The organism is Pseudomonas sp. 1 R 17, from assembly GCF_900067035.1.
GTDB lineage: Bacteria > Pseudomonadota > Gammaproteobacteria > Pseudomonadales > Pseudomonadaceae > Aquipseudomonas > Aquipseudomonas marginalis.
This window is the reverse complement of record NZ_FKLB01000038.1, coordinates 1-114,079: the sequence shown is the minus strand read 5'-3', so window position 1 is coordinate 114,079 and position 114,079 is coordinate 1. Positions and strand designations below refer to the sequence as shown.

The 114,079-nt window shown below is 61.2% G+C and carries 102 protein-coding genes and 1 tRNA gene; 52 read left to right on the top strand and 51 right to left on the bottom strand.

The window, feature by feature from the left end; all coding sequences use genetic code 11:
- Nucleotides 1-140 precede the first annotated feature (140 nt).
- The 5 genes from BFP99_RS14045 to gbcA form a co-directional block, all read right to left on the bottom strand.
- A complete protein-coding gene (locus BFP99_RS14045; RefSeq protein ID WP_065947482.1) occupies nucleotides 141-1,652 on the bottom strand; it encodes a lytic polysaccharide monooxygenase in 1,512 nt (503 codons plus the stop codon).
- 62 nt (nucleotides 1,653-1,714) lie between these two features.
- Nucleotides 1,715-2,230, bottom strand: a complete 516-nt coding sequence (locus BFP99_RS14040; RefSeq protein ID WP_256097731.1) for a type II secretion system protein — start codon at nucleotides 2,228-2,230, stop codon at nucleotides 1,715-1,717.
- Nucleotides 2,217-2,597: a type II secretion system protein gene (locus BFP99_RS14035; protein WP_065925445.1), complete on the bottom strand. Its 381-nt coding sequence runs from the start codon at nucleotides 2,595-2,597 to the stop codon at nucleotides 2,217-2,219. Before BFP99_RS14035 ends, BFP99_RS14040 begins: the two co-directional genes overlap by 14 nt.
- Nucleotides 2,572-3,066 carry a type II secretion system protein gene (locus BFP99_RS14030; protein WP_065925444.1) on the bottom strand — a complete coding sequence of 165 codons (495 nt, stop codon included), beginning with the start codon at nucleotides 3,064-3,066 and terminating at the stop codon, nucleotides 2,572-2,574. The genes BFP99_RS14035 and BFP99_RS14030 overlap by 26 nt, the downstream gene beginning before the upstream one ends.
- Nucleotides 3,067-3,995: 929 nt before the next feature.
- Nucleotides 3,996-5,291 carry a glycine-betaine demethylase subunit GbcA gene (gbcA, locus tag BFP99_RS14025; protein ID WP_065925443.1) on the bottom strand — a complete coding sequence of 432 codons (1,296 nt, stop codon included), beginning with the start codon at nucleotides 5,289-5,291 and terminating at the stop codon, nucleotides 3,996-3,998.
- 281 nt (nucleotides 5,292-5,572) lie between these two features.
- Here gbcA and gbcB point away from each other — a divergent pair, with 281 nt between their 5' ends.
- Nucleotides 5,573-6,673, top strand: coding sequence for a glycine-betaine demethylase subunit GbcB (gene gbcB / locus BFP99_RS14020; RefSeq protein ID WP_065925442.1), 1,101 nt, complete (start codon nucleotides 5,573-5,575; stop codon nucleotides 6,671-6,673).
- Nucleotides 6,674-6,759: 86 nt separating this feature from the next.
- Here gbcB and BFP99_RS14015 read toward each other — a convergent pair whose 3' ends face one another.
- Entirely contained in the window at nucleotides 6,760-7,800 is a 1,041-nt protein-coding gene (locus BFP99_RS14015) for a threonine aldolase family protein (protein ID WP_027605982.1), read from the bottom strand.
- 90 nt (nucleotides 7,801-7,890) lie between these two features.
- Between BFP99_RS14015 and BFP99_RS14010 the strand changes: the two genes are divergently transcribed.
- From BFP99_RS14010 to fdhA, 8 genes are all read left to right on the top strand, one after another.
- Entirely contained in the window at nucleotides 7,891-8,619 is a 729-nt protein-coding gene (locus BFP99_RS14010) for a TraX family protein (RefSeq protein ID WP_065925441.1), read from the top strand.
- A gap of 170 nt (nucleotides 8,620-8,789) precedes the next feature.
- Nucleotides 8,790-10,043, top strand: a complete 1,254-nt coding sequence (gene glyA, locus BFP99_RS14005) for a serine hydroxymethyltransferase (protein WP_065947481.1) — start codon at nucleotides 8,790-8,792, stop codon at nucleotides 10,041-10,043.
- 22 nt (nucleotides 10,044-10,065) lie between these two features.
- Nucleotides 10,066-11,316: a sarcosine oxidase subunit beta gene (locus tag BFP99_RS14000; protein WP_010207084.1), complete on the top strand. Its 1,251-nt coding sequence runs from the start codon at nucleotides 10,066-10,068 to the stop codon at nucleotides 11,314-11,316.
- Between the two features lie 15 nt (nucleotides 11,317-11,331).
- Nucleotides 11,332-11,634: a sarcosine oxidase subunit delta gene (locus tag BFP99_RS13995; protein ID WP_003194855.1), complete on the top strand. Its 303-nt coding sequence runs from the start codon at nucleotides 11,332-11,334 to the stop codon at nucleotides 11,632-11,634.
- Nucleotides 11,631-14,648 (top strand): sarcosine oxidase subunit alpha, encoded by a 3,018-nt coding sequence (locus BFP99_RS13990; RefSeq protein WP_027605978.1) that lies wholly within the window; start codon nucleotides 11,631-11,633, stop codon nucleotides 14,646-14,648. Before BFP99_RS13995 ends, BFP99_RS13990 begins: the two co-directional genes overlap by 4 nt.
- 145 nt (nucleotides 14,649-14,793) lie before the next feature.
- The gene (locus BFP99_RS13985; RefSeq protein ID WP_027605977.1) at nucleotides 14,794-15,426 is read left to right on the top strand and encodes a sarcosine oxidase subunit gamma; all 633 of its coding nucleotides are present in this window, start codon (nucleotides 14,794-14,796) and stop codon (nucleotides 15,424-15,426) included.
- Between the two features lie 142 nt (nucleotides 15,427-15,568).
- Entirely contained in the window at nucleotides 15,569-16,426 is an 858-nt protein-coding gene (purU, locus tag BFP99_RS13980) for a formyltetrahydrofolate deformylase (protein ID WP_057702207.1), read from the top strand.
- A gap of 119 nt (nucleotides 16,427-16,545) precedes the next feature.
- Nucleotides 16,546-17,745 carry a formaldehyde dehydrogenase, glutathione-independent gene (gene fdhA, locus BFP99_RS13975; RefSeq protein ID WP_053130983.1) on the top strand — a complete coding sequence of 400 codons (1,200 nt, stop codon included), beginning with the start codon at nucleotides 16,546-16,548 and terminating at the stop codon, nucleotides 17,743-17,745.
- 135 nt (nucleotides 17,746-17,880) lie between these two features.
- Here fdhA and BFP99_RS13970 read toward each other — a convergent pair whose 3' ends face one another.
- Nucleotides 17,881-18,339, bottom strand: coding sequence for an anti-sigma factor (locus BFP99_RS13970; protein WP_065925437.1), 459 nt, complete (start codon nucleotides 18,337-18,339; stop codon nucleotides 17,881-17,883).
- Nucleotides 18,340-18,477: 138 nt separating this feature from the next.
- Between BFP99_RS13970 and BFP99_RS13965 the strand changes: the two genes are divergently transcribed.
- Nucleotides 18,478-19,050, top strand: coding sequence for a DUF2780 domain-containing protein (locus BFP99_RS13965; RefSeq protein WP_065947480.1), 573 nt, complete (start codon nucleotides 18,478-18,480; stop codon nucleotides 19,048-19,050).
- Here the strand turns inward: BFP99_RS13965 and BFP99_RS13960 are convergent.
- Nucleotides 19,047-19,934, bottom strand: coding sequence for an acyltransferase (locus tag BFP99_RS13960; RefSeq protein WP_065947479.1), 888 nt, complete (start codon nucleotides 19,932-19,934; stop codon nucleotides 19,047-19,049). The genes BFP99_RS13965 and BFP99_RS13960 overlap by 4 nt on opposite strands.
- A 173-nt stretch (nucleotides 19,935-20,107) precedes the next feature.
- On the opposite strand from BFP99_RS13960, the gene BFP99_RS13955 reads away from it, so the two are divergent.
- Genes BFP99_RS13955 through BFP99_RS33280 form a run of 5 tightly spaced genes read left to right on the top strand, consistent with a single transcriptional unit; the run spans nucleotide 20,108 to nucleotide 24,290 of the window.
- Nucleotides 20,108-20,608, top strand: coding sequence for a retropepsin-like aspartic peptidase RloA2 (locus BFP99_RS13955; RefSeq protein ID WP_065925434.1), 501 nt, complete (start codon nucleotides 20,108-20,110; stop codon nucleotides 20,606-20,608).
- Nucleotides 20,609-20,617: 9 nt separating this feature from the next.
- Entirely contained in the window at nucleotides 20,618-21,286 is a 669-nt protein-coding gene (gene creB, locus BFP99_RS13950) for a two-component system response regulator CreB (RefSeq protein WP_027605971.1), read from the top strand.
- Nucleotides 21,286-22,725 (top strand): two-component system sensor histidine kinase CreC, encoded by a 1,440-nt coding sequence (gene creC / locus BFP99_RS13945; RefSeq protein ID WP_065947478.1) that lies wholly within the window; start codon nucleotides 21,286-21,288, stop codon nucleotides 22,723-22,725. The genes creB and creC overlap by 1 nt, the downstream gene beginning before the upstream one ends.
- Nucleotides 22,726-22,776: 51 nt before the next feature.
- Nucleotides 22,777-24,150: a cell envelope integrity protein CreD gene (gene creD, locus BFP99_RS13940; RefSeq protein ID WP_065925432.1), complete on the top strand. Its 1,374-nt coding sequence runs from the start codon at nucleotides 22,777-22,779 to the stop codon at nucleotides 24,148-24,150.
- Nucleotides 24,147-24,290 carry a hypothetical protein gene (locus tag BFP99_RS33280; protein ID WP_159440258.1) on the top strand — a complete coding sequence of 48 codons (144 nt, stop codon included), beginning with the start codon at nucleotides 24,147-24,149 and terminating at the stop codon, nucleotides 24,288-24,290. The genes creD and BFP99_RS33280 overlap by 4 nt, the downstream gene beginning before the upstream one ends.
- An 85-nt stretch (nucleotides 24,291-24,375) precedes the next feature.
- Here the strand turns inward: BFP99_RS33280 and BFP99_RS13935 are convergent, their stop codons facing one another.
- From BFP99_RS13935 to BFP99_RS13905, 8 genes are all read right to left on the bottom strand, one after another.
- On the bottom strand, nucleotides 24,376-25,005 hold the full coding sequence (locus tag BFP99_RS13935; protein ID WP_065947477.1) for a glutathione S-transferase: 630 nt from the start codon (nucleotides 25,003-25,005) through the stop codon (nucleotides 24,376-24,378).
- Nucleotides 25,006-25,111: 106 nt separating this feature from the next.
- Complete coding sequence (locus BFP99_RS32785) at nucleotides 25,112-25,282, bottom strand: DUF4175 domain-containing protein (protein ID WP_137212390.1); 171 nt, start codon at nucleotides 25,280-25,282, stop codon at nucleotides 25,112-25,114.
- On the bottom strand, nucleotides 25,279-26,382 hold the full coding sequence (locus BFP99_RS13930; RefSeq protein ID WP_065947476.1) for a PepSY-associated TM helix domain-containing protein: 1,104 nt from the start codon (nucleotides 26,380-26,382) through the stop codon (nucleotides 25,279-25,281). The genes BFP99_RS32785 and BFP99_RS13930 overlap by 4 nt, the downstream gene beginning before the upstream one ends.
- A gap of 171 nt (nucleotides 26,383-26,553) precedes the next feature.
- Nucleotides 26,554-28,986, bottom strand: a complete 2,433-nt coding sequence (locus BFP99_RS13925; RefSeq protein WP_065947475.1) for a TonB-dependent siderophore receptor — start codon at nucleotides 28,984-28,986, stop codon at nucleotides 26,554-26,556.
- An 86-nt stretch (nucleotides 28,987-29,072) separates the two neighbouring features.
- Nucleotides 29,073-30,053 carry a FecR domain-containing protein gene (locus tag BFP99_RS13920; protein ID WP_065947474.1) on the bottom strand — a complete coding sequence of 327 codons (981 nt, stop codon included), beginning with the start codon at nucleotides 30,051-30,053 and terminating at the stop codon, nucleotides 29,073-29,075.
- The gene (locus tag BFP99_RS13915) at nucleotides 30,050-30,568 is read right to left on the bottom strand and encodes an RNA polymerase sigma factor (protein WP_027605963.1); all 519 of its coding nucleotides are present in this window, start codon (nucleotides 30,566-30,568) and stop codon (nucleotides 30,050-30,052) included. Before BFP99_RS13915 ends, BFP99_RS13920 begins: the two co-directional genes overlap by 4 nt.
- A gap of 100 nt (nucleotides 30,569-30,668) precedes the next feature.
- A complete protein-coding gene (locus BFP99_RS13910; RefSeq protein ID WP_065925427.1) occupies nucleotides 30,669-31,376 on the bottom strand; it encodes a 3'-5' exonuclease in 708 nt (235 codons plus the stop codon).
- Nucleotides 31,373-33,295 carry a putative nucleotidyltransferase substrate binding domain-containing protein gene (locus BFP99_RS13905; RefSeq protein ID WP_176719693.1) on the bottom strand — a complete coding sequence of 641 codons (1,923 nt, stop codon included), beginning with the start codon at nucleotides 33,293-33,295 and terminating at the stop codon, nucleotides 31,373-31,375. The genes BFP99_RS13910 and BFP99_RS13905 overlap by 4 nt, the downstream gene beginning before the upstream one ends.
- A gap of 246 nt (nucleotides 33,296-33,541) precedes the next feature.
- On the opposite strand from BFP99_RS13905, the gene BFP99_RS13900 reads away from it, so the two are divergent.
- On the top strand, nucleotides 33,542-33,988 hold the full coding sequence (locus BFP99_RS13900) for a response regulator (RefSeq protein WP_065925425.1): 447 nt from the start codon (nucleotides 33,542-33,544) through the stop codon (nucleotides 33,986-33,988).
- Between the two features lie 118 nt (nucleotides 33,989-34,106).
- Here BFP99_RS13900 and BFP99_RS13895 read toward each other — a convergent pair whose 3' ends face one another.
- Entirely contained in the window at nucleotides 34,107-36,284 is a 2,178-nt protein-coding gene (locus BFP99_RS13895; protein ID WP_065947472.1) for a malate synthase G, read from the bottom strand.
- A 266-nt stretch (nucleotides 36,285-36,550) separates the two neighbouring features.
- On the opposite strand from BFP99_RS13895, the gene BFP99_RS13890 reads away from it, so the two are divergent.
- The gene (locus tag BFP99_RS13890; RefSeq protein WP_027605957.1) at nucleotides 36,551-37,063 is read left to right on the top strand and encodes a glycine cleavage system protein R; all 513 of its coding nucleotides are present in this window, start codon (nucleotides 36,551-36,553) and stop codon (nucleotides 37,061-37,063) included.
- Between the two features lie 222 nt (nucleotides 37,064-37,285).
- Here BFP99_RS13890 and rarD read toward each other — a convergent pair whose 3' ends face one another.
- The 5 genes from rarD to BFP99_RS13865 form a co-directional block, all read right to left on the bottom strand.
- A complete protein-coding gene (gene rarD, locus BFP99_RS13885) occupies nucleotides 37,286-38,170 on the bottom strand; it encodes an EamA family transporter RarD (RefSeq protein ID WP_065947471.1) in 885 nt (294 codons plus the stop codon).
- Between the two features lie 188 nt (nucleotides 38,171-38,358).
- Nucleotides 38,359-39,333 (bottom strand): serine/threonine protein kinase, encoded by a 975-nt coding sequence (locus tag BFP99_RS13880; RefSeq protein WP_065925421.1) that lies wholly within the window; start codon nucleotides 39,331-39,333, stop codon nucleotides 38,359-38,361.
- Nucleotides 39,334-39,498: 165 nt separating this feature from the next.
- Nucleotides 39,499-41,397 carry a PhoX family protein gene (locus BFP99_RS13875; RefSeq protein WP_065947470.1) on the bottom strand — a complete coding sequence of 633 codons (1,899 nt, stop codon included), beginning with the start codon at nucleotides 41,395-41,397 and terminating at the stop codon, nucleotides 39,499-39,501.
- 79 nt (nucleotides 41,398-41,476) lie between these two features.
- A complete protein-coding gene (locus tag BFP99_RS13870) occupies nucleotides 41,477-42,241 on the bottom strand; it encodes a TOBE domain-containing protein (RefSeq protein ID WP_065925419.1) in 765 nt (254 codons plus the stop codon).
- A gap of 52 nt (nucleotides 42,242-42,293) precedes the next feature.
- Entirely contained in the window at nucleotides 42,294-43,031 is a 738-nt protein-coding gene (locus BFP99_RS13865) for a ComF family protein (protein ID WP_065925418.1), read from the bottom strand.
- A 93-nt stretch (nucleotides 43,032-43,124) separates the two neighbouring features.
- Here BFP99_RS13865 and bioB point away from each other — a divergent pair, with 93 nt between their 5' ends.
- The 10 genes from bioB (at nucleotide 43,125) to BFP99_RS13810 (ending at nucleotide 55,315) form a co-directional block, all read left to right on the top strand.
- The gene (bioB, locus tag BFP99_RS13860; RefSeq protein ID WP_065925417.1) at nucleotides 43,125-44,180 is read left to right on the top strand and encodes a biotin synthase BioB; all 1,056 of its coding nucleotides are present in this window, start codon (nucleotides 43,125-43,127) and stop codon (nucleotides 44,178-44,180) included.
- Between the two features lie 46 nt (nucleotides 44,181-44,226).
- Entirely contained in the window at nucleotides 44,227-45,408 is a 1,182-nt protein-coding gene (bioF, locus tag BFP99_RS13855; RefSeq protein ID WP_065925416.1) for an 8-amino-7-oxononanoate synthase, read from the top strand.
- The gene (locus BFP99_RS13850) at nucleotides 45,401-46,132 is read left to right on the top strand and encodes an alpha/beta fold hydrolase (protein ID WP_065925415.1); all 732 of its coding nucleotides are present in this window, start codon (nucleotides 45,401-45,403) and stop codon (nucleotides 46,130-46,132) included. The genes bioF and BFP99_RS13850 overlap by 8 nt, the downstream gene beginning before the upstream one ends.
- Nucleotides 46,125-46,937 carry a malonyl-ACP O-methyltransferase BioC gene (gene bioC, locus BFP99_RS13845; protein WP_065925414.1) on the top strand — a complete coding sequence of 271 codons (813 nt, stop codon included), beginning with the start codon at nucleotides 46,125-46,127 and terminating at the stop codon, nucleotides 46,935-46,937. Before BFP99_RS13850 ends, bioC begins: the two co-directional genes overlap by 8 nt.
- Nucleotides 46,934-47,614, top strand: a complete 681-nt coding sequence (gene bioD / locus BFP99_RS13840; RefSeq protein WP_065925413.1) for a dethiobiotin synthase — start codon at nucleotides 46,934-46,936, stop codon at nucleotides 47,612-47,614. Before bioC ends, bioD begins: the two co-directional genes overlap by 4 nt.
- A gap of 106 nt (nucleotides 47,615-47,720) precedes the next feature.
- Complete coding sequence (locus BFP99_RS13835; RefSeq protein ID WP_065925412.1) at nucleotides 47,721-48,002, top strand: pyrroloquinoline quinone biosynthesis protein PqqE; 282 nt, start codon at nucleotides 47,721-47,723, stop codon at nucleotides 48,000-48,002.
- 252 nt (nucleotides 48,003-48,254) lie between these two features.
- On the top strand, nucleotides 48,255-50,060 hold the full coding sequence (locus BFP99_RS13825; RefSeq protein WP_065947468.1) for a phenylacyl-CoA dehydrogenase: 1,806 nt from the start codon (nucleotides 48,255-48,257) through the stop codon (nucleotides 50,058-50,060).
- A gap of 204 nt (nucleotides 50,061-50,264) precedes the next feature.
- Nucleotides 50,265-51,554: a GGDEF domain-containing protein gene (locus tag BFP99_RS13820; protein ID WP_065925411.1), complete on the top strand. Its 1,290-nt coding sequence runs from the start codon at nucleotides 50,265-50,267 to the stop codon at nucleotides 51,552-51,554.
- Between the two features lie 90 nt (nucleotides 51,555-51,644).
- Nucleotides 51,645-53,414 (top strand): acyl-CoA dehydrogenase C-terminal domain-containing protein, encoded by a 1,770-nt coding sequence (locus BFP99_RS13815; protein WP_065947467.1) that lies wholly within the window; start codon nucleotides 51,645-51,647, stop codon nucleotides 53,412-53,414.
- Between the two features lie 122 nt (nucleotides 53,415-53,536).
- The gene (locus BFP99_RS13810; protein ID WP_065925409.1) at nucleotides 53,537-55,315 is read left to right on the top strand and encodes an acyl-CoA dehydrogenase C-terminal domain-containing protein; all 1,779 of its coding nucleotides are present in this window, start codon (nucleotides 53,537-53,539) and stop codon (nucleotides 55,313-55,315) included.
- A 240-nt stretch (nucleotides 55,316-55,555) separates the two neighbouring features.
- Here the strand turns inward: BFP99_RS13810 and BFP99_RS13805 are convergent, their stop codons facing one another.
- Nucleotides 55,556-56,455 (bottom strand): LysR family transcriptional regulator, encoded by a 900-nt coding sequence (locus tag BFP99_RS13805; RefSeq protein WP_065947466.1) that lies wholly within the window; start codon nucleotides 56,453-56,455, stop codon nucleotides 55,556-55,558.
- A gap of 209 nt (nucleotides 56,456-56,664) precedes the next feature.
- Between BFP99_RS13805 and BFP99_RS13800 the strand changes: the two genes are divergently transcribed.
- From BFP99_RS13800 to BFP99_RS13785, 4 genes are all read left to right on the top strand, one after another.
- Nucleotides 56,665-57,933: an aspartate aminotransferase family protein gene (locus BFP99_RS13800; RefSeq protein ID WP_065947465.1), complete on the top strand. Its 1,269-nt coding sequence runs from the start codon at nucleotides 56,665-56,667 to the stop codon at nucleotides 57,931-57,933.
- A 224-nt stretch (nucleotides 57,934-58,157) separates the two neighbouring features.
- Nucleotides 58,158-58,523 carry a type II toxin-antitoxin system RelE/ParE family toxin gene (locus BFP99_RS13795; RefSeq protein ID WP_065947464.1) on the top strand — a complete coding sequence of 122 codons (366 nt, stop codon included), beginning with the start codon at nucleotides 58,158-58,160 and terminating at the stop codon, nucleotides 58,521-58,523.
- Nucleotides 58,507-58,827, top strand: coding sequence for a helix-turn-helix domain-containing protein (locus tag BFP99_RS13790; protein ID WP_065947463.1), 321 nt, complete (start codon nucleotides 58,507-58,509; stop codon nucleotides 58,825-58,827). The genes BFP99_RS13795 and BFP99_RS13790 overlap by 17 nt, the downstream gene beginning before the upstream one ends.
- Nucleotides 58,828-58,922: 95 nt before the next feature.
- Nucleotides 58,923-59,081, top strand: a complete 159-nt coding sequence (locus BFP99_RS13785; protein ID WP_010207008.1) for a YqaE/Pmp3 family membrane protein — start codon at nucleotides 58,923-58,925, stop codon at nucleotides 59,079-59,081.
- Nucleotides 59,082-59,086: 5 nt separating this feature from the next.
- Here the strand turns inward: BFP99_RS13785 and pqqE are convergent, their stop codons facing one another.
- The 10 genes from pqqE to BFP99_RS13740 all read right to left on the bottom strand — a co-directional run bounded on the left by pqqE (nucleotide 59,087) and on the right by BFP99_RS13740 (nucleotide 68,984).
- Nucleotides 59,087-60,217 (bottom strand): pyrroloquinoline quinone biosynthesis protein PqqE, encoded by a 1,131-nt coding sequence (gene pqqE / locus BFP99_RS13780; protein WP_065938222.1) that lies wholly within the window; start codon nucleotides 60,215-60,217, stop codon nucleotides 59,087-59,089.
- Nucleotides 60,210-60,485, bottom strand: a complete 276-nt coding sequence (gene pqqD, locus BFP99_RS13775; protein WP_065925404.1) for a pyrroloquinoline quinone biosynthesis peptide chaperone PqqD — start codon at nucleotides 60,483-60,485, stop codon at nucleotides 60,210-60,212. Before pqqD ends, pqqE begins: the two co-directional genes overlap by 8 nt.
- Nucleotides 60,482-61,234: a pyrroloquinoline-quinone synthase PqqC gene (gene pqqC / locus BFP99_RS13770; RefSeq protein ID WP_065925403.1), complete on the bottom strand. Its 753-nt coding sequence runs from the start codon at nucleotides 61,232-61,234 to the stop codon at nucleotides 60,482-60,484. The genes pqqD and pqqC overlap by 4 nt, the downstream gene beginning before the upstream one ends.
- A gap of 106 nt (nucleotides 61,235-61,340) precedes the next feature.
- Entirely contained in the window at nucleotides 61,341-62,252 is a 912-nt protein-coding gene (gene pqqB / locus BFP99_RS13765; protein WP_010207003.1) for a pyrroloquinoline quinone biosynthesis protein PqqB, read from the bottom strand.
- A 71-nt stretch (nucleotides 62,253-62,323) separates the two neighbouring features.
- Entirely contained in the window at nucleotides 62,324-62,398 is a 75-nt protein-coding gene (gene pqqA, locus BFP99_RS31965; protein WP_003194766.1) for a pyrroloquinoline quinone precursor peptide PqqA, read from the bottom strand.
- Nucleotides 62,399-62,557: 159 nt separating this feature from the next.
- Nucleotides 62,558-64,927, bottom strand: coding sequence for a pyrroloquinoline quinone biosynthesis protein PqqF (gene pqqF, locus BFP99_RS13760; protein ID WP_065947462.1), 2,370 nt, complete (start codon nucleotides 64,925-64,927; stop codon nucleotides 62,558-62,560).
- 48 nt (nucleotides 64,928-64,975) lie between these two features.
- Nucleotides 64,976-65,770 carry a carbon-nitrogen hydrolase family protein gene (locus tag BFP99_RS13755; RefSeq protein ID WP_065947461.1) on the bottom strand — a complete coding sequence of 265 codons (795 nt, stop codon included), beginning with the start codon at nucleotides 65,768-65,770 and terminating at the stop codon, nucleotides 64,976-64,978.
- Between the two features lie 10 nt (nucleotides 65,771-65,780).
- Nucleotides 65,781-67,463 (bottom strand): flavin monoamine oxidase family protein, encoded by a 1,683-nt coding sequence (locus BFP99_RS13750; protein ID WP_065947518.1) that lies wholly within the window; start codon nucleotides 67,461-67,463, stop codon nucleotides 65,781-65,783.
- 168 nt (nucleotides 67,464-67,631) lie between these two features.
- Complete coding sequence (locus BFP99_RS13745) at nucleotides 67,632-68,078, bottom strand: Lrp/AsnC family transcriptional regulator (RefSeq protein WP_032883895.1); 447 nt, start codon at nucleotides 68,076-68,078, stop codon at nucleotides 67,632-67,634.
- 36 nt (nucleotides 68,079-68,114) lie between these two features.
- Complete coding sequence (locus tag BFP99_RS13740; protein ID WP_065925400.1) at nucleotides 68,115-68,984, bottom strand: LysR family transcriptional regulator; 870 nt, start codon at nucleotides 68,982-68,984, stop codon at nucleotides 68,115-68,117.
- A gap of 111 nt (nucleotides 68,985-69,095) precedes the next feature.
- Between BFP99_RS13740 and BFP99_RS13735 the strand changes: the two genes are divergently transcribed.
- Nucleotides 69,096-69,521 carry a VOC family protein gene (locus tag BFP99_RS13735; protein ID WP_027605927.1) on the top strand — a complete coding sequence of 142 codons (426 nt, stop codon included), beginning with the start codon at nucleotides 69,096-69,098 and terminating at the stop codon, nucleotides 69,519-69,521.
- Nucleotides 69,522-69,595: 74 nt separating this feature from the next.
- Here the strand turns inward: BFP99_RS13735 and BFP99_RS13730 are convergent.
- The 5 genes from BFP99_RS13730 to rpsU all read right to left on the bottom strand — a co-directional run bounded on the left by BFP99_RS13730 (nucleotide 69,596) and on the right by rpsU (nucleotide 78,102).
- A tRNA-Ile gene (locus BFP99_RS13730) sits at nucleotides 69,596-69,672 on the bottom strand.
- Nucleotides 69,673-69,687: 15 nt separating this feature from the next.
- Nucleotides 69,688-73,431 (bottom strand): bifunctional diguanylate cyclase/phosphodiesterase, encoded by a 3,744-nt coding sequence (locus BFP99_RS13725; protein ID WP_065947460.1) that lies wholly within the window; start codon nucleotides 73,429-73,431, stop codon nucleotides 69,688-69,690.
- Between the two features lie 121 nt (nucleotides 73,432-73,552).
- On the bottom strand, nucleotides 73,553-75,403 hold the full coding sequence (gene rpoD, locus BFP99_RS13720) for an RNA polymerase sigma factor RpoD (protein ID WP_065925398.1): 1,851 nt from the start codon (nucleotides 75,401-75,403) through the stop codon (nucleotides 73,553-73,555).
- A 67-nt stretch (nucleotides 75,404-75,470) separates the two neighbouring features.
- Nucleotides 75,471-77,441, bottom strand: a complete 1,971-nt coding sequence (dnaG, locus tag BFP99_RS13715; RefSeq protein ID WP_027605924.1) for a DNA primase — start codon at nucleotides 77,439-77,441, stop codon at nucleotides 75,471-75,473.
- 445 nt (nucleotides 77,442-77,886) lie between these two features.
- Nucleotides 77,887-78,102, bottom strand: a complete 216-nt coding sequence (gene rpsU / locus BFP99_RS31960) for a 30S ribosomal protein S21 (protein WP_002551877.1) — start codon at nucleotides 78,100-78,102, stop codon at nucleotides 77,887-77,889.
- 203 nt (nucleotides 78,103-78,305) lie between these two features.
- On the opposite strand from rpsU, the gene tsaD reads away from it, so the two are divergent.
- On the top strand, nucleotides 78,306-79,331 hold the full coding sequence (tsaD, locus tag BFP99_RS13705) for a tRNA (adenosine(37)-N6)-threonylcarbamoyltransferase complex transferase subunit TsaD (protein ID WP_027605922.1): 1,026 nt from the start codon (nucleotides 78,306-78,308) through the stop codon (nucleotides 79,329-79,331).
- Between the two features lie 33 nt (nucleotides 79,332-79,364).
- Here the strand turns inward: tsaD and plsY are convergent, their stop codons facing one another.
- Nucleotides 79,365-79,934, bottom strand: coding sequence for a glycerol-3-phosphate 1-O-acyltransferase PlsY (gene plsY, locus BFP99_RS13700; RefSeq protein WP_065925396.1), 570 nt, complete (start codon nucleotides 79,932-79,934; stop codon nucleotides 79,365-79,367).
- A 72-nt stretch (nucleotides 79,935-80,006) separates the two neighbouring features.
- Between plsY and folB the strand changes: the two genes are divergently transcribed.
- The gene (gene folB, locus BFP99_RS13695) at nucleotides 80,007-80,360 is read left to right on the top strand and encodes a dihydroneopterin aldolase (RefSeq protein ID WP_046069798.1); all 354 of its coding nucleotides are present in this window, start codon (nucleotides 80,007-80,009) and stop codon (nucleotides 80,358-80,360) included.
- Complete coding sequence (gene folK / locus BFP99_RS13690) at nucleotides 80,351-80,881, top strand: 2-amino-4-hydroxy-6-hydroxymethyldihydropteridine diphosphokinase (RefSeq protein ID WP_027605919.1); 531 nt, start codon at nucleotides 80,351-80,353, stop codon at nucleotides 80,879-80,881. The genes folB and folK overlap by 10 nt, the downstream gene beginning before the upstream one ends.
- On the opposite strand, the gene BFP99_RS13685 is transcribed toward folK, so the two are convergent.
- From BFP99_RS13685 to BFP99_RS13635, 11 genes are all read right to left on the bottom strand, one after another.
- A complete protein-coding gene (locus tag BFP99_RS13685; RefSeq protein ID WP_065947459.1) occupies nucleotides 80,864-82,096 on the bottom strand; it encodes a multifunctional CCA addition/repair protein in 1,233 nt (410 codons plus the stop codon). The genes folK and BFP99_RS13685 overlap by 18 nt on opposite strands.
- A 63-nt stretch (nucleotides 82,097-82,159) precedes the next feature.
- Nucleotides 82,160-83,725 (bottom strand): SpoVR family protein, encoded by a 1,566-nt coding sequence (locus tag BFP99_RS13680; protein ID WP_065925393.1) that lies wholly within the window; start codon nucleotides 83,723-83,725, stop codon nucleotides 82,160-82,162.
- Entirely contained in the window at nucleotides 83,722-84,993 is a 1,272-nt protein-coding gene (locus BFP99_RS13675) for a YeaH/YhbH family protein (protein WP_065925392.1), read from the bottom strand. The genes BFP99_RS13680 and BFP99_RS13675 overlap by 4 nt, the downstream gene beginning before the upstream one ends.
- A gap of 113 nt (nucleotides 84,994-85,106) precedes the next feature.
- The gene (locus BFP99_RS13670; RefSeq protein ID WP_003194732.1) at nucleotides 85,107-87,029 is read right to left on the bottom strand and encodes a PrkA family serine protein kinase; all 1,923 of its coding nucleotides are present in this window, start codon (nucleotides 87,027-87,029) and stop codon (nucleotides 85,107-85,109) included.
- Between the two features lie 284 nt (nucleotides 87,030-87,313).
- Entirely contained in the window at nucleotides 87,314-87,643 is a 330-nt protein-coding gene (gene glpE, locus BFP99_RS13665; RefSeq protein ID WP_065925391.1) for a thiosulfate sulfurtransferase GlpE, read from the bottom strand.
- Nucleotides 87,644-87,652: 9 nt separating this feature from the next.
- On the bottom strand, nucleotides 87,653-88,504 hold the full coding sequence (locus tag BFP99_RS13660; protein ID WP_065947458.1) for a symmetrical bis(5'-nucleosyl)-tetraphosphatase: 852 nt from the start codon (nucleotides 88,502-88,504) through the stop codon (nucleotides 87,653-87,655).
- Nucleotides 88,504-88,884 (bottom strand): Co2+/Mg2+ efflux protein ApaG, encoded by a 381-nt coding sequence (gene apaG / locus BFP99_RS13655; RefSeq protein WP_027605913.1) that lies wholly within the window; start codon nucleotides 88,882-88,884, stop codon nucleotides 88,504-88,506. Before apaG ends, BFP99_RS13660 begins: the two co-directional genes overlap by 1 nt.
- 103 nt (nucleotides 88,885-88,987) lie before the next feature.
- Nucleotides 88,988-89,800 carry a 16S rRNA (adenine(1518)-N(6)/adenine(1519)-N(6))-dimethyltransferase RsmA gene (gene rsmA / locus BFP99_RS13650; protein WP_065925389.1) on the bottom strand — a complete coding sequence of 271 codons (813 nt, stop codon included), beginning with the start codon at nucleotides 89,798-89,800 and terminating at the stop codon, nucleotides 88,988-88,990.
- Complete coding sequence (pdxA, locus tag BFP99_RS13645) at nucleotides 89,797-90,786, bottom strand: 4-hydroxythreonine-4-phosphate dehydrogenase PdxA (RefSeq protein ID WP_065947457.1); 990 nt, start codon at nucleotides 90,784-90,786, stop codon at nucleotides 89,797-89,799. Before pdxA ends, rsmA begins: the two co-directional genes overlap by 4 nt.
- Nucleotides 90,783-92,123, bottom strand: a complete 1,341-nt coding sequence (locus tag BFP99_RS13640) for a peptidylprolyl isomerase (protein WP_027605910.1) — start codon at nucleotides 92,121-92,123, stop codon at nucleotides 90,783-90,785. Before BFP99_RS13640 ends, pdxA begins: the two co-directional genes overlap by 4 nt.
- Nucleotides 92,098-94,908: an LPS-assembly protein LptD gene (locus tag BFP99_RS13635; RefSeq protein WP_065947456.1), complete on the bottom strand. Its 2,811-nt coding sequence runs from the start codon at nucleotides 94,906-94,908 to the stop codon at nucleotides 92,098-92,100. Before BFP99_RS13635 ends, BFP99_RS13640 begins: the two co-directional genes overlap by 26 nt.
- Before the next feature lie 130 nt (nucleotides 94,909-95,038).
- Between BFP99_RS13635 and BFP99_RS13630 the strand changes: the two genes are divergently transcribed.
- Genes BFP99_RS13630 through BFP99_RS13620 form a run of 3 tightly spaced genes read left to right on the top strand, consistent with a single transcriptional unit; the run spans nucleotide 95,039 to nucleotide 97,504 of the window.
- A complete protein-coding gene (locus tag BFP99_RS13630; RefSeq protein ID WP_065947455.1) occupies nucleotides 95,039-96,064 on the top strand; it encodes an aminoglycoside phosphotransferase family protein in 1,026 nt (341 codons plus the stop codon).
- Complete coding sequence (gene murU, locus BFP99_RS13625) at nucleotides 96,061-96,735, top strand: N-acetylmuramate alpha-1-phosphate uridylyltransferase MurU (RefSeq protein WP_065947454.1); 675 nt, start codon at nucleotides 96,061-96,063, stop codon at nucleotides 96,733-96,735. Before BFP99_RS13630 ends, murU begins: the two co-directional genes overlap by 4 nt.
- Nucleotide 96,736: 1 nt before the next feature.
- Nucleotides 96,737-97,504, top strand: a complete 768-nt coding sequence (locus BFP99_RS13620; protein ID WP_065925384.1) for a TerB family tellurite resistance protein — start codon at nucleotides 96,737-96,739, stop codon at nucleotides 97,502-97,504.
- A 44-nt stretch (nucleotides 97,505-97,548) separates the two neighbouring features.
- Here the strand turns inward: BFP99_RS13620 and BFP99_RS13615 are convergent, their stop codons facing one another.
- The gene (locus BFP99_RS13615; protein ID WP_065947453.1) at nucleotides 97,549-98,523 is read right to left on the bottom strand and encodes an alpha/beta hydrolase family protein; all 975 of its coding nucleotides are present in this window, start codon (nucleotides 98,521-98,523) and stop codon (nucleotides 97,549-97,551) included.
- Nucleotides 98,524-98,600: 77 nt separating this feature from the next.
- On the opposite strand from BFP99_RS13615, the gene BFP99_RS13610 reads away from it, so the two are divergent.
- The 14 genes from BFP99_RS13610 (at nucleotide 98,601) to BFP99_RS13545 (ending at nucleotide 114,031) form a co-directional block, all read left to right on the top strand.
- On the top strand, nucleotides 98,601-100,595 hold the full coding sequence (locus BFP99_RS13610) for a PAS domain-containing sensor histidine kinase (protein WP_065947452.1): 1,995 nt from the start codon (nucleotides 98,601-98,603) through the stop codon (nucleotides 100,593-100,595).
- A gap of 18 nt (nucleotides 100,596-100,613) precedes the next feature.
- Complete coding sequence (locus BFP99_RS13605) at nucleotides 100,614-101,243, top strand: response regulator (protein ID WP_027605903.1); 630 nt, start codon at nucleotides 100,614-100,616, stop codon at nucleotides 101,241-101,243.
- Nucleotides 101,244-101,468: 225 nt separating this feature from the next.
- On the top strand, nucleotides 101,469-102,581 hold the full coding sequence (locus BFP99_RS13600; protein ID WP_065947451.1) for an ABC transporter ATP-binding protein: 1,113 nt from the start codon (nucleotides 101,469-101,471) through the stop codon (nucleotides 102,579-102,581).
- A 43-nt stretch (nucleotides 102,582-102,624) separates the two neighbouring features.
- Entirely contained in the window at nucleotides 102,625-103,665 is a 1,041-nt protein-coding gene (locus tag BFP99_RS13595) for an ABC transporter substrate-binding protein (protein ID WP_065925381.1), read from the top strand.
- 139 nt (nucleotides 103,666-103,804) lie between these two features.
- Nucleotides 103,805-105,037: an ABC transporter permease gene (locus BFP99_RS13590; protein WP_065925380.1), complete on the top strand. Its 1,233-nt coding sequence runs from the start codon at nucleotides 103,805-103,807 to the stop codon at nucleotides 105,035-105,037.
- Nucleotides 105,038-105,049: 12 nt separating this feature from the next.
- Nucleotides 105,050-105,874 carry an ABC transporter permease gene (locus BFP99_RS13585; protein WP_017739612.1) on the top strand — a complete coding sequence of 275 codons (825 nt, stop codon included), beginning with the start codon at nucleotides 105,050-105,052 and terminating at the stop codon, nucleotides 105,872-105,874.
- A 116-nt stretch (nucleotides 105,875-105,990) separates the two neighbouring features.
- Complete coding sequence (locus BFP99_RS13580; RefSeq protein WP_065925379.1) at nucleotides 105,991-107,139, top strand: iron-containing alcohol dehydrogenase; 1,149 nt, start codon at nucleotides 105,991-105,993, stop codon at nucleotides 107,137-107,139.
- An 84-nt stretch (nucleotides 107,140-107,223) separates the two neighbouring features.
- Complete coding sequence (gene rpe, locus BFP99_RS13575; RefSeq protein ID WP_024077703.1) at nucleotides 107,224-107,898, top strand: ribulose-phosphate 3-epimerase; 675 nt, start codon at nucleotides 107,224-107,226, stop codon at nucleotides 107,896-107,898.
- Entirely contained in the window at nucleotides 107,895-108,713 is an 819-nt protein-coding gene (locus BFP99_RS13570; RefSeq protein WP_065925377.1) for a phosphoglycolate phosphatase, read from the top strand. The genes rpe and BFP99_RS13570 overlap by 4 nt, the downstream gene beginning before the upstream one ends.
- Before the next feature lie 70 nt (nucleotides 108,714-108,783).
- Nucleotides 108,784-110,265: an anthranilate synthase component I gene (trpE, locus tag BFP99_RS13565; protein WP_065947450.1), complete on the top strand. Its 1,482-nt coding sequence runs from the start codon at nucleotides 108,784-108,786 to the stop codon at nucleotides 110,263-110,265.
- Between the two features lie 10 nt (nucleotides 110,266-110,275).
- Nucleotides 110,276-110,869, top strand: coding sequence for an aminodeoxychorismate/anthranilate synthase component II (locus tag BFP99_RS13560; RefSeq protein ID WP_065925376.1), 594 nt, complete (start codon nucleotides 110,276-110,278; stop codon nucleotides 110,867-110,869).
- A 9-nt stretch (nucleotides 110,870-110,878) separates the two neighbouring features.
- Complete coding sequence (gene trpD / locus BFP99_RS13555) at nucleotides 110,879-111,928, top strand: anthranilate phosphoribosyltransferase (RefSeq protein ID WP_065925375.1); 1,050 nt, start codon at nucleotides 110,879-110,881, stop codon at nucleotides 111,926-111,928.
- Nucleotides 111,925-112,761, top strand: coding sequence for an indole-3-glycerol phosphate synthase TrpC (gene trpC / locus BFP99_RS13550; protein ID WP_065925374.1), 837 nt, complete (start codon nucleotides 111,925-111,927; stop codon nucleotides 112,759-112,761). The genes trpD and trpC overlap by 4 nt, the downstream gene beginning before the upstream one ends.
- A 121-nt stretch (nucleotides 112,762-112,882) precedes the next feature.
- Complete coding sequence (locus tag BFP99_RS13545) at nucleotides 112,883-114,031, top strand: integrase core domain-containing protein (RefSeq protein ID WP_065924691.1); 1,149 nt, start codon at nucleotides 112,883-112,885, stop codon at nucleotides 114,029-114,031.
- Nucleotides 114,032-114,079: the final 48 nt, after the last annotated feature.

The window sequence follows — 114,079 nt, the reverse complement described above, 5'->3', positions numbered from 1 at the left end:
CCGCCGGTAGGACTGCGTTAGAACCTTTTCAATTCAAGTACATCTTCAACTGTAGCGTTGCTCGATATAAGGCGCCGTGAGGCGCCCTATAACGTTTGGCTCTTATGCTTATCCAGTAACTGAATATGCGTTCGAGCGGGTCATCGAACTTCGTCCCAGGCCTGGTCCCACGCTGTGCCCGTGCCGGGGGCATACGCCCAGGCGGCGCCTGCGCACCACGCGGTGTAGGGGTGAGGTTTGCACTTATAGTTTTTGCCGTTATTGCTCACGATGTCGCCGGCGTTGTACGCAGTGCCTTCTTTGTAGGCCGGATAGTCCCCGCCGCCACTGGAAGGGGTCACGGTAAAGGTCTGCCGCGCCAGGCCGGTCTTGCCATTCTGCTCGTCCCGTACCAGCAATCGCACCTCGTGCTGCGTCGGCTGAGGAACGTTAACCGCCACACCGCTTACAGTCATCTGGTTGTAGGGCCGGTTCATTCCGATAACAGTCCAGCTGTAGAGCAATGGACCGTTGTGCCCCACGGACTGACTGGCGCTGAAGGTAAACGGCCGGCCGGATTGCATGGTGGTGGGCCCGGTTATTTTCGCGACAGGCGCCGTAGGGTTTGTCGGGGTTTCGCTGCCAGGGATGATCGCCATTGCACGGCTGTAACCCTTCGCCAATGTGTAAACCGAGTTGGCGCTGGCATCGCTGGTATTGAATACAATATTGCCGGTTTTTTTTTCTCCTACCTTGGCAATGCTTGGGTTGATCTGATTCGCCAATTGCTGGCCCCATATGTTCGGGTCGAGGTTGCTCGCGGTAATGGGCAGGGTAATGTCCACCACTTCCCTGGCCGCCGGTGTGTTGTCGAGGATGCGGAAGTGGACTGAGTCACCCGGTTTGAGGGTCTCCATGACCTGATCGATGAATTGGCCGATATCGACCCACTGCTCCGGGATTCCGGCACCGACGATGTTGATGTCACTGCAGTTATAGAACCCTTCACCCGCTGGATCGATACGCTGCCACTGCACGAACAGCGTGGCGTTGCCCGTTTGCCCCGATGGGATAGGTACAGCGAACTTGAAGTACCCCGAGGCTCCCGACATGATGGGTGGATTATTGCCCCAGTCGGTTTGCGCGCGCTCGAACTGCTGGGTGTGGATGAGCGTCAGGTCATTCCAGGTCAGCGGCGACCTGGTCGGGTCAAAGCCCGGTTTTGTGAGAAAGACCTTCGCGAAACTGGGCACGTGTGGCGCAGTGCCGATGATGCGCACATCCATCATGCCATTGGTGGGCGTAACGTCGGTGCGATGCCACTGGTCCGACACAATGTTCAGGCCATCTTTCTTGCTGTCAGCCGCCGAACAAAGTTTGCCATCGGGCACTTCTCGTTTGACGATTTCAGGGTCGTTGTAACCCGGTTGCCTGATCAAATGGGCCACTTCATTCCATTGCTGGCCTGGATACTGTCCACTTTTTGCGGCCAAGGCCGCACATCCATTATCGCTCGGGCTTCCTGACCAGAAATCCGGGAGCGTCTTGCAATAGACCTGCCGTGCAATGGGCTTGTCCACCGCACCGTGGGCCATGACCAGCGCCGGTGCCAACAAGACCGCCGCCAACAACCATTTCGCTAAGTGTGTGATGCACCGCTGTAAGTTATTCATGCTTAATCCACCTCAATCCAGATAAACAAGTTCCGAACTGCTGGAACGATCAGTGTGCTTATTCAATTGGCATCATTGGTTGGCTGAACTCCCATGGGAGCGATGCGGGTTGCAGGATTGTTCTGCCCAGGACCAAACAGAAACACCCACCCTTGATAACTGCCTTGTCCTGTAAAACTCTGATTGATGGCTGAAAAATTGCCTTGTTTGAACGGCGTGCCCTGGGCGGTGCTGAACACGCCCATGAACGTTTCGCCTGGGCCCGCGACTACGCCCCATTCGGCGCTGCCAGTCAGCGGATCGGTGTAGGCACGGCGCAGATAGCGCTGGGTGGTGGGTTGGCGACGGTCGAGCACCAGGTCGTCGAGGGACTTGGGGTAGGTGTTGCCGGCGGCGTAGTACAGCCCGATCGCCCGGCGGATTTCATTGCCCCGCGCCAGCAGTTCCAGCTCGCGTTCGCGCTGCAGCACGCTGGACCATAGGGTGCCGACTTCCATCAGCATCACGGCCACCACGGCCACTGTCACCAACATGCCCATGAACACCGAGCCCTGCTGGTTGTGCCTACCAATCTGCATAGGCGCTCCCGTTCGTGTCGGCACCTGTGGCACCGCTGCGTACATCGCCCAGGCCTTGTTCGTCCGAAGGTTGCAGTTGCCAGGTGTCACGCCTGCCGGTCAGCGGGTCCATGGGGATCTCGCGCAGGTAGCGACGGTCCACCAGGGCTTGCAGGGACTCGGGATTGGCGCTGTGGTCCTCGCGGTATTGGTCCAGGGCCTGGCGAATGGAAGACAGGTTGTGGCGCAGCACGGTTTCCTGGGCCTTGGTGTGCTGGCGGAAGTACTGCGGGGTGACCAGGGTCATGAGGGTGGCGATGATCGCCATGACCACCAGCAACTCAATCAGGGTAAAACCCCGATCACCATTGGCTGTATGACGTTCCATTCAAGCTCTCCCGGGTGCTTCGGGATGAAACGTCGAATACATCTTCTCCCTCTTGTGGGTTGTCGGCGCTGCTCTTGTAACTGCGCAATTGCCAGGTTTTGTCAGCCGCCAGCTCGGGACACTCGCAGAATGGGTCCCGGGGAATACGTCGCAGGAAATAGAGTTTGTTGCCTTGCAGATGGGTGTTGTCCGTTACGCCGTCGACCAATACCTGCAGGGAAGGTGGATAACCGCTGTCGGTGATGCTCTTTTCAATGCGGCCATCGTCACTGGCGTCTTTGTAGGCATCGATCGCACGCCGGATTTCCCGCAACGAACGTTGCAGGTCCAGTTCTCGATCACGTTTACCCATCAATGCTGTCAGCGGATAAGCCACTGTCGCAAGCGTGGCCAGCAGGGCCAGCGTCAGTAGTAATTCAATCAGCGTAAAACCTTTGGCGCAGTGATGGCTGGGCTTGCCCTGCCACATCACCGTTCTTCCTCCCGATCAGGCTGCCAAGGACTTCCGCGTTAACCCAGGCCATGGAATTGACTGCAAGGGTGAGTGTAGATGCTGGGTGTTTTTTGTACAGGTTGTGCGGTTACCCACAAACGCTGTGAGCCTGGCTGTGGATAAGGTGTTGGTGGTTATCCACACGCCCCGTAAATCAAGGCCTGCAAGCTCCTGTACGAAAAACGACCAAGCTAAGTTACGGTTTTCTGGTGCTTTTTTGTGTGGATAAGGAGGAAGCAGCGGTTTGAGTTGCCCCCAAAGTCTGTTGGCGCTTCTGTGGATAAGATGTTTGCTATCCGCTACAGGCCTTATGAATAGAGGCTTTCCGTCGTCTGGTTGTTTATTGATCAAATTGCCGCTAAACCCCAGGAATATAGCTGAAACCCTTGGTATATGAAGGTTTGACGCGGTTTTCCACAGCGCTGCCGAAGTTGCCCCCAAAGTCTGTTGGCGGTTCTGTGGATAAGGTGTTTGCGTACCGCTACAGGTCACGTTCTACGTAGCTTGTAGGGTTTTGATCAATAAATGATCAATGTGCCATTGGAACCGTCAACTTGAATAAGTCACGGATTTTCTTCAATTAATTTTGGTTGGATAGCGCAGTTGCCCACAATTGCTGTGGGTGGCTTTGTGGATAAGTTGTTGGGTAAAGGCTGGAGGGCAGGCTGCCAGTGGTCTGCGAGAGAGTTGATCAAATATTAAGCAGTGTGAGGTTCAAATGTGGAAGGGGGCCCTAATGCCGGTCGCGTACATCGCTTCTTGTAGGAGCGAGCTTGCTCGCGAAAAACGTCAACGATAACGCGTGCTTCCTGAATGAACGCGGCGCTTGTGAGTTTTTCGCGAGCAAGCTCGCTCCTACAAAAAGCCTTAAGCCCCCTCCCACAGTTTTGAGTTGTGGGTATCGGTTATTCGTGTGCAGCCACACCCTTGAGGTAAGGCGCCGGGGCTGCGCCGAGGTTGTTCAACATGCGCTCGCTGTACCAGTCCACGAAGTTCACCACGCCGAACTCATAGGTCTTGGAGTACGGGCCAGGCTGGTAGGCGGTGGAGTTGATCCCGCGCTGGTTCTCTTCGGCCAGGCGACGGTCCTGGTCGTTGGTGGCGTCCCACACCTGGCGCATGCGCTCCACGTCGTAGTCCACGCCTTCAACGGCGTCCTTGTGCACGATCCACTTGGTGGTGACCATGGTTTCCTGGGCACTGATCGGCCACACGGTGAACACGATGATGTGGTCGCCCATGCAGTGGTTCCACGAGTGCGGCAGGTGCAGGATGCGCATCGAGCCCAGGTCGGGGTTCTTGATGCGGCCCATCAGCTTGGCGCAGCCCTGCTTGCCGTCCAGAGTCATCGACACGGTGCCCTTGAGCAGCGGCATGCGCACGATGCGGTTACGCAGGCCGAAGCTGGCGTGGGCGTAAGGGATCTTCTCGGCGTCCCAGGCGGCTGCAGAGGCGGCTACGTGGTCCTTGAACGCCTGGTCGGCGCGTGGGTCGGTGACGTCGTCCCATTCCAGCAGGGTTTTCAACAGTTCGGGGTGCGACGCGTTGCAGTGGTAGCACTCGCGGTTGTTTTCCAGCACCAGTTTCCAGTTGGCCTTCTCGAACAAGGTGGTCTGGATCGCCACCTTGGTGTTTTCCATGTCGTACGGTTCCATGTAATGGTTCAGCGTCGACAGGAAGTCATCGATGGCCGGCGGGTTTTCGGCCAGGCTGATGAAGATGTAGCCACCGGCGGTCTTCACGTTCACAGGCTTGAGGCCGTACTGCTTCATGTCGAAGTCGGCACCCATCTCGGTGCCCGCGAACAGCAGGCGCCCGTCCAGCTCGTAGGTCCACTGGTGGTAGTGGCACACGAGCTTGGCGACTTTGCCTTTGTCGCTGGTGCACAGGCGCGAACCCCGGTGGCGGCAGACGTTGTGGAACGCATGCACCACGCCTTCGGCACCACGGATCACGATGATCGGGTTCTTGCCGATTTGCAGGGTCAGGTAGTTGCCCTTGGCGGGAATTTCGCAGGTCATGCCGGCGATCAACCACTCTTTCTGGAAGATCTCCTGCATATCGATATCAAACAGCCGCTCATCAGAGTAGAACGGCTGCGGCAGCGAAAACGTGCGCTCGCGCTCTTGCAGCATTTGCGCGGTGGCCTTGCGTGCGGGTTCCAGCGGATCGCCCAAGCTTAAGGTTGCGGTGACGTCCATCGTGTGTGTCCTCAAGGCCATTCTGTGTGGCCGACGAATAGTGGCTGATCAGGTTTGCAGCAAGGCGTAAAGAAAACGTCGTTGTTGGGAGCGAGTGTGGGGCTGCTGATGCGCCGAACCTTATCCATGAGCGACATGGCCCACTCTGTTCCCGACGCGCAACCCCCGTGGCATGGGGGCTGGTCGCGATAAGTATGTGAATGTCGCAGATAGGTAAATGGGCGGTTCCCGCGTTACGCAGAATCGCCACCATAAGGCCGACGTCGGCGGTGGAGAACAACATGTCCAATAATTTCCTGAATCCGGTAACCACCCAGACCTGGGCCAATGGTCGGCACATCGTCCGTTGCGTCAAAGTCATCCAGGAAACCTGGGATGTGCGCACCTTCTGCTTTATGGCCGACCAGCCGATCCTGTTCTTTTTCAAGCCGGGGCAGTTCGTCACCCTGGAGCTGGAGATCGAGGGTCAGCCGATCATGCGCTCGTACACCATTTCCAGTTCGCCGTCGGTGCCCTACAGCTTCTCGGTGACCATCAAGCGTGTGCCGGGCGGCAAGGTGTCCAACTGGCTGCACGACACCCTGCATGAAGGCCAGGAATTGGCGGTGCACGGGCCGGTCGGGTTGTTCAATGCCATCGACTTCCCCAGCCCGAAAGTGCTGTACCTCAGTGGCGGCGTGGGGATCACGCCGGTGATGTCCATGGCGCGCTGGTTCTACGACACCAACGCCAACGTCGACATGACGTTTATCCACAGTGCCCGCTCGCCCAAGGACATCATCTACCACCGCGAGCTGGAGCATATGGCGTCGCGGATCGACAACTTCAGCCTGCACCTGATCTGCGAAAAGCATGGCCTGGGCGAGCCCTGGGCCGGTTATCGCGGCTACTTGAATCACAAGATGCTCGAACTGATGGTGCCCGACTTCCTTGAGCGCGAAGTGTTCTGCTGCGGCCCGACGCCCTACATGAATGCGGTGAAACGCCTGTTGGAAGTCGCCGGTTTCGACATGGCGCGCTACCACGAGGAATCCTTCGGCGCTACGCCGCCGGAAGCCCGCGCCGACGCGGTGGAGCAGGCCGAGCAAGCGGCGGATGCCCCGGAAATCGACCTGGCGGATCTGCATCAGGTGGAGTTCATCGCCTCGGGCAAGAGCATTCGCGTCGCCCCTGGCGAGACCGTCCACGCAGCGGCGGCCAAGCTTGGTCTGTTGATTCCAAAGGCCTGCGGCATGGGGATTTGCGGGACGTGCAAGGTGATGAAGCTGGGCGGTGAGGTGGAGATGGACCACAACGGCGGGATTACCGAGGAAGACGAAGCCGAAGGCTACATCCTGTCGTGCTGCAGCGTACCGAAGGGCGATGTGCGCATCGAGTTCTGATTGCTCGAGCAGGCACAACACAATCCAAATGTGGGAGGGGGCTTGCTCCCTCCCACATTTGTTTTATGCACATCAGTGAGTCATTGTCAGGCGCCCATGACTTCGCGGATGTCTGCGGCCAATTCTCTTACTCGCTCTTCGTCGGTATCCCACGCGCACATGAACCGCGCACCGCCTTTGCCGATGAAGGTATAGAAGCGCCAGCCCTTGGCCGTCAGCGCGGCAATCGCCGGTTCCGACAGTTGCAGGAACACACCGTTGGCCTGCACCGGGAACATCAACTCCACACCGGGAATATCCGCCACCAGGCTACTGAGCAATTGCGCGCAGTGGTTGGCGTGACGCGCATGTTTGAGCCAGGCGTCGTTTTCCAGCAGTCCCACCCAAGGGGCGGACAGGAAGCGCATTTTCGAGGCCAGCTGGCCGGCCTGTTTGCAGCGGTAGTCGAAGTCTTCCGCCAGTTTGTGGTTGAAGAACAGGATGGCTTCACCCACGGCCATGCCGTTCTTGGTGCCGCCAAAGCACAACACGTCCACTCCGGCTTTCCAGGTCAGGTCGGCGGGTGAGCAGCCGAGGAAAGCACAGGCGTTGGAAAAGCGTGCGCCGTCCATGTGCAGGTTCAGCCCCAGTTCCTTGCAGGTAGCACTGATGGCGCGGATTTCTTCCGGGGTGTAGACGCTGCCGACTTCGGTGGCCTGGGTCAGGGTCACTACGCGGGGTTTGGGGTAGTGGATGTCCTGGCGCTTGAGGGCGATCTCGCGGATCGATTCCGGGGTCAGCTTGCCGTTTTCGGTGCGGGCTGTGAGCAGCTTGGAGCCGTTTGAGAAAAACTCCGGCGCGCCGCATTCGTCGGTTTCGACGTGGGCGGTTTCCGAGCAAATCACGCTATGGTAGCTCTGGCACAAGGAGGACAGCGCCAGGGAGTTGGCGGCCGTACCGTTGAAGGCGAAGAACACTTCGCAGTCGGTTTCGAACAGGTTGCGGAAACCGTCGGCGGCGCGATGGGTCCATTCATCATCACCGTAGGCACGTTGATGACCCTGGTTGGCTTGTTCCATGGCGGCCCAGGCTTCGGGGCAAATGCCCGAATAGTTGTCACTGGCGAATTGTTGGCTCTTGTCGGTCATGGCCCATTCCTGTGGTCGATGTTGGTGCGCACTGTAACCAAGATGGTTGGCGCTGCGCACGCACTGTAAATGCAAAGTCACTGGGGAATTATGCACGGTTCTGAAACGATGCCTGTCGGACGCGTCCGTGATGGCGCTTTGGATTTGCTCAAGTGGCTGGCGCTGCTGAGCATGGTGCTGGACCACCTGCGTTATGTCGGTCTGAGCCTCGATGGCCTGTATGTGCCGGGGCGCCTGGCGTTTCCGTGGTTTTGCCTGGCGATTGCGGCGAACCTGCACCGGGCCCGAAATGCGCCGGTGACCGGCCAGTGGCGCTACCTGGGCTGGCTGCTGCTGTTCAGCGTGATCAGCGAAGTGCCGTATCGGCTGTTTATCGAGGACGCCGATACGTTGAACGTGCTGCCCACCTTGGCGTTGGGGCTGCTGGTTGCCCGAGGATGGCAGCAGAAGGCGTTTTTTGATCGAGGATTGGCGTTGATCGCCGTCACGATAGCGGCGGTATTTTCGTCGCACTTAATGTTCGGTTTCTTTGGTGTGTTGCTGCCACTGGCGATGTTGCTGGTGTTTCGTCGGCCTTGGTACTTCAGTGTGTTGCCAGGATGGGTCTGCGTGGCCGCCAACCAATGGCAGATCCTGCTCAATAGCGCCACGCCAGTGGCGCTCCTGGGATTGGTCGCGTGTCTGATCGCGCCGTTGGCGGGCTTGGTCTTATTGCGACATGCCAAAAATGTCTCGCCACCGCCTATGCGCCGCTGGGCGTATGCCTTATATCCAGTGCATTTCCTCCTGCTGCTACTGGTCCGTCAGATCATCGCCTGACCCCCTCCCACACAAGCCCTATTCCACATTTATTTCGTGGCGCTCCTCTAATGTCGTAAACGCACCTTTGCGTGGCGTGCGCAGGCATTTGGCCTGTCTGCGCCAGCCCTACCATCGCATCAAAGGGCCCTGCACGGGCCTCAACAATACGAAAGGCTGGGAGAGACGCGATGTTCAGCAAACAAGACCAGATCCAGGGATATGACGACGCACTGCTGGCGGCCATGAACGCCGAGGAGCAGCGTCAGGAAGATCATATCGAGCTGATCGCGTCGGAGAACTACACCAGCAAGCGTGTGATGCAGGCCCAGGGCAGCGGCCTCACCAACAAATACGCCGAAGGCTACCCGGGCAAGCGCTACTACGGTGGCTGCGAGCACGTGGACAAGGTCGAGGCCCTGGCCATCGAACGCGCCAAGCAACTGTTCGGCGCCGATTACGCCAACGTACAGCCACACTCCGGTTCGTCCGCCAACAGCGCCGTGTACCTGGCGCTGATCAATGCGGGCGACACCATCCTGGGCATGAGCCTGGCCCACGGCGGTCACTTGACCCACGGTGCCAAGGTGTCGTCCTCGGGCAAGCTGTACAACGCGGTGCAGTACGGCATCAACACCGACACCGGCCTGATCGACTACGACGAAGTCGAGCGCCTGGCGGTGGAGCACAAGCCGAAAATGGTCGTGGCCGGTTTCTCCGCCTACTCCAAGACCCTGGATTTCCCACGCTTCCGCGCTATCGCTGACAAAGTAGGCGCGCTGCTGTTTGTCGACATGGCCCACGTCGCCGGCCTGGTCGCCGCCGGCCTGTACCCGAACCCGCTGCCGTACGCCGATGTGGTCACCACCACCACCCACAAGACCCTGCGCGGTCCCCGTGGCGGTCTGATCCTGGCCAAGGCCAACGAAGAGATTGAAAAGAAACTCAACGCCGCCGTCTTCCCTGGCGCCCAGGGCGGCCCGCTGATGCACGTCATCGCCGGCAAAGCGGTGTGCTTCAAGGAAGCGCTGGAGCCCGGTTTCAAGGCCTACCAGCAGCAAGTGATCGATAACGCCCAGGCCATGGCCAGCGTGTTTATCAAACGCGGCTACGATGTAGTGTCCGGCGGCACCGATAACCACCTGTTCCTGGTCAGCCTGATCCGTCAGGGCCTCACCGGCAAAGAGGCGGATGCCGCCCTCGGTCGCGCCCACATCACCGTCAACAAGAACGCCGTGCCGAATGACCCGCAGTCGCCGTTCGTGACCTCGGGCCTGCGCATCGGCACCCCGGCGGTGACCACGCGCGGTTTCAAGGTGCCGCAGTGCATCGAGCTGGCTGGCTGGATCTGCGACATCCTCGACAACCTCGGCGACGCCGACGTCGAGGCCAACGTGGCCAAGCACGTGTCTGCCCTGTGCGCTGATTTCCCGGTTTATCGCTGAGCGCGGTTTTGGAGTAATGACTATGCAACGCTACTCGGGCTTCGGCCTCTTCAAGCACTCCCTCAGCCACCACGAAAACTGGCAGAAGATGTGGCGCACGCCGACCCCGAAAAAGGTCTACGACGTGGTCATCGTCGGCGGCGGCGGGCATGGTCTGGCGACGGCTTACTACCTGGCGAAAGAGCACGGCATTACCAACGTGGCCGTGGTCGAGAAAGGCTGGTTGGGCGGCGGTAACACAGCGCGCAACACCACCATCGTGCGTTCCAACTACCTGTGGGACGAGTCGGCGCACCTGTACGAACACGCGATGAAATTGTGGGAAGGCCTGTCCCAGGACCTGAACTACAACGTGATGTTCTCCCAGCGTGGCGTCTACAACCTGTGCCACACCCTGCAGGACATCCGTGATTCCGAGCGTCGCGTCAGCGCCAACCGCCTGAATGGCGTGGATGGCGAGCTGCTGAATGCCAAGCAAGTGGCCGACGAGATTCCGTATCTGGATTGCTCGAAAAACACCCGTTACCCGGTACTCGGTGCCACCGTGCAACGTCGCGGCGGCGTGGCTCGTCACGATGCCGTGGCCTGGGGCTTTGCCCGCGCCGCCGACGCACTCGGCGTGGACCTGATCCAGCAGACCGAAGTGATCGGCTTCCGCAAGGAAAACGGCGTGTGCATCGGTGTGGAAACCAACAAGGGCTTTATCGGCGCCAAGCGCGTCGGCGTGGTGACCGCCGGTAACTCCGGGCACATGGCCTCGCTGGCGGGCTTCCGCCTGCCGATCGAATCCCACCCGCTGCAAGCGTTGGTGTCGGAGCCGATCAAACCAATTATCGACAGCGTGATCATGTCCAACGCCGTGCACGGCTACATCAGCCAGTCCGACAAGGGCGACCTGGTGATCGGCGCCGGTATCGACGGCTACAACGGCTACGGCCAGCGCGGCTCGTACCCGGTGATCGAACACACCATCCAGGCCATCGTCGAGATGTTCCCGGTGCTGTCGCGGGTGCGCATGAACCGTCAGTGGGGCGGCATCGTCGACACCACGCCGGATGCGTGCCCGATCATCTCCAAGACCCCGGTACCGAACATGTTCTTCAACTGCGGTTGGGGCACCGGTGGCTTCAAGGCCACGCCGGGCTCAGGCAACGTATTTGCCGCCAGCCTCGCGAAGGGTGAAATGCACCCATTGGCGGCGCCTTTCTCCATCGACCGTTTCCACAACGGTGCGTTGATCGACGAACACGGCGCTGCGGCCGTCGCCCACTAACAGGAGAAATTCCCTATGTTGCATATCTTCTGTCCTCACTGTGGCGAACTGCGCTCCGAAGAGGAATTCCACGCGTCCGGCCAAGCGCACATCCCGCGCCCGCTGGACCCGAATGCCTGCACCGACGAGCAGTGGGGCGACTACATGTTCTTCCGCGATAACCCCCGTGGCCTGCACCACGAACTGTGGATTCACGCCGCCGGTTGCCGCCAGTACTTCAACGCGACCCGCGACACCGTGACCTACGAAATTCTTGAAACCTACAAGATCGGTGAGAAGCCTCAGTTCACCGCCAAGGCCTCTGGAGAGAAGGTATGAGCCAGATCAATCGCCTGTCCAACGGTGGCCGGATCGACCGTAACAAAGTCCTGACCTTCAGTTTCAATGGCCAGAGCTACAAAGGCTTCGAGGGCGACACCCTGGCCGCTGCTTTGCTGGCCAACGGCGTCGATATCATCGGCCGCAGCTTCAAGTACTCGCGCCCACGGGGCATCTTTGCCGCCGGCGCCGAAGAGCCAAACGCCGTGCTGCAGATCGGCGCTACCGAAGCCACGCAAATCCCTAACGTGCGCGCCACGCAACAGGCGCTGTACCAGGGCCTGGTCGCCACCAGCACCAACGGCTGGCCGAGCGTCAACAACGACATGATGGGCATCCTCGGCAAGGTCGGCGGCAAGCTGATGCCGCCGGGCTTCTACTACAAAACCTTCATGTACCCGCAATCGTTCTGGATGACCTACGAGAAGTACATCCGCAAGGCCGCCGGCCTGGGGCGCTCGCCGACCGAGAACGATCCGGACACCTACGACAACTTCAACCGTCATTGCGACGTGCTGGTGGTCGGCGCCGGCCCTGCCGGCCTCGCCGCTGCACTGGCTGCAGCACGCAGTGGTGCGCGGGTGATCATTGCCGATGAGCAGGAAGAGTTCGGTGGTTCGCTGCTCGACTCCCGCGAAAGCCTCGACGGCAAGCCGGCCACCGAGTGGGTCGCCAGTGTCATCGCCGAACTGAAAGCCCTGCCGGACGTGGTGCTGCTGCCCCGCGCCACCGTCAACGGCTACCACGACCATAACTTCCTGACCATCCACGAGCGCCTTACCGACCACCTCGGTGACCGTGCGCCGATTGGCGTGGTGCGCCAGCGTATCCACCGTGTACGTGCCAAGCGCGTGGTGCTGGCCACCGGTGCGTGCGAGCGTCCGCTGGTGTACGGCAACAACGACGTGCCGGGCAACATGCTGGCCGGTGCGGTGTCCACCTACGTGCGCCGCTACGGCGTGGCACCGGGCAAGAAACTGGTGCTGTCGACCAACAACGACCATGCCTACCGCGTTGCATTGGACTGGCTGGATGCGGGCCTGCAAGTGGTGGCAGTGGCCGATGTGCGCCACAACCCACGCGGTGCATTGGTTGAAGAAGCCCGCGCCAAAGGTATTCGTATCCTCACCGGCAGCGCCGTGATCGAGGCCCGTGGCACCAAGCGCGTGACCGCTGCGCGTATCGCCGCGATCGACGTCAAGGCGCATAAAGTCACCAGCCCCGGCGAATGGCTGGACTGCGACCTGGTGGCCAGCTCCGGCGGCTACAGCCCGGTGGTCCACCTGGCCTCGCACCTGGGCGGCAAGCCGACCTGGCGCGAAGACATCCTCGGGTTTGTACCGGGCGAAGCCCCGCAGAAACGTGTGTGCGTCGGTGGCATCAACGGCGTCTACGGCCTTGGCGATTCCCTGGCCGATGGTTTTGAAGGCGGCGTGCGCGCCGCCAGCGACGCCGGTTTTGCCCCGGTGGAAGGTACGCTGCCAAAAGCCTTGAGCCGTCTGGAAGAGCCGACCCTGGCGCTGTTCCAGGTGCCTCACGAGAAAGCGACCGCACGGGCGCCGAAGCAATTTGTCGACCTGCAAAACGACGTCACCGCCGCCGCCATCGAACTGGCCACCCGCGAAGGTTTCGAGTCGGTGGAACACGTCAAGCGCTACACCGCGCTGGGCTTCGGCACCGACCAGGGCAAGCTCGGTAACGTCAACGGCCTGGCGATTGCCGCGCGCTCGCTGAACGTGACCATCCCGCAGATGGGCACCACCATGTTCCGCCCCAACTACACGCCGGTGACCTTCGGCGCGGTGGCGGGCCGGCACTGTGGGCACATCTTCGAGCCGGTGCGCTACACCGCCCTGCAAGCCTGGCACGTGAAAAACGGCGCCGAGTTCGAAGACGTCGGCCAATGGAAACGCCCGTGGTACTTCCCGCGCAACGGTGAAGACCTGCACGCTGCGGTGAAACGCGAATGCCTGGCCGTGCGCGACAGCGTCGGCCTGCTGGATGCGTCCACCCTCGGCAAGATCGATATCCAGGGCCCGGATGCCCGTGAGTTCCTCAACCGCATCTACACCAACGCCTGGACCAAGCTCGACGTGGGCAAGGCGCGCTACGGCCTGATGTGCAAGGAAGACGGCATGGTCTTCGACGACGGCGTTACCGCCTGCCTCGCCGACAACCACTTCCTGATGACCACCACCACCGGCGGCGCCGCCCGTGTGCTGCAGTGGCTGGAAATCTACCAACAGACCGAATGGCCGGACCTCAAGGTGTACTTCACCTCGGTCACCGACCATTGGGCGACCATGACCCTGTCCGGCCCCAACAGCCGCAAGCTGCTGGCGGAAGTCACCGACATCGACCTGGACAAGGACGGCTTCCCGTTCATGACCTGGAAAGAAGGCCTGGTGGGTGGCGTACCGGCGCGGGTGTTCCGTATCTCGTTTACCGGTGAGCTGTCGTACGAAGTCAACGTGCAGGCCGACTACGCCATGGGCGTGCTGGAACAGATCGTCGCGGCCGGCAAGAAGTACAACCTGACCCCGTACGGCACCGAAACCATGCACGTACTGCGGGCCGAGAAGGGCTTCATCATCGTCGGCCAGGACACTGACGGCTCGATGACCCCGGACGACCTGAACATGGGCTGGTGTGTCGGTCGCACCAAGCCGTTCTCGTGGATCGGCTGGCGCGGCATGAACCGGGAAGACTGTGTGCGTGAAGAGCGCAAGCAACTGGTGGGCTTGAAGCCGATCGACCCGAACGTGTGGCTGCCGGAAGGCGCGCAACTGGTGTTCGATCCGAAGCAGACGATCCCGATGAAGATGGTCGGTCACGTCACCTCCAGCTACGCGCACAACTCCCTGGGTTATTCGTTTGCCATGGGCGTGGTCAAGGGTGGCTTGAAGCGCATCGGTGAGCGGGTGTTCTCGCCCCAGGCGGATGGCAGCGTGATCGAGGCGGAGATTGTGTCTTCGGTGTTCTTTGATCCTAAGGGTGATCGGCAGAACATCTGATAGACCGCGGCGCGGCCATCGGGAGCAAGTCGAATCGTCGCACCGCCCCTCCCACATTTTGATGTGTGAATACTTTCAAATGTGGGAGGGGGCTTGCTCCCGATGAGGCCATCAGCCTCACAACAGAATTCAGGAAAGGTGCTCCATGACAGCAGCCAATGTTTACCAGCAACGCCCCACCTCCGGTGCCAAGGCCGAGTCGTCGCTGCACCATGCCGACCTCGCCAGCCTGGTCGGCAAGGGCCGCAAGAACGCCGGCGTGACCGTGCGCGAAAAGAAATTGCTTGGTCATCTCACGATCCGTGGCGACGGCCATGACGCGGCCTTCGCCGCCGGTGTGCACAAGGCCCTGGGCATCGAACTGCCTGGCGCCCTGCAGGTCATCGTCAAAGGTGAAACCAGCCTGCAATGGCTCGGCCCGGATGAGTGGTTGCTGATCGTGCCAGGCGGTGAGGAATTCGCCGCCGAACAAAACCTGCGCGCCGCCCTGGGTGACCTGCATATCCAAGTCGTCAACGTCAGCGGCGGCCAGCAAATCCTCGAACTCAGCGGCCCGAACGTGCGCGATGTGCTGATGAAGTCCACCAGCTATGACGTGCACCCCAACAACTTCCCGGTGGGCAAGGCGGTGGGCACGGTGTTCGCCAAGTCGCAGCTGGTGATTCGCCATACCGCTGAAGACACCTGGGAGCTGGTGATTCGTCGCAGCTTCTCGGATTACTGGTGGTTGTGGTTGCAGGACGCCTCGGCCGAATTTGGCCTGAGCGTTCAAGCCTGATATGACCCTGTAGGAGCGAGCTTGCTCGCGAAAAACGTCAACGATAACGCGCGCATCCTGAATGAACGCGGCGCCCTTGGATTTTTCGCGAGCAAGCTCGCTCCTACAGTAAGCAGCATCGCTGTATGAGGAGTTAACTGTAATGAGCCGCGCACCCGATACATGGATTTTGACCGCCGACTGCCCCAGCGTGCTCGGCACGGTGGACGCGGTTACCCGCTACCTGTTCGAGCAGGGCTGTTACGTCACCGAGCACCATTCGTTCGATGACCGCCTCTCGGGCCGGTTTTTTATTCGCGTGGAATTCCGTCAGCCGGATGGCTTCGACGAACAGGCGTTCCGCGACGGCCTGGCCTCGCGGGGTGAAGCCTTTGGCATGATCTTCGAGCTGACGGCGCCGAACTACCGGCCAAAAGTGGTGATCATGGTCTCCAAGGCCGATCACTGCCTCAACGACCTGCTGTACCGCCAGCGTATCGGGCAACTGTCGATGGACGTGGTCGCGGTGGTGTCCAACCATCCCGATCTCAAACCTTTGGCCGACTGGCATCAAATTCCCTACTACCATTTCCCCCTCGACCCTAACGACAAACCGTCCCAGGAGCGTCAGGTGTGGCAAGTGGTGGAAGATACCGGCGCCGAACTGGTGATCCTTGCGCGTTACATGCAAGTGCTGTCGCCGGAGCTGTGCCGCAAGCTGGACGGCAAGGCCATCAATATCCACCACTCGTTGCTGCCGGGGTTCAAGGGCGCCAAGCCGTATCACCAGGCGTACAACAAGGGGGTGAAACTGGTCGGTGCCACGGCGCATTACATCAACAACGACCTGGACGAAGGCCCGATCATCGCCCAAGGTGTGGAGGTGGTGGATCACAGTCACTATCCCGAGGATTTGATTGCGAAGGGGCGGGACATCGAAGGGTTGACCTTGGCCCGGGCCGTTGGGTATCACATTGAGCGACGGGTGTTTTTGAACGCCAATAGGACTGTGGTGCTCTGACTGCCCCCGATGAGGCCCTGACAAACAACACAAGCAACAGCATCTGTACCCGAGCACTCAACGCGCTGCCCACCCAAGAGGGCAACGCAGTTCCATAAAAACAACAGCGAGGTGAAAGCATGTCTGGTAATCGTGGTGTCGTGTATCTCGGCAACGGCCAGGTCGAAGTACAGAAAATCGACTATCCCAAAATGCAGGATCCCCGTGGCAGGAAGATTGAGCACGGCGTCATCCTGCGCGTGGTCTCCACCAACATCTGCGGCTCCGACCAACACATGGTGCGCGGCCGCACTACTGCCCAGACCGGACTGGTGCTCGGTCACGAGATCACCGGTGAAGTGATCGAGAAGGGCAGCGACGTCGAAAACCTGAAAATCGGCGACCTGGTTTCCGTACCCTTCAACGTCGCCTGCGGGCGCTGCCGCTCGTGCAAAGAGCAACACACCGGCGTGTGCCTGACCGTCAACCCTGCGCGTGCCGGTGGTGCCTACGGCTACGTCGACATGGGCGACTGGACCGGCGGCCAGGCCGAGTACGTGCTGGTGCCGTACGCCGACTTCAACCTGCTGAAACTGCCGGACCGCGACAAGGCCATGGAGAAAATCCGTGACCTGACCTGCCTCTCCGACATTCTCCCCACCGGCTACCACGGCGCCGTCACTGCCGGCGTTGGCCCTGGCAGCACCGTGTACATCGCCGGTGCCGGTCCGGTCGGCCTGGCGGCTGCCGCGTCTGCACGCCTGCTGGGTGCCGCGGTGGTGATCATCGGCGACGTCAACCCGATCCGCCTGGCCCACGCCAAGGCCCAGGGTTTTGAAATTGCCGACCTGTCCACCGACACCCCCCTGCACGAACAAATCGCCGCGCTGCTCGGCGAGCCCGAAGTGGACAGCGCCGTCGACTGCGTAGGCTTTGAAGCCCGCGGCCACGGCCACGACGGCGTCAAGGCCGAAGCCCCGGCCACAGTGCTCAACTCACTGATGGGCGTGGTGCGCGTGGCGGGCAAGATCGGTATCCCTGGCTTGTACGTCACCGAAGATCCAGGTGCTGTGGATGCCGCCGCGAAAATGGGCAGCCTGAGCATCCGCTTCGGCCTGGGCTGGGCAAAATCCCACAGCTTCCACACTGGGCAAACGCCGGTGATGAAGTACAACCGCCAACTGATGCAGGCGATCATGTGGGACCGTATCAACATTGCCGAGATCGTTGGTGTGCAGGTGATCAGCCTGGATGACGCACCGCGTGGGTACGGCGAGTTCGATGCGGGCGTGCCGAAGAAGTTTGTGATTGATCCGCATAAGTTGTTTAGTGCGGCGTAAATCCCAGGCATACGAAAACCCAAATGTGGGAGGGGGCTTGCTCCCGATAGCGTTCAGTCAGTTACCTATTTGCTGGCTGACTCAACGCCATCGGGAGCAAGCCCCCTCCCACAGTGGGTTGTGGTGTTTGGAACATCAGCGGTTGGCCAAAGCCCCCTGATAGACGGTCGGTCCCGTCGGTTGCTTGCTCACTGAGCCGCCTTTGCTCTCCGCACTCACCATCAATTCCACCGGTTTGCTGATCGAGGCCTGCTGCCTCGGGTTCAAGCCGATGATGCCCTCGCCATCCTTTGGTATCAGTCCAAGTGACACGGGCTTGCCGCCGTCGGGTATCGCCCACAGTTCCAGGCTCTGGTCCGGCGCGGGTGCGGTGATGGCGATGGGTTGCACTTCCAGGTAATCCTTGTGCGCCATGATCTGCGCCGCCGGCTGTTGGGTGGTGGTGATCAGGGTGGCGGCGGACTTGACGTTGTCCTGGGTGTAAAACGCGCCGCCGAGGCCGGCGACTATGGCCACGCACACACCGATAAACAGACGGGGGCGGCTCCAGAAGGGGGGCTTGGGCTCAATCACTTGGGGACGGGTCGCGCTCATAGGGCTGTTTCCTGGCAAGTTTTTGACGTTGTTTCATGGACTCTGACCTGGCCATTGGGTTCCTGGGGCGCCCGGAACAATGCGCCGGATACCCAGTCAAACGCCTGCTTTCACCCCCTACACCCAGAGGTTGTCTCGATGAAGATTTCACGCGGTTTCGCCTTTTCCTGCCTGATGAGCCTGGCCGCCACCCCGGTGTTTGCCGCAGGGTTCAGCCTTGGCGACGCGGCCAATGCCATTTCCGGCATGCAAGGGGGCAATAACAAGGCCGCAGCTGCTGCACCGTCGTCCGAGACGGCCGGCCTGCTCAGCGCCCTGACCTCGCAACTGAACATCACTCCCGAGCAGGCCGTCGGCGGTACCGGCGCGATGCTGGGCCTGGCCAAGAACAAACTCAGCGGCAACGACTATTCGCAGCTGGGCAACAGCGTGCCGGGCCTCGACCAACTGTCGGGTAACAATGCATTGGGCAGCCTCGGGGCCTTGAGCGGGATGCTCGGCCAGGCCGGCGGCAGCAAGACCAGCGGCCTGGACGGCCTGCTGGGTAACGTGAAGAACACCAGCGACCTGAACACCGCGTTCAGTGCGCTGGGGATGGACAGTGGCATGGTCGGCCAGTTTGCCCCGGTGATCCTGCAATACCTGGGCGGGCAGGGCGCCAACAGCTCGCTGCTGGGTAAACTGGCCCAGGCCTGGGGCACCGGTAGCTAAATACGCTCCGCGCGCAGTTGTTCGATGCGCGCATCCTTCTGCGTCCAGAGCTGGTTGACCCAGTTCTGGACGGTCTGGCGAAACGCCGGATCATTCTCGTAATCCCCCTGCCACAACGCCGGGTCCAGCTCACGGGTCTGGATGTCGATGATCACCTTGGGCACCGCGCCGCTGATCAAATCCCAGAACCCCGGAATCTTTTGCTGCGGATAGACCACGGTCACGTCGAGCACGGCGTCCAGCTGTTCGCCCATTGCCGCCAGCACAAACGCCACGCCGCCCGCCTTGGGCTTGAGCAAGTGAGTGAATGGCGAAGCCTGCTGCTTGCGCTTGGCCTCGCTGAACCGCGTGCCTTCGAGGTAATTGACCACGGTCACCGGCTGGCGCTTGAACAGCTCGCACGCCTCCTTGGTGATCTTTAAATCCTGCCCTGCCAGCTCCGGGTGTTTGGCCAGGAACGCCTTGGTGTAGCGTTTCATGAATGGGTAATCCAGTGCCCACCAGGCCAGGCCCAGGAAGGGCACCCAGATCAGTTCTTTTTTCAGGAAGAATTTGAAGAACGGTGTGCGGCGGTTGAGGGCCTGGATCAGCGCCGGGATGTCCACCCAGGATTGGTGGTTGCTGATCACCAGGTAGCTGGTGTCGCCGCGCAGCTCGTCGCCGCCGCGAATGTCCCATTGGGTGGGGATGCACAAGGCGAAAATAAGCTTGTCGATCTCGGCCCAGGTCTCGGCAATCCACATCACCGCCCATGAGGCGTAGTCCCGATAGCGCCCGGGCGCCACCAGTTTGAGCAGGGCAAACACCAGCAGCGGCCCGATCAAGACCAGGGTGTTGAGCAACAGCAGCAGTGAAACCAAACAGCCGGTGAGCAGGCGGCGCATAAGTAACTCTTGGAATCTTGTGGGCGGGCCATCATAAGCAAGCTGAGTCTAGAGGCCAAATCGCAAATGGCCGTACGAATGTTTCACAATGTGCCAGTTATGGTGGGCGTGACTAACTAAGTGCTGTCTTTGCGGTCTAGAATCCGCCTACTTCTTTCCGAGGAAATCACTTCGTGAAACTGCTTCTTGCCTCCCTCGCCCTGGTTGCCCTGCCTGTCATGGCCGCCGAGCCGACCCTTTACGGTCGCTACGAATACATCCAGTTGCCGGAGATCGGCGAAACCTTCAAGGCCAAAATGGACACCGGCGCGCTGACCGCCTCGCTGTCGGCCCGTGACATCGAGACCTTCACCCGTGACGGTGACGACTGGGTGCGCTTCCGCCTCGGCGGCAAGGACGCTACCAACAAGGTTTACGAACACAAGGTCTCGCGCATCAGCAAGATCAAGAGCCGCGCCGACGAAGACGACGAAAAAGACGAAGCCTCTGTGACCAAGCGCCCGGTGATCGACCTGGAAATGTGCCTGGGCAACGTCAAGCGTACCGTCGAGGTCAACCTCACCGACCGCAGCAGCTTCAATTACCCGTTGCTGATCGGCGCCAAGGCCTTGCGTGAATTTGGCGCAGCAGTAAACCCGGCCCGTCGCTACACTGCCGACAAACCGGACTGCTGATTTGAACCCATGCCCCACATCCTGATTGTCGAAGACGAAGCGGCGATAGCCGACACGCTGATATTCGCCCTGCAAGGCGAGGGCTTTACCACCACTTGGCTGAGCCTCGGCCAGGAGGCGTTGGCCCATCAGCGCCAGACCCCGGCCGACCTGATCATCCTCGACATCGGCCTGCCGGACATCAGCGGTTTTGAAACCTGCAAGCAATTGCGCCGTTTCAGTGAAGTGCCGGTGATGTTCCTCAGCGCGCGGGATGGCGAGATCGACCGCGTGGTGGGGCTGGAGATCGGCGCCGACGATTATGTGGTCAAGCCGTTCAGCCCACGGGAAGTGGCGGCGCGGGTGCGGGCGATCCTCAAGCGCGTCGGCCCTGGTGTGGCGCCGGCGCTGTTCCAGGTCGATCTGGAGCGCATGCAAATCAGCTATCGCGGCCAACCCCTGAGCCTGACCCGGCATGAATTCCGCCTGCTGCAAAGCCTGCTGGAGCAACCCGAGCGGGTGTTCAGCCGCGAGCAGCTGCTGGACGCGGTGGGCGTGGCGGCCGACGCCGGTTACGAGCGCAATATCGACAGCCACATCAAGAGCCTGCGCAGCAAGTTACGCAGCGTGGCCGCCGATGCCGAGCCGATCCAGACCCATCGCGGCCTCGGCTACAGCTACAGCCCGAGCAACAGCTGATGCGCCTGGGGCTGCGGATTTTCCTGGTGTATGCGCTGTTTATCGGCCTCACCGGTTACTTCGTGCTCAGCACCGTGATGAAGGAAATCCGCCCCGGCGTGCGCCAGTCCACTGAAGAAACCCTGGTGGACACCGCCAACCTGCTGGCCGAAATCCTGCGCGATGACGTGAAGCACGGCACCCTCGGCCAGAGCCACTGGCCCGAATTACTCAAGGCCTATGGCAACCGCCAGCCCGGCGCGACCATCTGGGGGCTGGCGAAAAACCAGGTCAACCACCGTATCTACGTGACCGACGCCAAAGGCACCGTGCTGCTCGACTCCACGGGCGAAGCCGTGGGCCAGGACTACTCGAAGTGGAACGACGTCTACCTGACCCTGCGCGGCGAATACGGCGCGCGCTCCACCCGTAGCGCAGCGGATGACCCCACCTCATCGGTGATGCACGTCGGCGCACCGATCCGTGATAACGGGCAGATCATCGGCGTGGTCACCGTGGCCAAGCCCAACAGCTCGTTGCAGCCGTATGTCGACCGCACTGAGCGCCGCCTGCTGTGGTACGGCGCGGGCCTGGTCATCCTCGGCCTGTTGCTCGGTGCGTTGCTGTCGTGGTGGCTGAGCGTTGCACTGCGTCGCCTGACCGCCTACGCCGAAGCCGTCAGTGAAGGCCGAAGGGCAGAGCTGCCGCATTATCGCGGCGGCGAGCTGAAGCAGCTGTCCACCGCCGTCGAGCACATGCGCACGCAACTGGAGGGCAAGGCCTACGTCGAACATTACGTGCACACCCTGACCCATGAATTGAAAAGCCCGCTGGCAGCGATTCGCGGCGCGGCCGAGCTGTTGCAGGGCGAGATGAGCCGCGAACAGCAGCAGCGCTTCGTCGGCAATATCGACAGCGAAAGCGCGCGCCTGCAGCAGTTGATCGAACGTCTGCTGAACCTGGCGCAGGTGGAGCAACGCCAGGGGTTGGAGGCGCAGGCGAGTATCCCGCTGGCGGCCTTGGTCGATGACGTACTCAACGCCCAATGTGCGCGAATCGAAGGCGCCGGGCTGCACGTCGAGCAAGGGATTGCGGCGGATGTGAAGGTGTTTGGCGAGCCCTTCCTGTTGCGCCAGGCACTGGGCAACTTGCTGGACAACGCGCTGGACTTCACACCGCCCGGTGGCGTGTTGAGATTCAGCGCACAGACGCTGCACAACGACGTGCAGGTGAGCCTGTTCAATCAGGCCGCGCCTATCCCCGACTATGCCCTGCCGCGCCTCAGCGAGCGCTTCTATTCCTTGCCGCGTCCCGTAAGCGGACGCAAGAGCACCGGCCTGGGCCTCAACTTTGTCGAGGAAGTCATGAAGCTGCACGGCGGCACCTTGCAGATCGGCAATGTGCCGGGCGGTGTGCACGTGGTGCTGCATCTCCACACAGTCTCCACATTGCCCACATAAATCCCCCACACAGGCTGTCCAGACTCTCCCCATCAAAACAGGGAGAGACCCATGAACCGCAGCCTGCTTTTCAAACTTGGCGCGATTGCGCTGCTGATCCTGCTGTTGCTGATTCCATTGCTGATGATCAACGGCATCATCAGTGACCGCCAGCAACTGCGCGACGGCGTCCTGATGGACATCGCCCGAAGTTCCAGCTACGCCCAGCGCCTCACCGGCCCGGTGATGGTGGTGCCGTATCGCAAGACCGTGCGCGAGTGGAAGCTCAATGAAAAGCTCAACAAGCGCTACGAGGTCACCCGTGAAGAGCGGGGGCGCCTGTATTTCCTGCCGGACCGTTTTGAGCTCGACGGCAAGGTGCAGACCGAACTGCGCGCACGGGGGATTTACCAGGCGCGGCTGTTCCATGCCGACAACCGTATCAGTGGGCGTTTCGAGCTGCCGGCACAGTTGGGCATCACCGAAGACTTTGCCGATTACCGCTTCGAACCGGCGTTTCTGGCGGTGGGGATAAGCGATATTCGCGGCATCGAAAATGCGCTGAAGCTGGAGCTGGGCAGCCAGCGCCTGGAGTTCGAGCCGGGCTCCCAAGTGGACTGGCTGGGGGAGGGCGTGCATGTGGCATTGCCGGAGCAGGACAGCAAGAAACCGGCTGTAGTGGACTTCGCCTTCGACCTGCGCCTGCAAGGCACCGAGCAACTGCAAGTGGTGCCGGTGGGCAAGACCAGTCAGGTGTCCCTGGCCTCCAACTGGCCGCACCCCAGTTTTATCGGCAACTTCCTGCCGGCCCAGCGCGAAGTGACTGACAACGGCTTCACGGCCAACTGGCAGACCTCATTCTTTTCCACCAACCTCGAACAGGCCCTGCAAACGTGCCTGGACGGCCAGGGCTGCAACGACTTCAACAACCGCAGCTTCGGCGTGAACTTCATCGACCCGGTGGACCAGTACCTCAAGAGCGACCGCGCGATCAAATACGCGCTGCTGTTTATCGCCCTGACCTTTGCCGGTTTCTTCCTGTTCGAAGTGCTCAAGAGCCTGGCGGTGCACCCCGTCCAGTACGCATTGGTGGGCGTTGCCTTGGCGTTCTTCTACCTGCTGTTGTTGTCGTTGTCCGAGCACCTGGGCTTTGCCTTGGCCTACCTGATTTCGGCGAGTGCCTGCGTGCTGTTGATCGGGTTCTACGTGTGCCACGTGCTGCGCAGCGTTGCCCATGGCCTGGGGTTTTCGGCGGGGCTGGCGGCGCTGTATGGCTTGCTGTACGGGCTGTTGAGTGCCGAGGACTACGCGCTGCTGATGGGCTCGCTGCTGCTGTTCGGGCTGCTGGGGACGGTGATGGTGCTGACGCGTAAGCTGGATTGGTACGGCGTGGGCAAGCGCAAGGCGGCCGAGCCGCTGCAGTTCGACCTGGAGGCGGTGCAATGATCGGGTTGCGCGAGGATCAGCAGGCGCGGGTGCTGTTGGTGGGCAAAATCAATGCGCTATTTCCAGTGTGGCGAAGTGCTGTTGTGGTGAGCGGGCTTGCCCCGCGCTGGGGCGCGAAGCGGCCCCATTCCAGGCAATGAGTTTCTCCAGATGGACCGCCATTGCAGGTTTTGGGGCGGCTTCGCCACCCAGCGCGGGGCAAGCCCGCTCACTACAACAGGCCCGCTAGGCCGGCGGCTGGGTCTGCTGCATCGAAGGCCGCTGGCTGACCTCGAGGTACCAGGCGGCAAGCTTGGGGTTATCCAAGCGCCATTGCATGTCGGGATGACGAAAGTCGAGGTAGCCCAGGGCGCAGGCCACGCTGATCGAAGCGATATCGAAGTGGCTGGTCAGTTCGGCAATGGCGTCCTGTTCCAGCTCGGCGAGGGCGCGGCGGATCTTGTTGCGCTGTTCGTCGAGCCACTGCGCCCAGTGTTTTTCCACCGGGCGCAGGGCGGTCTCGTAGCGCACCAGCACGGCGGCATCCATGATGCCGTCGGCCATCGAAGCCAGGGTCAGGCGGCGCCAGCGGGCCGAGCCATCGCGGGGGATCAGCGGGTTGCCGACGTGCTGGTGGTCGAAGTAATCGAGGATCACCCGGCTGTCGTGCAGCACGCTGCCGTCGGCCAGGCGCAGTGCCGGGATCTTGCCCACGGGGTTGTCTTGCACCAGCTGCGCATCGGGGTTGACCGGGGTCGGCATGCAGCCATGCAGGGCGACGCGGTCCTGCTGGCCGGTCTCGGCCAGCAGCACGCGGACTTTACGCACGAACGGTGACGCGGGGTTGTGGAACAAGGTCATGCTGGGCGCAGACATGGGCTTTCCTCTGTAGGAGCGAGCTTGCTCGCGAAGAACGTTAACGATAACGCAGCGCGTCTGCTTTGACGCGGTGCTCTCTGGTTTTTCGCCGGCAAGCCGGCTCCTACAGGAGGGCCCATGCGCCGATCAACGCGGGGATGCCCAACCCCACCCAACTCAACGAATCCCACAGCCCATCCCCCAGCAACGCCGCAAACAACCCGGCGGCGCTGAGCAGGCCAATCCCCAGGGGAATGCCAAATACCCTCCAGAAACTCGACTGCCTTGGCTTCATGCCTTGCCCGCCTTGCGCCGCACGATCCACAAGTAAATCCCGCTCACCAGGACGATGATGGTCAGCACATCCAGCGCCGCCCAGAGGATCTTCATCGGCATGCCGCCGTAGTCGCCGAAGTGCAGTGGTTGCGACATGCCCATGGCGTCCATGTACCACGGCCGTTCGGCGATGGCGGTGACGGCCAGGGTGCCGGCGTCGATCAGGACCGGCGTGAGCAGGTGCGAGGTCAGGTGTGTGCTGCCCTTCATGAACACTGCGTAATGGTGCTCGCTGGAAAAGCGCGTGCCGGGGAAGGCGATAAAGTCCGGCTGCATGCCGGGCGCGGCCTTGGCGGCGATGCTCAGCAGCTCGCTGGCCGGTGCGCGTTGGGTCAGGGGCGGGGCGTTTTTGTAGGGTTCGATCATTGCGCTGAGGCTGTCGGTGCGCCAGGCGGCGATGATCAAGTCGGCACAGGCGCTGATCACGCCGGTCACGCCCACCACCAGTGCCCAGGTCAGGGTGACCACGCCGATCAGGTTATGCAGGTCGAGCCAGCGCAGGCGCCTGGACTTGTCCTGGCGCACCGTGGCGAACTTCAAGCGGCGCATGAATGGCAGGTACAGCACCGTGCCCGAGACAATCGCGAGCACAAACAGAATGCCCATGAACGCCAGCAGCAACTTGCCCGGCAGGCCGGCGAACATATCCACATGCAGGCGCAGCAGGAACAGGGTGAAGCCGCCATTGGCCGAAGGCATCTCGACCGCGTCGCCGGTGCGCGCATCGAGCATGAAGGTGTGGGATGAGTTGGGTTCGGTGCCCGCTGTGGCGGCCATGATCGCGATCACGCCGTTCTTGTCGCCTTCATCCCACGCCAGGTATTGCATGGCCTCGCCCGGGCGATGGGCCTGGGCCTTGCTCACCAGTTGCTCAAGGTCGAGCTGTGGCGTATCGGCAGGCATCTGCGCCAGATCGGGCTCGTTGCCCAGCAGGTGGTCGATCTCATGGTGAAACACCAGCGGCAGGCCGGTGAGGGCGAGCAGCAGCAGGAACACCGTGCAGATCAGGCTGGTCCAGGTGTGGATGAAGGACCAGCGGCGGATGGTTTTGCTTTTCATTTTCTAGCCTTGTAGCAGCTGACGAGCGCAAGCGAGGCTGCGTTTGCGTTATGCCTGACACACCGCAAACGCAGCCTCGCCAAGGCTCGACAGCTGCTACGCATTAGCCTATTGAAGTTGTGTAGAGACTCATGCTTCAAACACGCCAAAGCCGCCCACATAAGCGGTCGATTACCACTGGTAGGTGGCGCTGGCGACGACGCTGCGCTGGTCGCCGAAGTAGCAGTAGTTGCCATCACAGGTCGACAGGTAGTCCTTGTTGAACAGGTTGGTGGCGTTCAACTTGACCGATGCACCCTTGAGGCTGTTGTCCAGGCGGCCCAGGTCGTAATGCACCGCACCGTCAAACACGGTATAGGCGTTGGCCTTTCCCAGCCAGGTGTTGGCCTGGTCGCCATAGGTGTTGCCGGTGTAACGGGCGCCAAAGCCGATGCCGAAACCGTCAAGCACACCGGTGTGCCAGGTGTAGTCGGTCCACAGCGAGGCTTGCTGGTTGGGCATCAGTGTCAGGCGGTTGCCTTTGTAGATGCCTTTCTGCACTTCGGATTTTGCCAAGGTATAGGCGGCGATGACCTTAAGGTTCTCGGTCACATCGGACACGGCTTCCAACTCCAGGCCCTTGACCTTCACTTCGCCGGTCTGGCTGTTGATCTGCTGGCCCCCAGCGCCGAGGGTGGTCACCTGCACATTCTTCTGGGTCAGGTCGTAGACCGCTGCACTGAGCAACGTATTGGAGCCGGGCGGCTGATACTTGACCCCCATTTCCCACTGCTTGCCTTCGGTGGGCTTGAACGTCTTGAGCGCGTTTGTATCGGCGTTGCTCGCCGGTTGAAACGACTCGGCGTAGGACAAGTAGGGTACGAAGCCCGAGTCGAATACATAGCTCAGCGCCGCGTTGCCGCTGAAGTGTTTGATGCGGTCAGTGTTGGTCGCATCGCTGTCGTTGAAGTAGGTGGTGCCCTGATGCACCCAATCTTCACGCCCGCCCAGGGTCAGGCGCCACTTGTCCAGGGCCATCTGGTCCTGCACGTAGAGACCGGTCTGCACGGTTTTCTGGTTGTAGTCGTAAAAAGGTCGGACATCGGTCGGGCGCAGGGTTGGCTGGGTATTGATCGGGTTGAAAATATTGGTGCCCGAGGCCGTCCCGAATATCGCGCGATAGGAGGTATCGGTGCGCTGGTGGTCCAGGCCGAGCAGCAGGGTGTGGATGACATCGCCAGTGACAAAGTCTGCCTGGAAGTTGTTATCCACTGCGAACTGGCCGATGTCCTCGTCGACGTTGGTGGTCGAGCGGCTGATATTGCCCGCTGCATCCGCGGGGGAGAACGCGTAGGAACCCACGGTCAGTTGCTGGAACGACAGATCCGACTTGGTATAGCGCAGGTTTTGCTTGAACTGCCAGGTGTCGTTGAAACGATGCTCGAAGGCATAGCCCAGCGCGTAGTAGGTGCGATCGTAGAACTCGTAGTCCGGGTCGCCCAGGTTCTTGTGGTGGGAGACCTCGCCCAGCGGCGATTTGATCTTGGTGCCCTGGATCGGCATGAACTGGCTGGTGGTCCCGGTATCGTCACGGGTGAACTGCGAGAGCAGGGTCAGCTTGGTGTCGGTATCGATGTTCCAGGTCAGGCTCGGCGCAATGTTGTAGCGCTTGTTGTCGATGTGATCGACCTGGGTGCCGGCATCGCGTACCACGCCGCTGAGGCCATAGAGGAATTGGCCTTCATCATCGATCTTGCCGGTGCTGGCGAAGTTGATCTGGCGGTAGTTGTCGCTGCCGTATTGCACTTGGATGGCGTTGCTCGACTCTGCGCTGGGGCGTCGGCTGACCATGTCCAGCAGGCCGCCCGGTGGGGTCTGGCCGTACACCGACGAGGCCGGGCCACGCAGCAGCGCGAGGCGGTCGAGGTTCCAGGTTTCCGCTTTGGGGTTGGCGTACACACCGCGCGGCAGTGGCAGACCATCGAGGAATTGGGTGGGCTCGAAGCCGCGCACGCGCATCCAGTCGTAGCGGGTGTCGCTGCCATAGCTGGCGGACACGATGCCGGGCATGTATTTGACCGCGTCGTCCAGGTTCTGCACGTTGCGATCCTGCATTTGCTCGCGGGTGGCCACGGAGATCGAACGCGGGGCCTCCACCAGGGCGGTGTCGGTCTTGGTGCCGGCGGCGGTGCGTGTGGCCAGGTAGCCTTGGACCGGGCCCCAGGCACTTTCCTGGTTGCCATCTTGCCCTGTGATGTTAGTCACCGGCAGCGCCATCACCCCCTCCGGAACCGCCACCAGCGTATACGTCCCGGCGCTGCTCTGCTCCAGCTGCAAGCCGGTGCCACGCAAGGCTTCACGCAGTGCACCCGGTGCATCGAACTGGCCCTGGACCGGGGCCGAGGTCTTGCCCGAGGCCAACGCTGGGTTGAGGGTCAGTGCCAGGCCGGCCTGGCTGGCGATCTGGTTCAGGGTGCTGGTCAAGGGCGCGGCCGGCAGGTTGTAGGCGCGCACGCTGGAGGCTTGTTCGGCGGCAATCAGCGCAGTGCTGGCCAGCGGGGCGCTGAGGGCAATGGCCACGGCTAACAGGCTGGGGCGCAACAAGGTGTCTAGCGTGCGGGACATAGGGCGGCTCCTGAATGGAAGTAATTCGCAATTGCCTATGTGCCGAGCGAGATTTCAAAAGTGATAGGGCCGGTGGAAAATATTTTTTATTTGGCCTCAGGTGTCTTGGCGACCACTGTCACCCACCACGGCGTGTGCTGTTCGATCTGCACCGGCAGGGTCGGCAGCAGCGCGTTGAGCGCCAGGGTGGTGTCGTGCAGCGGGAAGCTGCCGGTGATGCGCAGGTCGGCCACGTCTTTATCCACCCCGAGATGGCCTGTACGGTAGCGGCTGAGTTCCTGCACCACATCGCCCAGGCGGACGTTGTCGACCACCAGCATGCCGCGGGTCCAGGCATCGGTGGCGGGGGTGACGGCCAGGGCAGGGCCGAGGCCGTCGCTGCGCATCAGCACTTGCTGGCCTGCCTTGAACACCTGTTCCTGCGCCAGCGCTTCGGGCTGGGCGCCCACCGCCGATTGCAGCACGCTCAGGCGCGTGGCGTCGTCTTCGCGCTTGACGATAAACCGCGTGCCCAGCGCGCGCAGGCTGCCGTCGCGGGTTTGCACATAAAACGGGCGCGCATCGTTGTGGCCGGTTTCGACGAGGATTTCGCCTTCCTGCAACACGATCAGCCGGCGCTTCTCATCGAAGCGCACGTCGATGGCGCTGTGGGTGTTGAGGTTGATCAACGTACCGTCCGCCAGTTTCAGCGTGCGCTGCTCGCCGGTGGCGGTGCGCTGGTCGGCCAGCCAATAGTGGATCGGCACGTAGCGCTCGCCGGCAAACAACGCCAGGCCGCACACCAGCGCAATGCTCGCCAGGCCGCTGCCGAGCTTGCGCACGCGCTGGCGAATGCCCTCGCGCGACTGTAACAACGCCGCCCGCGCCGGGCCCGAGGCCACGCTGAAACGCTGGTCGAGCATGCCCAGTTGGCGCCAGGCACGGGCGTGCTCTTCATCGCTGGCCAGCCATTTGCTGAATTCTTCGCGCTCCACCGCGCTTCCATCACCCGAATCGAGGGACAACTGCCAGGCAATCGCCGCATCCAGGACACGGGCCGACACGGGCTTGGAGCTGATCACGTTCACAGCGGCTCGCCATACAGGGCGATGTAGCACTGGCGAATGCCCTGGGCCAGGTACTGGCGCACACGCGGCACCGACACGCCCAGGCGCTGGGCGATTTCGGCGTGGCCCAGCCCGTCGAGGCGGTTATAGAGGAAGGCGGCGCGGGCCTTGCTCGACAGCTTGCCGAGCAGGCGGTCGATGGCCTTGAGGTCTTCGAGGATCAGTTGCTGTTCTTCCGGCGACGGGTGTTCGCTTTCCGGGATCAGCATCAGTTCGCTGAGGTAGGCCTGTTCGAGGGCCGCGCGGCGGAAGTAGTCGAACAGCAAGCCCTTGGCGATGGCCACCAGAAACGCCCGTGGCTCGCGGGGCTCGCGCAACTCGTCACGGCCGAGCAGGCGCATGAAGGTGTCCTGGCTCAGGTCTTCGGCACGGCTCGGGCAGGCCACATTGCGCCGCAGCCAGGCCAGCAGCCAGCCACGATGGTCGCGGTACAACGCGCCAACAAGCTCACTGTGTGGGTTCTGGACCGACGACAAGGCATCACCGAATAAACAAGAGGTTTAAACTAACGAGAATTATTCGCGATTGTGTCAGAGGCGTGGGGCGGGCGCAATTGGCGTCTGTCGGGAGATCACATTAAAACGATGGCGCGTGTTTACGCCGTTTCCATTGGCTCAAGCGCTCTTGCAGCGCCTGAGGCGTATCGATCTGCTGCTGACGCGCGCGGCTGAACAGGATCAGCATCAGCTCCGCCGTGGCCAGGGCGTCGGCGCTGGCGTGATGGCGTTCGCCCACGTGCAGGTTGAAGTGGTTGACCCAGTCGTCCAACCCGGCTTCGCGGATATGCGCCTCGGGGCACAACAGCGGGGCGATGTCGGCCACATCGAGGAAAGTGTGGGCCAGTCGATACCCCAGGCTGTCCTTGAGCGCGCGGCCCAGCATGTGTTGATCGAATGGGGCGTGGAAGGCGAGCAGCGGGCTGTCGCCGACGAACTCCATGAAGTCCAGCAGGGCCTCGGCCGGGTCGCTGCCCGCCGCGATGGCGCTGGGGCCGAGGCCGTGGATCAGCACACTGGGGCTGAGTTTGGTGTCGGCGCGGTGCAGGGTGCGCTCGAATAGTTGGGAAAAATCCACCGCGCCGTCCTCGATCACCACCGCGCCGATGGACAGCACCTGGTCACGGTTGAGATTCAGGCCGCTGGTCTCCAGGTCCACCACTACCCAGCGTTGGCTGCGCAACGTGCTGTCGCCCAACACCGCGGGCTTGGAGAGTTGTTCCAGGCGCTGTTGTTGCGCGGTATCCAGTCTGGGCTTGGCTGTGCGCAGCCAGTCAAACAAGCTCACAGCTGATACCGCAAGGTCAGGCTGCTTTGCAGGCGCTGGGCCTGGCGCAGGGATTCGCGCAGGATGCGGCGGTCCAGGTGGTTGAGGCTGTCGGGGTCGACGCGGTTGGAGTAAGGCTGGTTCTCGCGGGTCTGCAACTGATGCTGTTGCATGCGGGTTTGCTGGATAAAGTGATAGGCCTCTTCATAGGCGGCGCCGTCCAGGGGCTCGATCACTTCCTTGACCACCAGTTGGCGCAGGCGCTCCAGGGTGTTATTGGCATGGATGCCGTTGGCCAGGGCCAACAGGCGTGCGCCGTCGACAAAGGGGGTAAGCCCCTGCACCTTGAGGTCGAGGGTGGCCTTTTCCCCGCCTTTACGCGTCAGCACAAAATCGCGAAAGCGTCCTACGGGCGGGCGCTGGCGCAAGGCGTTCTCGGCCAGCATGCGCTGGAACAGCCGGTTATCCCCGACCTGGTCGAGAATGCCCTGGCGCAGTTGCTCGCAGCCGCGCTCATCGCCCCACACCACGCGCAGGTCAAAATAGATACTCGAGCCCAGCAGGTTTTCCGGCGTCGCCTCGCGAATAAACGCCGCAAACCGCCGCGCCCATTCCGCCCGCGAGAGGCACAGCTCGGGATTACCGGCCATGATGTTGCCCTTGCACAGGCTGAACCCGCACAGTGCCAGGCTCTGGTTGATCTGCTGCGCCAGGGGCAGCAGCCGCCCGCGAATCTCGGCGGCCTCCACGGCGTCCCTGGCCTCGAACAGGATGCCGTTGTCCTGGTCGGTGTACAGCGTCTGCTCGCGCCGGCCTTCGCTGCCGAAACACAGCCAACTGAACGGTACGCCGGGATCGCCTTTTTCGGCCAGGGTCAACTCGATCACCCGGCACACGGTGTGATCGTTGAGCAGGGTAATGATGTGGGTGATCTGGGTAGACGACGCCCCATGGGCGAGCATGCGCTCCACCAGTTGGCCGATCTCGCCGCGCAGCGCTACCAGGTTCTCCACCCGTGGCGCATTGCGGATGGTGCGGGCCAGGTGCACCAGGTCGACCCGTTGCAGGGAAAACAGGTCGCGCTCGGACACCACCCCGCACAGGCGCTGGTCCTTGACCAGGCAGACGTGGGCGATATGCCGCTCGGTCATGGCGATGGCCGCGTCGAAGGCGCTGTGGTCCGGCGTTAAAAAGAACGGCGCCTGGGTCATATGGCCTTCAATGCCCTGGCTGAAGTCGCCGGTACCGTCGGCCACCACTTGGCGCAGGTCGCGCAGGGTGAAAATGCCCAGGGGCGCCTTGTGTTCATCGACAATCACAATGCTGCCCACCTGCTGCTCATGCATCAGCGTTACCGCTTCGCGCAACGGTGTCTGCGGGCTGCAGGTGACCGGATGGCGCATGGCCAATTCGCCCAGGCGGGTATTCAGGGAATATTGGGTACCGAGGGTTTCCACGGCTTTTTGCTGCACTTGCTGGTTGACCTGGTCGAGCAGGCTGCTGACACCGCGCAGGGCGAAGTCGCGGAACGGGCTGGACAGCGCGAACAGCTTGATAAAGGCCGGTTTGTTCAGTTGCAGGCAGAAGGTGTCTTCAGCGGCCTTGTGTTCGGTGCGGGTGGCGCGCTCACCCAACAGCGCCGCGAGGGGGAAACACTCGCCGGTGGTGATTTCGAAGGTGGCTTGCGTGGCGTCCGGCCGTTCACCCACGACGCGGCCCTGCTTGACGATGTAGAAGTGTTCCACCGGCCCGCCCGACGGCTTGAGGATGCTCTCGCCGGGGCCGAAGAAGCGCAGTTGGCACTGTTCCACCAGAAACGCCAGGTGCGCGTTTTCCATCTGGTTGAACGGTGGGAAGCGTTGCAGGAACTGCAGGGTGCCGTGGATGTTCTGCAATACAGCAGTTTTTCCCGCCTGGGCGAAGGCATCAGCTTTACTCATAACCATGACCGCAATTTTTTTGTCGTTATCGTCCTGCATGGTCGACTCCTGAGCGGCGGGTGCCCATTGGACGTAAGTCTAGGTCGATGAAAACGCCGCAGAACTAGGGAAAAACCTTACACGACTATCGTCCAAACCCCGTAGAACACCCACTAGGCAAACTTTCCGACGAAGTGCACATTGAACGCCCTTCCGCAGATGTCTGACGAGTGTGCTGGAAGATTGTCGAAAACCGCTGAGAAACGTATGTCCGACCACGATATTTTGAGTGATGCCGAGCGCGAGGCGCTGAGCGCCGTGATGCTGGAGCCTGATTTACCGCCACAACGCGTGTTGATTGTTGATGACGACAAGGACGCGCGTGAACTGTTGGCGGAGATCCTGGGCTTGGACGGTATTCGCTGCATGACGGCCGACAGTGGCGAGGCCGCGTGGGATTTATTGAAGTCCAGCAGTTCCATCGGCTTGCTGATCACCGATCTGCGCATGAAACCCAGCAATGGTCTGGAGTTGATCAAGCAAGTGCGCGAATCCACCCGCGCGGCGTTGCCGATCATCATCATGTCGGGGGATGCCGAAGCGCCGGATGTGATTGATGCGATGCATTTGAGCGTGGTGGATTTTTTGCTCAAGCCGATCGACAGCGTGAAGTTGGCGAAGCTGGTAAAGCGCGAGTTGGGGATGGCTTCCTGATTTTTGCAGTGTCTGTACGGGCCTCATCGGGAGCAAGCCCTCTCCCACAGTTGACCGGGTACATCCACACCACAGCCCCAAAGAAAAAGCCCTGATCTCACGATCAGGGCTTTTTCATTTACAGGCCGTTTTTAGCCTTGAACTCCCGACGCCTGCGGTGCAACACCGGCTCGGTATAGCCATTGGGCTGTTTGGTCCCTTCAATCACCAACTCCACCGCTGCCTGGAACGCGATATTGCTGTCGAAATCCGGCGCCAGCGGACGGTACAGCGCATCCCCGGCATTCTGGCGGTCCACCACCGGCGCCATGCGCTTGAGGCTTTCCATCACCTGGGCTTCGTTGACGATGCCGTGGCGCAGCCAGTTGGCAATGTGCTGGCTGGAGATGCGCAGGGTGGCGCGGTCTTCCATCAGGCCGACGTCGTTGATGTCCGGCACTTTCGAGCAGCCCACGCCCTGGTCGATCCAGCGGACCACATAGCCGAGGATGCCCTGGGCGTTGTTGTCCAGTTCGTTGCGGATTTCTTCGTCGGACCAATCGGTATTGCTGGCCAGGGGAATGGTGAGGATGTCGTCCACCGACGCGCGTTCGCGCTTGGCCAGTTCGGCCTGGCGTGCGAACACGTCGACCTTGTGGTAGTGCAGCGCGTGCAGTGCGGCGGCCGTCGGCGATGGCACCCAGGCGGTGTTGGCGCCGGCCAGTGGGTGGGCGATTTTCTGTTCGAGCATCGCCGCCATCAGGTCGGGCATCGCCCACATGCCTTTACCGATCTGCGCACGGCCTTGCAGGCCGGTGCTCAAGCCGATATCGACGTTCCAGTTCTCGTAGGCGCCGATCCATTTTTCCGCCTTCATCGCCGCCTTACGCACCATCGCACCGGCTTCCATGGAGGTGTGGATCTCGTCGCCGGTGCGGTCGAGGAAGCCGGTGTTGATAAACACCACGCGCTCGCTGGCGGCCTTGATGCAGGCCTTGAGGTTGACCGTGGTGCGGCGCTCCTCGTCCATGATCCCGACCTTGAGGGTGTTGCGCGGCAGGTTCAGCACGTCTTCGATGCGGCCGAACAGCTCGTTGGTGAACGCGGCTTCTTCAGGGCCGTGCATCTTCGGCTTCACGATGTAGACCGAACCGGTGCGGCTGTTCTTGCGCGTGTTGTTGCCGTTGAGGCTGTGGACCGCCGCCAGGCTGGTGAGCAGGCCGTCGAGGATGCCTTCCGGTACTTCGTTGCCGTGTTTGTCGAGGATCGCGTCGATGGTCATCAGGTGGCCAACGTTGCGCACGAACAGCAGCGAACGGCCGTGCAGCGTCACGTCCTGGCCGTCGACGCCAGTGTAGACGCGGTCGGCATTCATGGTGCGGGTGAAGGTCTTGCCGCCCTTGGCCACTTCTTCGGCGAGGTCGCCCTTCATCAGGCCGAGCCAGTTGCGGTAGATCACCACCTTGTCATCGGCATCGACGGCGGCGACGGAGTCTTCGCAGTCCATGATGGTGGTGAGTGCGGCTTCCATCAGCACGTCTTTGACACCGGCGGCATCGGTCTGGCCAACCGGGGTGCTGGCGTCGATCTGGATTTCGAAGTGCAGGCCGTTGTGTTTCAGCAGGATCGCGATCGGCTCGGCCGCAGGGCCCTGGAAACCAATCAACTGGGCGTCGTCACGCAGGCCGCTGTTGCTGCCGCCCTTGAGGCTGACGATCAGCTTGCCGTCGACGATCTTGTAGCCGGTGGAATCGACGTGGCTGCCGGCGCTCAGCGGCGCGGCTTCGTCGAGGAAGGCGCGGGCGAAGGCAATCACCTTGTCGCCACGCACTTTGTTGTAGCCCTTGCCCTTTTCGGCGCCGTCGGCTTCGCTGATGGCGTCGGTGCCATACAGGGCGTCGTACAGCGAGCCCCAACGGGCATTGGACGCGTTGAGGGCGAAGCGGGCGTTCATCACCGGCACCACCAGCTGCGGGCCGGCCATGCGGGCGATCTCGTCATCGACGTTTTGGGTCGAGGCCTGGAAGTCTGCGGCTTCTGGCAGCAGGTATCCGATGTCTTGCAGGAAGGCTTTGTAGGCCACCGGGTCGTGGGCCTGGCCGGCGTGAGTCTGGTGCCAGGTATCGATCCGCGCCTGGAAATCGTCGCGTTTGGCGAGCAGGGCTTTGTTCTTCGGTGCCAGGTCGTGGATGACCTTGTCGGCACCGGCCCAGAACTGGTCGGCAGTGATGCCGGTACCGGGAATGGCTTCGTTGTTCACGAAGTCGAACAGGACTTTGGCGACCTGCAGGCCACCGACTTGAACGTGTTCAGTCATTGCTTGCCTCACTCTGCGGAGCTAATGCGCTGTTTCGGATTTTCATTATGTAGTGCACGGGAGGGCATACTACATGATGACTTGCGGTTGTGAAAATTAGACTAAATACGTCGTTTAGCGACCCACTTTGGTCGTACGGTCACAGCGGAGAACCGGATGTTCTCAAAAAACTATTGGATTGTTCCAGATAAAAATAAAAATGGTACACGATTTGTTTTCACGGGCCCCCGGGTCCACCTTGTAGATTGAATTCAGAGGGCTTCGCCATGGACCATCTTGTACTCACTATTATCGCCGCCGACAAACCCGGCCTGGTGGAACGCATCGCGCAGAACATTGCGGCCCACGGCGGCAATTGGCTGGAAAGCCGAATGGCGCATATGGCCGGGCAGTTCGCCGGGATCCTGCGGGTCAGCGTGCCTGCCGAGAGTCGTCAGGCCTTGGTGGGGGCTTTGGAGGATTTATCCACACACGGTATTCGCGTGCTGGTGGGCGAGGGCAGCAGTGGCCAGGCATCGGCGTCCAAGTCGATTGTGATGACGCTGCTGGGCAACGACCGTTCGGGCATCGTGCGCGAGATCACGGCGCTGTTGAGCAAACAGGGTGTCAACCTGGAGCGCTTGAGCACCGATGTACGCCCGGCACCGATGAGCGGTGATCCGCTGTTCAGCGCCGAGGCGTTGTTGCAGGTGCCATCGAGCTTGTCCTTGGAGGCGTTGCAGGAATCCCTGGAAACCCTGGCGGATGATCTGATGGTGGAACTGCACAGCGAGGAATAACCACCCTCAAGGTTATGCATGGAAATCTTGCATGGACCTGTGGATAACCTGTAGAGACCCGGCGCCAGGCCACGTCCACCGGGCTTCTCCGCCAGCTGAGCAAAAAACGAGCAGTTTCAAGGGCTTGTGCACAAATGACGGGGACCAGGTTGTGGGTAACCTTGGGGTGGATCTCTGCAAGCCAGGCCGGCTGGGGCTTGCAGAGGTTTGTACGTTATTTGATCAGCGTTTGCGCACGCTCAACCAGGCATCGACGCTGTAGACCACCAGCCCGGCCCAGATAAAGGCAAAGGCGATCAGCGTGCTCGCTGCCAGGTGCTCACCGAACAGCAGCACCGCTTCCAGCAACACCAGGGTCGGTGCCACATACTGTAAAAAGCCCAAGGCGGTGTAAGGCAAATGCCGTGCTGCGGCGTTGAAGCACACCAACGGGATCAACGTCACCGGACCGGCCGCCACCAGCCACCAGGCTTCGGATGTGCTCCAGAACGCCAGTTGCGCACTGTGGGCCGACGGGTTGAACAACAACCAGGCCACCGCAATCGGCACCAGCATCCAGGTCTCCACCACCAGCCCCGGCAGCGCCTTGACCGGCGCCTGCTTGCGGATCAGGCCGTAGAAACCGAAGGTCAGCGCCAGTACCAACGATACCCACGGCAAGCTGCCCACCTGCCAGACCTGTTGCGCCACACCCACTGCGGCCAGCCCCACGGCCACCCATTGCAGGCGACGCAGGCGCTCGCCGAGCAACAGCATGCCCAGCAGCACATTCACCAGTGGGTTGATGTAGTAACCCAGGCTGGCTTCAAGCATTCGCCCGCTGTTCACCGACCACACATAGGTCAGCCAGTTACCGGCGATCAACGAACCGCTGAGGGCCAGGATTGCCAGGCGCTGGGGGTTGTCGCGCAGTTCGCGAAACCAGCCGGGGTGCTTCCACACCATCAGCAGCAAACCACCGAACAGCGCCGACCACAGCACCCGGTGCACGATGATTTCGGCGGCGGGCACACTGGCGATGGCTTTGAAGTAGAGCGGGAACAGACCCCAGATGACATAGGCGCTCAGGCCCAGGATGTACCCCTTGCGGGGGTTGGCGGCTTGCATGCGTAATCCTTGCTTAGGCAGCTAACAAAGCGCGATTGTAAGGATATTTGTCAACCAATGGGATTACCCTTCTGTAGGAGCGAGCTTGCTCGCGAAGATCGTTAACGATAACGCGGGCATCCTGACTGCACGCGGCGCCCTCAGGGTTTTCGCGAGCAAGCTCGCTCCTACAGGAGCGAGCGGCGATTTCAGAAGAGTTTGAGGGGTTCTTCGTTGAGCGCTGAGAGTTGCTCGCGCAGCGCCAGCACCTGGTCGCCCCAATACCGCTCGCTGCCGAACCACGGGAAGCTGTGGGGGAACGCCGGGTCATCCCAGCGCCGTGCCAGCCACGCGCTGTAGTGCATCAGGCGCAACGCGCGCAGCGGCTCGATCAGCGCCAGTTCACGCGGGTCGAAGTCGTGGAATTCCTGGTAGCCGTCCATCAGTTCCGACAGCTGGCCCAGGCATTCCTGGCGATCACCGGCGAGCATCATCCATAAGTCCTGCACCGCCGGGCCCATGCGGCAGTCGTCGAGGTCGACGATGTGGAACATCTCATCGCGGCACATCATGTTGCCGGGGTGGCAATCGCCGTGCATGCGGATGTTCTTGTGCGGCGTGGCTTTGTACACCTCTTCCACGCGCTTGAGCAGGTCGCGGGCCACGGACTCGTAGGCTGGCAGCAGGCTCTTGGGAATGAAATTGCCTTCGAGCAGGGTAGTGAGGGAGTCGTGGCCGAAGTTCTTCACACCCAAGGCTTCGCGGTGTTCGAACGGGCGGGTAGACCCCACGGCGTGCAAACGGCCGAGTAGCTGACCCAGACGATACAGCTGGTCAAGGTTGCCCGGCTCCGGCGCACGGCCGCCACGGCGGGGGAACAGGGTGAAGCGGAAACCTTCGTGTTCGAACAGGCTTTTGCCGTTATGAATCATCGGCGCGACGACCGGCACTTCGCATTCGGCCAGTTCGAAGGTGAAGCGGTGTTCTTCAAGGATCGCGTCGTTGGTCCAGCGCTGGGGGCGATAGAACTTGGCGATCAGCGGCTCGGAGTCTTCGATGCCCACCTGATACACGCGGTTTTCGTAGCTGTTGAGCGCCAGGACGCGAGCATCGCTGAGGAAACCGATGCTTTCGACGGCATCGAGCACCAGATCAGGGGTGAGGGTTTCAAACGGATGGGCCATGGGAACTCCTGCGGGCAGCAGGGCGCCGCTTCCGGCCGAGTATGGTACCGCTGTAGGAGCGAGCTTGCTCGCGAAAAACCTGAGCGCGCAGTGGAGTGTCAGGTTCCGCTGCGTTATCGCTGACGATCTTCGCGGGCAAGCCCGCTCCTACAGTGGGGCGGTCTATCAGGCACCGACAATCCCGCCATCATCCCGCCGAATCGCCATCACCGAGGAGCGCGGCTTGCCATTCGGCAGATGCTCCGGCCAGGTCGAACCCCCGGTTTCACCCGGGTGCTGGATCCCCACAAACAGGGTTTTCTGATCCGGCGAAAAGCTGATCCCCGTCACTTCACAGGCCACCGGCCCAACCATGAAGCGGCGGATTTCGCCGGTCGCCGGGTCGGCGCAGAGCATCTGGTTGTTGCCCATGCCGGCGAAGTCGCCCGCGTTGCTGTAGTCGCCGTCGGTGAGGATCCACAGGCGCCCGGCCTTGTCGAAACCCAGGCCATCGGGGCTGTTGAACATGTTCTGCGGGTTGATGTTGGACGATCCGCCCTTGGGCTTGCCGGCGTGCACGCCAGGGTTGCCGGCCACCACAAACAGGTCCCAGCTGAAGTCCGCGGCGCCATGGTCATCGGCGTTGGCCTTCCAGCGCAGGATCTGGCCGTAGACGTTTTTCTCACGCGGGTTGGGCCCGCCCACCGGTTGGCCGTCTTCGCCGCGCTTGGCGTTGTTGGTCAGGGTGCAGTAGACCTGGCCGTCGGTGGGGCTGACCACGATCCATTCCGGGCGGTCCATGCGCGTGGCTTTGACCACACTGGCGGCCAGGCGCGCGTGGATCAGCACTTCGGCCTGGCTGGCGAAGCCGGTGCTGGCGTCGATGCCGTTTTTGCCATGGGTCAGCTCGACCCATTGCCCTTTGCCCTTCGGATGATCGGCGTTGCCATCGCCCGCATCGAAGATAGCCACGTACAAGGTGCCGTGGTCGAGCAGGTCTTTGTTGGCCTTGGGGCTCTTGTGGTTGATCTTGTCGCGGCTGACGAACTTGTAGATGAACTCGCCGCGCTCGTCGTCGCCCATGTACACCACGGCGCGGCCGTCACGGGTTTGCGCCAGGGCGGCGTTCTCGTGCTTGAAGCGGCCCAGGGCGGTGCGTTTTGCCGGGGTGGATTGCGGGTCGAACGGGTCGATTTCCACGACCCAGCCGTGGCGGTTGAGTTCATTGGGGTTCTTGGCCAGGTCGAAGCGCGGGTCGTGCAGGTGCCAGTTGATCTCTTTGCTGGCGGCCACCACGCCGTAGCGTTTCTGCCCGGCATCGAACGCTTGCTGGGGGTTGCTGCTGCCAAAGCAGTCGGTGAAGTTCTCTTCGCAGGTCAGGTAAGTGCCCCATGGGGTCTGGCCGTTGGCGCAGTTCTGGAAGGTGCCGAGGGCTTTTTTGCCGGACTTGTCGGCGCTGGTTTTCAACCATTCGTGGCCGGCGGCGGGGCCGCTCAGGCGGATCGGCGAGTTGCCGTGGATGCGCCGGTTGTAGCGCGAGTCCTGGACGAACTGCCAGGTATCGCCCTTGCGCCGCACTTCGATCACCGACACACCTTCACTGGCCTGGGCCTTGTGCACGTCTTCGGCCGATTGCGGCGCGCCGCCGTGGGCGAAGAGGTAGCGGTAGTTGGTGTATTCGTTGTTGATTGCCATCAGCGCGCGGTTGTCGTCGCCGGGGAAGGCGAACAGGCTCATGCCGTCGTTGTTGTCGCCGAACTGTTGTTCCTGGGCTTTGGCGGTGCCGTTGCCGGACGGGTCGAAGGCCGGCGCGCTCTTGTGCAGCGGCTGGCCCCAGCTGATCAGCACCGAAGCGCTGTAGCCCGGCGGCAGGGTGATGGTGTCGCTGGTGGCCGCAGCGATGCTGGTAAAGCCCAGCAGCGGGCTGGCGGAGGCGGCGTTGACGGCCAGGGCGCTGCGGCTCAGCAGGTTGCCACCGAGGAACATCGCCGCACCGCACAGGGCGCCGGCACCGATGAAGCGGCGGCGGGTAAGGCCGACCATCTGTTCGAGGTCGGTGGCTTGGTTTTCTTCTAATAGGTTCATGTCAGGCTCCCTGCGGTTTTTGCAGACACCATAAGGAGCGGGCGTGACGAAATTGTTGCAGTTTGAAGAGCTACTCGGCTCAGACCGGCGTGCCGAGCAGCACATTGCTGGCGGCAAACTGCACTTGGAGCGTCCTGCCAGCGGCGGCGCCCAGGGCCTCGAGCGCGGCGGGCTGCGCCAAGGCGCATAAAACCTGGCCATTGGGCAGGGCGATGCGCACTTCGCTGGGGCCGTCCTCGGCGGCGAGAATCGCGTCTACGGTCCCGCTCATGCAATTGTGTCCAGGTGTTGCAGGTTTGTCGGGCGCCAGCAATTCCAGCCAGCCGGCCTTGATCAGCGCAACGACTTCCACGCCGACTTCCAGCTCCAGCCGTTGCGTACTGTCATGGGTGATTTGCGCCGCCAGGGTCAGCCCTCCGGCGAGCTGCAAGTGAATCAGGTCGTTGCGGCCACGCTGTTCAATCGCAATGACCTGACCATGCAACTGGTTACGGGCGCTGGTGCGCAGCATCAAGCGGCCGAGCAGGTTGAAGTCGCTGGCGGCCTCGTCCGAGCCGAGCACTTCGGCCTGCAACACTTGCAGGCGCTGGTAGAGGCGCAACACCCGTTCACCCTCGGCCGTGAGTTTGGCGCCGCCGCCGCCCTTGCCGCCGACACTGCGTTCGACCAAGGGTTTTTGCGCCAGGTTGTTCAGCTCGTCGATGGCGTCCCAGGCGGCCTTGTAGCTCAAGCCCGCACTTTTGGCTGCGCGGGTGATGGAGCCCTGCTCGGCGATATGCCCCAGCAGGGCGATACGCTGGGGGCGGCGGACAATATGTTGGCTGAGCAGCGTCGGTAGGGACATGGGCATTCGCTGTGGTGGGATGAGCGGACGTTGCGGCCGCGAGGCATGAGAGTCAAGTGCCAGGCTTTGGCGTGCGGGCCAGGCAGTACACGTCTACCTGTCGCGCGCCGGCGTTGATCAATAACCGCGCCAGGCTGTGGGCGGTGGCGCCGGTGGTGAGCACGTCGTCCACCAGTGCCAGGTGGCGGCCGCGCACCTCGGCACCCGGGGCCAGGGCGAAGGCGTTGAGCAGGTTGCGCTTGCGCGTCTTGGCGTCGAGGGCTTGCTGCGCGACGGTTTCATAAGGGCGTAGCAATAGATGTTCATCGTGGGGAAGGTCGAGGTCGACGCTGAGCCAGCGCGCCAGCATCAGCGCCTGATTATAGCCCCGTTCACGCAGGCGCCTGCGGGCCATGGGCACTGGCAGCAGCATGTCCGGGCGGGTGAGTGAGTGGTTGTCGAAGCGATGTTGCAAGTAGTGCCCCAGCAAGCGCCCCAGCATATGCCCGAGGGGCCAGCGTGCCTGGTGCTTGAAGCGACTGATCAGGGTGTCCACCGGAAAGCTGTAGGTCCAGGGGGCGATCACGTGTTTAAAGGCGGGCGGTTGTCTCAGGCACTGGCCGCAGACCAGGCCGTCCATCGCCAAAGGCAGGGCGCAGATTTCGCAATGCTCCATCAGCCAGGGCAGCTCGGTTTCGCAGACGTTGCAGACACAGTCGGCGGTTTCAGTCGTCTCGTCGCAGATTAAACATGTCTGTATGTTTTTTGACCAGATGTAAACTTCGTGTTTGTAGCTTGGTTGACAGTGCATGAATCTTCCTTAAATATGCCGAGCATCCGTGTCGTGTCTGTGGGTATTGCCCCTTCCCGCAGCGCTTGCCAAAGCATAATCAAGGAATCGCCCATGAGCGCCAGCACCACCGCCACCTTGCGTCACGATTGGTCCTTAGCCGAAGTCAAAGCGTTGTTCGTGCAGCCGTTCAATGACCTGTTGTTCCAGGCGCAGACCGTGCACCGCGCGCATTTCGATGCCAACCGTGTACAGGTGTCGACCCTGCTGTCGATCAAGACCGGTGCCTGCCCGGAAGATTGCAAATATTGTCCGCAGTCGGGCCACTACAACACGGGCCTGGAAAAAGAAAAGCTGATGGAGGTGCAGAAGGTCCTCGAAGAGGCCGCTCGCGCCAAGGCCATCGGTTCGACCCGTTTCTGCATGGGCGCCGCCTGGAAACACCCGTCGGCCAAAGACATGCCTTATGTGCTGCAGATGGTCAAAGGCGTGAAGGCCATGGGCCTGGAAACCTGCATGACCCTCGGCCGTCTCGACCAGGACCAGACGGCAGCCCTGGCCCAGGCCGGCCTGGATTACTACAACCACAACCTGGATACGTCGCCGGAGTTCTACGGCAGTATCATCACCACCCGTACCTACAGCGAGCGCCTGCAAACCCTGGCCTATGTGCGTGAGTCGGGGATGAAGATCTGCTCCGGCGGCATCCTTGGCATGGGCGAGTCCCTTGATGACCGCGCCAACCTGCTGATCCAGTTGGCCAACCTGCCGGAGCATCCGGAGTCGGTGCCGATCAACATGCTGGTGAAAGTCGCCGGCACACCGTTGGAAAATGCCGAGGACATCGACCCGTTCGATTTCATCCGCATGCTGGCCGTGGCGCGCATCCTGATGCCGCAATCCCATGTGCGCCTGTCGGCGGGGCGCGAAGCGATGAACGAGCAGATGCAGGCCCTGGCGTTCTTTGCCGGTGCCAACTCGATCTTCTACGGCGACAAACTGCTGACCACCGCCAACCCTCAGGCCGACAAGGACATGCAACTGTTCTCGCGCCTGGGCATCCTGCCGGAAGCCCGTGAAGAGCATGCGGATGAAGTGCACCAGGCGGCCATCGAACAGGCGTTGGTGGAGCAGAAGAGCAGCGAGCAGTTCTATAACGCCGTTGTTTGATTCCCATATGTTTTGACCGAGTTGCACCTGCCACCCCGAGGCCTGCATGTCTTTTGATCTCTCCGCGCGCCTCGCTGCCCGCCGTGCCGAACACCTTTACCGTCAACGCCCGCTGCTCCAGAGCCCCCAAGGCCCGGCGGTGGTGGTTGACGGTCAACCCCTCCTGGCATTCTGCAATAACGATTACCTGGGCCTGGCCAATCACCCGCAAGTGATCGAGGCCTGGCGCGCCGGGGCGTCCCATTGGGGCGTGGGCGGCGGTGCCTCGCACTTGGTGGTGGGCCATTCCACGCCGCACCATGAACTGGAGGAGGCGCTGGCCGATCTCACTGGCCGCCCGCGTGCGCTGCTGTTTACCACCGGCTACATGGCCAACCTCGGTGCGGTCACGGCGTTGGTGGGGCAGGGCGATACGGTGCTGGAAGACCGTCTCAACCATGCCTCGCTGCTGGATGCCGGCTTGCTGTCCGGTGCGCGCTTCAATCGCTACCTGCACAACGATGCGATCAGCCTGGCCAAGCGCCTGGAGAAAGCCACCGGTAATACGCTGGTGGTCACCGATGGTGTGTTCAGCATGGACGGCGACCTGGCCGACCTGCCGGCACTGGCCCGTGCAGCCAGGGCCAAAGGCGCCTGGTTGATGGTGGATGATGCCCATGGCTTTGGTCCGCTCGGCGCTAATGGCGGCGGGATCGTCGAGCATTTCGGCTTGAGCCAGGACGACGTGCCGGTATTGGTCGGCACCCTGGGCAAAGCGTTCGGCACGGCGGGCGCGTTTGTCGCGGGCAGTGAGGACCTGATCGAAAGCCTGATCCAGTTTGCCCGGCCGTATATCTACACCACCAGCCAACCGCCGGCGCTGGCCTGCGCCACCCTGAAAAGCCTGGAGCTGCTACGCACCGAACATTGGCGGCGCGAGCACCTCGACCGCCTGATTCGTCAGTTTCGCCAGGGCGCCGAGCAGCTTGGCCTGGACTTGATGGACAGCTTTACACCGATCCAGCCGATCCTGATCGGCGACAGTGCCAAGGCCGTGCGACTGTCGCAGATGCTGCGTGAGCGGGGCCTGATGGTCACGGCGATCCGCCCACCCACCGTACCCGCCGGCAGCGCGCGTTTGCGCGTGACCTTGACCGCAGCCCACAGCGAGGCGCAGGTACAGCTATTGTTAAACGCATTGGAAGAGTGTTTCCGCTTGTCTGGTGCCACGGAGCCCGACCATGCGTGATCGACTGATCCTGCTGCCCGGCTGGGGTCTCGGCGTATCACCGCTGGAGCCTTTGGCCGCCGCCTTGCGTGGCCTGGACGCACACCTGCAGGTGCAGGTCGAGCCATTGCCGGCGCTTGCTTCCAGCGACCTCGATGAATGGCTCGACGAACTCGACGCTACCCTGCCCGACAACGCCTGGCTGGGCGGCTGGTCCCTGGGCGGCATGCTCGCTGCCGAACTGGCGGCGCGGCGCGGCGAGCGTTGCTGCGGCTTGCTGACCCTGGCGAGCAACCCGTGCTTCGTCGCACACGACGGCTGGCCCCATGGGATGCCCGCCGCGACCTTCGATGCGTTCCTGGCCGGCTGCCATGCCGACTCCCAAGTCACCCTCAAGCGCTTCGGCCTGTTGTGCGCCAAGGGCGCCGAGGACCCGCGGGGGCTGTCGCGCCTGCTGGTCAGTGGCGCGCCGCATTCAGCGTCCAGCGTGTTGATGCCCGGTCTGGAACTGCTGGCCCAACTGGATACCCGCGAAGCCTTGCTGGCTTATCGCGGCCCACAGTTGCACCTGTTCGCCGGCATGGACGGATTGGTGCCCGCCGAAGCCGCCAGCGACCTGCTGAGGCTGCTGCCGGATGTGGAAATCGGCCTGATTGAACAGGCTGGTCACGCTTTTCTTCTGGAAGACCCCCACGGTGTGGCGGGGGCCATCCAGGCTTTTTTGCATGAGTGCGTCGATGACTGATTTATCCCATCCCTCCCTGCCGGGCGCCTTGCCGGACAAACGTCAGGTGGCGGCGTCGTTTTCCCGTGCGGCGGCCAGTTACGACAGCGTCGCCGAGTTGCAGCGCGCCGTAGGGCATGGGCTGCTGGCCCGGCTGCCATCAGCGTGTGCGCCACGGCACTGGCTGGATATGGGCTGCGGCACGGGTTATTTCAGCCGTGTGCTGGGCGAGTTGTTGCCCGCCAGCCAAGGTGTGGCGCTGGATATTGCCGAGGGCATGCTTAACCATGCCCGGCCTTTGGGTGGCGCACATCATTTTGTCGCGGGTGATGCAGAACGCTTGCCGCTGAAAGCCGAGAGCTTCGAGCTGCTCTTCTCCAGCCTGGCGGTGCAGTGGTGTGCGAACTTCGAGGCGGTGCTCAGCGAGGCCTATCGCGTGCTGCAGCCGGGTGGCGTGCTGGCGTTCGCCAGTTTGTGCGTCGGGACGCTGGATGAGTTGCGCGAAAGCTGGCGGGCGGCGGATGGCCTGGTGCACGTCAATCGCTTCCGCACTTTCGAGGCGTACCAGCAGTTGTGCGCGGCCAGCGGTTTGCGCGTGGTCAGCCTGGAGCGACGTGCCCATGTGCTGCATTATCCGGATGTGCGCAGCCTGACCCATGAGCTCAAGGCGCTCGGTGCGCACAATCTCAATCCGGGCCGCCCGGGAGGGTTGACGGGCCGTGCGCGGATTGTTGCACTGGTAGACGCCTACGAGCAGTTCCGTCAGGCCGAGGGACTGCCGGCCACTTATCAAGTGGTGTACGCCGTCCTGGAGAAGCCCCTATGAGCGCCGCCTATTTCATCACCGGCACCGATACGGATGTCGGCAAGACCACTATCGCCGCCGGCCTGTTGCACGCCGCTCGGCTAGCCGGCAAAAGTACTGCGGCGGGAAAACCCGTGGCTTCCGGCTGCCAGGTCACGGCCAAGGGCTTGCGCAACGCCGATGCCCTGGCGCTGCTGGCCGAATGTTCATTGCCGTTGAGTTATGCCGAGGTCAACCCGGTGGCGTTCGAACCCGCCATCGCGCCCCATCTGGCCGCGCGGGAGGCCGGCGTCGCGCTGACGGTGCAGTCGTTGTTGAAACCCATGCAGCAGATTCTGGCGCGTCAGGCGGATTTCACCCTCATCGAAGGCGCAGGCGGTTGGCGTGTGCCGTTGGCTGACCAGGACAACCTGTCGGACCTGGCCATGGCGCTGCAACTGCCGGTGATCCTGGTGGTGGGCGTGCGCCTGGGATGCATCAGCCATGCCTTGCTCACCGCCGAAGCCATCGCCCGGGACGGTTTGCCCTTGGCCGGTTGGGTGGCGAATATCATCGACCCCAAGACCTCTCGTCTGGAAGAAAACCTCGCCACCCTGGCCGAGCGTTTGCCCGCGCCATGCCTTGGACGAGTGCCCAAGCTCAAGCACGCCGGCGCCGAGGCGGTAGCTGAGTACCTGCAACTGGACCTGCTTGACTGATTCTGGCTATCGGCAAGGCATTATGCCATTAGTGTTTTTAACGGGCTTTTTGCCAGTATGTCTGCTTCAATTCAACTTCACGATTCTCTAAAGGCAGGTTGAAGCCATGGACATCTCTGGCAGCAGCGCGTTTTACTCGGGGCTGAGCACCATTCAGGCCGGGCAGAGCCGTGTCGACCAGGCCGCCGGCAGGATTGCCAGCGCCGCGACCACCCAGCCGTCGGACGCACAGCGCGACCGGTTGCAAGCCAATGACCGCGCCCAGCCGACGAACTCGGCGAGCAATATGGTTGAAATGGCCCAAGGCAAGTTTCAAGTGGAGTTGGGCGCCAAGGTCGCCAAGGCTTCAGACGAAATGCTCGGTACCCTGATCGACACCTTCGCTTAACCCCTCTTTCGTACGACCGGCTTCTTCCTGGGGCTGGTCGCCTTTGCGCAATCCTCCATTTTCTTCTGAACACCTTGTGGCATCCCGCCGCAGGCCCCGCCATGCCTGCCATTGACCCCCGTCATGACAAACGGTGTCTGGACGACGCTTGACATCCCCAGGTCGTAAACGTATGTTTCAAACACCTGTTTGACCGCCATAACAAATCCACGCGGTTGTTCATTCCAGATACATCAGCAGAGGTTTATCGCTATGCCTGACTACAAGGCCCCCTTGCGTGATATTCGCTTCGTTCGTGACGAACTGCTCGGCTATGAAGCGCACTATCAAAGCCTGCCGGCTTGCCAGGACGCTACCCCGGACATGGTTGACGCCATTCTCGAAGAAGGCGCCAAGTTTTGTGAGCAAGTGCTGGCACCGTTGAACCGCGTGGGTGACATCGAAGGGTGCACCTGGAGTGAGTCTGGCGTAAAAACCCCTGCTGGTTTCAAAGAAGCCTACAAGCAATTTGTCGAAGGCGGCTGGCCAAGCCTGGCCCACGACGTGGAGCACGGTGGCCAAGGCCTGCCGGAATCCCTGGGCCTGGCCGTGAGCGAAATGGTCGGCGAAGCCAACTGGTCGTGGGGCATGTACCCGGGCCTGTCCCATGGTGCGATGAACACCATTTCCGAGCATGGCACCCCCGAGCAGCAAGAGGCTTACCTGACCAAGCTGGTGTCGGGCGAGTGGACCGGCACCATGTGCCTGACCGAGCCACACTGCGGTACCGACCTGGGCATGCTGCGCACCAAGGCCGAGCCTCAGGCCGATGGTTCCTACAAAGTCTCCGGTACCAAGATCTTCATCTCGGCCGGTGAACACGACATGGCCGACAACATCGTCCACATCGTGCTGGCCCGCCTGCCGGACGCACCGGCGGGTACCAAAGGCATCTCGCTGTTCATCGTGCCCAAGTTCCTGCCCAACGCCGACGGCTCGATCGGTGCGCGCAACGCCGTGAGCTGTGGTTCCCTGGAACACAAGATGGGTATCCACGGTAACGCCACCTGTGTGATGAACTTCGACGCGGCCACCGGTTTCCTGATCGGCCCGGCGAACAAAGGCCTGAACTGCATGTTCACCTTTATGAACACCGCTCGCCTGGGCACCGCGCTGCAAGGCCTGGCCCACGCCGAGATCGGCTTCCAGGGCGGCCTGAAATACGCCCGCGATCGCTTGCAGATGCGTTCCCTGACTGGCCCGAAAGCGCCGGAAAAGGCCGCTGACCCGATCATCGTGCACCCTGACGTGCGCCGCATGCTGCTGACCATGAAAGCCTTCGCCGAAGGTAACCGTGCGATGGTGTACTTCACCGCCAAGCAAGTGGACATCGTCAAGTACGGCACCGACGACGAGGCCAAGAAACAGGCCGACGGCCTGCTGGCATTCATGACTCCGATTGCCAAGGCGTTCATGACCGAAGTCGGTTTTGAATCCGCCAACCACGGCGTGCAGATCTATGGCGGCCACGGCTTTATCGCCGAGTGGGGCATGGAGCAGAACGTTCGCGACAGCCGTATCTCCATGCTGTACGAAGGCACCACCGGCATCCAGGCACTGGACCTGCTCGGCCGTAAAGTGCTGATGACCCAGGGCGAAGCGCTCAAGGGCTTCACCAAGATCGTGCACAAGTTCTGCCAGGCCAACGAAGGCAACGACGCGGTCAAGGAATTCGTGGCACCGCTGGCTGCGCTGAACAAAGAGTGGGGCGAGTTGACCATGAAGGTCGGCATGGCCGCAATGAAAGACCGCGAAGAGGTGGGGGCCGCTTCGGTGGATTACCTGATGTACTCCGGTTACGCGTGCCTGGCTTACTTCTGGGCCCACATGGCGCGCCTGGCTGCCGAAAAACTCGCCGCCGGTACCAGCGAAGAAGCGTTCTACACCGCCAAGCTGCAAACCGCGCGCTTCTACTTCCAGCGCATCCTGCCGCGGACCCGTACCCACGTGGCCACCATGCTGTCGGGCGCCAGTAACCTGATGGACATGAAAGAAGAAGACTTCGGCCTGGCTTACTAAGCCTTACCGGGTTCATTTGAAACCGTCGCTTCCCTTGGGAGCGGCGGTTTTTTCATTGGGGGATAAAAAACACAGTGCAGCGCTCAGGGATTTTCTCCGGCTGCCGTTACAGTGATGGCAATGTGATACATGACGGGCAGGGTGTGCTTAACTGTTCGCATCAAGGCACAGTGCCACTACTTTTTGCGGGTCGGAGTTTTACCCTTGTCACGCGTGTCTGCTTTACGTTTCAGTCACTTTCTTCCTTCGTTGCTGCTGTTGCTGGCCGGGCTCTCGGCTGCGTACGTCAAGGACCTCAGCGTCTTCTTCACCTCGCTGTTCAATGTGTTGCCGACCCTGGTGCTGTTGCTGGGCGGTTCGTACTGCGCGGTTTATCGCCGTCAGCGTGAATTGTTCCTGATGATCACGGTGTACATCGCCTACTTCCTGCTCGATACCCAGACCGATTTCTATCGCGACAATGGCCGCGTGCGCGAAGACGCGGCCGTGGTGTTTCACCTGTGTTGCCTGTTATTGCCGTTGCTGTTCAGCATCTACGCGCTGTGGCAGGAGAAGACCCACCTGTTTCGCGACTTCGTTGCCCGTTGTGCGGTGCTGCTGGCAATCGGCAGCGTGGCGCTGGCCCTGGAGCAAAGTTATCCCCAGGCACTGCTGAACTGGCTGGCGGAGATCCGCTGGCCCGCTCTGCATGGGACCTGGATGAGCCTGATCCAGTTGTCTTACCCGATGTTCCTGGTCGGCTTCCTCGCCCTGGCGGCGCAATACTGGTACCAGCCGCGCCCGCTGCATGCAGCGCAACTGGTGGGCTTGCTGGGGATGTTCTGGATGTTGCCGCAGACCTTCATCCTGCCGTTCACGCTGAATATCATGTGCAGCCAGGTCATGCTGATGATCGCCGCCGGCGTGGCCCACGAGGCTTATCAAATGGCGTTCCGCGACGAACTGACCGGCCTGCCGGGGCGCCGTGCCCTGAACGAACGCATGCAGCGGCTGGGGCGCAACTATGTGCTGGCAATGACCGACGTCGATCACTTCAAGCGCTTCAATGACACCCATGGTCACGATGTGGGCGACCAGGTGCTGCGCCTGGTCGCGAGCAAGCTGTCCAAGGTCAATGGGGGTGGGCGTGCCTACCGCTACGGCGGTGAAGAGTTCGCCGTGGTGTTCGCCGGCAAGACCCTGGATGAGTGCATGCCGCACCTGGAGGAAATCCGCGAGATCGTCGCCAACTATGACATCAAGCTGCGTAATTCGGACCGGCCCCAGGATGATCAACAAGGCCGTCAACGCCGGGCGGGCAGCGGCGCGTCGAGTGTGTCTGTGACGGTCAGCATCGGCGTGGCCGAACGCCAGATCGACCAGCGCACGGCGGAAGAAGTGCTCAAGTCCGCCGACCAGGCGCTGTACGCCGCCAAGGGCGCGGGGCGTAACTGTGTGGTTGCGGCCGGGCAGACCCGCCGTGGCGCGGTGCGCATGCAGAGCGCTGCCGGTTGAGTGATGGCGCTGTATTCAGCGGTTCTACAATGATTGTCCGAGGCGCTGGCCGGCAGTAGGTTGAAAGGATCTGCTGCCGGAGACATCGCCATGCCTGAGTACAAAGCTCCCCTGCGCGACATGCGCTTTCTGATCGACAACGTGTTTGATTTCCACGGCCACTACGCTGCCCTGGGCGCCACGGACGCCAGTCCGGACATGGTCAGTGCAATCCTGGAAGAAGGTGCCAAATTCTGCGAGAACGTGCTTTCGCCACTCAACCGCAGTGGTGATGAGGAGGGCTGCCATTTCGACAACGGCGTGGTGACGACGCCCAAGGGCTTCAAGGAAGCCTTCGCCCAGTACGTCGAGGGCGGCTGGCACGGTGTGGCGGCAGACCCGGCCTACGGCGGCCAGGGCCTGCCGCAATCGTTGGGCCTGGTGCTCAGCGAGATGATCGGCTCCAGCAACACCTCGTGGGGCATGTATCCGGGCCTGACCCACGGCGCGATGTCAGCGATCCACGCCCACGGCACCGAAGAGCAGAAGGCCACGTTCCTGAGCAAACTCACCGCAGGCGAATGGACCGGCACCATGTGCCTGACCGAAGCCCATTGCGGCACCGACCTGGGCCTGATCAAGACCCGTGCCGTGCCCCAGGCGGATGGCAGCTACGCGATCACCGGGAGCAAGATCTTCATCTCGGCCGGTGAGCACGACATGAGCGCCAATATCATCCATCTGGTGCTGGCCAAGCTGCCGGATGCGCCGGCGGGCACCAAGGGTATCTCGTTGTTTATCGTGCCCAAGTTCCATGTGGATTCGGCTGAGCGCAATGCGGTGCACTGCGGCTCTATCGAGCACAAGATGGGCATCAAGGCCTCGGCCACGTGCGTGCTCAACTTCGACGGCGCCAAGGGCTTTTTGATTGGCGAGGCGAACAAGGGCCTCAACTGCATGTTCACCATGATGAACCACGCCCGCCTGGGCACCGGCATGCAGGGCCTGTGCAATGGCGAGGCGAGCTTCCAGGGCGCGATCAAGTACGCCAACGACCGCCTGCAAATGCGCGCGCTGACCGGCGCCAAGGCCCCGGAGAAAGCCGCCGACCCGATCATCGTGCATCCCGATGTGCGCCGTATGCTGCTGACCATGAAAGCCTTCAACGAAGGCAACCGCGCACTGACCTATTTCACCGCGCAGTTGCTCGACACCGCGCACCTTTGCAGCGACGCCGGCCAGCGCCAGGAGGCCGAAGACCTGTTGGCGTTCCTCACCCCCATCTGCAAAGCCTTTATGACCGACACCGGGCTGGAGGTGACCAACCACGGCATGCAGATATTCGGCGGCCATGGCTACATTCGTGAGTGGGGCATGGAACAACTGGCACGCGATGCGCGGATTGCGCCGATCTACGAAGGCACCAACGGCATCCAGGCCCTCGACCTGCTGGGGCGCAAGGTGTTGGGCAGCCAGGGCAAGCTGCTGCGCGGCTTTACCAAAATCGTGCATAAGTTTTGCGCGGCGAATGCCGAACATGCGCAGCTCAAGGGCTATGTGGTGCAGCTTAATCAACTGAATCAGGAATGGGGCGAGCTGACTACCCAGGTCGGTATGGCCGCGATGAAAAACCCGGATGAGGTGGGCGCAGCGGCGGTGGATTACTTGATGTACAGCGGTTACATCATCCTCGCCTACCTGTGGCTTCGGATGGCCATTGCAGCGCTGGCGCACGATGACACTGACTTCGCCAAGGCCAAGCTGGCGACCTGCGACTTTTACTTCAAGCGCCTGTTGCCACGTACCGCAACCCACCGCGCCGCCGTGGAAGCGGGCAGCGAATGCCTGATGAGTCTGCCTGCGGAGTCGTTTGCGCTGTGATGACTTAAAAATACCAGTCAGTCACAAGTGGACCCTATGTGTCTGAAAAGTTGTTCGGGTACACTCGGAGCCTGTAAAACCGATCCTATCGAATCACTTTTCACGTTCTCACGAGGTTTGCCATGGCTGATTACAAAGCGCCGCTGCGTGATATGCGCTTCGTCCTCAACGAAGTCTTTGAGGTCGCCACCACTTGGGCCCAATTGCCGGCATTGGCAGACAGCGTTGACGCCGAAACCGTAGAGGCCATCCTCGAAGAAGCCGGCAAGGTCACCGCCAAATCCATCGCCCCGCTCAGCCGTGGCGGCGATGAACAGGGCTGCCGCTGGGATAACACGGCGGTGTTTACTCCGGATGGTTATCCACAGGCCTACAAGACCTACGCTGAAGGTGGCTGGGTCGGCGTAGGCGGCGACCCCGTGTTTGGCGGCATGGGCATGCCCAAGGCGGTATCGGCCCAGGTCGAGGAGATGATCAACTCGTCAAGCCTGGCGTTCGGCCTGTACCCGATGCTGACCTCCGGCGCCTGCGTGTCGATCAACACCCATGCCAGCGAGGAACTCAAGGCCATCTACCTGCCGAAGATGTATTCCGGCGAGTGGGCAGGCTCCATGTGCCTGACGGAAGCACACGCGGGTACCGACCTGGGGATTATCCGCACCAAGGCCGAGCCGCAGGCAGACGGTTCCTACAGGATCAGCGGAACCAAGATCTTTATCACTGGCGGTGAACACGACCTCACCGAGAACATCATTCACCTGGTGCTGGCCAAACTGCCGGACGCACCGGCCGGTCCCAAGGGGATTTCGCTGTTCCTGGTGCCGAAGTTCATGGTCAACGCCGACGGCAGCCTGGGCGCGCGCAACCCGGTGAGCTGCGGCTCCATCGAACACAAGATGGGTATCCAGGCATCCGCCACCTGCGTGATGAACTTCGACGAAGCCGTTGGCTACCTGGTGGGCGAACCCAACCGTGGGTTGGCGGCGATGTTCACCATGATGAACTATGAGCGCCTTGGCGTGGGTATCCAGGGCCTGGCGTCCGGCGAGCGCTCCTACCAGAACGCGATTGAATATGCGCGGGACCGCCTGCAAAGCCGTGCGCCGACCGGTGCCCAGGCCAAAGACAAAGTGGCCGACCCGATCATCGTCCACCCCGACGTGCGCCGTATGCTGTTGACCATGAAAGCCTCCAACGAAGGCGGACGCGCGTTTTCCACCTATGTGGCGACGCAGCTGGACATCGCCAAGTTCAGTGAAGATGCCGCTGCCCGCGAGCGGGCCGATAACCTGGTGGCCTTGTTGACGCCGGTCGCCAAGGCGTTCCTCAGCGACCTGGGCCTGGAAACCACCGTGCTCGGCCAGCAAGTGTTTGGTGGCCACGGTTACATTCGTGAGTGGGGCCAGGAGCAACTGGTGCGTGATGTACGCATCACCCAGATCTACGAAGGCACCAACGGCATCCAGGCACTGGATTTGATGGGGCGCAAGATCGTCGGCAGCGGCGGTGCGTTCTACACCTTGTTCGCCGACGAGATTCGCCAGTTCATCGCCTCGGCGGGGCCCGAATTGGCGGAGTTCACCCAGCCACTGGGCGCAGCGGTGGATAACCTGGACGAATTGACCGCCTGGGTGCTGGATCGTGCCAGGACCAATCCGAACGAGATCGGCGCAGCCTCGGTGGAGTATTTGCATGCATTTGGTTACATGGCCTACGCCTATATGTGGGCACGCATGGCCAAGGCCGCGTTGGGCAAAGAGACTGAGGAAGACTTCTACGCCAGCAAGCTGGGCACCGCGCGCTTCTACTTTGCGCGTCTGTTGCCACGTATTCACTCGCTGAGTGCGTCGGTAAAAGCCGGTAGCGAATCACTGTTTTTGCTGGATGAGGCACTGTTCTAACGGCTTGGAGGGCGTGTAAGCATTCTCTTACATGACGTACTGCTAATCGTCCTCTATCGCCAAATTGGATCCACGGATAATCTACTTCACATGGACGTCGCGCAGGAAGCGCAAAGCAACAACACGGACACGTAGGATTCTGCCAGGATGGCGGAGTGAAATGGATGTCAGGGAAACAGTCTGCAAAGCCCCGCTTCGGCGGGGTTTTCTTTTGCCCGCGAAAAAGTCAGGCACCGAATTTCAGGGCAGGGCCTGCGGCGCATTCATCACGTCTTCCAGCAAGGTGCGCAGCAGCGCCATGGTTGCCTGCTGGCGCTGTACATCGCGACACACCAAACCTACCTTTAACGGCACCCTGGGTTCACTCAAGGGTTTCCAGAGCAGCGACTGGCTGTTGTGTTCGTCCTGGGAGCGTCCCGGCAGCACCGTGGCCAATTTGGTGTTAGGCAAGCTGTCGAGAATCCCCACCATGGTATTCAACTCCGCCTGTACCTGCGGCCGGCGTCCGAGGTTGGATAACTGACCCTGCCAGATCTGTCGAACCTGGAACTCTTCCCCCAGCAACAACATCGGCAGTTCGGCGGCCTGTTTCAGCGAGACTTTCTTGAATTCGCGCAGGGGATGGCCCTCGGGGATGACTATCTTCAATTCATCTTCGTACAACAACACACCGTGCAGCCCCGGCTGGCGTGGTGGCAGATAGCTGATGCCGATGTCCAGCGAGCCGTTAAGCAACCGCCGTTCAATCTCGATCCCGGTCAATTCGTAGATCTGCACCACCAGGTGCGGCTGGGCCTTGCGCACGCGCTCGAGCATTTGCGGGACCAGGCTGGTGTGCACGGTTTGCAGCACGCCGATGGCCAGGGTGCGCATGGCCTGGCCCTTGAAGTTACGCAAGGCTTCGACGGCTTGCTGCATGCCATCGATCAGCGGCAAGGCATGGTTGTACAGCGTATGGGCGGCCAGGGTGGGCAGCAGGCGTTTGCTGCTGCGTTCGAACAGGCTCACATCGAGGTTGCGCTCCAACTGGCGGATCTGTTGTGAGAGCGCTGGCTGGGAGATCGACAGGCGTTCAGCGGCACGGCCCACATGGCCTTCTTCATACACCGCGACGAAATAACGCAGTTGCTTAAAATCCATAAGGTTTGCTTATCGAAAAAGCTGGAAAAACGAAATGGCCGGTGGCCCCCGAGGCGCCTAGTCTAGCGCCTATTCGCAGGGCTTACAGGGCCGGATCGGGCAATGAACAGCGTTTATGTTGATGGCGTTTACATAGGCAAGGCAACACACCCGCAGACAGTGATTGCAGGGAAAACCGACCAAGGCCCGGTTGCCACTGGGGGCAAGCTGTGAATCTCTTCAATATGCGTCGCCCCGTGCCCAGCCTGGACGACCTGCTGCTGGAGGCTTCACCCGATACGCTGTCCAGCGAGGCGCTGATGCCCACCGTGGCGAGGCCGCCTCAGGTTTTCGTTCGTGGCCAGGGCTCGTGGCTGTGGGACAGCGACGAGCGTGCCTACCTGGATTTCAGCCAGGGCAACGCTGCCAACAGCCTCGGCCACAGCCCGCAGGTCTTGATCAAAGCCCTTGCCGACCAGACCCAGGCCCTGATCAATCCAGGCCTGGGGCTGCATAACCGCGCTCAACTCAATCTTGTCGACCGCCTGTGCCATCGTACCGGCAGCGACCAGGCCTACCTGCTCAACAGTGGCGCCGAGGCCTGCGAAGCGGCGATCAAGTTGGCGCGCAAGTGGGGCCAACTGCATCGCGGCGGGGCCTACCGCATTATCAGCGCGAGCAATGGTTGCCATGGTCGCAGTTTCGCGGCACTGGCGGCGTCGGGGGGAGCGCTGGAAAACCGCTTTGAACCGCAATTGCCCGGCTTCAGCCATGTGCCGTTCAACGATCTGCCGGCCCTGCATGCAGCGGTCGATGCACAGACAGTCGCCATCCTGCTGGAGCCGGTCCAGAGCGAGGCCGGTGTGATCCCCGCGACGGAGCATTACCTCAAGGGGGTTGAACGGCTGTGCCGCGAACTGGGGATCCTGCTGATCCTCGACGAAGTACAAACCGGCCTTGGCCGTTGCGGCACCTTGCTTGCCGAACAGCAATACGGCGTGCGAGCCGACATCATCACCCTCGGCAAAGGCCTGGGCGGCGGCGTGCCATTGGCTGCGCTGCTGGCGCGCGGCAACGCCTGTTGCTTCGACGTGGGTGAGCTGGAAGGTACCCATCATGGCAACGCATTGATGGCATCGGCCGGGCAGGCGGTACTCGATACGGTGCTGGAGCACGGCTTCCTGGAACACGTACGTGAATCCGGCCTTTACCTGGGCGAAGGCCTTGCCCGACTGGCCTACCGCTACGACCAGGGCCCATTGCGCGGCCACGGCCTGATGTGGGGCCTGACGTTGGCGGATGATTCTGCAGATGCAGTGGTAAAAGCCGCCCTGCACGAAGGCCTGATCCTCAACGCCCCGCAACCTGACTGCCTGCGCTTCACCCCGGCGCTTACGGTGAGCAAAAGCAACATCGACGAAATGCTCCTGCGCCTGGCCCGCGCTTTTTCCCGGGTGCGCACCGCCCAGTTGCAATGCCGCAAGGGCATCGCTGTTTAACCCACATTCCTGAACCGTCTCGCGGTATACGCGGCGCCTCCAGCCTGATTTTTTCGGCTGGGGGCGTTTTTTTGCGTGTGAAATTTTTGGATTGAAAGCGTTGATTGATCGTCTGTGAAAACAATGGCTTTTTAGCGTGCGTCGATAAGGACTGTCGACGGAGCATTGGTTGCTCCACTTCTAATCTATGCCACTGGGTGGTATGTTTATGGGAAGGGATATCCATGAGGCTTAGGTTGTTTAAAACCAGGAATTTTGCTGAGGCGGCCAGAAAGGCGTGGATCTGTGATTCGGAGTTGAGGGAGGCGTTCGGCCAATTGCTCAGGGGGCAAGCTGACAATTTGGGAGGTGGTGTCTGGAAGAAACGCCTCAAAGAGAACCGACATCGATCTATTGTCTTGGCCAAGGCCAGGCATTACTGGGTTTATAACTCTCTTTTTGACAAGCAGAGGCGAAGCAATATCAGCCATAAGGAACTCAGCGCGTTGCGAGCACTGGCTAAGGTTTATGAAGGGTTAAACGAGGTACAGGTTCAACACCTTCTGGATAGTGGGGAATTTGTGGAGATGCACCATGCCCAAAAAATATGAAAGCGAAATTCTTGAGTCTGTTCACCAATCTGCCAAAGCGCTTTATGCAATTGGCGCCATCAACAAAACTACTCTTCGTGAGTTCGACGAGGCATGCCTTGCAAAGATCCCGGCGCAAATCCCTGCCGAACAGATCAAGCAGCTACGTGAAAGTAGCCATGTCAGCCAACCGGTGTTTGCTCGTTACCTGAATACCAGCGCCTCCACGGTGAAGAAATGGGAATCTGGCGAGAAGCAACCCAGCGGCATGGCGCTCAAACTTCTTAGCATCGTGCAAAAGCATGGGTTAGAAATTCTGGCCTGAAGGATGGCCCGGTGCCAGATCCCACTGAACCCTCACGAACGCCCAAGGTCGATTAGCTACACGGCTCACACGAGCCGATTTTCTGGAGCTGACCCATGGACATCATTCGTATCATCATCGCCATTCTGCTGCCGCCACTGGGTGTGTTCCTGCAAGTGGGTTTCGCCGGCGCGTTCTGGCTGAATATTCTGCTGACCTTGTGCGGTTACTTCCCAGGCATCATTCACGCCGTGTACATCATCGCCAAGCGCTGAGCCCGTCAGCCTTTTGCGATGAGCCGTGAATTGCGCTCATTGCGAAAGGCCAGTTGCTCGATGGTCTGGGTAGCGTGCTCGGCTTCTTCCCGCGCCTTGAGGATGATGCCGTGCTGCTCGGACTTACTGCACACCGGGTCGGCATTGCTCGCATCCCCCGTGAGCATGAAGGCCTGGCAACGGCAGCCACCGAAATCCTTTTCCTTTTCATCGCACGAACGACACGGCTCGGGCATCCAGTCGTAGCCGCGAAAGCGGTTGAACCCGAAAGAGTCGTACCAGATGTGCTGCATGCTGTGGTCGCGCACATTGGGAAACTGCACCGGCATCTGTCGGGCGCCGTGGCAGGGCAGGGCGGTGCCGTCCGGCGTCACGGTCAGAAAGATACTGCCCCAGCCGTTCATACAGGCCTTCGGGCGCTCCTCGTAGTAGTCCGGTGTCACGAAGATCAGCTTGCACGGATGGCCTTCGGCTTCGAGCTTGGCGCGGTATTCGTTGGTGATGCGTTCGGCGCGCACCAGTTGTTCCTTCGTCGGCAATAAACCCACGCGATTGAGTTGCGCCCAGCCATAGAACTGGCAGGTGGCAAGCTCGACAAAATCCGCTTCCAGCGCAATACACAGCTCGATGATGCGGTCGATCTTGTCGATATTGTGCCGATGGGTGACGAAGTTCAGCACCATCGGGTAGCCATGCGCCTTGACTGCGCGGGCCATTTCCAGCTTTTGCGCGAAGGCTTTTTTCGAACCGGCCAGCAGGTTGTTCACCTGTTCGTCGCTGGCCTGGAAGCTGATCTGGATATGGTCCAGGCCGGCTTTCTTGAAGTCGCTGATCTTCTGCTCGGTCAGGCCGATGCCCGAGGTGATCAGGTTGGTGTAGAACCCCAGCTTGCGCGCCTCGGCGATCAACTCGGCGAGGTCCTGGCGCACCAGCGGCTCACCGCCGGAAAACCCCAACTGCGCCGCGCCCATCTCACGGGCCTCACGAAATACCTTGATCCACTGCTCGGTGCTCAGCTCCTTGCCCTGCTCGGCAAAGTCCAGCGGGTTGGAGCAATACGGGCATTGCAGCGGGCAGCGATAGGTCAGCTCGGCGAGCAACCACAGCGGCAGGCCGATGGCGGGTTTTTCAGGCAAGGGTGATCCAGTGCTCAGCACGGGCGACCTCCATGAATTGCTCGATGTCGTCACCCAGCTCAGGTACGCCGGGGAACTGTTCTTCGAGGGCGGTAATGATCGCCGCCACGTCGCGCTCACCGTCAATCAGGCCACCAATCAGCGCGGCGCTGTCGTTGAGCTTGATCATGCCTTCGGGGTAGAGCAACACATGGCCTTTTTGCGCGGGTTCGTACTGGTAGCGGTAGCCCTGGCGCCAGGTCGGTTTTCTGCTGCGATCAAAGCTCATAGGGTGATCCCTTTATGCCAGACCCGCTGCTCGGTCACGCTGTGATACGGCGGGCGTTTCAGTTCGTAGGCCATGCTCATGGCATCCAGCATGCTCCACAGGATGTCGAGTTTGAACTGGAGGATTTCCAGCATGCGCTCCTGGCCTTCACGGGTGGTGTAGTGCTGCAAGGTGATTGCCAGCCCATGCTCCACGTCGCGCCGCGCCTGGCCCAGGCGGGTGCGGAAATATTCGTAGCCGGTGGGGTCGATCCACGGGTAGTGCTGCGGCCAGCTGTCGAGGCGCGACTGGTGGATCTGCGGCGCGAACAGCTCGGTGAGCGAGCTGCTGGCGGCTTCCTGCCAGCTGGCGCGGCGCGCAAAGTTGACGTAGGCGTCTACCGCAAAGCGTACGCCGGGCAATACCAGTTCCTGGGAGCGCAACTGGTCGGGGTCGAGGCCGACCGCTTGGCCCAAACGCAGCCAGGCTTCGATACCGCCGTCCTCACCCGGTGCGCCATCGTGGTCGAGCAGGCGCTGAATCCACTCGCGACGGATCTCGCGGTCCGGGCAGTTGGCCAGGATCGCCGCGTCTTTCAGCGGGATGTTCACCTGGTAATAGAAACGGTTGGCGACCCAGCCCTGGATCTGCTCGCGGGTGGCACGGCCTTCATACATCGCCACGTGGTACGGGTGATGGATATGGTAGAAGGCGCCTTTGGCCCGCAAGGCGGCTTCGAATTCGGCGGTGTTCATCGGTCTATCAGTCATAAGAGGTCTCCTGTAGGAGCGAGCTTGCTCGCGAAGGTCGTTAACGATGACGTGGGCGTTCTGAATGAGCACGGTGCCTTTGGGTTTTTCGCGGGCAAGCCCGCTCCTACAGTTCGATGCTCATGCCGTCGTAAGCGACTTCGACATTGCGCCGCACCAGTTCCGCGCGCTCTGGAGAATCTTCATCGAGGATCGGGTTGGTGTTGTTGATGTGGATAAGCACCTTGCGCTGCTTGGGCAACTGCTCCAGCACTTCGAGCATGCCGCCGGGGCCATTTTGCGCCAGGTGGCCCATCTCGCGGCCGGTGCGGGTGCCGACGCCACGGCGCTGCATTTCATCGTCGTCCCACATCGTACCGTCCACCAGCAGGCAATCGCTGCCGGCCATGATCTCCAGCAACGGCGCGTCGACCTTGCCCAGGCCCGGGGCGTAGAACAGTTTGCCGCCGGTGCGCAGGTCTTCGACGATCAGGCCGATGTTATCGCCTGGGTGCGGGTCGAAGCGGTGCGGCGAGTACGGTGGGGCGGCGCTACGCAGGGGCAACGGGGTGAAGCGCAGGTTGGGGCAGGCCGGGATGGTGAAGCTGGCATCCAGCTCGATGCGGTTCCAGGCCAGGCCGCCGTTCCAGTGGGTGAGCATGGTGAACAGCGGGAAGCCGGTGCTCAGGTCTTCATGGACCATGTCGGTGCACCACACCTGGTGCGGGCAACCTTCGCGCAGGCTCAACAGGCCGGTGGTGTGGTCGATCTGGCTGTCCATCAGGATGATGGCACTGATGCCGGTGTCGCGCAGTGCGCGGCCGGGCTGCATCGGCGCAAAACCCTGGAGTTGCGCGCGGATATCCGGTGAGGCATTGCACAGTACCCAGTTCACGCCATCGTCGGAAATGGCGATGGACGACTGGGTCCGCGCCTGCGCCCGCAGGCTGCCGTCACGAAAACCTGCGCAGTTCACGCAGTTGCAGTTCCACTGCGGGAAGCCGCCGCCAGCGGCGGAACCTAGAATCTGGACAAACATGGCCGCTCCATCAAGCAAAGCTCAAAACAAAAACGCCCCGGGCGAACCGAGGCGTTGTATTACCCAGCGGCTTAGCGGCTGGCGAAGTACATGGTGACTTCGAAGCCGATACGCAGATCAGTGTAAGCAGGTTTGGACCAGGTCATATTCTTACTCCTACGAAGGGATGGGACGTTTACTACCAAGTAATACATATAGTCCACCTCCAGTCGGAGATGTTCAGATGTGTGCGTGGGAATGTTACGCAATTCTTCTCAAGTTAGCGCTGTCTTGGTGGAAAAAGCCTGTTGCAGGGTTGGCAATGATCAGCTCGCCGGTTGCCAGCTCTCGTCGACAGGTGGGCCGTTGGCGATGCAGCGCCAGCCGCCGGTCGCGTCGTGCAGCTGTTGGGCCGCGTGTTGCAGGTCCTCCCGTGTGCGGGCCTGGATCAGCTGTTGAAGCCGGTACAGATAATCCGACGGATGGCCCGCCAGGCGCGCGTGCCAAAGCAGTTCGGCGCTTTGGGTGATCGGTAACGTCGCGGCGCAGAACTGCTGTGCCAAGGCGTGATTGCCCACGTCACTGGTGCCGTCGATCAACACCGGTAGGTGTTTCAGGAAGGCTTTCAGGTGATCGACGATACCTGCCAGTGAAACGCTGGGTGATTGCACACCCAACAGCAGGCCGGTTTGCCCGTTGATCTGTCGGACACCGCTGAATACGGCGTAGCCCAATTGCAACTCGACCCTCAGGCGTTGGTAGAACGGCCCTTGGAGCAGGTGCCCAAGCAGCCGCCATGAGGCTTCATCGGCCAGGGATTGGCTGGGTGCCGGGCAAAACAGCAGCACGGCGGCTTCGGTTGAGTGGGTTTTAACCGTATGCCACACACGTTGACCACCGAGGTGTTGAAGAGACGGTTCGAAGTGTGCAGGTTGCCCAGGCAGACGGGCGGCGGCGGCCTTTATCAACGTTTCACATGCGGCGGGCAGACTCAGCCCCAGGCCGAGCCAGCGTGCAGTGGCCCAGGATCCAGGCTGTTCGCTGGCGTCGGCATGGCCGGTGGCGCAGCACGCGGGCAGGGCCTGGAGCAGTTCCCGGATAGCGATCATGGGCGCAGGTGCCGGGGCAGTTTCCTGCGGCAGGTTCAGGCGCTGCCCCAACGCCTCCAGCACGGCCGGCATCGGCTCGTGCAGCCCGGTCATCTTCACCAACCAATCATGGCCGGTGGCTTCGAGAGATAATTCGACGCCGGCCTGGCGCGCATGCTCACGCAATGGCTGCAAGGTGTTTTCCAGCCCGGCAGGCGCTGGCGCGTCGAAGCGCCACTGCACGTACAGCGCGCCTTCATCACCGTCATCCGCCAAGGCCTGGCTGAAGGTCAGCGCCGATACGTCCCTTCGCCCCCGTGAACGATCCTGGGCAAACGTGCGCAAGCCTCGGTGAGCGCTGGTTTGGCCACGGATCAGGCCGGCGCGTTCTTCTTTGGCCGGTGGGCGCAGGAACGGGTTGTTCGGCGGCAGTTGCCAACGGTGTTCGGCGGGCGGCAAGTGCAGTGAATCAAGCAGGGCCTTGAGCGCGGCGACGCCCTGTTCACTGAGGTCTTCGCTGTCGTTTCGAGCCAATGCCAGGGCGCCCTGGACCTGTTGTTGGCGAGCGTTCAGCAGGGCGAACTCTTCGCGCAGTGGCGTCCAATCGCTGTGGGCGAAAAAGCTCAGCCAGTCGTGCAGCAGCGTCTCAATGTGTGTGGGCGGTTCGTCCTTGCTGTCGAGTGTAAAGTCGATGTCCAGCACGGCTTGACCGGCGAAGTGGTACAGCACCGATGCCTGCAGGACGCTGGCCAAGTGTCGGGTTTTCAACTCGGCGAGCAGCCCGCCCGGCGCAGAGGCATTGAGCCAGGTGCAGAGGAAATCCAGGGCTTCACGGGGCGCGTCACAGGTGATGACGTGGTGCAGGTGGTTGTTGTCGATGTGTTGATAGCGCCGAGCCTGGCCTTGCATCAAGGCCGGTGGTGAGGCCTGCGGATGCAAGGGGCCAGCGATCAGTTGCGCGCTGAAACGCTGCGCCAGGGCTTCCAGTTCTTGCAGCGGTTGCGGGCCGGCGAGGCTCAATGTCATCTGCCCGCTCTGATAGAAATGCGTGTGGAATTCCCGCAGTGCTTGCTGAAACGCCTCGCGCTCCACCGGCAGGCTGTCGCGGTTGCCCGCGTGAAAGCCGCGCAGTGGATGATCCGCTGCCAAGCCTTCTAGCAGCGCCACCTGCTGCTGTGCCTTGGCATCCTGGGACCAGGCGACGTACTCGGCGTGCAGCACTTCGCGCTCGCGCCGTTGATCTTCCAGGGTCAGGCGCGGATGGGTCAGCATGTCCGCCAGTCGCTCCAGCCCGTGCGCATAGACTGAAACCGGTAGTTCAAAGAAGAAGTCCGTGGTGCGTTCGCGGGTGCTTGCATTCACTTGGCCGCCGTGGCGCTGTACGTAGGCCATCAGCCCTTCGCCTGCAGGAAATCGCTCGGTTCCCAGAAACAACAAATGCTCAAGAAAATGCGCCAGCCCCGGCCAGGCCAACGGCACGTCGTGGCTACCGGCAGCCACCCGCAGCGCCGCCGCGCAACGTTTTAAGCGCGGTGCATGGCGCAGGGAAACCCGCAGGCCATTGGCCAGGGTCAGGTGAACGGGATAAAGGTGGGCCGGGGCGGGCATGGGCACTTCCAGAACGGGGCAAGTGCCTATGCTAACAAACCCATTCAGTCAGGGCTTGTACAGCGGGCCGTAAAGCTCGGGACGCCGGTCTTGCAGGTAATGGTTGGCGGCGCGGGCGTCGAGGATCGATTGCCGGTCCACTGTCCCGACAATCAAGGCTTCATCCAGGCCGGCCTGGGCGATTCGCTGGCCATCTGGTGCGGCAATGCTGCTTTGCCCGCAGTACTGGATATCGCCTTCGTGCCCGCAGTAATTGGCGTAGGCCACGTAGCACTGGTTCTCGAAGGCCCGCGCCCGCACGGTGACATCGGCGACGAAGTCGAACGGCACCATATTGGCGGTGGGCACCAGGATCAGCTCGGCACCGGCCAGGGCCAGGCGTCGGGTGTTTTCCGGGAACTCCAGGTCATAGCAGATCAGGAACCCCAACTTCCATCCGTTGAGTTCCACCAGCGGGAAATCATCGTCGCCGGCACTGAACATCGAGTGATCCAGATCGCCGAACAGATGGGTCTTGCGGTAGTTGCACAGGCGCTGGCCGTGGGCGTCGATCAACTGCACGGCGTTGTAGATCTGCCCGTCTTCGGCCCGCTCCGGGTAGCCGTACAGAATCGCCAGCCCGGCGCTCTGCGCGATTTCGGCAACGGCTTGGGCAGACTCCCCGTCCTGGGCTTCGGCCAAGGCACCCACGGCTTCGGCACCGATGTTGTAACCGGTGAGGAACATCTCCGGCAGCACCAGCACATCGGCACCGGATGCTTCATGCGCCAGTTGGTGCAGACGCTTGAGGTTGCCTGCGACATCCAGCGGCAGCGGTGGGCATTGGTACAGGGCGACGCGCATGTTCAACTCCTTAGTCAGCCAGGGCAATCGGCCCGATCTCATCGAACACATCACCCGGCCCCGGGTTCTCGGGGTGAGTGCTGCCACCAAAGTGGGTCATGATGCCCCACACCGCGTTCAATGAGGTTTGTACCGCGCCCTCCACCCATGCTGGAGTCCAGGACACGTCGTCACCGGCGATAAAAATCCCACGCTGTTCAGTGGGCATGTCCTTCTGCATGAAGTGCGCATACATACGTTGGTTGTAGCGGTAGTGACCCGGCAGCGCGCCTTTGAAGGCCCCGAGGAAATGCGGGTCGGCTTCCCAGGACACGGTGATCGGGTCGCCGATGATGCGCGCCTTGATGTCGACTTTCGGGTAGATCTTGTTCAAGGCGTCCAGCGCCAGTTTCACCCGTTTGTCGATGGGCTGCGGGAGCATTTTCAGCGCGTCGCTCATCCACGAGTACGACAGGCAGATCACCCCTGGCTTGTCGTCGCCGTTGTCGAAAAGGTAAGTGCCGCGCGTGAGGCGATCGGTGAGGGTCATGCTCATCAGGTCGCGGCCGGTCTCCGGGTCTTTGTCTTTCCAGAACGGGCGGTCGACCATCACGAAGGTCTTTGACGATTGCATGTAGCGCGTGCGGTCGAGGGCCATCCACATCTTTTGCGAGAACAGTGTTTCATCGCACTCGATCTGGGTGGTCAGCAGCCAGCTTTGGCAGGTGGTGAGCACGGCCGCGTATTCGCGGGTATCGCCGTAGTTGTCGGTCACCGCGAAACGGCCATCGGCAGCATGGGCGATGCGTTTTACCCCGGCCCGTGGTGCACCGCGGTGCAGCGAGCTCAGGCTGGTACCGGCGGGCCAATGGGCGCAACGCTCCGGCACATGGCGCCAGATGCCCATCGGCACCTGGGCTACGCCGCCGACCACCAGGTGCTGGTGATCGTCACAGTTGGTCATGACCACGCGGAATATTTCCAGCATGGAGTTGGGGAAATCCGAGTCCCAGCCACCGGTGCCGAAACCTACCTGGCCAAACACCTCGCGGTGGTGGAACGACAACTTGGCGAAGGCCTTGGAGGTGGCTACGAAGTCGTAGAAGGTGCGGTCGTCCCACAAGGGCACCAACTTGTTCCACAGCGCTTTGAGGCGCGGCACATCACGGTCGCGGATGGCTTGCTGGATATCGCCGAACTGCGAGCCGGCTTCCAGGGCGTCGGCCCAGGCGTCAGCCACTTCCTGGAACAGCGCAGGCAGATCGGACAGCTTTTGTGCGTAGTGGGTCTGGCCTTCGAGATCGATCACCGTACTGCCGGAAGCCGGCGTCAGCGGGTTGGGGAAGGGTTTGGTTTCCAGACCCAGCTTGTCGACGTAGTGATAGAACGCGGTAGAGGACACCGGAAAACGCATGCCGCCCAACTCGGCGATGATGCCTTCGGCGCCTTCGAAGGCCTGGGAACGCAAACGGCCGCCCATCTTCGAGGCCTCATACACCACGGGCTTGAGGCCCAGCTTCATCAGCTCGTAGGCGGCGACCAGCCCGGCGATACCGGCGCCGACGATGGCCACTTCGGCGCCATGATTGGCGGCGGGGATACTGCCGAGTCCGGCGGGGTGTTCGATCCAGTCATCGAAGGCGAACGGGAAATCCGGGCCAAAGATGGTGATGGGTTTTTTACCGTCGGCAGGGTGGCGATGGGTCTTGCTGATAGTGCTGGACGGAATGCTCATGGCGGGCCCTTGCTGACGACTCGGCGGGAAGTGACCCGCTGAGTATAGGAAATGATGGCAGCCAGTTTAGGGAGCGTTGCGTTCGTTAATAAGACGCAAAGTGTCGTCGGAATGAATTGTTTTTAGTCATAGTGACGAATTAGGTGGTCAGATTGGTTGGCCGCGATCCAATTTGTTACTGAGGATGATCGATGTGGTGGTTTTCTCCACGCCATCGACACTGCCGATCTGGTCCAGTAATTGATCGAGCTGTTCCGGCGAATCGGTGCGCAACCAAGCCACGTAATCGAACTCGCCGCTGACCGCGCACAATTGTTGAACCTGGGCCATGGCGCTCAGCCTGCGCAGCACTTCTTTGCCCGAGCGCGGTTGCACGGTGATCCCCACATAGGCCTGCAAGCCGCCATCTGCCACGCGTTGACCCAGGCGCACACCATAACCGGTGATCACCTGGGTTTTCTCCAGGCGCGCAAGGCGCGACGTCACAGTGGTGCGCGCAATGCCCAACTGCCGGGCAAGCATGGCCACGCTTTCGCGGGCGTTGATCTGCAAGGCGGCGATCAACTGGCGATCGATTTCATCTAGAACAGGCACGTGGGGCTCCGTGACGGGCGGCAATGGGAACGCATGTTACAGGCTTGGATCGGCCAGCAGGCAGCGGGCAAACAGTTGTGGTACCGGCAGGTGACGTTGGCTGTAGCGGCCCAGCAGGATGATCTCGCGGAAAAAAGTCAGCTTGCCCAGCGGGATTATTCTTACTTGGGGCGAGCGCTCCAGCCACAAGCCTGCCTTTGGAATCAACGATACGCCCAGGCCACACTCCACCATCCTGACGATGGCTTCGAGTTCATCCAGCTCCAGCGCCACTTGCACCTCAAGCTTCTGCTCGCGCAGAAACCGGCTTACGAGTCGGCCGCCAAACGAAGCACGGTCATAGCGCACATGGGGCTGGGTGTTGAGTAGGTGCAAAGGGTCGTCGCCCACCAATGTGTTCGGCACGACCAACACGAACGGCTCCTTGCGCAGCACCTGCACATACAACTCCTTGGGCAGGTCGAAGGGCGGTCGAATGATGATTGCCGAATCCAACTCTCCAGCGTCGACCTGGTTCAACAGCTCCAGGGAGACACCAGGCACCAACTTGCACTCAACCGTTGGCGCGGCCTGGCGCAAGCGCACCAGCGCCTGGGGCAGCAAACCGGTTTGAGCCGTAGTGATAGCACCGACTTTCAACTCACCCCGGTATTCATTGGTATTCACCGGCACCGCCATGCGGTTGAAGGTCTCCAGAATCTCCTTGGCCAAGGGTAATGCGCGCAAACCGGCGGCATTCAGGGTGGCCTGGCGGCCGGTGCGGTCGAACAGCTGCACGCCCAGCGCTTGCTCCAACTGACGAATCTGGGCACTCACCGCTGACTGCGTCAGCCCGATATGCATGCCCGCTGACGCAAACGTCCCGTGGCGCGTTACCGCAATAAAGGTCTTCAATTCACGCAGCATCGATGTCTCGATTCATCAAAAATTTTTGAGCTCGACGCAAAAACTATCGTCTTTTCATCGTTGGGAGCAAGGCTAAACTCGGGTTACTAACGCCCATAGAGGTTTGAACTGATGACACTCGCGCCCTTTCACCTGGCAATTCCGGTATTCGATCTCGCCGCTGCACGGCACTTCTACGGCGACGTCTTTGGGTTGGAGGAGGGCCGCTCCAGCGAACACTGGGTCGACTTCAACTTCTTCGGCCATCAACTGGTGATCCACGAACACCCGAAAACCGCCTCCCAGGAAGCCGCCCACACCAACGCCGTCGACGGCCACGACGTGCCCGTGCCGCATTTTGGCGTGGTGCTGGGCTGGGAAGATTGGCACGCCCTGGCAGACCGTTTACAGGCGCGGCAGACGACGTTTGTGTTGGAACCGCATATTCGGTTCAAGGGACAGGTGGGTGAGCAGGCGACATTGTTCCTGTTCGACCCGTGCGGCAATGCGTTGGAGTTCAAGGCATTCAGGGATATTGGGCAGTTGTTTGCGAAGTAAGGTTGTACGCAGCCCCCCACGCAAAACGTCTGTGCCAGACACACAAAAGCCGCGCAATGCGCGGCTTTCTTGTTTGGTGGGCCCACACGGACTTGAACCGTGGACCAAAGGATTATGAGTCCTCTGCTCTGACCAACTGAGCTATAGGCCCTCAGTAGGTCGCGGATTATAACGATGGTTTCTCCACTGTGCTATCCGAAAAATCCTCAATGCTCCTGCGAAGGAAGGTAGCCGCAAAAAGCTCGGGCGGTAGCGGCAGGCTGACGATGTAGCCCTGCATCTGTTCGCAGCCTTCAGCGGCCAGGAAGGCTTGCTGTGCGGGGTTCTCCACGCCTTCTGCGATGATGGTGAATTGCATGCTGTGGCCCAGGGCGATGATGGCGCGCACGATGGCGACGTCGTGGGGGTCGTCAGGCAGGCCGCGGACGAAGGACTGGTCGATCTTCAGGAAATCCAGGGGCAGGCGCTTGAGATAGCTGAGGGACGAATAGCCGGTGCCGAAATCGTCGATCGCCAGCTGTACGCCCAGGCGCTTGAGTTGGTGCAGGACTGCCAGCGCTTCTTCGGCCTGGCTCATGATGAAGTTTTCAGTGATCTCCAGTTGCAGGCAGCCCGGTTCGAGGCTGTAGTCGCGCAGTAGCTGTTCGATACGAGCCAGTAAACCAGGGTGGCGCAGTTGCGCGCCGGCGAGGTTGACCGATAGCGGGCCAAAACCATCGAAAGTGCTTTGCCAGGTGTGCATTTGCAGGCAGGCGTGCTCCAGCACCCAGTCGCCAATCTGCAGGATCATGCCGTTCTCTTCGGCCAGGGCAATGAAGTGTTCGGGCGAGACGTCGCCAAAGGTGGGGTGGTGCCAGCGGATCAAGGCTTCGGCGCCGATCAATTCTTGTGTCAGCAGGCTCAGTTTTGGCTGGTAATACAGGACCAACTCATCACGTTCGATGGCTCGCCGCAGTTCGTGCTCCAGTGCCACGCGCTCGTTGGCCTGAGCTGTCAGGTCGCGGGTGTAACTTTCGACCCGGTTACGCCCCTTGGCCTTGGAGCGGTACATCGCGGCGTCGGCGTTCTTGACCAGGGTGGCCACGTCGGTGCCGTCCTGGGGGTACAGGCTGGTGCCGATGCTGGCGCTGATGAAGAACTCGTGTTCGCCGGCCTGAAACGGTGGGGTGAAGCAGGCCAGCAGCTTATTGGCCAGTTGCTCGGCGTCGCTGGCGTGTTGCAGGCCGGGCAGCAGGATGATGAATTCATCGCCGCCCAGGCGCGCGACGGTGTCGATGTCACGCAGTTGCTCCTTGAGGCGTACGGCGATGTCTTTGAGCAGCAGGTCGCCGATCGGGTGGCCGAGGCTGTCATTGATGTGTTTGAAACGATCCAGGTCGAGAAACAGCACCGCGCCTTGTTTGCCGGTTTCCTGATGGCCGTTGAGGGCCGCCTGCAGCCGACTTTCAAACAGTGTGCGGTTCGGCAGGCCGGTCAGCGGGTCGTGGTGCGCCTGATAGTCGAGGCGCGCCTGGGCCAGCTTGAGGCTGGAGATGTCGGCAAACACCGCGACAAAATGCGTGATCAACTGGTCGCGGTTGCGCACGGCGCTGATGGTCAGCCAGCTGGGGTACAACTCGCCGTTCTTGCGGCGGTTGGAGATTTCGCCCTGCCAATGACCTTGGGCCGTCAACTGGTGCCACATGGCGGCGTAGAAGGCACTGTCATGCAGGCCGGAGGCGAGCAGGCGCGGTGTCTGGCCAAGGGCTTCGGCTTCGCTGTAGCCGGTGATCTCGCTGAAGGCGCGGTTGACGGCGCTGATGTTCTGGCGCGTGTCGGTGATCAATACGCCCTCGGCGGTACTCTCGAATACCGTGGCGGCCTGTTGCAGTTTTTCCTGCATCAGCTGGCGCTCGGTGATGTCCCGGGCGATGGTGAGCATGCAGTCTTCACCGGCAATTGGCAGTGGTCGGCTGGAGACTTCGCACAGCCGGATCTGCCCGTCGCTGCGGCGTATATGGCAGATGAAGTCACGCACGTATCCATCTTGATGCATCAACTCCAGCATGTGCTTGCGTTCGTTAAGATCGACCCAGATGCCCAGGTCAAGGGTCGATTGGTCGAGGGATGTCGTGCTGTTGAAGCCGGTGATGCGACTGAAACCATCGTTCACTTCAATCAGCAGGCCATCCCGCTGGCGGCTCAGCAGCAAGCCATCGGGAGAGGCGTGGAAGGCCTTGGCGAATTTCTCTTCGGAGATTTGCAGTTGTTGCTGGGTTTCCTTGAGCTGGGTGATGTCGCGGACCACCACCACAATGGCTTCAGTGGTGTCGAGTTGAAACGGCTCGGCGGAAATCAGCCCGATAAAGGCCTGGCCATTGCTGCGCAGAAAGGGCATTTCCAGGTTGCGAATGCTGGTGGTTTGCACGCGTTTCAACAGATCGGGGCCGATACCGGGGATGCCCCAGATATTCAGGGCGGTCGCGGTTTTTCCGATCACCTGCGCGGCTTTCAGGCCCACTTGGTCCTCAAATGCTTTGTTGACCTCAAGCAGGCAGCCATCGGACAGTCGCGCGATCACCAGGATGTCCGGGCATTGCTGAAACACGGAAGCAAACTTTTGCTCGGAAAGCTGCAGCGCCTCTTCAGTACGTTTGGCTTCGCTGATGTCGATCATCAAGCCCCGCAACACTGGCTCATGGCCGTGTTCGATCAGGCTCACAATGTCACGCACCCAAAGGCAGCGGCCGTCCGCCGTGATCACCCGATAGTCGATGCTGTGGTCGCGGTTGGCGCGGGTTTCCCGGTAGCAATAGGCTTCGGCGCGGATGAGGTCGGCGGGGTGAATGATATTGCGCCAGAAGCCCGGAATCAGCCAATGGGCGCGCGGGTAACCGAGCAGATCCTCGGCGTGGGGTGACACATAGCTGTAGGTGAAATCGCTAACGCTGGCTTCCCAGGCGATGGCAGACAGGCTCTCCACCAGGCCGCGATAGTGGTATTCGCTGCTGCGTAGTTCCTGTTCGAGGGCGACGCGGCGGGAAATTTCCGAACTCAGCCGGCGATTGATCCGAATGACGATGGCCAATACGGTGCTCAACAACAGCACGGCGGGCAGGCCGTACATCAGCAGGTCGGTCCAGAACGTACGATGGTTGGTGAGGCTGCCCACCCAGTGTTGCTGGATGGCTTCGGTTTCGGCCGGGCTGAGGTCAGCGAGAACCTTGTCCAGGATGCCCACCAGTATTTTGTTGTCCCGTGGTACACCCATCGCCAATTGATAGCGGTACGGCGTTTCACCACTTACGTACAGGCCATCGAGCTTGAGCTGGCGCAGACTCCAGACGCTTGACGCGAGGTCGCCCACCACGGCGTCGACTTCGTCGGTGGCCAACGCCTGCAGCGTCGAACTGACATTGGGCAGGGCCACCAGGTTGAGGTCTGGATGGTGGGTGCGTAGCAGTTCATGGGGGGCATAATTTTCCACCACAGCAATCTTCAGCCCATAAAGGTCATTGAGGTTGCGTGGTCGGGCGCCGCCTTCATGGGCAAGGATGACAATGGGAAAGTCCAGGTAAGGGCGTGTGAATGCCATGAAGTCCTGGCGCTCGGGGGTAGACATGATGCCCGGCAGCAGGTCGAGTTGGTTGTGGCGTGCCCGCTCCAGCAAGGCACTCCAATTGACCGGCTCAATCAGTTTGATCCTGACCCCCAGGCGTTCCTGGATCAGGCGTACGTAGTCCGCCGCCAGGCCTTGGTAGCGGCCCTCTTCATCACGGTATTCGAAAGGTGGCCAGGAGGCGTCCACCCCCACGCGCAACTCCTGATGGTCCGCCAGCCAGCCACGCTCATCATCGCTAAGAGTCAACGCGCCAGCCGTTGCGGTCCAGGTCAGCAGCGACAGCAGTAACACAGTCGGCAATCTGGGCATAACGGTCTCGTTATGGCACGGGGAATGTTTCGAGTGTAGACGGGCATTGCGGGGGAGGGGATTTGCGCGGGATTTTATCTGTACAAAGCAAAACCCCCGGCCTGGGCCGGGGGTTCTGGTGTCACTCGTCGAGGAAGGAGCGCAGATGCTCGCTCCGCGTCGGGTGGCGCAACTTGCGCAACGCCTTGGCTTCGATCTGGCGGATCCGCTCGCGGGTCACGTCAAACTGCTTACCGACTTCCTCAAGGGTGTGGTCGGTATTCATGTCGATGCCGAAACGCATGCGCAGTACCTTGGCTTCACGGGCAGTGAGGCCGGACAGTACGTCGCGGGTCGCTTCTTTAAGGCTCTCAACAGTGGCGACATCGATTGGCGACTGCATGGTCGAGTCTTCGATGAAGTCACCCAGGTGGGAGTCTTCGTCATCACCGATCGGGGTTTCCATGGAGATCGGCTCTTTAGCGATCTTCAATACCTTGCGGATTTTATCCTCAGGCATTTCCATGCGTTCGCCCAGCTCTTCCGGGGTCGGTTCGCGACCCATTTCCTGCAACATCTGCCGGGAAATACGGTTGAGCTTGTTGATCGTCTCGATCATGTGCACCGGAATACGGATGGTGCGGGCCTGGTCGGCGATCGAGCGAGTGATCGCCTGACGGATCCACCAGGTGGCATAAGTCGAGAACTTGTAGCCGCGACGGTATTCGAACTTGTCCACAGCCTTCATCAAGCCGATGTTGCCTTCCTGGATCAGATCGAGGAATTGCAGGCCACGGTTGGTGTACTTCTTGGCGATGGAGATCACCAGACGCAAGTTCGCTTCAACCATCTCTTTCTTCGCGCGGCGGGCCTTGGCCTCACCGATCGACATGCGACGGTTGATGTCCTTGATCTCGGCAATCGTCAGACCTGTTTCGGTCTCAAGCGCGGTCAGCTTCTGCTGGCAACGGATGATGTCCGGCTGCAGGCGACCAATGGCTTCAGCGTACTTCGCCTTGCCTTTGGCCAGGGCGTCGCTCCAGCTTTCGTCAACTTCGTGGCCCGGGAACTGGCGCAGGAAGTCGGTACGCGGCATGCGCGCATCACGGACACAGAGCTGCATGATCGCGCGCTCTTGTGCACGCAGACGCTCAAGGGCGCTACGAACGCGTTCAACCAGGCCTTCGAATTGCTTCGGGACCAGCTTGATCGGCATGAACAGCTCAGCCAGCGCCAGCAGCTCGGCAATTGCCAGCTTGTTGGAGCGACCGTGCTTTTTCAGGGCCTTGCGGGTGATTTCCATTTGATCGGAAACCGCGCCGAAACGCTGGGCAGCAATGATCGGGTCTGGGCCGCTTTCGACTTCGTCTTCGTCGTCAGTGCTGGCTTCAGCCTCGTCGTCTTCGGTGTCATCGTCCGCTTTCGCGGCTTTGGCATCGACAGGCGGCGGTACTTCGGCAGCAGGCGGCGCGATGCCGTCGTCCGGGTCGATATAACCGCTCAGGACGTCGGACAGGCGGCCACCTTCGGTGGTGACGCGAGTGTACTCGGAGAGAATGTGGTCAACCGTGCCAGGGAAGTGCGCGATTGCGCCCATCACTTCACGGATACCCTCTTCGATACGCTTGGCGATTTCGATCTCGCCTTCGCGCGTCAGCAACTCGACGGTACCCATTTCACGCATATACATGCGCACAGGGTCAGTCGTGCGACCGATGTCGGTCTCCACCGCGGCCAACGCGGCAGCGGCTTCTTCAGCGGCTGCCTCGTCGGTATCGGCGTCGGCCAACATAAGGGCGTCCGCATCCGGAGCACTCTCGTGTACGGGGATCCCCATGTCATTAATCATGCGGATGATGTCTTCCACCTGCTCTGGATCTGAAATATCCTCAGGCAGGTGATCGTTGACCTCTGCGTAAGTCAGATACTTCTGCTCACGACCAAGGGTGATCAACTCTTTGATACGAGACTGCTGTTGCGCTTTTCCGGACATAACACCCTATCCACTGAAGGTCTTGGCGGGCAAAAAACAAGCCGAGGATTATACCCGAGCTATGACCTCACACGCCAGCTGAGGTCGGGTTTGATGCGGAAACATTCTGTTTTAAGAGGTCGCGCATCTGTTTTGCTATCTGAATTTGCTCTTCAGCCGATAATCCCGGCTGTCTTGCTCTCTTGATGAGTTCATCGAGGGTCTGCGTGTGCTGACCCGCGGATAACCTAGTAATGGTGTCTAAAAACTGTTGTTCAAGGTTATCGCCGTCAATTAGCCACTCCTTTTCCGCGAGTGCCTTCAACAAACGACCCTGTTCCGTGCCATGCCAGCGAGCCATCAGCTGAATGGAGTTTAGCTTAGGATTTTTCTGCACGGCCTCGATCAGTGCGATCAGCACCTGAGCGTAGGTATTGCTCGCGTTGGCAAAATGGTCGGCGCTTTCAACCTTGCTCGCTAATTGCGGGTGGTGGATAAGCGTGCGCAGGGCAATCAATGTGGGCGCTTCTACGGCGACCGGCGTGCGAGGTGCGTAGGCTTCATCGCGATCACCGCGCTTGCCGTTTTTGCTCCAGGGTTTCTTGTCCCATTTCTTGCCGCCGGCACCGGGCTTCTTCGGCGTCCATTCCTGCTGGGGGGCATACGCCTCCTGGGGTTGATGGAAGTCGGCATAGTCCGGCATGGCGTCATAATCCATGCCTGGGTCGTAGGCAGGCGGCGCGTCCTGCGGCGCGCTGTGCACCAGCTGGCTGACGGCCTCGCCACTCAGTCCTGTAATTTCCAGCAGGCGTTGGCGCATCAGGGTGCGCAGGTTCGCCCCTGGAACCTTGTCGATCAAGGGTGCCGCGAGGGTGGCCATATGGGCCTTGCCTTCGAGGGAGCGTGGGTCGGCTTCTTCGGTCAGTTGCTGGAAGAAATAATCCGCCAACGGCTGCGCATGTTGATTGATGCGGGCGCGGAATGCGTCGGTGCCTTCGGAGCGCACCAGGGTATCCGGGTCTTCCCCTTCGGGCAGGAACAGGAAGCGCGCGCGGCGCCCATCCTGCAGGCTCGACAGGGTGGCTTCGAGCGCGCGCCAGGCGGCGTTGCGGCCGGCCTGGTCGCCGTCGAAGCAGAACAGCACGCTTGGCACGACGCGAAACAGGCGCTTCAAGTGTTCTTCGCTGGTGGCGGTGCCGAGGGTGGCCACGGCGTTGCGCAAACCTTGCTGGGCCAGGGCGATCACGTCCATATAGCCTTCGACCACGATGATTTCATCGAGGTTTCGATTGTTCTTGCGCGCTTCGAACAGGCCGTAGAGTTCCTGGCCCTTGTGGAATACCGGGGTTTCCGGGGAGTTCAGGTACTTGGGCTTGTCATCCCCCAGCACTCGGCCGCCGAAGGCGATGATGCGGCCACGGCTGTCGCGGATCGGGAACATTACGCGGTCGCGGAAGCGGTCGTAGCGCTTGCCGGTCTCGGCGTTCTCAACCAGGAGGCCGGCGTCGATCATGGCTTTTTGCTGCAGGGTATCGCTGCTCAGGTGTTTGTACAGGTTGTCCCAGCCAGGTGGAGCAAAGCCGAGGCCGAAGTCGCGGGCGATTTCGCCGGTCAGGCCGCGCCCCTTCAGGTAGTCGACGGCGGCCTTGCGCTGTGGATGGCTTTTAAGGGCCTGACGGTAGAAGTCGGCAGCGGCAGTCAGCAGCGGGTACAGAGGCGAGTCGGTGGGTTGCCGTGGTTTATGCGGGCGGCCACTTTCTTCGCGGGGGACTTCCATGCCGGCGGCTTTCGCCAGGTCCTCGATCGCCTGGGGGAAGTCCAGGTTGTCGTGGTCCATCAGGAAGCCGAGGGCGTTGCCGCCTGCGCCGCAGCCGAAGCAGTAGTAGAACTGCTTGTCGGGGCTGACGCTGAATGACGGGGTTTTTTCCTTGTGGAACGGGCAGCAGGCTGTGTAGTTTTTGCCGGCCTTCTTCAATTGCAGGCGCGAGCTGACAACATCGACAATGTCGGTGCGGTTCAGAAGGTCGTCAATAAAGCTCTGGGGAATCAGCCCGGCCATGGCGTTCTCGTCATCACTGCGTGTAAATGAGTGCCCGTGAAGTGCTCAAGCGCACGTATCGAATGGCTTGACCATCAATCGTCTGCTTGGGCTGTCAGGAAGTGTATCTGCCGAACATTCACTGACGTTAGTTTCAATCAGTGTGTCGGCCTGGAAATGTTGCCCTCGAGTCCGGCGCCGGCCAATCGTGGCCTCGGATGCTCGTCGCTGGGCACAGCCGATACAGTTGATCGCCTGCTTATAAAATGAGTGTGCTCGTCAGTAGCCTTGTTAGGCTCGTCAGAAGAGACGTGCACCGCTGGCAAAAGAGCCAGTCCTGACGTTTGAAGCAGGTGTATCAGTCGCGTGTGCGGCGTCAACGATGAAGCATCAAGCGATATCCGCAAATGCCAACAGCCCGGCTGAGGGCCGGGCTTGGCAGAAGCTTGCTACGAACGTCTGTGTATTAGTACAGACGAACGGCGCGGCGCTGTTCGCGCTGAACTTTCTTGGCGTGACGCTTAACAGCGGCTGCTGCTTTACGCTTACGCTCAGAAGTTGGCTTCTCATAAAATTCGCGGCTACGAACTTCAGCCAGAACACCGGCTTTTTCGCAGGAGCGCTTGAAACGACGCAGAGCTACGTCGAAGGGTTCGTTCTCTTTTACTTTGACGGCTGGCATCCAGAGCTACCTTCTTTCATTACCGGGAATCAACGTTCTCGTCGCAAAAAATTCGCGGCTGAGGTCGTCGGTTTTTAAGGGTTGCGGATGTTAACCCCTCATTGGCAGGAATGCAAAGCCTCTGATCGAAAACCGCTAGTCGGGAGGGGGAGTGGCGACTATTATGCGCGCCTTCGAATTCAGCCTCTACAAGGCGCAAACCCATGCTAGTACTGGGACTTGAAACCTCCTGCGACGAAACCGGTGTCGCACTTTACGACAGTGAACGCGGGCTCTTGGCCGATGCACTGTTCAGTCAGATCGACTTGCATCGGGCCTATGGCGGCGTTGTGCCGGAGCTGGCCAGTCGTGATCACGTCAAACGTATGCTGCCGTTGATTCGCCAGGTGTTGGACGAGGCCGGTTGCGTGCCGACCGAGATCGATGCGATTGCCTATACGGCGGGCCCTGGATTGGTCGGAGCCCTTCTGGTTGGCGCCTCTTGTGCCCAGGCGCTGGCTTTTGCCTGGGGCATTCCGGCCCTCGGCGTGCACCATATGGAAGGCCATTTACTGGCGCCGATGCTGGAAGAAAACCCGCCGCAGTTCCCGTTCGTCGCTTTGTTGGTTTCGGGCGGGCATACGCAGCTGGTCCAGGTCGACGGAATCGGTCAATACACGCTGTTGGGCGAGTCCTTGGACGACGCCGCCGGCGAAGCTTTCGACAAGACCGCGAAGATGATGGGCCTCAATTACCCGGGTGGGCCGGAAATCGCCCGCCTGGCCGAAAAAGGCGTTGTCGGTCGCTACACCTTCCCGCGCCCGATGTGCGATCGCCCTGGTCTGATGTTCAGCTTCAGCGGCTTGAAAACCTCCGCGTTGAATACCTGGCAGCACAGTGTCAGCGCCGGGGACGACAGTGAGCAAGCCCGTTGCGACATCGCGCTGGCGTTCCAGCAGGCCGTGGTGGAGACTTTGACCATCAAGTGCAAGCGTGCCCTGAAACAGGCCGGCATGAAGCGCCTGGTGATCGCCGGTGGCGTCAGCGCCAACAAGGCGTTGCGCAGTTCATTGGAAAAGATGCTTGGTGATATGAAGGGTGATGTGTTCTACGCCCGCCCTGAGTTCTGCACCGACAACGGCGCGATGATCGCCTATGCCGGTTGTCAGCGCCTGCAGGCGGGGCAGCACGAAAGCCTGGCGATCAGCGTGCAGGCGCGCTGGCCGATGGAGCAACTGCCGCCCTTGTAAGGGGGCAACGTGAGTCGGGCTCATTGGCGGTATTTAAAAATGCCGTTCGCGCCCGGCAAACAGGTCGCGTAGATTGCCCCGGTGTCGCCAGACGATCAGCAGTGTCAGCACGCTCATCGGCAGCAGCGCCGCCGGTTCCTGCCAGGCCAGCAACGGCAGGGTGAGCGGTGTGGCGATCAGAGCTGCCAGCGAGCTGGTGCGGGTCAGGTAGAACGTCAGCAGCCAGGCGAGCACGGCCAGCAACGCCGCCGGCGGGTAGATCCCCAGCAGCATGCCGGCTGCCGTGGCGACACCTTTACCACCGCGAAAACGGAAGTATAGGGGAAACAGATGGCCGAGGACGGCGCACACGCCCACCCAGGCCTGCTGCTGCAGGGTCAGGCCGGCGAGGCTGGCGATCAGTACGGGCAACAGGCCCTTGCATACGTCGCCCAGCAGCGTCAGTACGGCGAGCTTCTTGCCGGCCAGGCGCAACATATTGGTGGCGCCGGCATTGCCTGAACCACTCATTCGCGGGTCGGGATTTCCCGTCAGGCGGCTGAGCAAAATGGCGAAGGACAGCGAGCCGAGCAGGTAGGCGAGAATCGCCAGTGACCAAAACATGCTAACTATTCCGGGCGAGGATGCCCTGATTCTAACGGGGCATCGCGCCCTTGTCGTGCTGCGGAGAAGAGCTTGGACAGAGTGTTTATCGAAGGCCTGGAAGTCGACACCGTGATCGGGGCCTACGACTGGGAGCGCGGGATCCGTCAATGCCTGCGCCTGGACCTGAGCTTCGCTTGGGATAACCGCCCGGCTGCGGCTGGCGACGACCTGGCCCTGGCACTGGATTACGCCAGTGTGTCCGCGCGGATCCAGGCCTTTGCCGAGCAGTCCCAGTACCAGCTGGTCGAGACCTTTGCCGAACGCCTGGCCGAAGTGCTGATGAGCGAGTTCCAGATTCCCTGGCTGCACCTCAAGCTGACCAAGCCCGGCGCAGTGCCGGCTGCCAAGGGTGTAGGCGTGGAGATTGAGCGCGGATGTCGCTGACTCAGGTTTACCTTGGCCTCGGTAGTAATATCGAGCGCGAGCCCCACCTGCGCGCCGGTCTCGACGCGTTGGCGAGTTTCCTTACGGATATGCGCTGCTCGGCGGTGTTCGAGAGCCAGCCGGTGGGCATCAAAAGCGGGCCATTCTTCAATCTGGTGGTGTCGGCCTATACCGACCTGTCATTGATGGAGTTGGATCGTCGGTTGAAATCCATCGAGGCTGATAATGGCCGCTATGCGCCGGATCGCAAAGGCCTGCCGCTGGATATCGACGTGCTGCTGTACGGCGAGTTGGTGGGTGACTTCGATGGTTTGATCCTGCCGCGGGCGGAGATCCTGAAAAATGCCTTTGTGCTGTGGCCGCTGTCGATGATGGCGCCGGACCGGGTGCACCCTGAAGCGGGCAAGACGATGGCTGCGTTGTGGCGTGATGCTCAGATTGATCAGGTGCTGGCGCCTGTCGGGTTTGAATGGCAGGGCCAGCAACTCACCCCGGACTCGCTCCTACAAGGGTTTGTGTAGTTCCTTGTAGGCTTTGAGTGCCCTGAGTCGTTCACGCTTGAGCGCCTCGCCCAACTCCGGCCCCTTGAATCCCCGCTCAAGCAGTGGCGCAACTGCAACCTCGCGCGCTGCTTTCGCCGCGCCGCGTAAGTAATCCGCCTGTGGATAACTTCTTCGCTCCAGCCCCTTGCGGCCCCGGGCATCCATTTCGCAGGCGACCACAAACTCCTCAAAGCGCTGTGGCCTGCGGTATACGTCAAAACTTTGCAGCAACTCCAGCAACGTCGAGGCTTTCACCTCCAGCGCGCGATGACCGTGGGTGTGATACTGGCCCACCAACAGCGCCAATTCCTGGCAATCCCTTGGCACTTTGAAGCGCTCATTGACGGCCTTGATCAGCTTCAAGCCTCGATGCTCATGAGCGATGTGCTGCGGTAACTTATCCACAGGCGTCAGGCCCTTGCCCAGGTCATGCAGCAGGCAGGCCCAGCGTACGGTCAGGGGCTGTTTGTGCTCGGCAGCTTGTTCCAGCACGCTCAAGGTGTGCACACCCGTGTCGATCTCGGGGTGATGGGCCTCGGGTTGTGGCACGCCAAAGAGTGCGTCCACTTCCGGCATCAAGATCTTCAGCGCATTACAGTCCCGAAGTACCTGGATAAACACCTGGGGCTGATCTTCCATCAACGCCCTGGAGATTTCTTTCCAGCTGCGCTCCGGGGTCAGGGCTTCCAATTCACCGGACTCGCTGAGTTGACGCATCAGCTCCAGTGTCTCCGGTGCTACCGTAAAACCCAGGTGTGCGTAGCGCGCGGCAAAACGGGCGACACGCAGAACTCTGAGTGGATCTTCGGCGAATGCGGGGGAAACGTGACGAAGTATGCGGGACTCAAGGTCGCGCTGGCCGTGATACGGATCAGTCAAGTTACCGTCGTCGTCTTCGGCCATGGCGTTGATGGTCAGGTCGCGACGGATCAGGTCTTCTTCCAGCGTCACCTCGGGGCTGGCGTGAAACACAAAACCACCGTAACCCCGACCACTCTTGCGTTCGGTACGGGCGAGGGCGTACTCGTCGCCGTTTTTTGGATCGAGGAACACCGGGAAGTCCGAACCCACTGGCTTGAAGCCCTTGGCGAGCATCTCTTCGGTGCTCGCGCCGACGACCACGCGGTCGACATCGGTGACCTTGATGCCCAGCAGGCGGTCACGCACGGCGCCGCCGACTTTGTAGATTTTCATGAAAAAGCCTCCATTAGCGGCACAGGATACCGCCTGTGCCTGGCCAATGGAGGCTTTGCTGTTTCAGAGATGAACGACGGCCAGGTCCAGGCGGCCGTAGTCGTTGTCGTTGTGATCGTTGCGCGGTGGTACATGGTGGGTCTTCATCACTTGGTCGCCCTGCAGGGTTTCCAGGTGGATGTCGAAGCCCCAGAGCCGATGCAGGTGCTTGAGCACTTCTTCGGTGGATTCGCCCAGGGGTTTGCGGTCGTGCTGCTGGTGGCGCAGGGTCAGCGAGCGGTCGCCGCGCACATCGATGCTGTAGATCTGCACGTTGGGCTCACGGTTGCCCAGGTTGTATTGCGCCGCCAGGGTTTCACGGATGGTGCGGTAGCCGGGTTCATCGTGGATGGCCGGCACCACCAGGTCATCCTTGAGGTCATCATCCAGGATGCTGAACAGTTTGAGGTCGCGGATCACCTGGGGTGAGAGGTACTGCAGGATAAAGCTCTCATCCTTGAAGCTGCTCATGGCGAACTTGATCGTCGACAGCCAGTCACTGCCGGCGATTTCCGGGAACCAGCGGCGGTCCTCATCGGTGGGGTGTTCGCACATGCGCCGAATATCGCGGTACATGGCAAAACCCAGCGCGTAAGGGTTGATCCCGCTGTAATACGGGCTGTCGAAGCCGGGTTGGAACACCACGCTGGTGTGGGACGTCAGGAACTCCATCATGAAGCCGTCGGTGACCAGGCCTTCGTCGTACAGGTCGTTCATCAGCGTGTAGTGCCAGAACGTCGCCCAACCTTCGTTCATCACCTGGGTCTGGCGCTGTGGGTAAAAGTACTGGGCGATCTTGCGTACGATACGCACGATTTCCCGTTGCCACGGCTCCAGCAGCGGTGCGTGCTTTTCCAGGAAGTACAGGATGTTTTCCTGTGGTTCGGAGGGGAATCGCGCGTTGTCCTTGTCGCTGTTCTTGCCGGCGCGTTTGGGAATGGTGCGCCACAGGTCGTTGATCTGCTTCTGCAGGTGCTCTTCGCGCTCCTTCTGGCGCAGGCGCTCTTCCTCGGCAGAAATAGGGTACGGGCGCTTGTAGCGGTCGACGCCATAGTTCATCAGGGCATGGCAGGAGTCGAGCAAGTCCTCCACGGCGTCGATACCGTGGCGCTCCTCGCACTGCATGATGTACTGCTTGGCAAACACCAGGTAATCGATGATCGAGCTGGCGTCGGTCCAGGTGCGGAACAGGTAGTTGCCCTTGAAGAAGCTGTTGTGCCCATAGCAGGCATGGGCCACCACCAGCGCCTGCATGCAGATGGTGTTTTCTTCCATCAGGTAGGCGATGCACGGGTCGGAGTTGATCACGATCTCGTAGGCCAGCCCCATCTGCCCCCGGGTGTACGACTTTTCGGTACTGAGGAAGTGTTTGCCGTACGACCAGTGGTGGTAACCCAGGGGCATGCCGACGGAAGCATAGGCATCCATCATCTGTTCGGCCGTGATCACTTCGATCTGGTTGGGGTAGGTGTCCAGGGCATAACCCGCCGCGATGCGGCTGATTTCCCGGTCATAGGCCTGGATCAGTTCAAAGGTCCACTCGGAGCCGGTGGAAATGGGTTGGCGCTTAGTCTCTTTTTTGGCGGTCATGTCACTAACCTGCGCTGGAAGAGTTCACGGAAGACCGGATAGATATCGCCGGCCGAGACCAGTTGCTGCTGGGCGAACGTGTCGGCAAAGGCTTCGCCGATGCGCTCGTATTCAAACCACAGGGCCTGGTGCTCACGGGGGGTGATTTCGACGTAAGTGTAGTACTGCACAAACGGCATGATGTGGTTGATCAGGATGTCGCGACAGATCGGCGAATCGTCGTTCCAGTTGTCGCCGTCGGAGGCCTGGGCCGCGTAGATATTCCACTCGTTGGCCGGGTAGCGCTCGGCCATGATCTCCTGCATCAGCTTCAAGGCGCTGGACACGATGGTGCCGCCGGTTTCCCTCGAGTAGAAGAACTCCTCCTCATCCACTTCCCGTGCGCTGGTGTGATGGCGGATGAACACCACGTCGATCTTGTCGTAGTTCCGCTTCAGGAACAGGTACAGCAGGATAAAGAAACGCTTGGCGATGTCCTTGGTCGCCTGGGTCATTGAGCCTGACACGTCCATCAGGCAGAACATCACGGCTTTTGAGCTGGGGTTGGGCTGCTTGACCAGCAGGTTGTACTTGAGGTCAAAGGTATCGAGGAACGGCACGCGGTGGATACGCGCGCTGAGTTTCTCTATTTCCGCCTCGATTTCCTGGATATCGCCGAAGTTGTCTGGCTCTTCGCGCTTTAAACGCGCCAACTCTTCCTTTGCCGTCCTCAATTTGGCGCGGCTGCTGCCCGACAGGGCGATACGCCGTGCATGGGCCGAGCGCAGCGTGCGGATGATGTTGATTCGAGAGGGGTTGCCTTCGTTGCTGATCCCGGCGCGTACGGTCTTGAAGGTATCGGTGCCGGTCAGGTTACGCTTCACCAGGTTGGGCAGTTCCAGGTCTTCGAACATGAACTCGAGGAATTCTTCCTGGGTGATCTGGAACACGAACTCGTCCATGCCTTCGCCGGAGTTACCGGCCTTGCCCGGGCCTTTGCCACCGCCACCGCCCTGCGGGCGCTGGATATGCTCGCCGGTGGTGAACTCTTTATTGCCGGGGTGTACGACGGTCTGCTTGCCGCCCCGGCCGTGGTGCAGCACCGGTTCGTCGATGTCGCGTCCGGGAATGCTGATTTGTTCGCCATGCTCCATGTCTGTAATGGAGCGGCGGCTGACGGCCTCTTCAACGGCCTTTTTGATGTGGTCACGGTAACGCCGCAGGAAACGCTGGCGGTTTACCGTGCTCTTGTTCTTGCCATTAAGGCGTCGGTCGATCACATAGCTCATGAGGAGCCCTCCGGGCAGCTTCACGTTACAAGCTTCAAGCGGCGAGCTGGAAGCTTAGAGACAAGCGGTCAACTGCCAGGCCCATGACCTGGCAGTTGACGCCCATCGCTGCCTTACTGCGATTTGCGTACCCGCAGGTACCACTCGGAGAGCAGTCGTACCTGTTTGTCGGTGTAGCCGCGCTCGACCATTCGTGTGACGAAGTCGTTGTGTTTTTGCTGGTCCTCCTTGCTGGCCTTGGCATTGAAGCTGATGACCGGCAGCAGATCCTCGGTGTTGGAGAACATTTTCTTCTCGATGACCACCCGCAGCTTCTCGTAGCTGAGCCAGGTAGGGTTCTTGCCGTTGTTGTTGGCGCGGGCACGCAGTACGAAGTTGACGATTTCGTTGCGGAAATCCTTCGGATTGCTGATGCCGGCGGGTTTCTCGATCTTCTCCAATTCTTCGTTGAGGGCTACGCGGTTGAGGATTTCGCCGGTTTCCGGGTCGCGGTATTCCTGGTCCTGGATCCAGAAGTCCGCATACAGCACGTAGCGGTCGAAGATGTTCTGGCCGTACTCGCTGTAGGACTCCAGGTACGCGGTCTGAATTTCCTTGCCGATAAACTCGATGTAGCGCGGCGCGAGGTATTCCTTGAGGAAGCGCAGGTAGCGTTCGCGGGTTTCGGCCTGGAATTGTTCCTGTTCGATCTGCTGCTCCAGCACATACAGCAGGTGCACCGGGTTGGCGGCGATCTCATGGGGGTCGAAATTGAAGACCTTGGACAGGATCTTGAACGCAAAGCGCGTCGACAGGCCGTTCATGCCTTCATCCACGCCCGCTGTGTCGCGATATTCCTGGATCGACTTGGCCTTGGGATCGGTGTCCTTGAGGTTCTCGCCGTCGTACACGCGCATCTTCGAATAGATATTCGAGTTTTCCGGCTCCTTGAGACGCGACAGCACGGTGAACTGGGCGAGCATCTTCAGTGTGTCGGGTGCGCAGTGGGCCTTGGCCAGGGAGCTGTTGAACAGCAGCTTGTCGTAGATCTTGATTTCATCGCTGACCCGCAGGCAGTACGGCACCTTGACGATGTAGATCCGGTCGATGAAGGCTTCATTGTTCTTGTTGTTGCGGAAGGTGTGCCATTCCGATTCGTTGGAGTGGGCCAGCAGGATCCCGGTGAACGGAATCGCGCCCAGGCCTTCGGTACTGTTGTAGTTGCCTTCCTGGGTGGCGGTGAGCAGTGGGTGCAGCACCTTGATCGGCGCCTTGAACATTTCCACGAATTCCATCAGGCCCTGGTTGGCCCGGCACAACGCGCCCGAGTAGCTGTAGGCGTCGGCGTCGTTCTGCGGGAATTCCTCCAGCTTGCGGATATCGACCTTGCCCACCAGCGCCGAGATGTCCTGGTTGTTCTCATCGCCCGGTTCGGTCTTGGCCACGCCGATCTGGTTGAGGATCGACGGGTAGAGTTTCACCACGCGGAACTGGCTGATGTCGCCGCCGAACTCGGCCAGGCGCTTGGTGGCCCAGGGCGACATGATGGTGTTGAGGTAGCGTCGTGGGATACCGAAGTCTTCTTCGAGGATCGCGCCATCTTCCGTGGCGTTGAACAGGCCCAGGGGCGATTCGAAGACCGGCGAGCCCTTGATGGCGTAGAAGGGCACCTTCTCGATCAGTTGCTTGAGTTTTTCGGCGAGGGACGATTTACCACCGCCAACGGGGCCGAGCAGGTAGAGGATCTGTTTCTTCTCTTCCAGGCCTTGGGCGGCGTGGCGGAAGTAGGAGACGATCTGGTCGATGCATTCTTCCATCCCATGGAAGTCTTCAAAGGCCGGATAGCGGCGGATCACCTTGTTGGAAAATATTCGCGACAGGCGCGAATTATTGGCGGTTTCCACCAGCTCCGGCTCGCCGATCGCCAATAACAGGCGTTCGGCGGCAGATGCGTAGGTGCTGCGGTCCTGCTTGCACAGCTCGAGATACTCTTGCAGCGTGAGTTCTTCCTGCTGTGTGGACGCGAAGCGTTGTTGGAAGTGGCTGAAAATACTCATGACGTCGTCACCTCGCTCGATACGTGGAGCCGACGCCGGATCTATCAGTCGATGCTGGCAGTCATTGGCGAACGCCAATGGCTGTTTTCCCCCCAGAACACCCTGAAACGCTACCGATGACCCGTACGCCGGTGTACCGGCTCTCCCCTGATTCGGATGGCCTGCGCTTAAGGATAGTCGGAATCGGAGAGGGCAAGGGATGATGAGCAATTAGTTTGGCTGCGCCGTTCGTCAGAAACGGCGCGAGCCCAAGCGTCACGCGGGGTAGCGGGGTGTGAAAAAAATTATTGCGAATCGCCGGAGGCAATTTCTGCAGGATACGTCGTACGCCACAGCTCAAAGCCGCCGTCCAGGCTGTAGACGTCGGAGAAGCCCTGGCTGACCAGGTAGGCGGCTGCGCTCTGGCTGGAATTGCCGTGGTAGCAGGCCACGATCAGCGGTGCATCAAGGTCGGCGGCACGGATGAAATCAGCGATGTTGACGTTGTCCAGATGCTGGGCGCCAGCGATATGGGCGGCGGCGTAAGTAGGCTGGTCGCGGATATCGACCACCACTGCACCTTGCTCGCGCAGGGCCTGGGCTTGTTCGGGAGGGATACGTTTGAATTCGCTCATGGCGGGCTCCTATGGCTTGGCTGCAGCCGGCAGGGTAACGGGAAGAGTGGGTTGGCACTGGCAGCCGTGGCGCTCGCCGGTGTCGATGTTCATCAGGGTCATGGCGCCGCCCCACACGCAGCCGGTGTCGAGGGCAAACACGCCAGGTTCGTCGCACTTGCCTTCAAGGGCGGCCCAGTGACCAAAGATGATCCTGGTGTCGCGGGTCTTGCGTTCCTTGTGGGCAAACCATGGTTTGTAGCCGGGCAGTGCCGTGTCGGCGCCTTCCTTGCTCTTGAGGTCCAGCTTGCCCTCGGCGGTGCAGAAGCGCATGCGTGTGAAATAGTTGGTAATCACCCGCAGGCGGGCGACGCCGGTAAGGTCGTTGTCCCACTTCACTGGCTCGTTGCCATACATGCCGTCGAGGTAGGCGGTGTACAGGCTGTTATCGGACAGGGCGTTTTCGACTTCGGCGGCGCACTTGAGGGCTTTTTTCAGCGTCCACTGCGGCGGGATACCGGCATGGACCAAGGCCATATTGCGGCTTTCGTCGTAATGCATGATCTTTTGCCGACGCAGCCAGTCAAGCAGTTGTGCGCGATCTGGCGCTTCGAGGATTTCGCGCAGGGTATCGCCCTTTTTCAGGCGCTCGATGTTATTGCCGGCCGCCAGCAGGTGCAGGTCATGGTTGCCCAGTACGCACACCAGGGAATCCCGCAGGCTATACAGGTAACGTAGCGTTTCCAGGGACTCGGGGCCGCGATTGACCAGGTCGCCGACCAGCCACAGGCGATCGTTGGCCGGGTCGAAGGCCACCCGTTCAAGCAGGCACTTGAGAGGCTCCAGACAGCCTTGCAGGTCGCCGACCGCGTACGTTGCCATCAGTGCAGGGCGCCTGGTACGGCGAGGCGGAAAGGCTTGATGATGGCGTCGAACAGTTTGCCATCAGTGGCTTTCATCTGATACGAGCCTTGCATGGTGCCGACCTTGGAGGTCATTACCGTGCCGCTGCTGTAAGTGTGGCTGGCGCCAATGTCGATCAACGGTTGCTGGCCGACAACGCCTGCGCCGCGAACTTCCTCGACCTGACCGTCACCGTCGGTGATCACCCAGTGGCGTGACAGCAGCTTGGCCGGCACCTGCCCGTTGTTTTTCACCGTGATGGTGTAGGCAAAGGCGAAGCGGTTCTGTTCAGGTTGCGATTGGTCCGCGAGGAAGCGGGTGACGACGCTGACGTCGATCTGGTAGCGAGGATCGGACATGCAAGAGGCCTTAAAAGCAAAAGCGGAGGACAGCAGATGCGGATCAGTCTAGGCCAAGAGGTGGGCACTAGGCCAGACATGTGTCTGGCCATGCCTGGGGGGTTCAGTCGGCGACTGGCGCAGGCTGGATGGCAAGTTGGTCGGCCAGGCGCACGAACGCGGCGAGGTCCAGTTGCTCGGGGCGCAGGCTGCCGTCGACGCCGGCTGCTTCGATCTCGGCGTTGCTCAGCAGGGCTTTGAGTGTGTTGCGCAGGGTCTTGCGGCGCTGGTTGAACGCCTCACGCACCACGCGTTCCAGCAATTTGTGATCCTTGGCCGGGTGTGGCAGCACGGCGTGAGGCACCAGGCGCACGATGGCCGAATCGACCTTCGGCGGCGGGTTGAATGCGCCCGGGCCGACATTGAACAGGTGTTCGACGCGGCAGTGGTACTGAACCATGATCGACAATCGGCCCCAATCACCACCACCAGGGCCGGCAGCCAGGCGTTCCACCACTTCTTTTTGCAGCATGAAGTGCATGTCGCGGATGATCCCGGCGTTGTTCAGCAGGTGGAAAATCAGCGGTGTGGAGATGTTGTACGGCAGGTTACCCACCACACGCAGGCTATTAGGCGCGGCGTTGAGGGTATTGAAGTCGAACTTCAGTGCATCGCCCTGATGCAGGTTGAAGTTGGGCTTGCCGGCGAACTGCTGGTTGAGGATCGGGATCAGGTCCTTGTCCAGTTCCACCACGTCCAGTTGGCCGCCACTGGCGAGCAAGCCTTGGGTCAGCGCGCCCTGGCCCGGGCCGATTTCCAGCAGGCGGTCTTCTGGCTTGGCATGGATGGAGCGCAGGATACGGTCGATCACGCCTGCGTCGTGCAGGAAGTTTTGCCCGAAGCGCTTGCGCGCCCGGTGTTGGTAATGCTCGGTCATATACGGGTCTCGGCCATCTGATAGGCGGTTTCCAGGGCCACGTGCAGGCTGCCGGTATCGATCTTGCCGCTGCCTGCCAGGTCCAGGGCGGTGCCATGGTCGACGGAGGTGCGGATGATCGGCAGGCCCAGTGTCACGTTGACTGCGGCGCCGAAGCCTTTGTACTTCAGCACGGGCAGCCCCTGGTCATGGTACATCGCCAGCACTGCGTCGCAGTGCTCCAGATATTTGGGGGTAAACAGAGTGTCTGCTGGCAGTGGGCCACGCAGGTCCATGCCTTCCAGGCGCAGACGCTCCAGGGTTGGTTCAATGATGTCGATTTCTTCATGGCCCAAGTGTCCGCCTTCGCCGGCGTGGGGGTTGAGCCCGCAGACCAGGATGCGCGGTTGGGCGATGCCGAATTTTTGTTGCAGGTCGGCATGCAGGATGCGCGTAACGCGCTCCACACGCTCGGCGGTGATGGCGTCGGCAATGTCGCGCAATGGCAGGTGCGTGGTCACCAGGGCGACCCGCAGGCCGCGTGTGGCCAGCATCATGACGACTTGAGCGGTGTTGGTCAGCTCGGCCAGGAACTCGGTGTGGCCGGAAAACGCAATGCCCGATTCGTTGATCACGCCCTTGTGGACCGGCGCGGTGATCATGCCGGCGAAGTCGCCGTCGATGCAGCCTTGCCCCGCGCGGGTCAGGGTTTCCAGGACGAACGCCGCATTGGCCTTGTCGAGTTGACCGGCAACGACCTTGGCTTGCAGCGGGGTGTTCCACACATACAAGCTGCCGGCGGGCGCCGGCAGGTCGGGCCAGTTGCCCGGTGCCACGTCCAGCAGACTGACGACCACACCCAGCTGCGCGGCCCGCTCAAGGAGCAGGTCGCGGCTGGTAATGGCAATCAGGGGGTGCGGCTGGGGGTGCGAGGCGAGCAGCAGGCACAGGTCTGGACCAATGCCGGCCGGCTCGCCGGGTGTCACGGCGAAACGCTGGGGTTTCACGGAGCTGCCTGGTCGGTGCCTGTTTGCTCGGCGCCTGGCAGCTTGTTTTCCACGTAGGCTTCGTCACGGATCTGACGCAGCCAGGTTTGCAGCTCTTCGTCGTATTTGCGGTTACGCAGTACGTTCAACGCCTGCTGCTCGCGGGCCTGGCTGGTGTTGTCGGTGGCGCGACGACCAAGGACTTCCAGTACATGCCAGCCATATTGGGTCTTGAACGGCTTGGACAGTACGCCTTGCGGAGTATCGGCCATTACCTGCTGGAACTCAGGCACCAGGGCTTTCGGGTCGATCCAGTTCAGGTCGCCGCCGTTGAGGGCGGAACCTGGGTCTTCCGAGAAGCTCTTGGCCAGGGTGGCGAAGTCTTCACCGCTTTCGATGCGGTCATAGATCTTCTGGGCCAGTTCCTTGGTTTGGGCCTCGGTGCGGATTTCGCTTGGTTTGACCAGGATATGACGAACATGCACTTCGTCTTTCAGCGAGGTCTCGCCACCGCGACGTTCCAGCAACTTCAGGATGATGAAGCCGCCTGGGGTGCGGGCTGGCTGGGTGATGCCACCCACTTCCATGGCACTCAGTTCACGGTCGAACGGAGGTGGCAGTTGAGCAGCTTTACGCCAGCCCATATCACCACCTTCAAGGGCGTTGTCGCTGCCGGACTGGGCAATGGCCATCTGGGCAAAGTCAGCGCCGGCTTTCAGGCGATCATAGATAGCCTGGGTTTTCGCCGCTGCCGCATTCAGTTGCTCGGAGTTGGCACTGTCCGGCGTCGGAATCAGGATATTGGCCAGGTGCAGTTCTTCGGAAAGCTGCATCTTGCCCAGGTCCGAGGCCAGGAAGTTCTTCACTTCCTGCTCGGATACCTGGACCCGCTCGGCAACGCGACGCTGGCGCACACGGCTGATGATCATTTCGCGGCGGATCTGGTCACGGGCGTCTTCATACGAAAGACCATCGTGGGCCAGGGCCGCGCGGAATTGATCAATGCTCATGTTGTTGCGCTGAGCGATGGTGCCGACCGCCTGGTTCAGTTCTTCGTCCGAAATGCGGATGCCGGAACGCTCGCCGATCTGCAGTTGCAGGTTTTCGACGATCAGGCGTTCCAGTACCTGCTGGTCCAGCACGCTGGTCGGTGGCACGCCACCGCCACGCTTGGCGATGGTTTGCTGCACTTCCTTGACGCGCTGGTCCAGTTGGCTTTGCATGATCACGTCGTTATCGACGATGGCCACTACTTTATCCAGTTGCTGAACCGCAGCGTGAGCCGATACGGTGCCCAGGAACAGCGCGCCCAGCACTAGCGGGCGCAGACAATCAGAAAGCTTGGTCTTCACGTTCACGATAACCTTCAATGCCTTTGTCGAGGAAGCTCTCTACCTTGGCGCCGGTCAGGCCGCCGAGTCCTTTGAGGACGATCTGCAGGAAGAGCCCGTGGTCACCCTTTTCGTTAAGCGGGGCGATCTGGCTGTATTCGTCGTTGGAAACCCAGTAACGGTTGATGACGCGCAGTTTCCAGCAGCAGTTGTCGTATTCGAAACCACCGAAGGCTTCCAGGGTACGGTTGCGAGCGTAGTCATACTGCCAGCGGGTGATCAGGTTCCACTGGGGAATGATCGGCCACATCATCGAGAAGTCGTGTTGTTGGATTTTGTAGTAATCCTTCACGTAGTTCGGATCGCCTGGTTGACCGTAGTCGCCACCGAACTGCCATTTGCCGGTCAACTGGTTGTAGACGACCTGGTCGTTACGATAGCGATAACCGACGTTGATGATCTTGTTCGGGTTGTCTTCCGGCTGGTAGTGAAGCATCGCGCTACCGGAACGAGGGCTGTGCTCCTCGGTGTCCCAGTTGTAGTCGGCAGTGGCGCGCCAGTCGCGGTTGAAGCGGAACTCGTAGTCCAGGGCAACGGGCGATACGTCGGACTGTGCATCGGCACGGTCGGCCGCCAGGATGCCAGGCAGTTGTACTTCACGATCCTTGAAGTACACAGCCTGCCCCACGGATACGCGTTGACGCTCGAAACCGTTTTCTTCGATCCACCGGCTGGTCAAGCCCAGGGACAGCTTGTTCTCGTCGCCGATACGGTCGGAGCCGCTGAAGCGGTTGTCGCGGAACAGGGACGCGTAGCTGAACGAGTATTCGCTGGTGTCGAAGACCGGGATATCGGCCTGGTCCTTGTTCGGCACGTACAGGTAGAACGCGCGCGGCTCGAGGGTCTGGCGATAATCCTTGCCGAACCAGTTGGTGTTGCGATCGAAGTACAGGCCGCTGTCGACGCTGGCCACCGGAACCGCACGGTCCTGGGAGCTCTTGAAGGTGCCGCCCGCGTACGGGTTGGCTGCGGTTGCCGCATTCTGATCAGCAATGATCTGGTTCTTGCCGATGTTATCCAGGTCCAGATCGTACTTGGTGTACACGTACTTGAGCTTCGGCGTTACAAAGCCGTAGGTCCAGTTCATCGGGTACTCGACAGCCGGCGCTACGTTCAGGCGCGTGCCATTGGCACGGGTAAGACCGCGGACATAAGTGTCGAGGCGGCGCTCGATGTCCCCGTTCTCATTGCTGAAATTGCCGTTTTCCAGGTCGCGATCAAAGCGTACGGCTTCGGTCTCATAACTGAAGTTCAAGCCACCCGGATGATAAGGCAGGGTACCGTTGAAGGTGATCTGCGGCAGGCGGTTATACGGCGTGACCTGGGAGATCGTTGCCAACTGGTAAGCCTGCAGGTTCAGGCGTGCCTGGAAGGTGTCACCGCGATAAGCCACGGAGCCCTGCTGGTTGACGTAGTCGCGGCTCTCGACACCTTCCTGGTAGGACTTGAGGTCCTGGAAGTAGTAAGGGTCACTGATCGTGGTGTAGTCGACCTGGGTCAGTACACGCGAATCCAGCCCGCCCTTGTGCTGCCAATTGAGCATGTAGCGGGTTTTTTCGTAGTCGGTCTGCTTCTTGCGTTCGTCGTTGTCGTCGTTCAGGTACGCGCCGCCGAACTGGCCTTCGCTGGACTTGGTGAGGTAGCGGAATTCGCCTTCCATCATCATGCCGCGCTTGGTCATGTATTGCGGGTACAACGTGGCGTCGTAGTTTGGCGCCAGGTTGAAGTAGTACGGCGTGACCAGGGTAAAGCCGGTTTCGCCGCCGGTGCTGAAGCTCGGTGGCAGGAAGCCGGACTGACGACGGTCGTCGATCGGGAAGTAGATGTAAGGGGTGTACAGGATCGGAATGTTCTTGATCCGCAGCGTCGCGTTGGTGGCCGTACCGAAACCGGTGGCCGGGTTCAACGTGATGTTGTTGCCCCTGAGCTGCCAGGCATTGCTGTCCGGCTCGCAGGTGGTGTACGTACCATCCTTGAGGCGGATGATCGCGTTTTCGGCGCGCTTGGCATACAGCGCGTTACCGCGGATACGCGACTTGTGCAGCACGTATTCGGCGTTGTCGATCTGCGCAGCGCCGGTATCCAGTTGAACCTGGGCGTGGTCGCCGACGATCAATGCACCGTTGTCGCGCAGTCGCACGTTACCGTTCAGCTCGCCACGGTTCTCGGCCTGGTACAGGCTGGCTTCTTCCGACTCCAGCTGCATGCTGCCCTGGCGCATGACGACGTCACCGGCCAGGGTTGCGACTTGTTGTTCCTGCTCGTAACGAGAGGCCTTGGCACCGATGAAGGTGGGCGCATCGCTCTTGTTCGTCTTGTCGTTCATGCCAGGACGAGTTGGCTCGATGTACGCGCCGCCGCAGTAAGGACCGGTTTCCGCCAGCTGGGCTGCGGTCAACTTTTCGCGAGGCACCCAGTCCAAGTGGCTGTAGTCGGCGCTGCGCGAACGCAGGCCACGGCCTTTGGACTCGGTGACCAGTGCGGTCTTCGGCTCGGCTTCGGCACTGCCGCCAGCGTCGGCCTGCGCCGTGCTGTTGGCCGAGCTGACGGCTGCGCCGTCATGCACCGGGCGCGGTGGCAATGGGGCTGCGGCGGTCTTCGGCGCGCAGTCCCAGGCACCCGAAGCAGAGACTGAGCAGTCATACTGTTCCGCGGCGACCACGAATGAGGTGGCGAAGGGTTGCATGACCAGCAGACTGCCGGTTACCAGCAACGGAAATTTTCTACGAAACGCGGGGGATTTCAATGCCATCTTATTAGTCCGGGCTTCCTGCGTGCCATCTGCCCGCGGTTTGGGCCGCACGCCTCTCGATGGTCTGAAAAAGATGCGTGATAATAAAGCATGACCCGCTTGACGGCTAGCGCCGTCGGAGACCCTTGTAATGCCCGAGCAAGATCTACGTTTACAGCAGCTGGAAGTCTGGCTGGATGAGCAGTTGCCGATCCTTTTCAACGCTCAAGGCTGGGGTGCCGTACCCCCGGCCACATTGACCGCGGCCAGCAGCGACGCGAGTTTCAGGCGCTATTTCCGTTGGGAAGGCGGCGGTCGGACTTTCGTGGTAATGGACGCGCCGCCGCCTCAGGAAAACTGCAAGCCTTTCGTCGATATCGCTTATTTGTTGTCGACGTCGGGAATAAATGTTCCAAAAATTTATGCACAAGACTTGCCGCGAGGCTTTCTTTTGCTCAATGACCTGGGCAGAAAAACCTACCTGGACGTGATAAACGACGAAAACGCCGATCAATTGTTTGCCGATGCCATTGACGCCTTGCTGGCTTATCAGCAGTTGCCGATGGACGCACCACTGCCCAGCTATGACGTCGCCTTGCTGCGCCGTGAACTCGAATTGTTTCCCGAATGGTACGTGCGCCGACACTTGGGTCTCGAGCTGGATACCCGGCAGCATGCACTTTGGCAGCGTGCCAGCGATCACTTGATCGACAGCGCCCTGGCGCAACCCAAAGTGCTGGTGCACCGCGACTATATGCCACGCAACCTGATGATCAGCGAGCCTAACCCTGGCGTGCTGGATTTCCAGGACGCGGTGTATGGTCCGGTCACCTACGACATCACCTGCCTGTTCAAGGACGCCTTTCTCAGTTGGCCCCAGGCCCGTGTGCGGGAATGGCAGCGCGACTACTGGGAGCGTGCGGGCCAGGCCGGCATTCCGGTACAACCGGATTTCGAAGACTTCCTGCGCGCCAGCGACCTGATGGGCGTGCAGCGCCACCTCAAGGTTATCGGCATCTTTGCGCGCATCTGCCATCGCGACGGCAAGCCACGCTACCTGGCCGACGTACCGCGCTTCTTTGCTTATATAGAGGCGGTGCTGGACGATCGCCCGGAGTTGAGCGAACTGGCTGAGTTACTGACCAGCCTGCGCCAGCCCGCAGAGGCCGGCGTATGAAGGCCATGATCCTGGCCGCCGGCAAAGGCGAGCGGATGCGTCCGCTCACCTTGCACACCCCCAAGCCGCTGGTGCAGGCCGGCGGCAAGCGCCTGATCGAGTACCACCTGGAGGCGCTGGCCAAGGCCGGCTTTACCGATGTGGTGATCAACCATGCCTGGCTCGGCCAGCAGATCGAGCGCTACCTGGGGAATGGCGCGCAGTTCGGCTTGCGTATCCGCTACTCCCCGGAGGGCGAACCGCTGGAAACCGGCGGCGGGATTTTCCAGGCGCTGCCGTTGCTGGGGGATGAGCCATTCCTGGTGGTCAACGGCGATATCTGGACCGACTACGACTTCACCCGACTCAAGCAGCCGCTTAAGGGCCTGGCTCATCTGGTGATGGTCGACAACCCGGCACATCACCCCTCGGGCGGTGATTTCTACCTTGATCAGGGCTTGCTTCATGATGCGGCGCCCGGTGCCGATAACCTGACCTTCAGTGGCATTTCAGTGCTCGACCCCCGGCTGTTCGAGGGTTGCAACGCCGGTGCCTTCAAGCTGGCGCCGCTGCTGCGTGCGGCCATGGCGAAAGGTTTGGTAACGGGGGAACACATGGCGGGACGCTGGATTGATGTCGGCACGCTGGAGCGCCTGGCGCACGTCGAAACCCTGCTGACAGCGGGGCAGTAGCATGTTGTGGCCAGGGACGCTGATCGGCGCCGGGGCTGGCTTTGCCATTGCCAGTATTCCGGGGGCCTTGTTGGGTGCGCTGTTGGGGCAGGCGCTGGATCGCCGCCTGCAACTGCACAGTTGGGCACAGTTGCGCGAGCGCTTGGGCGGGCGTCCGGCGTTACGCAATGACGAGTTATTGTTTGTGTTGCTCGGGCGCCTGGCCAAAAGCAACGGGCGTGTGGTGGACGGGCATATCCAGCAGGCGCGGCAGGAAATGCGCTCACTGGACATGACCGAATCGGCCCAGCGCCGCGCGATTGCGGCGTTCAACCGCGGCAAATCCGGTTCCGACCGGGTACGCCGCTACCTGCGTGTGCTCAAGGCCCAGCCCCATGCGGCGGAAGGGGTGTTGCGGGCGTGCTGGCGGATGGTCTGGGCGGACGGCAAGGCGGATGCCGCCGAGCGCGACTTGATCGACCTGTGGGGGAAGTGGTTGGGCTGGACACCGCAACAGCTCCAGGCGCTGGCGGCCGACTACACACCTGAGCGCAAGCCGCTGGTCAATCGTGGCACGACCTACCAGGAAGCGTTGCGCTTGCTCGGCGTGACAGCTACCACCGAGCCGTCGGTCATCAAGCGTGCCTATCGCCGCCTGCTGAGCCGTCACCACCCGGACAAGGTGGCCGGCAGTGGCGCCACCCCCGCGCAAGTGCGTGAAGCGACCGAGCGCACCCGTGAATTGCACAATGCCTATTCGTTGATTCGCGAGCGCCGGGATTTTCGTTAGAGGCCACTATTTCACGGATAACCACATTGGTTCTGTGCTGATCCTCAGTCGGCGCTGGCCTGCGGGCTCAACCAGCCGCGAACCCGGCGATACAACTGTTCCTGCTCGGCGGCGCTGTTGCCGGGCAGGGTCTTCAACGACACCTGCTTATAGCCGTCATTTTTCAAGCGCTTCGCAGCCTGGGCGCGTGCCAGGGCGTTATTGCGTGCTTGAGCGTTGTCTTGATAGAAGACGTCGGCCGTCGGCAGCTTCAGCGCCGGCGCCAGTTGCTGCACGTCGGGATGACGCCCGGCAGGCGTCTGGGCGGCAACCATCACGAGCTTCTGCACCTGGGAGGGTTGTTTTTCAGTCAGGTAACGCGCCGCCCACCAGGCGCCAGTGCCATGGCCCACCAGCACCACCGTGCGTGCGCTCTGGGTCTGGGCAAAAGCCACGGCGGCATCGATGCGCGCAAAGATGCGCGAGGCGTCGGTCTTGTCCTGTTCGTCTGCACCCGGGACCACCGCCGGGTCGGTGCCTTCCGCCTCGGCGCTGGCGGCTTGCTCGATCGGCTTGTCGGCGGTGCTCGCGTCTTTACTGCTGGTGTCGACGGTGGCGTTGGGTGCTTCCATGACGCGCGGTGGCAGGGTGTCCATGCTCACGTCCGGTAACGACAGGCTGAGGCTGCCCCAATTGGCATCCGGCAATTTACGTCGCAACGGGCCGATTGCTTGCGGCCAGTCAGCATTTTCGCCGGCGCCCGGTACGATAATCACCACGCCTTCGGGTTCGGCGCTGTTGGCCGGTTTCCACAGGGCAAGGAATGAATCACTGCCGGCCTGCAACTGTTGCTGTTCCTGCTGCGGGATTTTGCGTTCCAGGGCGCTGGCCTCTTCCTGGCTACGCTCGGGCAGGGATTGGCGTTCGACGGGTTTTTCGGCAGCCGGTGCCGGTGCGTCTTCAGCCTGCACAGAAAAGGCACTGGTAAACAGCAGTGACAGGCACAATGCTGGCAGTGCCGAACGGTTTCGATAGGACATCGTTGATTTCCGGCCAGAAGTGATTCCAGCAGCCTAATGGGTTGGTCAGTATTTGTCAGTGATGTGAGACGTGGATCATGGGTTTTCGCTGTCTGCTGGTTATCGGCTGTTTGTGCCTTGCCTTGATGGCCAACGCTTCCCCCACGCCCGCCACACCGCAGGCGCAGCTGAATGCGCCGCAGCGCGAATGGCTGGCCCGGCACCCGGAGCTGCGGGTGGGCGTGGTCTTGCAGGCGCCTTACGCGCAATACGACCGACGCCTGCAGCGCTTGTCCGGGGCGAATGTCGAGTTGATGCAGTGGCTGGCCAAGGCACTGAATATCGAGCTGACCTGGCGCAACTTCCCTGATCAGGAGCAGTTGGAGGCGGCCGTACGCGACGACGAGGTGGACATTGCCCCTGGCCTGCAGCAAACCCCGGCCGGTTTGCGCCTGTGGCAGTTCACCGACCCGTATATGCGTGTGCCTCAACACATTGTCGGCATCCGCGAGGGTGGTGGTGCCGTGGAGTTGGAGAAGCTCGACGATCAATCCCGTGTTGCCGTGCGCATGCCCAGTGCTGTGGCCGATTACCTGCGTAGTACCTATCCCGGCCTCAACCTGCAAGGCGTGCCCATGGAGCGCCAGGCCTTGCAGTTGTTGGTCAGCCAGCAGGCGCGTTATGCCGTGGTGGATGAAGCGCAATTAAGCCGCTTGTCTGCAGAGGCGGAGTTCAGCGGGCTGGCGGTGGTCGGGGACATCGGCCTGCCGCAATTGCTGCGGGTCGCCACGCGGCGGGACTGGCCGGAACTGGCCGGCATCATGGAAAGTGCCCTGAGCGCGATCCCGGCCCGCGACCTGGATCAACTGCACAGTCGCTGGCTGCAACCCAAATACCCACGTTTATCCGAATCCAAAGGCCTTTGGCAGAACCTCAGCCTGCTGCTCGGCCTGTTGCTGCTCGCCAGCCTGGCCGTGGTGTTCTGGCAGCGCCGCCAGCAACGCGTGCTGGAGCACGACCTGCTGGCCGCCCGCGAAGAAAGCGCCGCCCGTGCCGCCGGTGCCGAAGCGTTGCGCTTGACGCAGTTTTCCATCGACCAGAGCACCGTCGGCATCCTCTGGGTCAACTGGGACAGCCACGTGCGCTACGCCAATCGTGCGGCCGAGAGCATGCTGGGTTACGAGCCCGGTGCACTGATCGAACGGCCGCTGGTCGACCTCGACCCGACCCTGGATATGGACCGCTGGCTCAACCTGTGGAAGCGCGCACGGGCCAGCGAAGAGGGGCCGCAGAACTTCGCCACCGATTGTTTGCGCGCCGATGGCAGCATCCTGCCGGCCAACGTGTCCTTGAGCTTTCTGCGATTTGCCGAGGCGGAATACCTGGTTGTCTACCTGAACGATGTCACCGAACTGCGCCGCACCCTGGCCGCCTTGATGCAGAGTGAAGCGCAACTGCGCGAGTTGTCCGCCCACCTGGAAACCGTGCGCGAAGAAGAAAAGGCCCGCATCGCCCGGGAAGTGCACGACGAACTCGGGCAAATGCTCACGGTGCTCAAGCTGGAAACCTCCATGTGCGAGCTGTCCTACGCGCAACTGGATCCTGGCCTGCATGAGCGCTTGAACAGCATGAAGCGCCTTATCGCCCAACTGTTCCAGTTGGTGCGGGACGTGGCGACGGCGCTGCGCCCGCCGATTCTCGATGCCGGGATTGCCTCGGCCATCGAATGGCAGGCGCGGCGTTTCGAAGCGCGCACGCAGATTCCCTGCCTGGTGCAAGTGCCGGATAACCTGCCGGCCTTGAGCGATGCCAAGGCCATCGGCCTGTTCCGTATCCTGCAAGAGGCGCTGACCAATGTGATGCGCCATGCCCAGGCGCATACTGTCGAACTGACCCTGGCGGTGGAAGGCACCGACCTGCGGCTGACCATCAGCGACGATGGCGTCGGTTTCGTCCAGGCCCAGGGGCGCCCGGTGTCGTTTGGCCTGGTGGGGATGCGCGAGCGGGTGCTGATCATGGGCGGGAAACTGAGCCTGGACAGTCAATTGGGCGAGGGCACCACCCTGAGTGTCACGGTGCCTTTGGATGCATAACGATAAGAGGAAGCCCTTGTGATCCGTGTACTGGTAGCCGAAGACCACACCATCGTTCGTGAAGGCATCAAGCAATTGATCGGCCTGGCCAAGGACCTGCTGGTGGTGGGGGAGGCGAGTAATGGCGAGCAGTTGCTCGAGACCTTGCGCCATGTGCCTTGCGAGGTGGTGTTGCTGGACATCTCGATGCCAGGCGTGAATGGCCTGGAAGCGATTGCGCGCATTCGTGCGCTGAGCAATCCGCCGGCGATCCTGGTGCTGTCGATGCACGATGAGGCGCAAATGGCCGCTCGCGCCCTCAAGGTGGGTGCTGCGGGTTACGCCACCAAGGACAGCGACCCCGCGCTGCTGCTGATGGCGATTCGCAAGGTCGCGGCCGGCGGGCGCTACATCGACCCGGACCTGGCGGACCGCATGGTCTTCGAGGTCGGCCTGACGGATTCAAGGCCTTTGCATTCGCTGCTGTCCGAGCGTGAATTCTCCGTGTTCGAGCGCCTGGCCCAGGGCGCCAACGTCAATGACATCGCCCAGCAACTGGCGTTGAGCAGCAAGACCATCAGCACTCACAAGGCGCGGCTGATGCAAAAGCTGAATATCACCTCCCTGGCCGAGCTGGTGAAGTACGCCATGGAGCACAAGCTCCTCTAACCACATATCCAATAACGACAACCCCAAAACACCGCCGAACCCATTCTTGCCGCTTGCAGCTCGCCTCTTGCCGCTGCCCTGTCCCATCCCCGCCATCCGTGTAGGGCGATCCCTACCCCAAACCTTCCATCCGGCTGATGCCATTCTCTCCTGGCCCCCGATTTCCGGGGTCTCGCGCCTGGACTACGCTTGTGCCACAGCAGTCCAAAACACAAAGGTGCGGGTATGAGCGAGGTGGATTCAAATGATGTGCTGGTCAGCTTTCGTGGCGTGCAGAAGAGCTACGACGGCGAGAACCTGATCGTCAAAGACCTCAACCTGGAGATTCGCAAGGGCGAGTTCCTCACCCTGCTCGGGCCTTCCGGTTCGGGCAAGACCACCAGCCTGATGATGCTGGCCGGCTTCGAAACGCCGACCGCCGGCGAAATCCAGCTGGCCGGGCGCTCGATCAACAACGTGCCGCCGCACAAGCGCGACATTGGCATGGTGTTCCAGAACTACGCGCTGTTCCCGCACATGACCGTCGCCGAGAACCTCGCGTTCCCGCTGTCGGTGCGCGGCTTGAGCAAGACCGATATCAGCGAGCGGGTCAAACGCGTGCTCAGCATGGTCCAGCTCGACGCCTTCGCCCAGCGCTATCCGGCGCAACTGTCCGGCGGCCAGCAGCAGCGTGTGGCCTTGGCCCGGGCGCTGGTGTTCGAGCCGCAACTGGTGCTGATGGACGAACCCCTCGGTGCCCTCGACAAGCAACTGCGCGAACACATGCAGATGGAGATCAAGCACCTGCACCAGCGCCTCGGCGTGACCGTGGTGTACGTGACCCACGACCAGGGCGAAGCCTTGACCATGTCCGACCGCGTGGCGGTGTTCCACCAGGGCGAGATCCAGCAGATCGCTGCGCCACGCACCTTGTATGAAGAGCCGAAGAACACCTTCGTCGCCAACTTCATCGGTGAAAACAACCGCCTCAATGGTCGCCTGCACAGCCATACCGGCGAGCGTTGCCTGGTGGAGCTGGCGCGCGGCGAGAAGGTCGAGGCGCTGGCGGTGAACGTCGGCCAGATCGGCGGTCCGGTGACCCTGTCGGTGCGCCCTGAGCGTGTCAGCCTCAATGGCTCCAGCGAAAGCTGCGTCAACCGTTTCTCCGGGCGGGTGGCGGAATTCATCTACCTGGGCGACCACGTGCGCGTGCGCCTGGAAGTCTGCGGCAAGGCCGATTTTTTTGTGAAACAACCGATCGCCGAGCTGGACCCGGCGTTGGCGGTCGGCGACGTGGTACCGATTGGCTGGCAAGTCGAGCACGTTCGCGCACTCGACCCACTTCTAGAGGCGAATTGATCGCCCCATGGCTTCACCAACCCTGCACGTGGAGAGAACAACAATGTTGAGATCCCTGAAATATTCCGTCCTGGCCCTGAGCTTGATGGGCGCGACACAGGCCATGGCTGGCCCGGACCTGACCGTCGTGTCCTTTGGCGGTGCGAACAAGGCTGCACAGGTCAAGGCTTTCTATGCGCCTTGGGAAAGCGCGGGCAACGGCAAGATCGTCGCCGGCGAGTACAACGGTGAGATGGCCAAGGTGAAAGCCATGGTCGACACCAAGAGCGTGTCCTGGGACCTGGTGGAGGTGGAGTCGCCGGAGTTGTCCCGTGGCTGTGACGAAGACATGTTCGAGCCGCTGGACCCGAAACTGTTTGGCAACAGCGCCGACTACGTGAAGGGCGCGATCCAGCCGTGCGGCGTGGGCTTCTTCGTATGGTCGACCGTTCTGGCCTACAACGCGGACAAACTGGCTTCTGCGCCAACCAGTTGGGCGGATTTCTGGGACACCAAGAAATTCCCGGGCAAGCGCGGCCTGCGCAAGGGCGCCAAGTACACCCTGGAATTCGCCTTGATGGCCGACGGTGTTGCACCGAAGGACGTGTACAAAGTGCTGGCCGGCAAAGATGGCCAGGACCGTGCGTTCAAGAAACTCGACGAACTCAAGCCGTCGATCCAGTGGTGGGAAGCCGGCGCACAACCGCCGCAATACCTGGCCTCGGGTGACGTGGTGATGAGCTCGGCCTACAACGGCCGCATCGCCGCGGTGCAAAAAGAAAGCAACCTGAAAGTGGTGTGGAACGGCGGCATCTACGACTTCGACGCTTGGGCCATCCCTAAAGGCCTGTCCAAGGAGCGTGCCGAAGCGGCGAAGAAATTCATCGCCTTCTCGGTGCAGCCGCAGCAGCAGAAGACCTACTCGGAAAACATCGCCTACGGCCCGGCCAACACCCAAGCCGTACCGTTGCTGGCCAAGGACATCCTCAAGGATATGCCGACTACGCCGGAAAACATCGCCAACCAGGTGCAGATCGACGTGAGCTTCTGGGCGGATAACGGTGAACAGCTCGAGCAGCGCTTCAACTCCTGGGCTGCTAAATAACACCGCCTAACCCTTGTGGGAGGGGGCTTGCTCCCGATGACGGTGTGTCAGGCGACACATGTGCTGACTGACCCACCGTCATCGGGAGCAAGCCCCCTCCCACAGGTTATTGCATTCATTTTCTGAATCGGAGTTTGCCATGGATATCGCCATTCCTGGCCCCACCCTCAAGCAGCGCCTGGCGCGTGCCGAGCGGCTCAATCGCTGGAAGGCCCAGGCCTTGATTGCGCCGCTGGTGCTGTTTTTGCTGCTGGTGTTCCTGGTGCCGATTGTTGCGCTGCTGTTTAAAAGCGTCGGCAACCCGGAAGTGGTGGGCGGTCTGCCGCGTACCGTAGTGGCGGTGACGGCCTGGGACGGTCGTGGTCTGCCGGGTGAGCCGGTGTACCAGGCCCTCAGTGAGGACTTGGGCGAGGCACGCAAAAACCAGACCCTGGGCGACCTGTCCAAACGCTTGAACATGGAACTGGCCGGCTATCGCAGCCTGCTGACCAAAACCGCGCGGGCGCTGCCGTTTACCGAAGCGCCTGGCTCTTATAAAGAAGCGCTGGAAAACCTCGACGAACGCTGGGGCGACCCGGCGTACTGGCAGGCGATCCGGCGTAATACCAGCAGCCTGACACCGTTTTACCTGCTGGCGGCCGTCGATCATCGCATCGACGACCTTGGCGAAGTGGCCCCGGCCACCCCGGACCAGGCGATCTACCTGGACATCTTCGCCCGCACCTTCTGGATGGGCCTGGTGATCACCGCCATCTGCCTGCTGCTGGCTTATCCGCTGGCGTATTTGCTGGCCAACCTGCCGGCGCGCAAAAGCAACCTGCTGATGATTCTGGTGTTGCTGCCGTTCTGGACCTCGATCCTGGTGCGGGTGGCGGCATGGATCGTGTTGCTGCAATCCGGCGGGCTGATCAACAGTGCGCTGATGGGCATGGGCCTGATCGACAAACCCCTGGAGCTGGTGTTCAACCGCACCGGGGTCTACATCTCCATGGTGCATATCCTGCTGCCGTTCATGATTTTGCCGATCTACAGCGTGATGAAAGGCATCTCGCCCACCTACATGCGTGCGGCGATCTCCCTGGGCTGTCACCCGTTCGCCAGCTTCTGGCGCGTGTACTTCCCACAGACGTATGCCGGTGTCGGCGCCGGCTGCCTGCTGGTGTTCATCCTGGCGATTGGTTACTACATCACCCCGGCACTGCTGGGCAGCCCGAACGACCAGATGGTCAGCTACTTCGTGGCCTTCTACACCAACACCAGCATCAACTGGGGCATGGCGACGGCGTTGGGCGGCTTGCTGCTGCTGGCGACCGTGGTGCTGTACCTGATCTACAACCGGCTGGTGGGCGCCAGCCGCCTGCGCCTGAGCTGAGGAGACCTTGCGATGCTGAGCCCTTATATGTCACCAGTGGAACGGGTGTGGTTCTACAGCTTGCGGATCCTCTGCGGCTTGATCCTGTTGTTCCTGATCTTGCCTGTGCTGGTGATCATCCCGCTGTCGTTCAACAGCGGCAGTTTCCTGGTGTATCCGCTGCAAGGCTTCTCGCTGCATTGGTACCAGGATTTCTTCGCCTCGGCGGAATGGATGCGTGCGTTGAAGAACAGCATCATCGTCGCCCCGGCCGCCACGGTATTGGCCATGGTGTTCGGCACCCTGGCGGCGATCGGCCTGACCCGTGGGAATTTCCCCGGCAAGGCGTTGGTGATGGCCCTGGTGATTTCGCCGATGGTGGTGCCGGTGGTGATTATCGGTGTGGCCAGCTACCTGTTTTTTGCGCCACTGGGCCTGGGCAACAGTTTCTTCTCGCTGATCGTGGTGCATGCGGTGCTTGGGGTGCCGTTTGTGATCATCACCGTGTCGGCGACCTTGCAGGGTTTCAACCATAACCTGGTACGGGCCGCGGCCAGCCTGGGTGCCTCGCCTTTGACGGCGTTTCGCCGGGTAACCTTGCCGTTGATTGCACCGGGGGTGATCTCCGGCGCGCTGTTTGCCTTCGCGACCTCGTTCGATGAGGTGGTGGTGACCCTGTTTCTCGCCGGCCCCGAGCAAGCGACCCTGCCGCGCCAGATGTTCAGCGGCATCCGCGAAAACCTCAGCCCGACGATTGCGGCGGCGGCGACCTTGCTGATTGCCTTCTCGGTGTTGCTGTTGCTGACCCTGGAGTGGCTGCGTGGGCGTAGCGAGAAACTGCGCACGGCCCAGGTCTAAAGCCCACACAGCCGCCTCCCACAGGGGGGCTGTGACCATTCAGCGCCTGAATGGAAGACAACCCGATCCAGTCAGCTACTCTTGTGCCAGCCCATCACCGATAAGAGGCCGCGCACATGAGTACTTCCTCATTCAAGATCGCCCACAAACTGCTGACTGGCGCTGGCGCCATTGAGCAACTCGCCGCCGAGCTGACGCGCCTGGATGTGGATAACCCGTTGATTGTTACCGACGCGGCGCTGGTCAAGTCAGGCACGGTGGCGCTGGCACTCGAACACCTGGGTGAGCGCCCTTACGAGATTTTCGACCGCGTGCTGCCTGACCCGGAAATCTCCATCGTCGAAGACTGCATGCAGGCGTACCGCGACGGTGGCCACGACGGCCTGATCGGCCTGGGCGGCGGCAGTGCCATCGATATTGCCAAGAGCGTTGCCGCCTATGCCGGTTACCACGGCGCCCTGGCGGACTTATTTGGCGTCGACCAGGTGCCGCGCAAGGGCCCGCCGCTGATCGCCATCCCGACCACCGCCGGCACCGGCTCGGAAGTGACCAATGTGGCGATCCTCTCCGACAAGGTCGCGCAGTTGAAGAAGGGCATCGTCAGCGACTACCTGCTGCCGGACGTCGCGCTGATCAGCCCGCAAATGACCCTGACCTGCCCGCGCAGCGTCACCGCTGCCAGTGGCGTGGATGCGCTGGTGCATGCGATTGAGTCCTACCTTTCCCTGAATGCCTCGCCGATCACGGATGCCCTGGCCATCGGTGCGATCAAGCTGATCGCCAAGGCGCTGCCCAAGGCCTACGCCAACCCGGCCAACCTGCAGGCCCGCGACGATATGGCCACCGCCAGCCTGATGGCCGGCATGGCCTTCGGCAATGCCGGGGTGGGCGCAGTGCATGCGTTGGCCTACCCGCTGGGCGGGCGGTTCAATATCGCCCATGGCGTCAGCAATGCGCTGTTGCTGCCCTATGTGATGCACTGGAACAAACTGGCCTGTGTCGAGCGCATGCAGGACATTGCCCAGGCCATGGGCGTGAATGTCAGCGGCCTGAGTGTCAACGATGCCGCCGACCAGGCCGTCGAGGCGATGACGCGATTGTGTGCCGCCGTGGAGATTCCTTCCGGCCTGCGCAGTTTCGGGGTTCCCGAAGACGCCATCCCGGCCATGGCCACGGAAGCGGCGGGTATCGAGCGCCTGATGCGTAACAACCCGCGCAAGCTCAGCGCGGCCGATATCGAGAAAATCTATCGGGCGGCGTACTAGCCGTTGAGTTAGGTCACGGTGCGCAGGGCAAAGCATGAGGTATACAATGCGCGCCATCGTGATTTAGCTCAAAAAAGGTGCGTCATGCAGCCCTTCGTTATTGCTCCATCGATTCTCTCCGCCGATTTCGCCCGCCTGGGTGAGGAAGTGGACAAGGTGTTGGCCGCCGGTGCCGACTTCGTGCACTTCGATGTCATGGACAACCACTACGTGCCCAACCTGACCATCGGTCCGATGGTCTGTGCGGCGCTGCGCAAGTACGGCATCACCGCGCCGATCGATGCGCACCTGATGGTCAGCCCGGTGGATCGCATCATCGGTGACTTCGTTGACGCCGGCGCGACCTATATCACCTTCCACCCGGAAGCCTCTCTGCACGTCGACCGCACCTTGCAATTGATCCGCGAGGGCGGTTGCAAAGCCGGCCTGGTGTTCAACCCGGCCACCCCGCTGGACGTGCTCAAGTACGTGATGGACAAGGTCGACATGGTGCTGCTGATGAGCGTCAACCCGGGCTTCGGCGGGCAGAAGTTCATCCCCGGTACCCTCGACAAGCTGCGCGAAGCCCGTGCGCTGATCGATGCGTCGGGCCGCGACATCCGCCTGGAAATCGACGGTGGGGTCAACGTCAACAATATCCGTGAAATCGCGGCCGCCGGCGCCGACACCTTCGTGGCCGGCTCGGCGATCTTCAACGCCCCGGACTATCAGGAAGTCATCGCCAAGATGCGCGCCGAATTGGCGCTGGCGCGTCCATGAGCGGCTTTGAGCAGCTGTTCCCCGGCAAACTGCCACGGCTGGTGATGTTCGATCTGGACGGTACCTTGATCGACTCGGTGCCAGACCTGGCGGCGGCGGTGGACGAGATGCTGCTCAAGCTGGGGCGCAAGCCGGCGGGGCTTGCGTCGGTACGCGAGTGGGTCGGCAATGGCGCACCGATGCTGGTGCGCCGGGCCCTGGCCAATCACATCGATGCCGAAGGTGTCGATGAGGTCGAGGCCGAGCACGCCCTGGAGCTGTTCAACGCAGCCTATGAACGCAGCCACGAACTGACCGTGGTCTACCCCGGCGTACGCGACACCCTCAAATGGCTGAGCAAGCAGGGCGTGGAAATGGCCCTGATCACCAACAAGCCGGAGCGCTTTGTCGCGCCGCTGTTGGACCAGATGAAAATTGGCCGTTATTTCCGCTGGATCATTGGTGGCGATACCTTGCCGCAGAAGAAACCCGACCCGGCGGCGCTGTTTTTCGTGATGAAAATGGCCAATATTCCGGCGTCCCAGTCGCTGTTTGTCGGCGATTCACGCAGTGACGTGCTGGCGGCGAAAGCGGCCGGCGTGCAGTGCGTGGCCCTGAGTTACGGCTACAACCATGGTCGTCCGATCGCCGAAGAGTCGCCGTCGCTGGTGATTGATGACCTGAGACTGCTAATCCCCGGTTGCTTGGGAGCTGGCGCTGAGATAACGTTGCCCGACATCGATCCGTCCCCTTCTGGAAATTCCATCGTGGTGGTCACTCGCAAACTCTGGATGAAAGTCATCAAGGCCCTGGCCCGCTGGCGTTGGCGCGCCTGACTGATCCTGGCCGCGCCATGCGGCACGTTTGCATACCTGACTGTTAGACCCTCACGCCACGAGGCACCTCATGATCCGCGAAGAATTCCTGCGTTTGGCCGCTGCCGGCTATAACCGTATCCCCCTGGCCTGCGAAACCCTGGCCGACTTCGACACGCCACTGTCGATCTACCTGAAGCTGGCCGACCAGCCCAACTCCTACCTGCTGGAGTCGGTACAGGGCGGCGAGAAATGGGGCCGTTACTCGATCATCGGCCTGCCATGCCGCACTGTGCTGCGGGTGCACGACCATCATGTGAGCATCAACCATGATGGTGTCGAGATCGAAAGTCATGAGGTCGAAGACCCGCTGGCCTTCGTCGAAGCCTTCAAGGCGCGCTACAACGTGCCGACCATCCCTGGCCTGCCGCGCTTCAACGGCGGCCTGGTGGGGTACTTCGGCTATGACTGCGTGCGCTATGTGGAAAAACGCCTGGGCAAATGCCCGAACCCTGACCCGCTGGGCGTGCCGGACATTCTGCTGATGGTCTCCGACGCGGTGGTGGTGTTCGACAACCTCGCCGGCAAGATGCACGCGATCGTGCTCGCCGACCCGTCCCAGGCCGACGCCTTCGAGCAAGGCCAGGCCAGCCTCGAAGCGCTGCTGGAAAAGCTGCGCCAGCCGATCACCCCGCGTCGCGGCCTGGACCTCAGCCGTCCGCCGGCGGCTGATCCGGTGTTCCGCTCCAGCTTTACCCAGGATGACTATGAGCGCGCGGTCGATACCATCAAGGAATACATCCTCGCCGGTGACTGCATGCAGGTGGTGCCGTCGCAACGCATGTCCATCGACTTCAAGGCGGCGCCCATCGACCTGTACCGGGCGCTGCGCTGCTTCAACCCGACGCCGTACATGTACTTCTTCAACTTTGGCGACTTCCACGTAGTGGGCAGCTCGCCGGAGGTGCTGGTGCGTGTCGAGGACAACCTGATCACCGTGCGCCCGATTGCCGGCACACGCCCGCGTGGCGCGACCGAAGAAGCGGATCTGGCGCTCGAAGAAGACCTGCTCAGCGACGACAAGGAAATCGCCGAACACCTGATGCTGATCGACCTGGGTCGTAACGACACCGGGCGTGTCTCGGAAATCGGCTCGGTGAAGTTGACCGAGAAGATGGTCATTGAGCGTTATTCCAACGTGATGCACATCGTGTCCAACGTCACCGGCGAGTTAAAAGCCGGGCTGACTGCGATGGACGCGTTGCGGGCGATTCTGCCGGCGGGCACCTTGTCGGGGGCGCCGAAGATCCGCGCGATGGAAATCATCGACGAACTGGAACCGGTCAAGCGCGGTGTCTATGGCGGCGCCGTGGGGTATTTCGCCTGGAACGGCAACATGGACACCGCCATTGCGATTCGCACGGCGGTGATCAAGGACGGGGAGCTGCACGTGCAGGCCGGTGGCGGGATTGTCGCCGACTCGGTGCCGGCCCTCGAATGGGAAGAAACCCTGAACAAGCGCCGCGCGATGTTCCGCGCCGTAGCGCTGGCTGAACAGACCCCCAATTCTTGAGGTTTCCCCCATGTTGCTGATGATTGATAACTACGATTCCTTTACCTACAACGTTGTGCAGTACCTGGGGGAGCTGGGCGCCGAGGTCAAGGTGGTTCGCAATGACGAACTGACCGTGGCCGAAATCGCTGCCCTGAACCCGGAGCGCATCGTGGTTTCGCCGGGCCCCTGCACGCCGACCGAGGCGGGTGTCTCCCTCGAGGCCATCAAGTACTTCGCCGGCAAGCTGCCGATCCTGGGCGTTTGCCTGGGCCATCAATCCATCGGCCAGGCCTTTGGCGGTGATGTGGTGCGCGCGCGCCAGGTGATGCACGGCAAGACCAGCCCGGTATTCCATAAAGACCTGGGCGTATTCCAGGCACTCAACAACCCGGTGACCGTGACCCGCTACCACTCGCTGGTGGTCAAGCGCGAAACCCTGCCGGAATGCCTGGAGCTGACCGCCTGGACCCAGCTGGAAGACGGCTCCGTCGACGAGATCATGGGCCTGCGTCACAAGACACTGAATATCGAAGGGGTGCAGTTTCATCCTGAATCGATCCTGACCGAGCAGGGCTACGAGCTGTTCGCCAACTTTCTCAAGCAGAGCGGCGGCACGCGCTAAGGACTTTCCATGGATATCAAGACTGCCCTGAGCCGTATCGTCGGCCATCTGGACCTGAGCACCGCTGAAATGAGCGATGTGATGCGCGAAATCATGACCGGTCAATGCACCGATGCGCAGATTGGCGCCTTCATGATGGCGATGCGCATGAAGAGCGAAAGCATCGACGAGATCGTCGGCGCTGTATCGGTGATGCGTGAGCTGGCGGACAAGGTCGAGCTCAAGACCCTTGACGGCGTGGTCGACGTGGTCGGCACCGGCGGTGACGGTGCGAACATCTTCAACGTCTCGACGGCCTCTTCCTTTGTGGTGGCGGCGGCGGGTTGCACCGTGGCCAAGCACGGTAACCGCGCGGTGTCCGGCAAGAGCGGCAGTGCCGACCTGCTGGAAGCGGCCGGCATCTACCTGAACCTCACGCCGGTACAAGTGGCGCGCTGCATCGACAACGTCGGCATCGGCTTTATGTTTGCCCAGTCCCATCATGGTGCAATGAAGCACGCCGCCGGCCCGCGCAAAGACCTGGGCCTGCGTACCCTGTTCAACATGCTCGGCCCGCTTACGAATCCGGCCGGTGTGAAGCACCAAGTGGTGGGCGTGTTCAGCCAGGCACTGTGCCGGCCATTGGCTGAAGTGCTGCAACGCATGGGCAGCAAGCATGTGCTGGTGGTGCACTCCAAAGACGGCCTGGACGAGTTCAGCCTGGCCGCGCCAACGTTTGTGGCGGAGCTGAAGGATGACCAAATCACCGAATACTGGGTCGAACCGGAAGACTTGGGCATGAAGAGCCAGAGCCTGCACGGCCTGGCGGTGGAAAGCCCGGCGGCGTCCCTGGAGCTGATTCGCGATGCCCTGGGGCGTCGTAAGACCGAGAACGGTCAAAAAGCCGCGGAAATGATTGTTCTGAATGCTGGCGCGGCACTTTACGCAGCCGATCATGCCTATAGTCTTAAGGAAGGTGTCGAATTGGCCCACGATGCGCTGCACACCGGTCTGGCTCGTGAAAAGCTCGAAGAGCTGGGAGCATTCACCGCTGTATTCAAGATGGAGAATGAAGGATGAGCGTGCCGACCGTTCTGGAAAAAATCCTGGCCCGCAAGGCTGAAGAAGTCGCCGAACGCCGTTCCCGTGTGAGCCTGGCCGAGTTGGAGGCCCAAGCGAAAGCCGCTGATGCGCCACGTGGATTTGCCAAGGCACTGATTGCCCAGGCCAAGCTCAAGCAGCCGGCCGTGATCGCCGAGATCAAGAAAGCTTCGCCGAGCAAGGGCGTGATTCGCGAAAACTTTGTACCGGCGGAAATCGCCGTCAGCTACGAGAAGGGTGGGGCGACTTGCCTGTCGGTACTCACTGACATCGATTTTTTCCAGGGTTCCGACCTGTTCCTGCAGCAGGCCCGCGCGGCCTGCAAGTTGCCGGTGATCCGCAAGGATTTCATGGTCGATCCGTACCAGATCGTTGAAGCCCGTGCCTTGGGCGCCGACTGTGTGTTGTTGATCGTCTCCGCATTGGATGACGTGAAGATGGCCGAGCTGGCGGCCGTGGCCAAAAGCGTTGGCCTGGATGTGCTGGTGGAAGTGCACGACGGCGATGAGCTGGAGCGCGCGCTGAAAACCCTCGACACACCGCTGGTGGGGGTCAACAACCGTAACCTGCACACCTTCGAAGTCAGCCTGGAAAACACCCTCGACCTGCTGCCGCGTATTCCGCGCGATCGCCTGGTGATTACCGAAAGTGGCATCGTCAACCGTGCCGATGTGGAGCTGATGGAAATCAGTGACGTTTATTCGTTCCTGGTGGGTGAGACCTTCATGCGTGCCGAGAACCCGGGGGCGGAACTGCAGCGTCTGTTCTTCCCGGAGCGTGGCGTGGCGGTCAGTGGTTCCACTCTCGATTGATTTGAAATGCGATCAACGTGTGGGAGGGGGCTTGCCCCGGTACAAACCGGGGACATCGTTTACATTTCTAACCGGGGACATGGTTTACAGGCTAATACGCATGATCAGGAGGTAACTGATCATGCCCTGGAACCAAGAGTCCCCCATGAATCAAAGAATCAAGCTGGTAGCTGATTGGCTTTCTGGCAACTTCACCAAAAGCCAGTTGGCACGCCGCTTTGACGTTAGCCGACCTACCGTCGATAAGTGGATTGCCCGGCACGACGGCGATTTGAGGTCTTTATCCGAACTGTCCCGGCGACCTCACAACAGCCCAAATAAAACCGACGACGAGATTTTGGCCCGTGTAGTCGCGATGAAGGAGGCTCACGATAAATGGGGGCCGAAAAAGCTTCTCGAGCTATTACGGCTGGAAGATCCCTCCGTCACCTGGCCCTCTCCAAGTACGGCCGGTCAATGGCTTGACCGACTTGGGCTCGTCAAAAAGCGGCGCTTCAAACGCCGACACAGCATTTCCCACGCACAAATGCGAAAGGCCGACGAACCTAACAAGACGTGGTGTGCTGACTACAAAGGGCAGTTCAAGATGCTTAATGCTCAGATGTGCTTCCCTTTGACCGTCACAGACCATGCGTCGCGGCTGATTTTAGCGTGCAGGGCCCATCCCAAGATCATGACCCAGCCTGTAAAACAGGCCTTTGAGAGGCTTTTTCAGGAGTACGGCATGCCGGAAGTTATCCGTTCGGACAACGGGGTACCGTTCGCCTCTCCTGGCCTGGCAAGAATATCCACACTGGCAGTTTGGTGGATTCGGCTGGGTATTTATCCCGAGCGAACCATGCCGGGAAGACCCGCCCAGAATGGTCGCCATGAACGAATGCACCGTAGCTTGAAACTTGAGTTGCCCTTAGGGAAAAACTTAGTCGAGCAGCAGCTTTTGCTGGAGCATTTCAGGCATGAGTTTAATTACGTACGCCCTCACGAAGCGCTCGGCATGAAACGTCCGGGAGACTTGTATGTGCCGTCCACCCGAATTTATCCAGGATGCTTGCCCGATGTGGAATATCCGGCAGAAATGAAAGTTCGAAGCGTCAGGCAGGACGGATCGATCAAGTGGAACGGCAAGTTGGTATTTATCAGCGAGGCGCTGTCCGGGGAAAGGATAGGGCTCAAAGAAGCTGAAGATGAAGCTTGGGATTTGTACCTGTGTGATTATCCCTTGGGGAGGCTTGGACGAGGTATGACCCGCGTCCAGGCCTCAAATGTGTAAACGATGTCCCCGGTTTCAGATGTAAACGATGTCTACGGTTCTACACCC

Coding starts and splice junctions, on each gene's coding strand:
- BFP99_RS13615 (WP_065947453.1), bottom strand. CDS start 98,523: ATGTCCTATCGAAACCGTTCGGCACTGCCAGCATTGTGCCTGTCACTG.
- BFP99_RS13970 (WP_065925437.1), bottom strand. CDS start 18,339: ATGAGCGCGACCCGTCCCCAAGTGATTGAGCCCAAGCCCCCCTTCTGG.
- pqqD (WP_065925404.1), bottom strand. CDS start 60,485: ATGAGCTTTGATCGCAGCAGAAAACCGACCTGGCGCCAGGGCTACCGC.
- trpD (WP_065925375.1), top strand. CDS start 110,879: ATGGATATCAAGACTGCCCTGAGCCGTATCGTCGGCCATCTGGACCTG.
- BFP99_RS13870 (WP_065925419.1), bottom strand. CDS start 42,241: ATGTCCCTACCGACGCTGCTCAGCCAACATATTGTCCGCCGCCCCCAG.
- BFP99_RS13545 (WP_065924691.1), top strand. CDS start 112,883: ATGCCCTGGAACCAAGAGTCCCCCATGAATCAAAGAATCAAGCTGGTA.
- BFP99_RS14045 (WP_065947482.1), bottom strand. CDS start 1,652: ATGAATAACTTACAGCGGTGCATCACACACTTAGCGAAATGGTTGTTG.
- rpoD (WP_065925398.1), bottom strand. CDS start 75,403: ATGTCCGGAAAAGCGCAACAGCAGTCTCGTATCAAAGAGTTGATCACC.
- BFP99_RS13580 (WP_065925379.1), top strand. CDS start 105,991: ATGAGTACTTCCTCATTCAAGATCGCCCACAAACTGCTGACTGGCGCT.
- bioC (WP_065925414.1), top strand. CDS start 46,125: ATGACTGATTTATCCCATCCCTCCCTGCCGGGCGCCTTGCCGGACAAA.
- folK (WP_027605919.1), top strand. CDS start 80,351: ATGTCGCTGACTCAGGTTTACCTTGGCCTCGGTAGTAATATCGAGCGC.
- pqqB (WP_010207003.1), bottom strand. CDS start 62,252: ATGTTTGTCCAGATTCTAGGTTCCGCCGCTGGCGGCGGCTTCCCGCAG.
- BFP99_RS13785 (WP_010207008.1), top strand. CDS start 58,923: ATGGACATCATTCGTATCATCATCGCCATTCTGCTGCCGCCACTGGGT.
- BFP99_RS13805 (WP_065947466.1), bottom strand. CDS start 56,455: ATGGATTTTAAGCAACTGCGTTATTTCGTCGCGGTGTATGAAGAAGGC.
- plsY (WP_065925396.1), bottom strand. CDS start 79,934: ATGTTTTGGTCACTGGCGATTCTCGCCTACCTGCTCGGCTCGCTGTCC.
- BFP99_RS13595 (WP_065925381.1), top strand. CDS start 102,625: ATGTTGAGATCCCTGAAATATTCCGTCCTGGCCCTGAGCTTGATGGGC.
- BFP99_RS13725 (WP_065947460.1), bottom strand. CDS start 73,431: ATGCCCAGATTGCCGACTGTGTTACTGCTGTCGCTGCTGACCTGGACC.
- dnaG (WP_027605924.1), bottom strand. CDS start 77,441: ATGGCCGGGCTGATTCCCCAGAGCTTTATTGACGACCTTCTGAACCGC.
- BFP99_RS13630 (WP_065947455.1), top strand. CDS start 95,039: ATGCCCGAGCAAGATCTACGTTTACAGCAGCTGGAAGTCTGGCTGGAT.
- BFP99_RS14010 (WP_065925441.1), top strand. CDS start 7,891: ATGCACGGTTCTGAAACGATGCCTGTCGGACGCGTCCGTGATGGCGCT.
- BFP99_RS13875 (WP_065947470.1), bottom strand. CDS start 41,397: ATGAACCTATTAGAAGAAAACCAAGCCACCGACCTCGAACAGATGGTC.
- BFP99_RS33280 (WP_159440258.1), top strand. CDS start 24,147: ATGATCGGGTTGCGCGAGGATCAGCAGGCGCGGGTGCTGTTGGTGGGC.
- BFP99_RS13560 (WP_065925376.1), top strand. CDS start 110,276: ATGTTGCTGATGATTGATAACTACGATTCCTTTACCTACAACGTTGTG.
- creB (WP_027605971.1), top strand. CDS start 20,618: ATGCCCCACATCCTGATTGTCGAAGACGAAGCGGCGATAGCCGACACG.
- purU (WP_057702207.1), top strand. CDS start 15,569: ATGAGCCGCGCACCCGATACATGGATTTTGACCGCCGACTGCCCCAGC.
- BFP99_RS14035 (WP_065925445.1), bottom strand. CDS start 2,597: ATGGAACGTCATACAGCCAATGGTGATCGGGGTTTTACCCTGATTGAG.
- BFP99_RS13880 (WP_065925421.1), bottom strand. CDS start 39,333: ATGGCCCATCCGTTTGAAACCCTCACCCCTGATCTGGTGCTCGATGCC.
- glpE (WP_065925391.1), bottom strand. CDS start 87,643: ATGAGCGAATTCAAACGTATCCCTCCCGAACAAGCCCAGGCCCTGCGC.
- BFP99_RS13960 (WP_065947479.1), bottom strand. CDS start 19,934: ATGCGCCGCCTGCTCACCGGCTGTTTGGTTTCACTGCTGCTGTTGCTC.
- BFP99_RS13935 (WP_065947477.1), bottom strand. CDS start 25,005: ATGTCTGCGCCCAGCATGACCTTGTTCCACAACCCCGCGTCACCGTTC.
- BFP99_RS13810 (WP_065925409.1), top strand. CDS start 53,537: ATGGCTGATTACAAAGCGCCGCTGCGTGATATGCGCTTCGTCCTCAAC.
- BFP99_RS13990 (WP_027605978.1), top strand. CDS start 11,631: ATGAGCCAGATCAATCGCCTGTCCAACGGTGGCCGGATCGACCGTAAC.
- BFP99_RS13865 (WP_065925418.1), bottom strand. CDS start 43,031: ATGCACTGTCAACCAAGCTACAAACACGAAGTTTACATCTGGTCAAAA.
- BFP99_RS13685 (WP_065947459.1), bottom strand. CDS start 82,096: ATGAAAATCTACAAAGTCGGCGGCGCCGTGCGTGACCGCCTGCTGGGC.
- BFP99_RS32785 (WP_137212390.1), bottom strand. CDS start 25,282: ATGAAGCCAAGGCAGTCGAGTTTCTGGAGGGTATTTGGCATTCCCCTG.
- gbcA (WP_065925443.1), bottom strand. CDS start 5,291: ATGGACGTCACCGCAACCTTAAGCTTGGGCGATCCGCTGGAACCCGCA.
- glyA (WP_065947481.1), top strand. CDS start 8,790: ATGTTCAGCAAACAAGACCAGATCCAGGGATATGACGACGCACTGCTG.
- BFP99_RS13835 (WP_065925412.1), top strand. CDS start 47,721: ATGGACATCTCTGGCAGCAGCGCGTTTTACTCGGGGCTGAGCACCATT.
- BFP99_RS13900 (WP_065925425.1), top strand. CDS start 33,542: ATGTCCGACCACGATATTTTGAGTGATGCCGAGCGCGAGGCGCTGAGC.
- BFP99_RS13815 (WP_065947467.1), top strand. CDS start 51,645: ATGCCTGAGTACAAAGCTCCCCTGCGCGACATGCGCTTTCTGATCGAC.
- BFP99_RS13985 (WP_027605977.1), top strand. CDS start 14,794: ATGACAGCAGCCAATGTTTACCAGCAACGCCCCACCTCCGGTGCCAAG.
- pqqC (WP_065925403.1), bottom strand. CDS start 61,234: ATGACTGATAGACCGATGAACACCGCCGAATTCGAAGCCGCCTTGCGG.
- BFP99_RS14040 (WP_256097731.1), bottom strand. CDS start 2,230: ATGCAGATTGGTAGGCACAACCAGCAGGGCTCGGTGTTCATGGGCATG.
- rsmA (WP_065925389.1), bottom strand. CDS start 89,800: ATGACCGAGCATTACCAACACCGGGCGCGCAAGCGCTTCGGGCAAAAC.
- BFP99_RS13670 (WP_003194732.1), bottom strand. CDS start 87,029: ATGAGTATTTTCAGCCACTTCCAACAACGCTTCGCGTCCACACAGCAG.
- BFP99_RS13790 (WP_065947463.1), top strand. CDS start 58,507: ATGCCCAAAAAATATGAAAGCGAAATTCTTGAGTCTGTTCACCAATCT.
- murU (WP_065947454.1), top strand. CDS start 96,061: ATGAAGGCCATGATCCTGGCCGCCGGCAAAGGCGAGCGGATGCGTCCG.
- BFP99_RS13735 (WP_027605927.1), top strand. CDS start 69,096: ATGACACTCGCGCCCTTTCACCTGGCAATTCCGGTATTCGATCTCGCC.
- fdhA (WP_053130983.1), top strand. CDS start 16,546: ATGTCTGGTAATCGTGGTGTCGTGTATCTCGGCAACGGCCAGGTCGAA.
- BFP99_RS13905 (WP_176719693.1), bottom strand. CDS start 33,295: ATGAGTAAAGCTGATGCCTTCGCCCAGGCGGGAAAAACTGCTGTATTG.
- rpe (WP_024077703.1), top strand. CDS start 107,224: ATGCAGCCCTTCGTTATTGCTCCATCGATTCTCTCCGCCGATTTCGCC.
- BFP99_RS13850 (WP_065925415.1), top strand. CDS start 45,401: ATGCGTGATCGACTGATCCTGCTGCCCGGCTGGGGTCTCGGCGTATCA.
- BFP99_RS14015 (WP_027605982.1), bottom strand. CDS start 7,800: ATGACCGACAAGAGCCAACAATTCGCCAGTGACAACTATTCGGGCATT.
- tsaD (WP_027605922.1), top strand. CDS start 78,306: ATGCTAGTACTGGGACTTGAAACCTCCTGCGACGAAACCGGTGTCGCA.
- BFP99_RS13570 (WP_065925377.1), top strand. CDS start 107,895: ATGAGCGGCTTTGAGCAGCTGTTCCCCGGCAAACTGCCACGGCTGGTG.
- BFP99_RS13965 (WP_065947480.1), top strand. CDS start 18,478: ATGAAGATTTCACGCGGTTTCGCCTTTTCCTGCCTGATGAGCCTGGCC.
- BFP99_RS13590 (WP_065925380.1), top strand. CDS start 103,805: ATGGATATCGCCATTCCTGGCCCCACCCTCAAGCAGCGCCTGGCGCGT.
- BFP99_RS13890 (WP_027605957.1), top strand. CDS start 36,551: ATGGACCATCTTGTACTCACTATTATCGCCGCCGACAAACCCGGCCTG.
- BFP99_RS13895 (WP_065947472.1), bottom strand. CDS start 36,284: ATGACTGAACACGTTCAAGTCGGTGGCCTGCAGGTCGCCAAAGTCCTG.
- BFP99_RS13740 (WP_065925400.1), bottom strand. CDS start 68,984: ATGCTGCGTGAATTGAAGACCTTTATTGCGGTAACGCGCCACGGGACG.
- pqqF (WP_065947462.1), bottom strand. CDS start 64,927: ATGCCCGCCCCGGCCCACCTTTATCCCGTTCACCTGACCCTGGCCAAT.
- BFP99_RS13635 (WP_065947456.1), bottom strand. CDS start 94,908: ATGGCATTGAAATCCCCCGCGTTTCGTAGAAAATTTCCGTTGCTGGTA.
- rarD (WP_065947471.1), bottom strand. CDS start 38,170: ATGCAAGCCGCCAACCCCCGCAAGGGGTACATCCTGGGCCTGAGCGCC.
- creD (WP_065925432.1), top strand. CDS start 22,777: ATGAACCGCAGCCTGCTTTTCAAACTTGGCGCGATTGCGCTGCTGATC.
- BFP99_RS13675 (WP_065925392.1), bottom strand. CDS start 84,993: ATGAGCTATGTGATCGACCGACGCCTTAATGGCAAGAACAAGAGCACG.
- trpE (WP_065947450.1), top strand. CDS start 108,784: ATGATCCGCGAAGAATTCCTGCGTTTGGCCGCTGCCGGCTATAACCGT.
- BFP99_RS14000 (WP_010207084.1), top strand. CDS start 10,066: ATGCAACGCTACTCGGGCTTCGGCCTCTTCAAGCACTCCCTCAGCCAC.
- BFP99_RS13930 (WP_065947476.1), bottom strand. CDS start 26,382: ATGAAAAGCAAAACCATCCGCCGCTGGTCCTTCATCCACACCTGGACC.
- apaG (WP_027605913.1), bottom strand. CDS start 88,884: ATGTCCGATCCTCGCTACCAGATCGACGTCAGCGTCGTCACCCGCTTC.
- BFP99_RS13925 (WP_065947475.1), bottom strand. CDS start 28,986: ATGTCCCGCACGCTAGACACCTTGTTGCGCCCCAGCCTGTTAGCCGTG.
- gbcB (WP_065925442.1), top strand. CDS start 5,573: ATGTCCAATAATTTCCTGAATCCGGTAACCACCCAGACCTGGGCCAAT.
- BFP99_RS13620 (WP_065925384.1), top strand. CDS start 96,737: ATGTTGTGGCCAGGGACGCTGATCGGCGCCGGGGCTGGCTTTGCCATT.
- bioD (WP_065925413.1), top strand. CDS start 46,934: ATGAGCGCCGCCTATTTCATCACCGGCACCGATACGGATGTCGGCAAG.
- trpC (WP_065925374.1), top strand. CDS start 111,925: ATGAGCGTGCCGACCGTTCTGGAAAAAATCCTGGCCCGCAAGGCTGAA.
- BFP99_RS14030 (WP_065925444.1), bottom strand. CDS start 3,066: ATGTGGCAGGGCAAGCCCAGCCATCACTGCGCCAAAGGTTTTACGCTG.
- bioF (WP_065925416.1), top strand. CDS start 44,227: ATGTCTTTTGATCTCTCCGCGCGCCTCGCTGCCCGCCGTGCCGAACAC.
- rpsU (WP_002551877.1), bottom strand. CDS start 78,102: ATGCCAGCCGTCAAAGTAAAAGAGAACGAACCCTTCGACGTAGCTCTG.
- BFP99_RS13995 (WP_003194855.1), top strand. CDS start 11,332: ATGTTGCATATCTTCTGTCCTCACTGTGGCGAACTGCGCTCCGAAGAG.
- BFP99_RS13755 (WP_065947461.1), bottom strand. CDS start 65,770: ATGCGCGTCGCCCTGTACCAATGCCCACCGCTGCCGCTGGATGTCGCA.
- BFP99_RS13680 (WP_065925393.1), bottom strand. CDS start 83,725: ATGACCGCCAAAAAAGAGACTAAGCGCCAACCCATTTCCACCGGCTCC.
- creC (WP_065947478.1), top strand. CDS start 21,286: ATGCGCCTGGGGCTGCGGATTTTCCTGGTGTATGCGCTGTTTATCGGC.
- BFP99_RS13585 (WP_017739612.1), top strand. CDS start 105,050: ATGCTGAGCCCTTATATGTCACCAGTGGAACGGGTGTGGTTCTACAGC.
- BFP99_RS13600 (WP_065947451.1), top strand. CDS start 101,469: ATGAGCGAGGTGGATTCAAATGATGTGCTGGTCAGCTTTCGTGGCGTG.
- BFP99_RS13825 (WP_065947468.1), top strand. CDS start 48,255: ATGCCTGACTACAAGGCCCCCTTGCGTGATATTCGCTTCGTTCGTGAC.
- BFP99_RS13795 (WP_065947464.1), top strand. CDS start 58,158: ATGAGGCTTAGGTTGTTTAAAACCAGGAATTTTGCTGAGGCGGCCAGA.
- bioB (WP_065925417.1), top strand. CDS start 43,125: ATGAGCGCCAGCACCACCGCCACCTTGCGTCACGATTGGTCCTTAGCC.
- BFP99_RS13610 (WP_065947452.1), top strand. CDS start 98,601: ATGGGTTTTCGCTGTCTGCTGGTTATCGGCTGTTTGTGCCTTGCCTTG.
- BFP99_RS13660 (WP_065947458.1), bottom strand. CDS start 88,504: ATGGCAACGTACGCGGTCGGCGACCTGCAAGGCTGTCTGGAGCCTCTC.